The sequence below is a fragment of the Kitasatospora cystarginea genome (assembly GCF_039533515.1).
Classification (GTDB): domain Bacteria; phylum Actinomycetota; class Actinomycetes; order Streptomycetales; family Streptomycetaceae; genus Kitasatospora; species Kitasatospora cystarginea.
Map to the genome: position 1 here is coordinate 1 of NZ_BAAATR010000029.1, position 115,343 is coordinate 115,343.

Sequence of the window (115,343 nt, forward strand, 5' to 3'; positions counted from 1 at the left end):
GCGCGAGCTGGGCGCCTCCAAGATGAGCCGCAACATCGTCGTCGAGGCCCTGCTGCGGGTCACCGCCTGGGGCGTCGAGACCCGCCTCCAGCAGCTCACCGGAAAGAAGAAGTAACCCTCGGCCGAGCCGAGTTGACGCGGCCGTCCCGTCCTGCCGGGACGGCGGACAGTTCGCCCGGCGGCGAAGCGTCCCGCCCCTAGGGTGCGGCCATGACCGAACCCGACGCCCGATGGTGGGACGCTCTGCTGCTGCTCGCCCTGATCTGGGGCAGCAGTTTCCTCTTCGTCGAAATCGCGGTCCAGGTGATGCCGCCCGGATACGTGGCACTGGCGCGGCTGGCGACCGGTGCGGTGACCCTGCTGGCCGTCCTGGCCGCCACCGGACAGCGGCTGCCGCGCGGCAAGGAGGTCTGGGGGCACTCGGCGGTGACCGCGCCGCTGGTGAACGTCGCCCCCTTCACCCTGGTGGTGCTGCTCGGCGTGGCCGTGGCCCAGGGCGTGCTGCCGGTTGTGGCGCGGCGCCGGCCGGCGGGGGAGCCGGTCGAGGCGGCGGGGCCGGAGCCGGTGCGGACACCGTCGGAGCGGTCATCCGCCTGACAGGGCGGTGAACGCCGGGTACCGTGCGCAGCGGGCCTGGGAGGGGGAGTCCGCGGGCCGGGGGAGCGGCGTACTGGCGTGCTGTGGTTGATCACCCGCCTGGGCGCGCCTACCCGGCATTCGTCGGCCGCTGCTCCCAAGCTGGTACCGCACGGGACCCGGACCGGGCCCGCCACACCGACCAGGGAGCAGAAGTGACGCCGTCCCCGTCCGACGAGACCGGAGCCCAGCCGGCCGACCGAGGCACGGGGACCCCAGCCGCCCGTCCGCTCCGGATCGAGGTCTTCACCGGCCCGGAGGCCGGCTTCTTCGCGACCTCCTCCCTGATCATGGGTGAGCGGGCCGCGATCCTGATCGACGCCCAGCTCACCCGCAGCGCCGGACGCGAGCTCGCCGAGTGGGTCGCGGGCAAGCAGCTCCAGTTGCTGGCCGTGGTGGTCACGCACCAGCACCCCGACCACTACTTCGGCGCCGAGGAGGTGCTGAAGCTCTTCCCCAAGGCGCAGCTGCTGGCCGCGCCGTCCGTGGTGGAGGCGATCGCCCGGACCGCCGCCGCCAAGGTCGCCGAGTGGAAGCCGGTGTACGGCGACGACATCCCCGACCACCCGCTGCTGCCCGTGCCGCTGCTGCCGCAGCCGCTGATGGTCGACCGGCAGCTGATCCGGGTCCTGAACCTCGGCCAGAGCGACTGCGAGGCATCCACCCTCGTCTACGTCCCCAGCGCCCGTACCGTCGTGGCGGGCGACTACGCCTACCACGGCACCCACGTCTGGACCGCCGACACCGACGAGGCCCAGCGCCTGGACTGGGCCCACAACCTGGCCCGGATCGCCGATTTGGACGTGGACCGGGTGATCGCCGGACACCGTGCGCCCGGGTACGACGACGACCCCATCAGGGTGCTCGCCTTCACCGGCGAGTACCTCCAGGACTTCGACCGCGCCCTCGCCGAGCACCCCGACGATCCCGAGGGCCTCGCCGCCGCGGTCAACGAACGCCACGGGGGCCTCACGCTGCCGGCGTTCCTGGAGCGCAGCGCGGCCGCCAACATCGCCCGGCTCGCCGCGGTCCCGCCGGAGACCGGCGAGCCGGTCGGGCCCGTCGCCACGGAGCGGCACGACGAGACCGGGATCGTCGAGGCGGAGATCGTCGACGAGCCCTGAGCAACTGCGGTGGCGGCGGCGGATACTGGCGGCATGACGGAGTACGACGCGCTGGTGCTGGCCGGGGGTGCAGCCCGCAGACTCGGCGGGGTGGACAAGCCGGCACTCCAGGTCGGCGGACGGACCCTGCTCGACCGGGTGCTCGCCGCCTGCGCCGGCGCCGGCAGCACGGTGGTGGTCGGCCCGCCCAGGGACACCGTGCGTGACGGCGTGACCTGGACCAGGGAGCAGCCGCCCGGTGGCGGCCCGGTCGCCGCCGTCGCCGCCGGACTCGGGCGGATCACCGCCGAACGCGTCCTGCTGCTCGCCGCCGACCTGCCGTTCCTCGACCCGCCGACCGTCCGCCGGCTGCTCGCCGCGCTGGAGGGGAGCGGCTGCGAGGGTGCGCTGCTGGTCGACGCCGAGGGCCGCGACCAGCCGCTGGCCGCCGCGTACCGCACCGCCGCGCTGCGACGCACGCTCGCCGGCCTGGGCGATCCGGACGGGCTGCCGCTGCGCCGCCTGCTCGCCCCGCTGGACCTGGTACGGCTGGCCGACCGGCGGGGCGCGTCCCACGACTGCGACACCTGGGAGGAGCTGGCCCGGGCGCGGGAGCGCGCGGAGCGGGCGCCGGACGGGTGAGTACTGAAGGGGCTCCTCCGTGCGCCCGGGCGGAGCGCCGGCCGCCGGTGCGCCAGTGGCTCACCGGCGGTCAGGGGCGGTGGTGAGCGAAACGACTCGCGATCCTCACCTGCCGACGGGCCCGGTGGGCGCCGGATCGGGCAGCATGGGCCCTATGGAGCGCACGCTGGATGACTGGATCGCGGAAGTCAGCACCGAGCTGGGGATCGACCTGGAGGTGGACGTACGCGGCCTGCTGGACCTCGCCCGGGTGGTCGCGCACGGCGTGGACCGTCCGGCGGCCCCGCTGACCACCTTCCTGATCGGCTACGCCGCCGCCCAGCAGGGTGGTGGGCCGCAGGCCGTTGCCGAGGCCGGTGCCCGGACCGCCGCGCTGGCCGAGCGCTGGGCCGCGGCCGCGCAGGAGGCCTCCGCCGAGGCGGGCGGCGGACCGGGGACGGGGTCGGCGTGAACGCGCTGACCGATGCGCCCGGGGCGGCCGGTACGGAGCGGACGGGAAGCGGCGCCAGGGCGGGAACCGCGCCGCTGAGCCGCAGCGGGTGGCCGCAGGCACGCCGGGTGGCCCGGCTGGCGGTGCACGGGCCCCTGCCCGAGGTGGAGGTCCCACTCGCCGAGGCCCTCGGCAGCACCCTGGCGTCGCCGCTGGCCGCGCTCACCGACCTGCCCGCCTTCGACACCTCGGCGATGGACGGCTGGGCGGTCGCCGGCCCCGGCCCCTGGCGTACCTCGGGCCGGATCCTGGCAGGCGATCCGGCGGGCCGTCGCGAGGCTCCGGACACCTCGGACGCCGCGGACAGGTCCGGGGAACGGCACCCTGGCACGCTCGCCGACGGCGAGGCCGTGGAGATCGCGACCGGGGCGCGGGTCCCGGCCGGTGCCACCGGGGTGCTGCGCCGGGAGCACGGCCGGGTCGACCGCGGCCTGCTGCACCCGCTGTACGACCTGGCGCCCGGGCAGGACGTCCGGCCGCGCGGCCAGGAGTGCCGAAGGGACGAGCCGCTGCTGCCCGCGGGTACGCCCGTCACCCCCGCGGTACTCGGGTTGGCCGCCGCCTGCGGCCACGACCGGCTCGCCGTGCACCGTCGTCCCACCGTCGAACTGCTGCTGCTCGGGGACGAGTTGCTCGACTCGGGGATTCCGGCGGACGGACGGGTCCGGGACGCGCTCGGCCCGCTGCTGCCGCCGTGGCTGACCGCGGCGGGGGCGGAGGTGACCGGGGTGCGCCGGGTCGGGGACGACTTCGGACTGCTCCGGGACGCCGTGCGGTTCTCGGCCGCCGACGTCGTGGTCACCACGGGCGGTACCGCGGCCGGGCCGGTGGATTTCCTGCACGAGGCGCTGGCGGCGGTCGGGGCGCGGCTGCTGGTCGACGGTGTCGCGGTCCGCCCCGGGCATCCGATGCTGCTGGCCGAACTCCCCGGCGGACGGCACCTGGTGGGCCTGCCCGGCAATCCGCTGGCAGCCGTCGCGGGGACGGTCACACTCGCCCTGCCGCTGCTGCACGCCCTCTTGGGCCGTGCGCCCGACACCCCCCGGTCGGCCGTCACGGCGAGGGACTTTCCCGGGCATCCGGCGGACACCCGGCTGCTGCCGGTGGTCCGTACCGACCGGGGTGTGGTGCCGCTGGCCTTCGACGGTCCCGCGATGCTCCGGGGCCTGGCGCTCGCCGAGGCACTCGTGGTGGTCCCGCCGGGCGGTGTCCCGGCTGGTGCCCGGGTGGAGCTGCTCGCAGCGCCGTAGGTGCCGAGCGGCGGTGTCCCGGCAGCGCGCAACGGGCTGAATCCGCGTCAGCCACCTGCCGTGACCCGCCCGGATGGGCGGCGGGGTGCCCGGGCCGGGAGGTAGCGTCGGGGACATGTATGCGATCACGATTCCTGAGCCCGGCGGTCCGGAAGTGCTGGCCTGGGCGGAGGTGCCGGACCCGGTGCCCGCGGCGGGAGAGGTGCTGGTCGAGGTGGTGGCCAGTGCCGTCAACCGAGCGGATCTGCTGCAGCGGCAGGGGTTCTACGACCCGCCGCCGGGCTCGTCTCCGTACCCCGGTCTCGAGTGCGCCGGACGGATCGTCGCGCTCGGCCCGGGTGTGGCGGGCTGGGCGGTCGGGGACGAGGTGTGCGCCCTGCTCAGCGGCGGCGGGCACGCCCAGCGGGTGGCGGTGCCGGCCGGTCAACTGCTGCCGGTGCCCAAGGGGTTGAGCCCCATCGAGGCGGCCGCACTGCCCGAGGCGGTCTGCACGGTCTGGTCCAACGTGTTCCAGGTGGCCCATCTGCGCCCCGGCGAGACGCTGTTGGTGCAGGGCGGTGCGAGCGGGATCGGCACGATGGCGATCCAGCTGGGCAAGGCGGTCGGTGCCAGGGTGGCGGTGACGGCGGGCAGCGCGGCGAAGCTGGCGCGCTGCGCGGAGCTGGGCGCGGACATCACGATCGACTACCGCGAACAGGACTTCGTGGCGGCGCTGCGCGAGGCCACCGACGGTGCCGGGGCGGACGTGATCCTGGACATCATCGGCGCCAAGTACCTGCAGCGGAACGTGGACGCGCTGGCGGTCAACGGCCGTCTGGTGATCATCGGCCTGCAGGGCGGTGTGAAGGGCGAGATCAACCTCAACACCCTGCTGCGCAAGCGCGCCGCCGTGGCCGCCACCAACCTGCGCGGCCGCCCGCTGGGGGAGAAGGCTGCGATCGTCGCGGCCGTGCGCGAGCACGTCTGGCCGCTGGTCGAGAGCGGTGTGGTCAAGCCCGTGATCGACCGGGTGCTGCCGATGGCCGACGCCGGCGCCGCCCACCAGGTGGTCGAGGCGGGCGAGCAGGTCGGCAAGGTCGTCCTCCAGGCATGAACGGCGGTCGGCGCCGGTGGCGCGGTGCTCCTCGGCGGACCGCCGCGCAGGCGGCCGGGCCGCCTGCGGCCGCGGGGTCGTCCGTGCTCGCCGGCACCGGCCGGTCTACGCGGTCGGCCGCAGGAAGCGGTGGTCGCGGGCGAGGACCTGGTCCCGCGGCCCGGCGGAGCGGAGCACGACGGGGAGGACCAGGTTCGGCCGGGCCGCGTAACCGTGCGCGAACCAGGGCATGTTGGCCTCGACCACGGCCCACCGCTCCGCTCCGGTGTCCGGGTCCTGGATGCGGCCGACGTCGATGACCACGGCGCTGGGCACGGTGCCGGGCCGGGAGCTCAGCAACTCCTCGGCGAACGCGCGCACCGCCGGCTCCTCGGGGTCCTGCTCCAGTGCGGCGACGTCGAGCCGGCCGTAGCGGGCGTAGCGGCTGCCGGTGGCGATCCGTCCGTCGAGTACGAAGAGGCGGTACTCGACCGCGAAGGTCACCACCTCCGACACGAGCACCGGGGTGTCCGGTCCGATCCGCTCCCCGCCGCGCGGCAGCCGGGTGCCGTCGGCGTAGACGGCGGCGGGGAACTGCTTGTCGCCGGGCGGCTTCACGAACATCGGGCGGCGGCCCGCCCAGGCCTCCGAGAGCGTGGTCAGTTCGATCCGGCGACCGGTGAACCCCTCGGGCAGCTCCGCCAGCCACGCGTCCGCCGGTTCCAGCAGCCCCAGGCCGAGGCGGGCGGCGACCCGGTCCGCCGCGAGCGGCCCGCCGTACCAGTGCACGGCACGTCCGGCCATCGCCGCCACGGTCCCGGGCCCCTCCAGTACGACGTGCTCCAGGCCGGACTCCAGGGCCGCCCGCACCAGCAGCTCGCGGGTGCCGCTCTGCTGGGCCGAGGTCACCAGCACCGGCGGGAGCGCTCCGGCTCGGGCCCGGTCGTTCCGGGATCTCGTCGTGACGTCTGCTTCGCTCATCGCTGCCCCCTGGTGCGGTCGGTCGGACACCCTAGCCGTCCGGTGTCCGGCGGACAGCCAGGGGGCCGGATCCGATGGCCGGTGCCTTCGCACGTCACGGCGGTTCGTCAGCTGACGGGTCATCAGGGCATCCGGGTGGGCTCCGGACGCCCTTGGCGGAAGCGGCAGTTGACGCAGCCGCGGACGTGCCGGTCGCGGTCTTCGAGGTCGTGGACCGGGCCGCGGTAGGCCGGGCGGCCGGGCGGGGTGGTGCGGTGGGCCCTGGTGGCGCCAAGTAGTGGGTGACGCCAAGTGATCGGGGTGTCCGAAATGCCTGAGATGTCGGAATATGTGACGCTGGTCCGGAGCTGTCCCGCCGCCGACCGCGTCCCGAGCGCGCTCGGCCGTCGGAAGGACCTCCGTCCGTGGCCGCACTAACGAACGCGTTCTCCACGCTCTGCGCCGCGCTGCCGCCCTGCTGCGCCGGGCCGCGCCGGTGGGCGGCGGTCGCCGCCGCCGGGGTGGCCGTTCCGCTGCTGCTGGCCGGTCCGGCCCTGGCGGTCGGCGGTGGTGCGGCCCCCCTGGCGGCTTCGATGGGTGCGGCTCCGGTACGGCCGACGGGTGCGCTGGCCGCCGCCGGGGCCGGTGTGCCCGAGGTCCGGCACCGTACCGCTCCGCCGCCGGAGCCGTCCCCCGCCGGGAGCGCCGTCCGGCCGACCGCGGAGCCGGCCGGAGCCGTGCCGGGCCGCTCCGCCTCGCCTTCGGGCGGGGCCTCGCCGGCGCCCTCGGTGCCGTCCGCGGCCGGCTCCGCTCCAGCGACCGCCCCGAGCGGAACGGCCGGTGCCGCGGGTGCTGCCGGTGCGCAAGCCGGTGGGGAGACCGGGAAGACCGCCGAGCCGAGCGCCGCACCCTCCGCGGACGGTTCCGGAGGCGGCGCGTCCGACGGCGCGGGCGGCTCCGGCGACCGGCCGTGGGGCACGTACTGGGACGGTGCCCCCGGCGCACCGCCATGGGTGGTGCACCGCTGGGCCAGGGGCGGCCTGCGCCATCCCGCCCCCGCCCACCGGCCCGGCCCGGATGACGGCGACGGTCCGTACGGGTGGGACACCCCGGAGGACGGGCCGCAGGACCCGGAGCCGGGCGATGAGCCCTCGCCGACCGCCGGCACGAGCCTCCCGGCCACGGCGCACGCCCAGGCGCAGGGCGCCGGCGGGCTGTCCGGGCCGATCCGGTGGACGGACCCGTCCAACCTCCAGTTCCCGCTCGGAGCCGGGCTGACCATGATCGGATGCGGACTGGCGCTGATCGGACTGCGGCTGCGCGGGCGCTGAGGGTACGGCCACCGCGGCCGATGGGGCGGGATCGTTCTGGCGCCGGGGTGGTGACGGGTGGTCAGCGGGGTGGGGGCGGGGTGGCGGGTGGCCGGTCCTGGCGGGGCATCATGGTCGGTCAGTTGACCCCCTCGCCGCCCGAAGCATATGAAGGAGCTATGACGAAGCCGATGAACGAACGGTCGCAGTCGGAGTCGTACCAGGCGGCGGCCCAGGGAGCGGACGAGGGCGCGAAGGTGTTGATCGTCGGCCCGGACGGGCTGCCCATCGGCGCGGTCCCCGGCCCTCTCGCGGGCCGGTTCGGCGACGGCGAGGGTGCGAGCGCGGAGTCCCGGGAGCTTCCGGTGACCGAGATGGTCGAGCAGCCGGCCAAGGTCATGCGCATCGGCAGCATGATCAAGCAGCTGCTCGAGGAGGTCAGGGCGGCGCCTCTGGACGAGGCCAGCCGTGCCCGGCTGAAGGACATCCACGCCAGCTCGATCAAGGAACTGGAACTGGGGCTGGCCCCCGAGCTGGTCGAGGAGCTGGAGCGGCTCTCGCTGCCCTTCACCGAGGACTCCATCCCCACCGAGGCCGAGCTGCGGATCGCCCAGGCCCAGCTGGTGGGCTGGCTGGAGGGCCTGTTCCACGGGATCCAGACCGCGCTGTTCGCGCAGCAGATGGCCGCGCGGGCACAGCTGGAGCAGATGCGACGGGCACTGCCGCCGGGCAGCCACGGCATGGAGCCGGAGGACGAGGAGTCCGTGCCCGGACGCGGCATCCGCTCGGGCCCGTACCTCTAGGCCTTCTCGCCCAGGCCTTCTCGTCGGCGGGCTCCGCCCGGGAGTACGCCCGGCAGCGGCGCGGGGAACCGCGCGACCGGCCTGGCGTGACCGAGGCGGTGCCGCCCGACCGGCCCGCCCGCGGGGTCACGCCGTCTCGCAGGTGCGGGATCGCGGAGCGGTACTGGGCGCCCTCCGCCCGGGCCGGGCTCGGTGCGCACCCCATGGCAACCGGCCGCCGCCCGATGTGCCCCCGGCCCGAAGCCGTGGTGTTTTGCCGCTACTCTGACCCCTGTTGTCGGCCCTGGCCGCCGACCGGCGGGCCCCGGGCCCGGACGAGACGACACGGCTGCGGACCGACGCGCCGAGGGGGAGTGGATGACCATGAGCGAGGACGGCACCGCGACGGGCGGGCCTGCGGTGGGATCCTCTCTGGGACGCGGCCGGTACGTGCTGCAGCGCCCGCTCGGCCAGGGCGGCATGGCCGCCGTGCACCTGGCGCACGACACGGTGCTGGACCGCCAGGTCGCGGTGAAGACGCTGCACACCGAGCTCGGCCGCGAGGACTCCTTCAAGCTGCGGTTCCGTCGCGAGGCGCAGGCGGTCGCCAAGCTCCAGCACATCAACATCGTCTCGGTCTTCGACAGCGGTGAGGACATCGGCCCGGACGGCTCGGTGACCCCGTACATCGTCATGGAGTACGTCGAGGGCAAGTCGCTGCGCGACGTGCTCAACGACGCGATCGCGCAGTACGGCGCGATGCCCGTCGAGCAGGCGCTGAAGATGACCGCCGCCGTGCTGTCGGCGCTGGACGCCTCGCACGACCAGGGCCTGGTGCACCGCGACATCAAGCCGGGCAACGTCATGGTCAGCACCAAGGGCGTCGTCAAGGTGATGGACTTCGGCATCGCGCGTGCGCTGCAGTCCGACGTGACCTCGATGACCCAGACCGGCATGGTGGTCGGCACCCCGCAGTACCTCTCGCCCGAGCAGGCGCTCGGCAAGAGCGTGGACGCGCGCTCCGACCTGTACTCGGTGGGCTGCATGCTCTTCGAGCTGCTCACCGGAAGTCTGCCGTTCGACGGGGACACCGCCTTCTCGATCGCGTACAAGCACGTGCAGGAGGAGCCCCCGGCGCCGTCCACGGTGAACCGGGCGGTGACGCCCGCAGTGGACGAGCTGGTGGCCCGGGCGCTGCGCAAGGATCCGGCGCACCGGTTCCCGAGCGCGGAGGCGATGCGCGCCGAGGTCGAGCGGATCGCCTCCGGGACGCAGGGCGGCACGCCGCTCCAGGCGAGCACCCCGCTGGTGATCAGCGAGGGGCCGCGCTCGGTGAGCGCCACGCCCTCGATGGCCAACTTCCCGCAGGTGCAGCCGCAGTACCAGCAGCAGCCCTCCTTCCCGCCGGGCCCGCGGACCCCGCCGGGACCGCAGCCTCCGTATCAGCAGACGCCGCAGACGCCGCAGCCGTTCCCCCAGGCGCCGCCGCACCAGCAGCCGGCCCAGGGGTTCCAGCAGACGCCGGCGCCCTTCCCGCCGCAGTACGGCACGCCGACGCCGTTCCCGCAGCAGGCGCAGACCCCGCCGCCGTTCCCGCAGCAGGCGCAGACCCCGCCGCCGTTCCCGCAGCAGGCGCAGACCCCGCCGTCGTTCCCGCAGCAGGTGGCGCCCACGCCGCAGCCCTTCCCGGCCCCGCAGCCGCAGCCGTTCGCGCCGCGTCCGGCGAACAACAGCAGCGGCAACGGCTGCGGGACGGCGCTGGTGGTGATCGGCGTGATCGTCGGCCTGATCGTGCTGGCCGTGATCATCGTCGGTATCGTGGCGGCCAAGAAGGAGAAGCAGAAGATTTCGAACTTCGACACGACCGGTGCTCGGTCACTGTCCGTGGTCCAACTCGATCAGGGTCGGAACGGTACGTTCTGAACCGCATTGCCAGGCCTGCGGTTCCACGCTCGGCGCGGCGAAGCGGTAGCGTTCGGAGGACGTAACCGAAGGGCGACCGCGCACCGAGCGACAGCCCGGGGCGAGGAGTGATGGCACAGACACAGCAGCCGGGAGACGGCGAGGCGGAGCGCGCTCAGGGTGCCGGTGGCCACGGTTCCGGCGGCCGGAGGTACGCGGACGAGAGCACCCAGCAGACACCCCAGCTGCCGGATGCCGGCCCGGAGGCGGACGAGACACCGCTGCTGCCGGCCGACCAGACGTTCACCCCGAGCCGTGGCACCGCGGCCCCGCTGGGCACCCTCGGCGACGGCCGCTACCGCGTCACCCACCGGCTCGGCCGGGGCGGCATGGCGGAGGTCTACGCCGCACAGGACGTACGGCTCGGCCGGACCGTCGCGGTGAAGCTGCTCCGCTCCGAGCTGGCCCAGGACGATGTGGCCCGGCTGCGCTTCACCCGCGAGGCGCACGCGGTCGCGGCACTCAACCACCACTCGATCGTCTCGGTGTACGACACCGGCGAGGAGGAGCTCGCGGGGGACTCGACCCCGTACATCGTGATGGAGCTGGTCGAGGGCCGCACCGTCCGCGAGCTCCTGATCGACGAGGAGGCGCCGCCGGTCGACCAGGCGTTGATCATCACCGCCGGGGTGCTGGAGGCGCTCGCCTACAGCCACCGCAACGGCATCGTGCACCGCGACATCAAGCCCGCCAACGTCATCATCACCAGCACCGGCGCGGTCAAGGTGATGGACTTCGGCATCGCCCGCGCGCTGACCGGCGGCGCCACCACCATGACCCAGACCGGCATGGTGATGGGCACTCCGCAGTACCTGTCGCCGGAACAGGCCCTGGGCAAGCCGGTCGACCACCGGTCGGACCTGTACGCGGCCGGCTGCATGCTCTACGAGCTGCTGACGCTCCGTCCGCCGTTCACCGGCGACACCCCGCTCTCAGTGGTCTACCAGCACGTCCAGGACATGCCGGTGCCGCCCTCGCAGGCCAACGGCCGGGTGTCCGCCCAACTCGACGATCTGGTGCTGCGCTCGCTGGCCAAGGACCCGGACGACCGCTACCAGAGCGCGGACGAGTTCCGGGCCCACCTCCAGCACGCCCTGCGGGAGATGCACAGCGCGGCCGGTGCGGGGTTCGCGACCGGGCCGACCGCCATCGTTCCCGGCGCTCCGGGCCACGGCGGTTCGGGCGGCTACCAGGGCTACGGCGACGGGTCGGCCGGTGCCACCGCCGTCACCAAGCCGCTGGGTTCGGTCGACGGGCCGGGTGTTGCCGCCGGTACCCCGAACGACCAGACGGCGATGCTGCCGTACCCGGCCGCCGCGCAGTACAACACCCCGGCCGGCCAGTACCAGGGCGGTTCGTACGACGGCGGGCACGGCGGTTACGACGACGGCTACGGCGACGAGGACGGCGGGCGCAAGCGCAAGCCGTGGGCGCTGCTGGGCGGGCTCGTGGTGCTGCTGACGGTGGTGGCGATCGGTGCCGCGATGGCGCTGAGCCCGACCACCAAGACGCACGACTACGACAAGAAGTCGCCCAAGCCCGACACGTCGCAGAGCCAGTCCGCGGAGCCGGCCCCGACGGCCGACACGTCGTCGCCGGTGACCCTGCCGAGCCGCAACCCGGGCGGCAACACCAACCCGGGCCGCAGCTCGCAGCCGCCGGAGACGCAGGACAACTGGCCGCCGTCGCCGACGCCCGGGCACTCCGCCGGGGCCTCCATGTCGCCGGCCCCGTCGGCATCGGCCTCGGCACCGGTCACCCCGCCGGTGGACTCGCCGACCGACTCGCCGGCCCCCACGCACAGCAAGCCGAACCCCGGCCCCAGCTCCTCCGGCGGCCAGAGCACCCCGCCGGACCCCGGCAAGGGTCCCGGTGGCTCGGGCGGGGGCACGGGCACGACCCCCTGAGTCTTCCGGGGCAGGGGGAGGGTTTCCCGGTCTCCGGCCAAGCCCGCCTGGCACGTTGCACCGCTCGGCCTCGTGGTCGGGCGGTGCAACGTGCTTCTGGGGGCGAGTGCGGGCGGGTGCCTTCGGTGCGCGCACGCAGTTGATCGAGCGGGGCTCCGAGGCTTCTGCGGACGGTCAGTTGGTGAAGGTGTCCAGGATCTGTTCGTACTCCTGGCACCACCAGGCGAGTTGGCCGGCCGAGGCGGGGAAGAGCGGGTCGGCGCGGTGGTCACCGCGCTGGTAGTGCCACTGGAGCATCCAGAGGTCGTTGAGGCGTTCCCACCACACCCGGTGCACGGCGGCGGCCAGTTGGGCCGGGGAAGCGGCGCCGTAGGCCCGGTACGCCTGGGAGTAGCGGCGGACCCGGACGAGGTCGAGGACACCGGTCTTCCGGTCGTTGAAGATCAGGGTGGCGGCCCGTACGGCCTCCTCGGCCTGCGGCCGGACGCCGAGCTTGTCCCAGTCCAGGACGGCCGCCGGCCGCTCGCCGCGGTAGAGCAGGTTGAGGCCGTGGAAGTCGCCGTGGGTCCACCCGGTCGGCGGGGCCGTCTCCGCTGCGGGCCGTCGGTGCCGGTAGAGGGCGACCAGTTCCAGCCGTTCGGCCAGGTGCTGTTCGGCGAGCTCGTCGAAGGGGTCGTAGGACTCGGCACGGGCGATCCGGCGGCGCAGCTCGCCGACCAGCCGTACGGTCTCGGCCGGGTCGGCGGTGGCGTGCCCGGCGGGCTGCCGTACGGGGGCGCAGACTTCCTTGAGTGCGCCGTGGATCCGCGCGAGCAGCGCGCCGAGCTCGGCGGACTGCTCACAGCTCAGGTCGGTGCCGTGCCGGTGCCTGCCGACGACCCAGGGGTAGAGGGCGAACAGCCGCCCACCGTAGGAGGTCACGGTCCGGCCGCCGAGGGCCGGCAGCGGCGGCGGGGTGGGCAGTCCGAGGGCGTGCAGGTCACGGGTGGCGCGGTGCTGGGCGGTGATCGCGGTGCGGGTGGCGGTGACGTGGTCGACGTAGCACTTGAGGAAGTAGCGGCCGGATCCGGTGGTGATCCGGTAGCCCCGGTTGAGCAGCCCTTCGGCCACCGGCCGTATCTCGCTGGGCCTGCCGAGCCGGTAGGAACGCAGCACCCCGGTCGCGTCCTCGTGTGCGACCGGGGGGCTGAGGGTGCCGAAGGGGGGTGCGGTGCGGTCCGGGCGAGGCGGCGCGCACACGATGATCTGGCCTTGCGTTGTCACGGAACAGGAGCGTAATGAAGTCCTACACAGGTACTTGACATTGTGTTGGGAGTGTGGTTAATGCAGATGATCGGCCTGCCGTCGGGCCACATAGGCGGCCGCCTGGGTGCGGCGCTCCATTCCCATCTTGGCCAGCAGACTTGAGACGTAGTTCTTGACGGTCTTCTCGGCCAGGTGCAGTTCGTTGCCGATCTGACGATTCGTCATTCCCTCGCCGATCAGGTCGAGAATGCGCCGTTCCTGCTTGGTCAGCTGGGCGAGCCGCTCGTCCTCCTTCTCGCCGCCGTCGCGCAGCCGCTCCAGCACCCGGCTGGTGGCGACCGGATCGAGCAGTGACTTTCCCGCCGCCACGTCGCGGACCGCCGAAACCAGATCGGTGCCGCGGATCGCCTTCAGTACGTACCCGGATGCTCCGGCCATGATCGCGTCGAAAAGTGCCTCGTCATCCGAGAAGGAGGTCAGCATCAGGCACCTGGTCTCGGGCTGGTGCGAGCGGACTTCGCGGCAGACCTCGACGCCGTTGCCGTCCGGCAGGCGGACGTCGAGGATCGCCACGTCGGGGCTCGTGGCCGGGATCCGGGTCAGTGCCTCGGCGACGGTGCCGGCCTCGCCGACGACCACGATGTCGTCCTCCATGGACAGGAGGTCGTGTACACCGCGCCGGACGACCTCATGATCATCTAGTAGGAAAACCCTGATTTGTCCGTTTCCAGTCACGGTCAAATGCTCCCATATCGGGTGATGGAAGACATATCGCCTGTGTCGGTCCCGGCACAGAATCGGTGCCGATTACCCCCTTACGCGAAAGGCTCCGCCCGGATAGCGTGCGCAGGTGTCCTGACGGCCACCGCGTGAGAGCTGCACCACACCTGCCGCTCTCGGGCGTGAACAAGTAGGACGTCCTAGCGCAAGCGCGCCAAGGGGCTCCGCTGGGTAACGTTCTCGTGAGGGACGCCGTCGGAAAGGGAACACCACCTGCCTAGCAGTCGGTGCGCACACCCACGCGTGCCTGCGAGGCGGTGACCGGACCGGTCACCGGCGACCCCGGGCGGCCGGACAGACCGAGGAGTGAACGTGACCGTCAAAAGCACGGCGAGGGCGCGCAAGAAGGCCGCCCCCGGCGTCCCTGACAACCTCCGCACAAAGGGTTCGGACGCCCCGCCGGAGCTCGTGCAGCTACTCACGCCCGAAGGGGAGCGGGTCGAGAACCCGGAATTCCCGCTGGCGATCACCGATGACGAGCTCCGCTCGCTCTACCGGGACCTGGTGCTGGTCCGGCGCTTCGACGCCGAGGCCACCTCGCTGCAGCGCCAGGGCGAATTGGGCCTGTGGGCCTCGCTGCTGGGCCAGGAGGCCGCCCAGGTCGGCTCGGGCCGCGCGATGCGCCCCGGTGACTACGCCTTCCCGACCTACCGCGAGCACGGCGTCGCCTGGTGCCGCGACGTGGACCCGCTGAACCTGCTCGGCATGTTCCGCGGTGTGAACCACGGCGGTTGGGACCCGAACGAGAAGAACTTCCACCTCTACACCATCGTGATCGGCTCGCAGACGCTGCACGCCACCGGCTACGCGATGGGCATCACCAAGGACGGTGCCGACGACGCGGTGATCGCGTACTTCGGCGACGGCGCCTCCAGCCAGGGTGATGTCAACGAGGCCTTCACCTTCGCCTCGGTCTACAACTCCCCGGTCGTCTTCTTCTGCCAGAACAACCAGTGGGCGATCTCCGAGCCCACCACCGTGCAGACCCGGATCCCGCTCTACCGCCGCGCCTCCGGCTTCGGCTTCCCGGGCGTGCGGGTGGACGGCAACGACGTGCTGGCCTGCCTCGCGGTCACCCGCTGGGCGCTCGACCACGCCCGCAGCGGCAACGGCCCGGTGCTGATCGAGGCGTTCACCTACCGGATGGGCGCGCACACCACCTCCGACGACCCGACCCGCTACCGGATGAGCGAGGAGACCGAGGCCTGGAAGGCCAAGGACCCGATCACCCGGCTCAGGGCCCACCTGGAGAAGCAGGGCCTGGCGGACGAGGCGTTCTTCGCCGGAATCGACGCGGAGAGCGAGGAGTTGGGGCTGCGGGTGCGCGAGGGCGTGCGCGGCATGCCGGACCCGGACCCAACCCTGATCTTCGACCACGTGTACGCCGAGCCGCACACGCTGGTCGAGGAAGAGCGGGCTGAGTACGAGGCGTACGCGGCGTCCTTCGAGGGCGGGGAGAACCACTGATGGCAGGTCAGCTCAGCATTGCCAAGGCGCTCAACGAGGCCCTGCGCAAGTCACTGGAGAGTGACCCGAAGACCGTCCTGATGGGCGAGGACATCGGGAAGCTCGGCGGCGTCTTCCGGATCACCGACGGCCTGCAGAAGGACTTCGGCGAGAGCCGGGTCATCGACACCCCGCTCGCCGAGTCCGGGATCATGGGCACCGCGATCGGCCTCGCACTCAGAGGCTACCGGCCGGTCGTGGAGATCCAGTTCGACGGCTTCGTCTACCCGGCCTTCGACCAGATCGTCTCCCAGCTGGCGAAGATGCACGCCCGTGCGCTGGGTCACGTGAAGATGCCGGTCACCGTCCGCATCCCGTACGCGGGCGGCATCGGCGCGGTCGAGCACCACAGCGAGTCCCACGAGGCGTACTTCGCGCACACCGCGGGCCTGCGGGTGGTCTCCCCGTCCAGCGCCCAGGACGCGCACTGGATGCTCCGCCAGTCCATCGAGTCCGACGACCCGGTGATCTTCCTGGAGCCCAAGCGCCGGTACTGGGACAAGGGCGAGGTCCTGGACGCGCCCGACCTGCCGCTGCACGCCGCCCGGGTGGTGCGGCCCGGCACGGACGCCACCCTGATCGCCTACGGCCCGATGGTGAAGGTCTGCCTGGAGGCCGCCGCGGCCGCCGAGGAGGAGGGCCGGCAGCTGGAGGTCATCGACCTTCGCTCGCTCTCCCCGGTCGACTTCGGCACCCTGGAGGCCTCGCTCAAGCGCACCGGGCGCGGCATCGTGGTGCACGAGGCGCCGGTCTTCATGGGCATGGGCGCCGAGCTCGCCGCCCGGCTCACCGAGCGGTGCTTCTACCACCTGGAGGCTCCGGTGCTGCGGGTCGGCGGCTACTTCGCGCCGTACCCGCCGTCCCGGGTCGAGGAGGCCTTCCTGCCCGACCTGGACCGCGTACTCGACGCCGTCGACCGCGCGCTGGCGTTCTGATCACCGGGAGCGATGATGACCACTGAAGTTCGCTCGCTCCGCGAGTTCAAGATGCCGGACGTCGGCGAGGGCCTCACCGAGGCCGAGATCCTGACCTGGTACGTCAAGCCCGGCGACGAGGTGACGGACGGTCAGGTCGTCTGCGAGGTGGAGACCGCCAAGGCCGCGGTCGAGCTGCCGATCCCGTTCAACGGGGTGGTGGAGCAGCTCTTCTTCCCCGCCGGGACCACGGTGGACGTCGGTACGGCGATCATCTCGGTCGCGGTCGGCGCTGGCGCCGGTGAGGCCGCTCCGGCCCCGGTGGCGGCCGCCGCGGCAGAGGAGGAGGCCGTGCCCGAGCGCCGCGAGGTGCTCGTCGGCTACGGGCCGCGGACCGGGGGCACCCAGCGCCGGGCCCGGCGCAGCGCCGCGGCCGCCCCGGCCAGACCGGCCGAGGCGCCGGCTCCCGCGGCTTACGCACCGCCGCAGGAGCCGGCGCCGGTAGCCCCGGTCGCTCCGGTGGCCGCCCCGGCGGTGGCCGAGCGGCCGCTGGCCAAGCCGCCGGTGCGCAAGCTGGCCAAGGACCTCGGGATCGACCTGCGGGCCGTCGTTCCGACCGGCCCCGAGGGTGTGATCACCCGCGAGGACGTCCACGCGGCGGCCCAGGCGGCGGCCGCCCCGGCCCAGGCCCCGGTGGCTCCGGCCGTCGCGCCGGCTCCGGCCGAGGAGGCCGTGGTGGCGGTGGCGCAGCCGGTGCCCGCTGGGCTGGGTGACGTCCGGGTGCCGGTCAAGGGTGTCCGGAAGGCCACCGCGCAGGCGATGGTGGCCTCGGCCTTCACCGCGCCGCACGTCACCGAGTTCGTCCAGGTCGACGTGACCCGGACGATGAAGCTGGTCCGCAAGCTCAAGGAGAGCGGCGAGCTGGGCGCGGGCGTTCGGGTCAGCCCGTTGCTGCTTGTCGCCAAGGCGCTGCTGACCGCGGTCCGGCGCCACCCGGAGATCAATGCCGCCTGGGACGAGGCCACCCAGGAGATCGTGATCAAGGGTCAGGTCAACCTCGGTATCGCGGCGGCCACCCCACGCGGTCTGATCGTGCCCAACATCAAGGACGCCGGGTCCCAGACCCTGCCGCAACTGGCGGTCTCGCTCGGCGAGTTGATCGATACCGCGCGTCAGGGCAAGACCTCGCCGGCCGACATGCAGGGCGGCAGCATCACCATCACCAACGTCGGCGTCTTCGGCGTCGACACCGGCACCCCGATCCTCAACCCCGGCGAGGCCGCCATCCTGGCCTTCGGCGCGGTGCGGGAACTCCCGTGGGTGCACAAGGGCAAGGTGGTGCCGCGTCAGGTCACCACCCTCGCGCTCTCCTTCGACCACCGCCTGGTCGACGGCGAGCTCGGCTCCAAGGTCCTGGCGGACGTCGCCGCGATCCTGGAGCGCCCGAAGCGCCTGATCACCTGGGGCTGACCCGGTCAAGTGACGCTCCCCGTGAGCCCGTTGGGCCCTGCCTCGGCCGAGGCAGGGCCCAACGCGCTCAGCAGGGGCTCAGCGGAGCACCTCGAGGACGGTCGAGTTGCTCCTGCCGTCCAGGCCGAAGCCGCTGAAGACCTGGATCTCCCTCTGCTGCCTGGGGGCGTCGGCCGACAGCGAGAGGCGGAACAGGTAGCGGTGGGCGTGCTGGTCCGTCAGCGAGCCGGCCAGGGCGGAGGTGTCGGCGACCAGCGTCGGGTCGCAGCTGTGGTGCAGCGGCAGGACCTGCCACCGGCCGCCCTTCAGCACCTCCACCTTCAGGTCCTGGAGCCGCAGATTGGTCCCGGGAGTGGCGTAGTCGGAGTCGGAGCTCGGGTTGTAGAGCGCGAACGACGGCGCGATCCTCGGGTAGTCCGCGCCGGTGAAGTTGGCCATCTCGACGCCGAGTTCGACCGGCGGGCCGCCGGCGGTCAGTGAGGTCGGCACCACCGGGACGAAGGCCGACGCCGGGTCGCCGTGGTGGGTCGCGCCGGGGGCGGAGGCGGCCGTGACGCCGGCGGCCGAGCCGGTGTCGTCACCGCACGCCCAGGCGGCGGGGGCACTCGGCAGCAGCGGGGCGGCGGCGCTGACGGTGACGGCGAGGGCGCCCAGGGCGAGAGCCCTGCGGGTGGCGAAGGCGGACAGGACGTTCTTCGCAAAGCCGGGCACAGCGGATGCTCGCATTATGGGTTCCCCCAGGGGGCCTGTCGCGGACTTCGTGGTGGAAGAGATCGGCCGGTAGCTGCACCCCCGGCGGCCCGCCGGACCGGTTCTCCGTGCCTTCGCACCTGCGCACACGCCTGCCGTCAGCTGGTGGCAGCCGTTCTGAAGATATTTCCGGAGTGCCGCAGAGGGTAATCCAGAATACTGCTCGGATGGCCGAACATCGCGTTGAACTGCCGCAGCAGACAGGGCCGGACACCGAGGCCGCGCCGGGGTCCTCCACCCGGCGCTCGCTGCGCCGGGACGTCTCGCTGCCCGCCCTGCTGGCCGGACTGGTCTGTATAGCCGTCTCCTTCTCCGGGCCACTGGTGATCGTCCTCGCGGCGGCGTCCGCGGGACACCTGGACGCCGCGCACACCGCCTCCTGGATCTGGGCGGTGTCCATCGGCAGCGGACTCACCTGCCTCCTGCTGAGCTGGTGGACCAGGACGCCGGTGATCACCGCCTGGTCCACTCCCGGTGCGGCGCTGCTGGTGACCAGCCTGGGCGCGTACCCGTACCGGGAGGCGGTGGGGGCGTTCCTGGTGAGCAACGTGGCGGTCGCGGTGTTCGGTGCGACCGGTCTGTTCGGGCGGCTGATCAGCGCGGTGCCGACCGGGATCGTCAACGCGATGCTGGCCGGAATCCTGTTCTCCTTCGGCACCGGGGTCTTCGGCTCGCTGCACAAGGCGCCCGTGCTGGTGCTCGGCAGCTTCGCCGCCTTCCTGCTCGCCAAGCGCTACCTGCCCCGGTACGCGGTACCCGTGGCCCTGCTGGCCGGCGGGGTGCTGGCGGCCGGCACCGTCGGACTGCCGCTGCACCTCGGGGACGGCGGGCTGGTCCGTCCGGTGCTGACCGCACCCGCCTTCGGCTGGCACGCGATGGTCGGACTTGCGCTGCCGCTCACCATCGTGGTGCTGGCCTCGCAGAACGCGCCCGGCCTCGCCATCATGCACGCCTCCGGCTACCGGACGGACGACCGGCTGCTGATCGGAGCCACCGGCGCGCTCTCCGTCCTGCTGGCGCCGTTCGGCTCGCCCGGGATCAACCTGGCCGCCATCACCGCCGCGATCTGCACCAGCCCGGAGAGCCACCCCGACCCCGACCGCCGCTACGTCGCCGGGATGTCGGCCGGATTCCTCTACCTGCTGGTCGGCAGCTTCGGCGGAGTACTGGTGAGCCTGTTCACCGGCCTGCCGGCGGCGCTCATCGCGGTGATCGCGGGGGTCGCGCTGCTGGCGTCCTTCCAGGGCAGCCTGGCCGGCGCGCTCGCCGATGAAGGCGGCCGTGACGGCGCCGTGGTGACCTTCCTCGCCACCGCCTCCGGGATGAGCCTGTTCGGCATCGGCTCGGCCTTCTGGGGCCTGCTCTTGGGAATCGGTACGCACCTGCTGCTGCGTCGCCGCTGAGCCGCCCCGGTCGGGCGAGCGGCCCGGCCCCTGTACGGCCGTTGCGGGTGACGCGCCTGCGGATTGCGCCGGATGCCCCGCCGCGGTGGCCCGGTCCGGCGAAGTCGCTCCCCACGAGGTCGGGTCTGTCCGGCGGGCCGGGTACGTCTTGGCGACCCCCCACCCGAGCTCCAGGCCGGGTGACCGGAGTCCGGAGGACGCACCGTATGCCGAACGGTAGGTCTGGCCGAATCGTCCGGAGCGCGGCGGCGCTCAGCCTGCTCTCGGTCGCGGCTCTGCCGACCGTTCTCGAGGTGGCATCCCCGCCACCCTTCGGAACGATCGGCGCTCCGGCGCCCTCCCCGGACCGTGCCCTACCTCTGCACGGCACCGGCGGTGCCGCGCCGCGGTCGCCCCAGCCCGCGCCCACGGTGGACATACGCCGCACCGGAGACCCCGCCGACCGGATCACGTTGGTGCTGATAGGCGACGGCTACACCGCCGACCAGCAGGAGCTGTTCCAGGAACAGGCGGACCGGGCCTGGCACGCGCTTATGGAGATAGAGCCGTTCCGCAGCTACCAGGGCTACTTCAACATAAGGCGGGTCGACGTGGTCTCCCCGGTCGCCGGGATAGCCGAGTCGGAGGGCCAGAGCCACCGGACGGGCACCCCGCTGGGGATGCACTTCTGGTGCGACGGCACCGCCCGGCTGCTCTGTGCGGACGAGCCCACCACCGCTCGGTACGCGGGCAACGGCGACGGACCGCAGTACGTGATCGCCCTCGCCAACTCCAGCGAGTACGGCGGCGCCGGCGGTACCGCGGTGACCACCCTCGCGGGCGGCAGCCCGGACGCCGGACGGATCATCCAGCACGAGATCGGCCACACCGTCGGCGACCTCGGCGACGAGTACGACAGCGCCCCCGACGACGCCGACTACCCCAACCTCTCCACGGTGAACGCCGACGAGATGGCCCGCACCCGTGTGAAGTGGTGGCGCTGGCTCGGCGCCGAGTCCCCGGACGGCGGTGGCACCGTCGGGGCGTACCGCAGCGCCAACGGCATCTACCGGCCGACCGTCGACTCGGTCATGCGGACCCTCGGCGGCAGCTACAACCTCCCCTCCCGGGAGGCGATCCTCGAACAGATCTACCGCCGGGTCGGCCCGATGGACCCGCCGGAGCCCGCCGCGGGCACGGTGGCCGGGCGACCCCGGCTGCACGTCCGCCCGCTGCCGCTGGCCGGCGACCGGCAGCTGGACGTGGTGTGGAAGGTCGACGGCGTGCTGACCACTCCGCAGGGAGCGGATCCGACCTGGCTGGACACCTCCTTGCTGCAGATCCCCTCCGGCAAGGACGTGAAGGTCACCGCGACCGTGCGGGACACCACCGACTGGGTGCGCGACGAGGCGTTCCGCGAGCAGCGCATGACCAGGACGGTGACCTGGACGCTCAAGGGCTGAGCCCCTTGGGGCACGGGGTTCCTTCGAGTCCCTGCCCCCGCTCCCGGCAGGCAACCCGGGCAGATTGGTCATTTGATGGGATGACTAGTCTGGTCGTCGTGCCCGTGGACCCAGACAGCCCAGTCGCATCCCGTCCAGTTCCCGGTCCTCGACTCCCGCCACAACCCGGATCCGAACCCTCCGAGCGCTCCGAGCACGCCCCCGCACCACCCGGCGGCCGGGCCGCCTGGGCCGCGTGGTCGATCGGTGTCGGCGTCTACGTCCTCGCGGTGATCCACCGCACCAGCCTCGGTGTGGCCGGCCTGGACGCGGTGGCCAGGTTCGGCATCGGCGCCTCGGCGCTCTCCACCTTCGCCGTCCTGCAGGTGCTGGTCTACGCGGCCATGCAGGTGCCGGTCGGCCTGCTGATCGACCGGTTCGGGCCGCGCCGGGTACTGCTGCTCGGCATCCTGCTGCTGAGTACGGGACAGCTCGCCTTCGCCTTCAGCTCCTCGTTCGGACCCGCGCTGGCCGCCCGTGCGGTGCTCGGCTGCGGCGACGCGATGACCTTCATCAGCGTGCTGCGGGTCGCCGCCCGCTGGTTCCCGGCGGCCAGGAACCCGCTGGTCGCCCAGCTCACCGGACTGGTCGGTACCGGCGGCAACCTGGTGACCACCGCCGTTCTCGCCCAGGCGCTGCACCGCGAGGGCTGGACCTTCACCTTCGCCCTGATCGCCCTGCTCGGCGTGGGCGCCTTCGGGATGGTCGCACTGCTGCTCAAGGAGGCCCCGGCGGGCGTCACCGTCGTGCCGGCGACCGGAGGGCGGCCGCCCGCACGCGAGCAGATCCGGCAGGCCTGGCGGCAGCCCGGCACCCGGCTCGGCCTGTGGGTGCACTTCACCACCGCCCTCCCGGGCGCGGCCTTCGGCCTGCTCTGGGGCATGCCCTTCCTGGTCGAGGGCCAGGGCATGAGCCGGGACGAGGCGGGCGGGCTGCTGACCCTGCTCGTCCTCAGCAACATGGCCTTCGGCCTGGTCTTCGGGCGGCTGGTCTCCCGGTACCCCGCCGCCCGGATCCCGGTGACCTTCACGGTCATCGGCGCCACGGCCGCCTGCTGGGCCGCGGTGCTCGCCTGGCCCGGCGGGCGGCCGCCGCTCTGGCTGCTGGTGGTGCTGCTCGTCGTCATGGGCAGCAACGGCCCCGCATCCCTGGTCGGCCTCGACTACGCCCGCGCCCACAACCCGCCCGAGCGCCTCGGCACGGCCTCCGGCATCGCCAACATGGGCGGCTTCATCGGCACGGTGATCACCCTCTTCGGCATCGGCCTGCTGCTCGACTCCCTCTCCGGGCCCGCCGGGCACACGGCCGAGACGTACCGGTGGGCCTTCTGCTGGCAGTACGTGCCGCTGGCGGTGGGGACGGGGATGATCGTCCGGCTGAGGCGGGAGCTGGGGCGGGCGTAGGGTTTTTGTAGGGGTTCTGACCTGTGAAAACGCGCGCAACCCTCACTCGAAGTGAGGGTTACCGAGGTCATAAGTGTCGTAACCCTATGCCAGGCATAGGGTTACGACGGTCTCGTGCTCATCTGTCGCCGAGTGCGCGCAGCAGGTCGGCGATCTGCTGGACCGTTCCGTGGATCCGGGCGGAGCCGACCTCGCACACCAGGCCGTCGGAGGAGGCCGAGGGCGGCTGCGGCTGCGGATTCTCCGGGTCGGTCGGGTGGTTGGCGAGGCTGCGGATCAGGTCGACCAGCTTGAGCCTCGGGCAGCGCGGGATCGCCTTGCCACCACGGATCCCCACGTGCTCGACGCTCGGGCACTGGAAGTACGCGCCGAACGGCGGTCCGCTGTCGTCCTGCCTGCTCGGGACGCGGAACTCCATCTCGCCGTGCCGGCAGTGCACCGTCCCGTCCGAGCGGATGTGGACGCCCGGCCCGTCCTCCTGGTCGATTTGGGCCAGGATCTGCACCTGCTGTCCGATCGCCTCGGCGAGGGTCTCCGCCATCCGCTGCTGCTGCTTGGGGACGTCGGTGTCACCGCGTCGGATCGACGGGAGCAGCTCTCCGGTGCCCCACTCCTGGAACGGGCGCGCGGCTGGCTTGTTCGAGCGCATGACGAGCGTGTAGAGGCCGGCCTCGTTGATCAGGTTGATCATTGGGTTGCCGGGGTTGTAGGGCTTACCACCTGCGGAAACGTCATTACACGTACCGAAAGTACGTGAAATCTGCTGGCTGTTGACGACTCGTGCGTTCCCCGAGCCGACAGTCTTGTTCGCACGGCTCGGGTTCTCCCGCCCCAGGATCCTGCACACGTCCGCCGTGACGAACCACGGTTCGCCGTTGATCATGACCACCCTGATCGGCTGGCCGGTGACCGGGAAGCTGGACCGCACCAGCACCATGCCGGCTTCGTCGTCCATGACCGCCGCTCCTTCACTCTCGGTGATGGGCCGCCCTGGACTACGAGGCCGAACGGGTGATGTGCCGGTGCCAGTCGGACACACGAAAGCGCGACGCGCGCCACCCGCGTACGCCACGGAGACGTGCTTCCGCTCAGCTGTAACGCTTCTCCGTGTACATCAAGTGGTCAAGAAGGCCATCGGGAAGCTCACGGACCGTCACGGCGTCAGTGCGAAGTTGGCCAGTACCCGGGCGGCCAGCTCCTGGTCGCCCTCGGCCTTGACCGGGCCCGGGCGGCCGCGGCCGCAGGCGAGCCTGGCGTACGTTTCCCAGTCCATCGTGAACTGGACGCCGGGGGCGAGGCTGACCCGCTCGTCCAGGGTGCCGCGGCCGTCGGCGTCCACCCGGACGGTGCGCAGGAACTCCACCTCACCGGTCACGTCGAAGGAGACCACCGTCCCGGCGGGGGCGCCGGCCAGCCGGGCGACGGCCTTGGGGAGTCCCTCCAGCAGGAGGTCGCGGGTGATCAAGGCGGCCGGGGAGGCGAGGTTGCCGGGGACGCCGATGGCGCGCCGCAGATCCTGCTCGTGCACCCAGACGTCGAGCACCCGCTCGCGCAGCAGCGCCCAGTACGGCAGGTCGCGGGCGAGCGGCCCGGCGGGCGTGCGGACGAGGTCGCCCGGCTCGTACCTGGAGTCGCGCAGCGCGCGCGAGCGGCGGATGACGATGTAGTCCAGCTCGCTGGTCAGCTCGATGGGGGTGTGGCAGCGCCGCTTGTCGACCGGCAGCTCGACGTAGCGGGCGAACTCGGTGGTGACGTGCCGCAGATCGCGCGGCAGCGAGTGGATCGGCCGGGGATCGCCGAGCAGCTCGGACTCGACCGCGATGACGTGTGAGACGACGTCGCGGACGGACCAGCCGGGACACTCGGTGGCCCGGTTCCAGGAGTCCGTCGGCAGTGCGGCCAGCAGTTCGGATATCGACTCGATGGACTGCGTCCAGGCGTCGATGCAGGCCTGCACGGTCTGATTGTCCGTCACGGGTATCTCCGGCTCTCCGTCAGGTTCTCGCCACGCTCGTCCGCCTCCGGGTGGACCGGAGTCCGGTGGACGAGGTGTCCAGGCTTCCGGGCGGACGCGCTACCCGCACGTTACGCTGCCGGATGACAGCTGGGCAGCGCTTTCGGGTGACGATCGTAGGACGGGTGCCATGGACGGTGGTAGTGTGCGCGCTTCATTGATCCAACTCGCGGTCTCCGACGCCGAGCCGCCTCAGGAGCGGCGGGCCAGGGTCGCCGCGCTGGTACGGGCGCAGGAGGGGGCCGACCTGGTCGTCCTCCCCGAACTGTGGCCGCTCGGGGGATTCTCGTACGACGCCTGGTCCGGCGGTGCCGAGCCGCTGGACGGCCCGACCGCCGAGGTGATGTCGGCCGCCGCCAAGGCGGCCGGGGTGTGGCTGCACGCGGGTTCGATCGTCGAGCGCGACCCGGACGGGCCCATCTACAACACCTCGCTCCTCTTCGCCCCCGACGGCGAGCTGCAGCACACCTACCGCAAGATCCACCGCTTCGGCTTCGACAGCGGTGAGGCGGTCGCGATGGGCGCCGGCCAGGAGATCGTCACCGCCGCCACCGACTTCGGCACCCTGGGCCTGGCCACCTGCTACGACCTGCGCTTCCCCGAGCTGTTCCGGGCGTTGCTGGACGCCGGGGCCGAGCTGCTGGTCGTCCCGGCCGCCTGGCCGGCCCGCCGCCGTGAGCACTGGACGCTGTTCGCCCGCGCCCGCGCGGTCGAGGAGCAGGCCTACGTACTGGCCTGCAACAACGCCGGGACGCACGGCGGGGTGGAGCAGGCGGGCCACAGCATCGTGGTCGACCCGTGGGGCAAGGTGCTGGCCGAGGCGGGCGCGGACGAGGAGGTGATCACGGTGGAGTTCGATCCCGGCGAGGTCGCCAGGGCCCGTGCCGAGTTCCCGGTGCACCGCGACCGCCTGCTCGGCATCCCGGCGCCGGTGCAGCGCTGACCGGACGGCGGGGCCGCTGACCGTATCCCGTCGGGGACCGCTCACCGGACGGCGGGGACCGTTCACCGGCCACCCGGCGGCGGGCGGACCCCGCCGCTGCCCCGGTATGGCCGGGAACAAGGTTCTTGCGCACCCGACGGCCGTTTTTTGAGAAGATGGGCCGCCGTCGCGACAGCCTAGTCCGAAAGGGGGAGTCATGGCCGGAATGTCCAGCTCCCTCGGGACCGGGGGCGGCCACCCTGCCATCCAGCGCAACAGCCTGCGGGAGCAGATCGCGGGCGCACTGCGCGAGGAGATGATGGCCGGACGCCTCGCGGCGGGCCAGAACTTCACCGTCAAGGAGATCGCCGAGCAGTACGGAGTCTCGGCGACCCCGGCCAGGGAGGCGCTGGTCGACCTGGCCGCCCAGGGGCTGCTCCGCGCGGAGCACCACCGGGGGTTCACGGTGCCGGAGTTCACCTGGGCCGACTTCCTGGAGATCTTCGAGGCCAGGACACTGCTCACCGACAGCTCGCTGCGCCGGCTCGCCACCCGGCGGGGCGGCGCGGCCGCGCCCGGGTACGACTGGGCCCGGCTGCCCTCGCTGCGCCGCCGGGCCGAGGCCGCCGTCCGCGCCTCGCGGGCCGGTCAGCTGGACGTCCTGGTCGGCTGCGACCGGCGGTTCTGGCAGGAGGTCGGCCTGCTGGCGGGCAACCGCCGGATCGGCGACTACCTGGACTGGCTGCGGGTGCAGTCCTGGATGTTCGCGGCGCCCTACCTGCGCTCGGCGGACAACCTCGCCGGGGTCTGCTGGTCCGGGCACAACGAACTGGTGGACCGGATCGAGGCCCGCGACCTGGGCGGGACGCACCGGCTGGTCAACGAGTACAACCTGTTCACCGTCGAACTGCTGGCCTCGCTCGCCGGGCAGCCGCTGGAGTCGGTCGCGGTGCTGTCGCTGCTCCACGAACACCTGGCCGAGGACTCCTCGTCCGCACCGCCGCCGGCCCCGGCGGGTCAAGATCCCCAGACCCAGGCGCGCGAGGTGGCGGAGGTCGGCCTCGGGTTGGTGCCGCTGCCGCGCTTCGTCCCGCCGAAGGGGACACCCGGAAGGTTCGGCGGGCCGGTGCGGGTGTTCCGGCCGGGGAGCGAGGAGCCCGCACCGGGCCGATAGGGTGGGCCGTCGTTGCCCGCCCTCCGGAGAGGAAGAGCCGGCCGATGGCCTGCGACCTTTGGCTGGTCCCGCTCGTGGACAAGCTGACCCACAGCCCCGAGAACCCGTTCCGGGACGACCTCCAGCGCTACAACCTCGCGCTCACCGCCCAGGGCCTGCCCGAGGTGCCCGTGTACGCGTACGCGCCGGGCATAACCGGCGAGGTCGAACCGGTGGCGGCGTTCGACTACAACTCGCTCCACTTCCTGCGCCGCGCCTACCTGTTGGGGCTGACCGGGTTCGAGGTCACGCCGGTGGACGAACTCGGCGGGGACTACGAGCAGCTGCTGGAGATGTTCGAGAGCACGGCCGAGCAGTCGCACCTGGTCTGGCACTTCGACCATGCCGGGGCGTACGTGCCGATCGACTTCCTGCTTCCGGTGGTGGCCGAGAACCTGCTGGAGGCGGGCGGGCCGCTCGGGTCCTCGCAGGGGCTGCTGCGCGAACTCCAGGCCGTCGCCCCGGTGTTGGGCATCGACGTCTACAACCCGCCGGCCCCCACCCGCCCGCTCGGCCCGACCGGCCTGGAGCAGCCCTTCGGCCCGCCGCTGGACGACGTCCACCCCTATGCCCGCGAACGCCACGCCTGGGCCGGTCTCTACGCGGCGGCGACCCGCAGCGTCACCCAGGGTGCCATGATCGTCTTCGCCTGACGGCAGTCGCGGGGAGCGGCGGCACCGCTCGGGAGCGGACGGGTGCGCCCCGGGCACTTTGTCGGGCCGTTTCCCGGCCCGCCGGGCGCGGGGGTCACCGCAGGGGTCCCTCCGGGGGCCGCTGGCGCGGCATGGTGGGCCGGGCGCCCGGGGAGGGCAGCACGCGGACCTGGGCGCCCGCGCCGCCCTCGCTGCGCCCGCCCCAGGGGCCGGGGGCCTGGGTGGGCAGTTGGGTCATGCCGGCCCGGAACTCCAGCATCCACTCGGAGGTCTCGCTGCGGACCATGTCCGAGACGTCCTCGCAGAACCGCCGCAGTACTCCGAGGCAGCGCTCGGCGGCCTCCCCCGCCGTGCCCTCGGTGGGCCCGAGCACCTCGCGCACGCACTCCGAGGCCCAGTCGAACTGGAACGCCTCCAGCCGTCGCTGCAGCGCCTGCGCGGTGCTGATGTCGCGCATCCAGCCGGACGTCAGCCCGAACGCCCGGTCCGCGCCCAGGCAGGCGGTGGAGAACACCAGCCCGATGTACCCCCAGTCCGCGGCCTGCCCGGCGAGGCCCGTGAGCGAGACCAGGGGAGCGGTCACCCCGGCGACCGCGAAACCGGCCGCGCCGAACCGCAGCAGCCGGGCCCAGCGGCGCTTCCACACCCGGTCTTGGCGGTACCACTCGATCGCCTCGACGGCCCGCTCCTCGGACCACCGGTAGAGCTCCTCCAGCCGCTCGGCGGGCTCGCCCCAGTCCCCGAGCGGGAACTGGCGGGCGCTCAGGTCGGTACGGCGCCGCGAGGGCGTGCGCTCCGGGGAGGGCGTGACGGGCTGGTCCTCCTCGCCGACTTCCTTGCCCCAGGGGCTCTCCTCGGGCTGCATTTCCGGCTGGCTCACCTGTGGGGCTCCCTGTGGCGGGCGGACTGCTGACGCCCCGGCGGGGTGCCGGGACTGACCGGGCGTCGGTCTGACGCCAGGTCCTGTGACGTTTCATCGGACCGGCCCGGCGCCGTGTGCGGGTCTGGGCCGCCCAATGGTGCCGTGCACCGGGCTTTGCCGGTGGTTCTCCAAGACAAACTCTTACCGCCAAATGGCTGAGCGTGGGGCCGGTTCCGGGGTGATCGTTATCGGATTTCGCCTCGGTATGCCGAGGTGGGAGGGTTTCGGCGGGTGGTGAGATTTCACCCTTCCGAGGGAGCGGTCCGCGACGCTCCGACCTGACCCGGCAGTGGAAGGCCCCCGAGGTGGGCCAATTCTTGGATGTTCCTACAACGGGATGGCGCCGATCTCCGTCCCGATCTGGAGCTTTCGACGGGGTCGGGCGCCGGGCGCCGGGAGGTCACCGACTACCCTGTGCGGCGTGAAGGTCCTCGTCATCGGCGGCGGCGCCCGCGAACACGCCCTGTGCCGCTCCCTGTCCCAAGATCCTGCCGTCACCGAGCTGCACTGCGCCCCGGGCAACGCCGGGATCGCCCGGGTGGCGACGGTCCACCCGGTCGACCAGCTGAACGGCGACCAGGTCACCGAACTGGCCCGGCAACTGGCCGCCGATCTCGTGGTGATCGGCCCGGAGGCCCCGCTGGTGGCCGGCGTCGCCGACTCGCTGCGCGCGGCCGGCTTCGCGGTCTTCGGCCCCTCGGGCGAGGCGGCCCGACTGGAGGGCTCCAAGGCCTTCGCCAAGGACGTGATGGCCGAAGCCGGCGTCCCCACCGCCCGCTCCTACGTCTGCACCACCGCCGAGGAGGCCGCCGAGGCGCTGGACGCCTTCGGCGCCCCGTACGTGGTCAAGGACGACGGCCTCGCGGCGGGCAAGGGCGTCGTGGTCACCGCCGACCGCGAGGCCGCGCTGGCCCACGCGGCCGCCTGCGAGCGCGTGGTCGTCGAGGAGTACCTGGACGGCCCCGAGGTCTCGCTGTTCGCGATCACCGACGGCACCACCGTCCTCCCGCTGGTGCCCGCTCAGGACTTCAAGCGCGCCCTGGACGGCGACGAGGGCCCGAACACCGGCGGCATGGGCGCCTACTCGCCGCTGCCCTGGGCCCCCGAGGGCCTGGTCGAGGAGGTGCTGCGGACCGTCCTGCAGCCCACCGTGGACGAGCTGCGCCGCCGGGACACCCCGTTCTCCGGCCTGCTCTACGCCGGCCTCGCGCTGACCTCGCGCGGCACCCGGGTGATCGAGTTCAACGCCCGCTTCGGCGATCCGGAGACCCAGGTGGTGCTCGCCAGGCTGCGCACCCCGCTGGCCGGTGTCCTGCTGGCCGCCGCCGAGGGGACCCTGGACGAGCTGGAGCCGCTGCGCTGGGACGAGGGCGCGGCCGTCACCGTGGTGATCGCCTCCGAGGGCTACCCGGCCGCGCCGCGCACCGGCGACCCGATCGACGGCCTGGCCGAGGCCGAGTCCGCCGACGGTTCGGTCCACGTGCTGCACGCCGGCACCCGGGCCGACGAGGACGGGCAGGTGTTCAGCGCCGGCGGCCGGGTGCTGTCGGTCACCGCGACCGGCACCGACCTCGCCGAGGCCCGCGAGCGCGCCTACCGGGCCGTCGGGCGGATCACCCTCAAGGGCTCCCACCACCGCAGCGACATCGCTCTCAAGGCCGCCGGGCGGTAGCCGGACGGAGACGGTCGACAGGGGCGCGGGGCAGAGCACCGCGCCCCTGTCGTCTTCTGCCCGGCGCCCGTTCGCTGCCCGGCCTCTGTTGTTCTGCCCGGTCTCTGTTCACTGCACGGCCCCGGGGCGCGCGGCGCGTTTTGCGCTCGGCCGGAGGTATCCCCCTCGGGCAGTGCGTCCGCGATGAGGGCAGGCCGCACGCCACACCGGAAGAAGCCGGGATTCCAGCCCTTCGGGTGACCAAGTCGCCATCCGGCTGACGCGGCCGGCGGCCGGGCCTTATGGTGCGCTGGATCGTGCCGGATCGTGGCGGCCCGGTCCGGGCCGCCGTGCGCCGTGCCGGGTGGCGTCCGGCGCGGTCAGGGGGATGCTGAAGGCGTGCACCGTCACCAGGACGGGTGGAAAGCGGACCGACCCGGAACACTCGCCCGCACGCTGGCGTCAAGACTGTCAGAAGTGCCAGGCAGGATGCACAACCGGCGTTGGCGCAGGCCGATGCCCGGTCTGAACTGATCATTTCGAGTCGGCTCGGGTGTCCGGACCGCTGCGGACCTCCTTCGTGGGGCGTCGCGATCACCGACCTCGGGCTCCGAAGGGGGTGCCGCGTCGCATGGCCGCTGTGGAAGCCGCCCGCGCACATGCCCAGGCGCTGCTGCGGGTGCGGGGGCTCGGGGTGGCCCTCGCCGCGCTGCCCGCCGCCCTCGCCGTGGTGCTGCTGGCCGGTCGGTTCACCGGGCGGATCGGCGCACCGGGTGCCGCCGACACGGCGGCGTGGGACACCGCCCGCTGGGTCACCGGGGTGGTCGCCGTGGTGGTCCTGACACTGGCCGCGCTGGTCGGCAGGTCCCACGCCAGGGCCGTCCCACCGCGTACTCCGGCCGTGCCGGTGGCGCCGGCCTCCGCTCCGGAGCTGTACCGACTGATCGGCGAGCTGGCCGAGCGCCTGGAGGTGCCGGCTCCCTCCGGCATCGCGCTCACCCCCGACTGCGACAGCTGGCTGGAGGAGGCCCATCCGGACGGTCGGCTGTTCGCCCGCCGTCGCGCCGAGCCGTCCGCGCCGGTGCTGGTGATCGGCTCGCCCTTCCTGTGGTGGATGCGGGCGGGCGAGCTGCGCGCCCTGCTCGCACCCGTGGTGGCGGGTACGGCCGCCGCCGCCGATCCCGAGATCGCCGCCGCCCGCCGCTTCGTCCGCGGCCTGGACGCCGCACTGGACACCTCCGGCACCGGCCGGCGCACCGGCCCGGCCGCGCTGTTGGACGGGATCACCCGATGGCTGCTCGCCGCCTGCCGCGACCACTCGTCGGAGCTGGAGCGCTCGGTGGCCGCCTGGGCCTCCGACCACGCCAAGGCGGTCGACTACGGGCTGCGGATCGCCGCCCAGGAGCAGGTCGGCCTCGCCTACGCGGGCTGGGACCGGCTGCTCAACCGGGTTGCGCTGCCCGCCTGGCGGCTCGGCCGGATGCCCACCCACCTGAACGCCGGCGTGGTGTCCGCGCTGACCGAGCTCTCCCGCCGCGACCGCCTCGCGGGCGGGTACGAGTCCCGGCTCGGCGACCGCCCCGCCTGCGACCTGCTGGAGGAGCCCGGCCAGGTGGACGCGGCCGTCTCGCTGCTCGCCGCCGAGCTGTTCTTCGGCACCCCGACCACCGACTGGCAGGACCTCGATTGGGCGGACTACCCCGCGCAGGTGGTGGACCTCGGCTGGCGTACCCAGGCCGCCGCCCTGCAGGCCGCGCTGGACGGTACGGCGGCACCGGGCGCGGGCGGCGCCGGGCGCGGCGCGGCGCGCCACGGCGGTACTCGGCGGAGCCGCACCAACGGGCCGCCGCTGACCGGCCTGCTGGCCCGGCTCGCGGAGGGCGGGGGCGAGGTGCTGTCCGCCGCGCTGGCCACCCAGTTGGCGCGCGGCGGCCGGGGAGTGCCCCCGCTGCAGCCCGTGCGCACCGGTCGCGATCTGCTGGTCGAGCACGCGACCGCGCTGGTCTGCTGCGAGGCGATGGACTCGGGTACCGGCACCCCGGGCCTGGACTGGCTGGACGGCCCGGTGTTGCTGCTGGACGGCAAGCGCGGGCCCGACCCTGCCGGCCCGGTGGCGCAGGCGGTGGAGCAGGGCAAGGACGCCCCGTTGCGCGGCTGGCTGGAGGGCGCGGGGGTCCGGCTCGAGCGCCCTGTACGTCTGTGAGTCAGGCGGGGTTTCCGGAGGTCACGGCGGAGCACCGGGCTCCAACAGCACTTGTTGCTACCGTGGGGTGACGCAGCGCCAGCAATTTGTGGTGTGCTAGTCCGCAGCACGCACATACTTGTGGCACATGCCACCAGGCGGGGGCGCCGGGCCGGTCCCGGCAACTGTGGGAGGGGCGCGTGGGGACGGAACTCAACCGCCGCTGGGAGTCGGGCACGCTGGCACACGGTGTCTCCGACCCCTTCGGGCAAGGGCCGCTGCCCTGGCTGCGGAGTCCGGACCAGTACGTGGCCGGGGCCGGGGGCACCATCCCCTGGTACGTCAGCGTGGACGCACCCGGCCAGCAGCCGCTGGCCACCCCGCCGCCCAAACCGCCGGTCGGCACCCCGACCACCTCGGAGGACGTGAACCAGCAGATCAAGGGCTTCGCCTCGGCCGGTGTGGTCCGCCCCGGCGGGTCGGTGGACTTCCGGGTCACGGTGAACCCGCCGCGCGAGTTCACCGTGGACGTCTACCGGATCGGCCACTACAACGGCGACGGCGCCCACCACATGACGTCGAGCCCGCTGATCGCGGGCGTGGCCCAGGCAGCGCCGCTGGTGGTCAGCCGCACCGTCTCATGCCACCACTGGTGGCAGTCCTGGCGGCTGCAGATCCCGCAGGCCTGGAGACCGGGCGCGTACGTCGCGGTGCTCACCACCGCCGACAACCTGCACCGCAGCCACATCCCTTTCACCGTGCGGGACTTCGCCGGGTCCGGGCACCCGTGCGAGCTGCTGCTGGTGCTGCCCGACGTGACCTGGCAGGCGTACAACCTCTTCCCGGAGGACGGCCACCGCGGTGCCAGCCTCTACCACGCCTGGGACGACGGGGGCCGGCTGCTGGGCGAGCGGGAGGCCGCCGTCACGGTCTCCTTCGACCGGCCGCACGCGGGTGCCGGGCTGCCGCTGCACGTCGGCCACGCCTACGACTTCATCCGCTGGGCGGAGCGCTACGGCTACGACCTCTCCTACGCCACCGCCTCGGACCTGCACGCCGGCCTGGTCGAACCGGCCCGGCACAAGGCGCTGATCTTCCCCGGGCACGACGAGTACTGGTCCGAGCCGATGCGCCGTACGGTCGAGCGGGCCAGGGACAACGGGACTTCGCTGGTCTTCCTCTCCGCCAACACCATGTACTGGCGGGTCGAGCTGACGGCCGGTCCGTCCGGTGAGCCGAACCGGCTGCTCAACTGCCGCAAGCGCCAACGGGTTCCGGCCGGGCAGCCGGCAGCCGGGGTGCCCGGCAGCCAGAGCGCGCTGTGGCGGGACGCGGGCGAGCCGGAGCAGCACCTCCTCGGCGTCCAGTACGCGGGGAGCGTGCCCACGCCCGTTCCGCTGGTGGCCCGGAACACCTCGCACTGGCTCTGGGAGGGAACCGGTCTGCGGGAGGGGGAGCAGCTGCCCGGGCTGGTCGCGGGCGAGGCGGACTGCTACTTCCCGAGGGTCGCCCTGCCGGAGAACACCGAGCGGATCCTGCTCGCCCACTCCCCGTACCGCGACGTCCTCGGCAAACCCCGCCACCAGGAGACTTCGCTCTACCGGGCCCCCAGCGGCGCGTACGTCTTCGCGGCCGGCACCTTCGCCTGGTCCCCGGCCCTCGACCGCCCCGGCCACACCGACGAGCGCATCCAGCGGGCGACGGCCAACCTGCTCGACCACGTCTGCAAGGAGGGCTAGGGCCTGTCCGGTGGGGCGGGCGGGAGGGCGTCCGCGGTGCGCCGTCACGGGGGTTTTCCACGCCGGCGGGGCCCGTGCTGGTAAGGGGTGGGAGCTACGCGCGTGGAACAGGCTGGGAGGGGGCTTCGTGACAGACTCGGGGCCAGTGACCTCCCCTTTCTCGCCGAACCGGGGCGAGAACCACCCTGAGGACTGAGACACCTTGAGCGGATTTGTCACCAAGCCCGAGCCGGTCCAGGTACCCGGCCTGGTCCACCTGCACACCGGCAAGGTGCGCGATCTCTACCGTGCGGAGAACGGCGACCTGGTGATGGTGGCCAGTGACCGGACCTCCGCCTTCGACTGGGTGCTGCCGACCGACATCCCCGACAAGGGCCGGATCCTCACCCAGCTCTCGCTGTGGTGGTTCGAGCGGATCGCCGACATCGTGCCCAACCACGTGATCTCTACCGAGGTCCCGGCCGGCGCGCCCGCCGACTGGAAGGGCCGCACCCTGGTCTGCCGTGCCCTGGACATGGTCCCGGTGGAGTGCGTGGCCCGCGGCTACCTGGCCGGTTCCGGTCTGGTGGAGTACCAGGCGGACCGTACGGTCTGCGGCATCGCGCTGCCCGAGGGGCTCGAGAACGGCTCCGAACTGCCCGCGCCGATCTACACCCCGGCGCTGAAGGCCGAGGTCGGCGAGCACGACGAGAACGTCTCCTACGAGGAGACCGCCCGCCGGATCGGCTCCGAGCTGGCCGCCACCCTGCGGCAGACCACGCTGGCCGTGTACTCCCGGGCCCGGGACATCGCCCGCGAGCGGGGGATCATCCTCGCCGACACCAAGTTCGAGTTCGGCCTGAGCAACGGCGAACTGGTGATCGGCGACGAGGTGCTCACCCCGGACTCCTCCCGCTTCTGGCCCGTCGACCAGTGGGAGCCGGGCCGCGCCCAGCCGTCCTTCGACAAGCAGTTCATCCGCGACTGGCTGACCTCGCCCGAGTCCGGTTGGGACCGCGGGAGCGAGCTCCCGCCGCCCGCGCTGCCCGCCGACGTCGTAGAGCGCAGCCGCGCCAAGTACGTCGAGGCCTACGAGCGCCTGACCGGTCTCAACTGGGCCTGAGGGCCGAAGGCCGCCGGAGTCCCGCGCACTCCGGGCCGTTCGCGCTCCTGGAGTCCCCCCTGCCCCAGGGGCGCGAACGGCCCGACGGCGTGCGCCGGGGCGGCCGGACGGCACACCCCCGTCGCGCCGCCGCCCTGACCGGCGGTCAGATCCAGCCGTGCTCGCGCGCCACCCGGACCGCCGCGTGGCGGTTCTCCGCACCCAGCTTGGTGGCGGCGGAGGAGAGGTAGTTGCGTACCGTGCCGGGGGAGAGCGAGGCCCGTTCGGCGATCTCGGCGATCGAGGTGCCGTCGGCGGCCAGCTCCAGCACGTCGGTCTCCCGGGGCGTCAGCGGGCTCTCCCCGGCGCTGATCGCGTCGGCGGCCAGCTCGGGATCCACGTACCGGCCGCCGGCCCGGACGGTGCGGATGATCCCGGCCAGCTCCTCGGCCGAGACGGTCTTGGGCAGGAAGGCGCGCGCCCCGACCTCCAGCGCGCGCTTCAGGTAGCCGGGGCGGCCGTGACCGGTGACGATCATGGCGCGGCAGCCCGGCAGCCGCCGGCGCAGCTCGGCCGCCACCTCGATACCGTCCAGACCGGGCATCTGGAGGTCGAGCACGGCGACGTCAGGCCGGTGCGCCTCGGCCATCGCCAGCGCCTCGGGCCCGGAGGCGGCCTGGGCGACCACGGTGATGTCCTCCTCCAGCGCCAGCAGGGCGGCCATCGCGCCCCGGATCAGGTGCTCGTCGTCGGCGAGCAGGACGCAGATGCCCGGCGGCGGCGTTGCGTAGGCTGGGGCTCCGGTGGTGGGCCTGGTCATCCGGTGGTCTCCTCCAGGGCGGTGTCGGTACGGCCGTCGGCAAGGGGCAGGATCGCGGTGAGCCGGTGCCGCCCGGTGCCGGGCTTGCGGCAGGTGAGTTCGCCGCCGAGTGCGGTCAGCCGTTCGCGGAGTCCGGCCAGCCCGGTGCCGCTGCCCGTACTGGGCTTGGGGACCGTGGGCACACCGTCGTTCTCGATCTCCAGCACGGCCTGTCCACCGGTCAGTTCCAGCCGGATCGAGCAGTACCTGGCGTCGCTGTGCCGCAGCACGTTGGTGGTCGCCTCGCGGATCACCCAGCCGAGCACCGACTGGACGGTGGGCGGCAGGGCGCCGGTGTCCGGGGCCAGCTCGGCGGTGCACTCGACCTGGGCGGAGCGCAACACCGAGCGCGCGCCAGCCAGTTCGACCCGGAGGTCCGCGGCCCGGTAGCCGCGCACCACCTCGCGGACCTCGCGCTGCGACTCCTGGGCGATCCGCTGCACCTCGGCCATCTGGTCGGCGGCCTCCGGGCGGCCCCGGCGGGCCAGTTGGACGGCGAGCTCGCTCTTCAGCGCGATGGTGGTCAGGTTGCGGCCCATCACATCGTGCAGGTCGCGCGAGAACCGCAGCCGCTCCTCGGCCACCGCCAGCTGCGCCTGGCTCTCCCGCGCGGCGTCCAGCTCCCAGACCACCTTGATGACCCAGGCCGAGATGCGCCAGGCGGCGGCCATGAAGGCGGTCCACAGGGCGGTGATGATCAACACCCCGATGGTGGCGGGGAGGGAGCACCCGGTGAAGTACCCCACCGGGCCGATCAGCGCCACGGCCGCCGCGCAGGTCAGGATGCCGGAGCGGAGCGGCAGTGCGACGAACACCGGAGCGAGGCTGTAGGTCACCAGGTAGGCGATCGCGGTGGCGGTGGCCGGGAGCCGGTCGTACGCGTGGGCCGGGGCGGCCAGCAGGAGCACCGGGACGGCGGCGGTCAGCAGCAGTCCGTTGGCGACCAGCCACCCGGTGGGCCTGCCGCGGCGGCCGACGTAGTGCTCCAGGGTGGCGCGCAGGGTGCAGATGGCCAGCACGGCGCCGGCTATGGAGGCCGTCATCGCGGCCGGAAGCAGGACCGGGGAGCGGGGGTGCAGGCTGGTGACGGAGTTCAGTGCGATCAGCGGCTGGATCAGCTCGGTCAGATACATCGACCAGCGGAAGTAGATCTCCGTGCGCTGCGGTTTCCCGGTGGCCCGCCAGCGTCGCACCGGTCTGCTCAGATCCACGTTCTTCTCGCCCCGTTCCCCCGAATCAATGATTGTGCTGTCTTCCTATCAGTCAAGGGCGTGGGCGAACTGAACTGGGGGGCGGGCGAAATGAACCGGCCTCAGCCGCGCGGCTCCCAGCGGAACCAGCGGCGGGCGGCCCAGACGGCGACGGCGATCCAGAGCACGGCCAGCCCGAGGTGCGGGAGGGCCTTGGCCCAGGTACCGAGGAAGTCGGTGGCAGCGGAGCTGCCGTCGGTGCCGAACCAGCCGATCCGCACCAGCTGGAAGGCCGGGGTGGTGGGCAGCGCGCGGCAGAAGGTGGCGAGCTGGTGCGGCAGGATCTCCAGGGGGATCATCATTCCGGAGCCGAGCTGTGCGAGCAGCATGATCGGCAGGGTGCTGATCCCGGCGCTCTCGACGGTCTTGGTGAAGGCGCTGGTGGCGGCTGCCAGAACGACCATCAGGGCTATGCCGAGCACCAGCCCGAGCACCAGCAGGACCGGGTTCACCGGCGCCGGCAGCTTCAGCACCACGGCCCCGCCGACGCCCAGGACGACGCACTCCACGAGCGCGAGGATCACCGAGGGTACGGCCGTCCCGCCGAGGATCTCCAGATCGGTCGCCTCGCCGGTGCGCATCCGCTTGAGCACCAGGGCGATGCGGCGGCCGACGTACGCGGCGGTCAGGTTGTAGTAGACGACGAACATCAGGATCATCCCCGCCACCGCGCTGATCAAGGTGGCGTGCTGGTCGAGATCCGGCTTGTGGGTGGCCATCTGCTTGAGCATGGAGTGCACCACGAGGACCATCGCCGCCGGCATCGCCAGGGCCATGTACAGCGCGGTGCGGTTGCGCAGCAGCAGGGTGGTCTCGGCGCGGCCGAGCGCGATCAGCCGGCCGAAGGACGAGGTCCGGGCCGGAGCGGCGGTGGCGGTCAGGGTGGTCATCGGGCAGATCCGATCAGAGCGGGGGTGTCGGTGTCGTTGTCGTTGTCGGCCTCCGCGGCGATCGCCAGGAAGGCCTCCTCGAGCGAGGCGCTGCGGGCGTCCAGCCCACCGAGCTCGATCTGGTGGTGTGCCGCCCAGCCGAGCAACTCGGTGAGGGTGGCCTGGAGTCGCGGGGTGCGCAGGGTGATCCGGCGGCCCTCGGCGCTGACCTCGGCGTCCAGCGGCGGCAGGCTGAGGTCCTGGTGGCGGCCGTGCCGCTCGGGCAGTTCGAAGGTGATCCTGGACGGGCGGTCGGCGATCACCTGGGCGACGGTGCCGCCGGTGACCACCCGGCCCCGGTGCATGATGGCGAGGCGGTCGGCGAGCTCCTGCGCCTCCTCCAGGTAGTGCGTGGTCAGCAGCACCGTGGTGCCCTGGGCCCGCAGCTCGCGGACCAGCCGCCAGACGGCGGCCCGGGCCTCCGGGTCCAGGCCGGTGGAGGGTTCGTCCAGGAAGAGCACCTCGGGACGGCCGAGCAGCGCCATGGCCAGGTCGAGCCGGCGCCGCTCGCCGCCGGAGAGCTGCTTGACCCGTACCCGGCGCCGGTCCAGCAGGCCGACCAGGTCGAGCGCCTCGTCCACCGGGCGGGCACCGCTGGTGAGCCCGGACCAGGTGCGGCCGGTCTCGGCGACGGTGAGCTCGGAGGGGAAGCCGCCTTCCTGCAGCATGATCCCGATCCGGGGCCGGACCAGCGCCCGCGCCCGGTACGGGTCGTGGCCGAGCACCTGGACCGTTCCCCCGGTCGGGGCGGCCAGGCCCTCGATCAGCTCCATGGTGGAGGTCTTTCCCGCGCCGTTGGTGCCGAGCAGGGCGAAGAGCTCACCCCGGCGGACGGTGAGGTCGATGCCGCGGACGGCGTCGAAACCGGCCGGTCCGGCGGGACCGTAGCGGCGCTGCAGGCCGCGGACCTCGATGGCGGGCTGCTGCTCGGAGGAGCTGCTGTTCTTCATGCCCTCAGCCTCCCGTCGGCCGGGCTGCGGGGGCAGTGCGTGCCGTCATCGAAGGCCGGTGCGGATCCACGGACCGGCGATGACAAATGTCATGAGTGGAGGAACGGTGGAGATGCGCGCGGCCGGCGGAGAACGCCTGGGAAAAGCCGGCCGGGGTGGAGACGACGGCCACGGACGGGGCGGCGGGAGACGGAGACGGCGAAGGCCCCCTCGCTTGAGGGGGCCTTCGCAACCGGAGCGGACGACGAGATTCGAACTCGCGACCCTCACCTTGGCAAGGTGATGCTCTACCAACTGAGCCACGTCCGCACGATCTTCAATTATGAGTACTGCGAGAGTACTACGAGCGGACGACGAGATTCGAACTCGCGACCCTCACCTTGGCAAGGTGATGCTCTACCAACTGAGCCACGTCCGCACGGTGCGTTTCGACGTTTCCGTCTGGTGCACCAGCCGCCTCTCCGGTTCCCCGTTGCGGCGACGAGGAATACTCTACCCCATCTTTCGGGGTGGTCGCCCCACCCTTCCCGCCGACGCGGTCGGGGCGGGGGCGACGGGTCTGCCGGGGCGGGTCAGTTCGCCTCGGCGAAAGCCTCGTAGACGTGCTTGGGGATGCGGCCGCGGGCGGGCAGCTCCATGCCGCGCGACTGGGCCCAGGCGCGGACCGCGGCCGGGTCGGGGGTGAGCGCGGTGCGACGGAAGGACTTGCCGGTACGGCTCTGGCGCCGCCCGGCGGCGACGAACGGAGCGAGGGCCTCCCGCAGCTTCTCCGCGTTGTCCACGGACAGGTCGATCTCGTACGACTTCCCGTCTACGCCGAAGTGGACGGTTTCCGCCGCGGCGCCGCCGTCCAGGTCGTCGGAGAGCGTGACAACTACACGCTGAGCCATGGGTGTCAATCCTCTCGGGCAATTCGGCCGTCGGGCGCGGGCTGCGCTCGCCGACCCCGTGCACCGGCTGGGAATGATGAGCAGGCGGACGGCATCGGCCCATGCCGATACGCCCGACTCTCCGTTGCCGGTCGCCCTATTCTGCACCCGAAGCGGGTGGAAATCGAAGGCCTCCATGCTTTCTTTTTCCGAATTTTCATCGGTCTTCACGCTTGGCGGATAGTCCCGATACGGGTGGTCGATCTGTCCGGAGTGCCGGTATTCGGACGTTCCCGTGGATGCTCCACAAGGGGGATTTAAGCCGCTGAAAGCGGGCACTCCAAGAGGTGGCTGAGCGCCCTGGAACCCTTGGTACGTAAGGGGCGTTGGTCTACGCGCGTTGCCCTGACCGGCAGGCAAACTCGGCCGAAAGCCCCGGTAGTCTGAAGGTCCCCCGCCTTCACGCACCACACCACCGGGAGTGCAAGTGGCACGCGTCGTAGTCGACGTCATGCTCAAGCCGGAGATCCTCGACCCCCAGGGACAGGCGGTGCAGCGTGCACTGCCCCGTCTGGGATTCGACGGGATCGCCGATGTCCGTCAGGGCAAGCGTTTCGAACTGGAGCTGGAAGGGCCGGTGGACGACGCCGCGCTCGCCCGCATCCGCGAAGCCGCCGAGACCTTCCTCGCCAACACCGTGATCGAGGACTTCACCGTCCGCATCGAGGAGGAGGCGAAGTGACGACCCGCGTAGGCGTAGTCACTTTCCCCGGCTCTCTCGACGACCGCGACGCCCAGCGCGCGGTCCGCCTGGCCGGCGCCGAGCCGGTTGCCCTCTGGCACCGTGACAAGGATCTCCACCAGGTCGACGCGGTCGTCCTGCCGGGCGGATTCAGTTACGGCGACTATCTCCGGGCCGGTGCCATCTCCCGCTTCTCGCCCGTGATGCAGACCATCATCGAGCAGGCGAAGCTGGGAATGCCGGTCCTCGGCATCTGCAACGGCTTCCAGGTGCTCACCGAGTCGCACTTGCTGCCCGGTGCGATGCTCCGCAACAACCACCTGCACTTCATCTGCCGTGAGCAGAAGCTGCGCGTGGAGAATGCGGGTACCGCGTGGACGTCTGATTACCAGGCGGGACAGGAGATTTACATCCCGCTGAAGAACATGGACGGCCGCTACACCGCCGACGCCCGCACCATCGACGAGCTCGAGGCCGAGGGCCGGGTCGTTTTCCGCTACCTGGCCAGTGGCCCGGGCGAGGTGGGTAACCCGAACGGTTCGCTCAATGACATTGCCGGCATCTGCAACGCCGCCGGCAACGTCGTCGGTCTGATGCCGCACCCGGAGCACGCCGTCGAACCGCTGGTCGGCACCGGCGGAACCGATGGTCTGGGCTTCTTCACTTCCGTTCTGAAGCAGCTGGTGAACACCTGATGTCCCTCGACACCGTCAAGAACGCCGAGCAGACCCCGGACGCCGCCCAGCCCTGGGCCGAGCTCGGTCTGAAGGAAGACGAGTACGCCCGGATCCGGGAGATCCTAGGCCGCCGCCCCACCGGCGCCGAGCTGGCGATGTACTCCGTCATGTGGTCGGAGCACTGCTCGTACAAGAGCTCCAAGGTGCACCTGAAGCAGTTCGGCGAGAAGAAGCCGGACAGCGACGCGATGCTGGTCGGTATCGGCGAGAACGCCGGCGTTGTGGACGTCGGCCAGGGTTACGCGGTCACCTTCAAGGTCGAGTCGCACAACCACCCGTCGTACATCGAGCCCTACCAGGGCGCGGCCACGGGTATCGGCGGCATCGTCCGCGACATCCTGGCGATGGGCGCCCGGCCGGTCGCCGTGATGGACCCGCTGCGCTTCGGCGCGGCCGACCACCCGGACACCCGGCGCGTGCTGCCCGGGATCGTCTCGGGCATCGGCGGATACGGCAACTGCCTGGGCCTGCCAAACATCGGCGGCGAGGTCGTCTTCGACTCCTGCTACCAGGGAAACCCGCTGGTCAACGCGCTCTGCGTGGGCGTGATGAAGCACGAGGACATCCACCTCGCGCAGGCCTCCGGCGCCGGCAACAAGGTCATCCTGTACGGCGCCCGGACGGGCGGCGACGGCATCGGCGGTGTCTCGGTGCTGGCCTCGGAGACCTTCGACGCGACCGGCCCGGCCAAGCGCCCCGCCGTCCAGGTCGGCGACCCGTTCCAGGAGAAGCTGCTCATCGAGTGCACCCTGGAGATCTTCGCCGAGAAGCTGGTCAAGGGCATCCAGGACCTCGGCGGCGCCGGGCTGTCCTGCGCCACCAGCGAGCTGGCCTCGGCCGGCTCGGGCGGTATGCGGATCGAGCTGGACACCGTGCCGCTGCGCGACCACACGCTCTCGCCGGAGGAGATCCTCATGAGCGAGTCGCAGGAGCGCATGTGCGCGATCGTCGAGCCCGACAAGGTCGACCGCTTCCTGGAGATCTGCGAGAAGTGGGACGTCATCGCCACCGTGATCGGTGAGGTGACCGACGGCGAGCGCCTGGAGATCTTCTGGCACGGTGAGCTGGTGGTGGACGTACCGCCGCGCACCGTTGCCCACGAGGGTCCGACCTACCACCGCCCGTACGCCCGCCCGAGCTGGCAGGACGCGCTTCAGGCCGACGCGCCGACGGGGTCCCGGCTCGCCCGGCCCGCCGATGGCGAGGCGCTGAAGGCGGACCTGCTGAAGGTCGTCGGTTCGCCGAACCAGGCCTCCAAGGCGTGGATCACCGACCAGTACGACCGCTTCGTGCTCGGCAACACGGTGCTCGCCTCGCCCGAGGACTCCGGCATGATCCGGATCGACGAGGAGACCGACCTCGGTGTCTCCCTCGCCACCGACGGCAACGGCCGCTACACCAAGCTGGACCCGTACACCGGTGCCCAGCTGGCCCTGGCCGAGGCGTACCGCAACGTCGCGGCCGGCGGCGCCAAGCCGCTCGCCGTCTCCGACTGCCTCAACTTCGGCTCCCCCGAGGACCCGGACGTGATGTGGCAGTTCGCCGAGGCCACCCGCGGCCTGGCCGACGCCTGCCAGGTGCTCGGCACCCCGGTCACGGGCGGCAACGTCTCGCTCTACAACCAGACCGGCGAGGTCGCCATCCACCCGACCCCCGTGGTCGCGGTGCTCGGCGTCATCGACGACGTCAACCGGCGCACCCCGATCGGTTTCGGCGAGTCCGGCCAGCTGCTCTACCTGCTCGGTGACACCGCCGACGAACTGGGCGGCTCCGCCTGGTCGCAGGTTATCCACGACCACCTCGGCGGCCTGCCGCCCAAGGTGGACCTGGAGCGCGAGCGGCTGCTCGGCGAGATCCTGATCGCCGCCTCGCGCGACGGCATGATCGACGCCGCGCACGACCTCTCGGACGGCGGTCTGGGCATGGCGCTGGTGGAGAGCTGCCTCAAGGGCGGCAACGGTGCCCGGGTCGTGGTGCCGGAGGGCATGGACCCGTTCGTGTTCCTGTTCTCCGAGTCGGCTGGGCGCGCGGTGGTCGCGGTGCCGCGCAGCGAGGAGGTCCGGTTCAACGACATGTGCGGTGCGCGCGGTCTCCCGGCCACCCGCATCGGTGTCGTGGACGGCGAAACCCTCGACGTCCAGGGCCAGTTCAGCGTCTCGCTGACCGAGCTCAAGGACGCGCACACCGGCGTCATCGAGGCGCTGCTCGCCTAGTCCGTTCGCACGCGGCCCCGTCCGGGGCGGCGCGACAGTGGTCAGGGGCGCGGGGAACCGGAACCGCGCCCCTGACCACTGTCGCGGCCGGTACTCAACCCCGCCGTGCGCCCGCTCGGCCGGGCCGCTGTTCCGTACACCGGCGCTTCGTTAGCCTGCCGGGTATGACCAAGCCCCGTGTGTACGACCCCGTCAAGGTCCGCGCCGCCCTCGCCGGGCAGGCCGAGGTGCTGCGCGGCGCGGTCCGCGAGCTCTGCGCCCGTCCCGATGCCGAGGAGATGCTCAACCGGCCGACCAGGCTGGGGGACTGGAAGGTCCGGCAGTTGGTCGCGCACCTCGGCCAGGCGCTGGAGATGCTGCCCGGGCGGCTCGACGGCCCGGTGCCGGGGGGCGATCCGCTGCCCCTGGTCGAGTGGGTGGGCCTGACGCGGACCGCGGCCGCGGCGGTCGAGGAGATGGTCGAGGAGCACGCGCGGAAGGCCTTCGGGGGCACTCCCGAGGAGGTGGCCCGGGAGTTCGACCGGGCCGCCGACGCACTGCTGAGCGCCCTGGACCGCCCCGAAGTCGCCGAGCCCGGACGGAAGTTCGCGAGCCGCTTCGGCCCGATACTGATGACCGACGTACTGGTCACCCGCCTGGTCGAGGCCGTGGTGCACGCGGACGACCTCGCGGACGCGCTCGGCCTGGCCGGCTTCCCGCACGTCAAGCAAGCGGTGGCCGCCGTCACCCGGCTGCTGGCCGACGCGTTCGCCGCGCAGGTCCCCGGAGGATCAGTGGAGTTGAGGATCCCCCCGTACGCCGTGGTGCAGGCCGTACCCGGGCCGAGGCACACCCGGGGCACCCCGCCGAACGTCGTCGAGACCGACCCGCTCAGCTGGATCCGCCTCGCCACCGGACGCACCGACTGGGCCGCCGCGGTCGAGTCCACCGCGGTCTCGGCCAGCGGGGAGCGCAGCGACCTCTCCGGGTACCTGCCCGTCATGGGCTGAGGGACGCCTGCGCCGAGCCGTCGCGGAGGGCCAAGTAAGCTCACCAACCGGCCGGAGAGGCAAGGACGATGGGGGAGTGGGCATGACCGGGCAGGGCCACGCGATACCGCCGCTGCGGGCCGGACGACGCCCGGCCGGGGCCGCGCTGCTGGGCTGGCTGGACGACGACCGCGCCCCCCGGCTCTGCCGGATCGCCGGAGCACCCGGCTCGGGCAAGACCCACCTGCTGGAGTGGCTGGTCCAGGCCTGCGGCGGTGAAGGGGCCCCGGAGCGGCGGCGGCTGCACGCCGTGGTCCCGGCCGACGGCACGAGCGTACGGGGCGTGGTCTGGGCGCTCGGCCGCCGACTCGGCGTGGTCGCCCGCACTCCCGGCGACCTGCTCAGCGCGCTGGCCGAGAGCGACGGTCGGACGGTCGTCTGCCTGCCCGGCCTCAACCGGGCCGCCGACCCCGCCCGGCTGGTCGCCGAACTCCTCGACCCGCTGCTGCGCCTGCCCCGGATCCGGCTGATCGTGGAGGCCCCGGAGGGCAGCCCCGGGGCGCTCGGCCTCACCGCCGTCGAGCAGCCCGCCGTCCTCGACCTCGATCTGCCGCAGTGGACCGACCAGGCCCGCTACCAGCACTGGTGCGCGGGCCTGAACGCCGACTCCGCCGGCTACCCGAGCCCGGGTGCCGCGCTCGGCCACACCCGGCCCGAAGCCCCCGTCACCGTGGCCCAACTGGCCGCCCGGGTGCCGCGCCGCGGTGACGGCGGCCTCGACCCGACCACCGCCGACGAGCGGGTGCTCTCCGAACTCTGGACGGCGACCACCCGCGAGGGCGGCACCGTCGGGCTGCTGGCCGATCCGGCCATGCTCACCTGTGCGGGGCCGGTCGCGGTGACCGCCGCCCTGGAGGACATCGGCGGCCCGATCCCGGCCGCCTGGGACGCGGCCGGGCCGGCGCTGATCGCCGAACCCGACCCCGGCGTACGGGCCACCCTGCTGCGCACCCGGCTGATCGGCTTGGACGACCGGGCCGCCGAGCGGCTCGCCACCGTGCCCGCGCCCTGGCGCGGGGCCTGGGCGCTCTGGCCCAACTCCTCGATCGGCTGGCCCGGTCCGGTGGCCTCGCTGGCTCTCGGCGCGGGCGCCTACGCGGGCCAGCTGCTGCTCGCCGACCCGGGGGGCACCATCCGCACCGTCCAGGCGGAGACCGGTGTCCCGCTGGCCCGGGTGGCCACGCCGGGTCCCGAGCCGTTGCGGGCGCTCGCCGTCACCGCCGACGGCGAGGTGCTGCTGCTGGACGCCTCGGGCGGCCTGGAGGCGGTACCGGCTCCCGGGGGTACTGCCGAACAGCCCTCGGCGACGGCGGGCCCGCTGGACGCGCTGCGCGGTGCGGCCGAGGGCGGCCTGAGCGCGCTGGCCACCGTCCCCGGCCTGCCCGGCTCGGCGCCGGCGGTGGCCGACGAGTCCGGTTCGGTGCACTGGTACCAGGACGGCACGGTACTCACCGAGCGGCTGCACACCGGCCCGGTGACGGCCCTCGCGGGTGCCGTCGTGGACGGGCGCCCGGTGCTGGTCTGCGGTGGCTTCGACGGGACCGTCCGGGCCTGGTGGCCCGGAACGGCGCCGCAGGCCGAGCCGTCGGCCCGTCGTCAGGGGCCGGTCAACGCGGTCGCCGCGGCCGGGACCCCGGCCGGCCTGGTGCTCGCCGCCGCCTGGGCCGACGGCCTGGTCCGGATCAGCGCGCCGCACCGTTCCGAGCCGCTGGACCTGCGCCTTGGCTCCCAGGTCTGGGCCCTCACCCTGGCCGACGGCCGACTGGTCCTCGGCACCTCGGACGGCATCGCCGCGATCGAGTACTGACCCGAAGCGCGGGGGACCGCGTGGGCTGCCGGGGCCGCTCGCGCGGCCCGGTGGGACGGGGCCCCGCGGTTACGGCACGCTCGGACCGCTGATGTAGGTGCCGTCGGCGGTGTACGGCCAGGCGTTGGGCAGGCAGCCGTTGAGGCCGTAGATCTGCTGCATCATCGCCGGGGCGAGCTTGCCCTTGCCGGGGCAGCCTTCGTGGCCGTGGCCGATCCGGTGGCCGACCTCGTGATTGATGATCAGGGCGCGGTAGTCGTCGATCGATCCGGTGAACTGCGGCGAACCGGTGTTCCAGCGCTTGAGGTTGACCACGACCTGCGGGCCGACGTCGCAGTTCACCTCGCCGCCGGTGTTCAGTCCACCGGTCGCGCAGATCGCGTCGACGGTGGCCGGTGAGGCGATCTTGATGGTGAAGTCGTACTTGCCGTCGGACACCAGCTGGAAGCCGTCCTTGCCGTTGGTGGTCCAACTCCGCTTGTCGGAAAGGATGTTGTGGATCTGCTTGGCGGCGGCCTGGGCGTCGATCCCGATGCCGTCCTCGACCTCGACCTTGTAGCGGCGGATGTTGCCCTGCCCGGCGGCGGCGCCGTCGGCGACGGCCGTGGTGAAGGTGCCCTTGCCCTTGGCCGGTCCGGGGTCGGCCGAACTGCTCGCCGGGGGCGGGGCCGAGGGCGAGGACGGCGACGAGGAGGACGAGGACGTGGCGCCGGGTGAACTCGGCGTCTCCACGCGGCCGCTGGGGCTGTCCGAACCGCCGGCGGCGGGCGACTCGCTCATCGACGGGACCGCCCGGGCCTGGGCGGTCGGACCGGCGGTCGGCCTGTCGCTGCCGCCGCCGGGTACCACCAGTGCGGCGGCCGCGGCGAGGCCTCCGCCCAGCAGTGCGAGCTGAATGGCCAGTCTGCGTCGCTTGGCCTGTCGGCGGCGTCTGGCCTGCCGGCGGTTCGGGGCGGCCTGGGAACGGCCCTTCGTGGTTGCTCGCACGCGTACGCTCTCTGGTCGCCCGACAGGGTGATGCACCGTCAACTAGTTGACGGTGTCGACCACCCTTGCACGCCGCGCGGCGGGCTGTCCACATACTCTCAATTCGACCGGAGCGCAAGACCCCCGATGCCACGGATGGTGCCCGAACGCCTCCGGACCGTGTGCGGGGGCGCGGATGGCAGACTTCACTGCATGACCAACTACAAGAACCTGCTCGGCGGACCGGAACCGACCCTGCTGCCCGAGGACGAGCAGCCGTACCGGATGCTCGGCGAGGAGTCGGCGTCCCCGACCCAGGTCGCGGCGGCGTTCCCGACCTTCTCGCTGGCCTGGGCGATGCTCGCCGACGACGCCTTCGACGCCGGTCGCGTGGTGGAGTCGTACGCCTACGCGCGCACCGGTTACCACCGGGGCCTGGACGCGCTGCGCCGCAACGGCTGGAAGGGCCACGGCCCGGTGCCGTGGGAGCACCGGGGCAACCGGGGATTCCTGCGCTGCCTCGCCGGCCTGGCCCGCGCGGCGGACGCGATCAAGGAGACCGAGGAGGCCGAGCGCTGCTGGCAGTTCCTGCGCGACAGCAGCGCGGAGGCTTACGCCGAGCTCAAGCAGTAGCCGCCCGCCGCTCATGCCGAAGGGGTGCCCTCCGCCGTCGCGGAGGGCACCCCCTGGTGCTCTCGGGGCCCGGTAGCCCGGTAGCCCGGTAGCCCGGTGGGCCGGTGGGCCGGGGCCTTGCCCGGTGGGCAGGGACCTTGCCTGGTGGGCCGGGACCCACCCGATGCGGCCGGGCCTTTACTTGATGCGGTTGCCGGCCGAGCGCAGCTGCTGGGCGGCCTCGAGCACGCGGGCGGCCATGCCCGCCTCGGCCAGCTTGCCCCAGGTGCGCGGGTCGTAGGTGCTCTTCTTGCCGACCTCGCCGTCGACCTTCAGCACACCGTCGTAGTTCTTGAACATGTGGTCCGCGACCGGGCGGGTGAACGCGTACTGGGTGTCGGTGTCGAGGTTCATCTTCACGACGCCGTTCTCCAGTGCGGTGGCGATCTCCTGCGGGGTGGAGCCGGAGCCGCCGTGGAAGACGAAGTCGAACGGGTCGGTCTTGCCGTACTGCTTGCCGATCGCGTCCTGCAGCTCGCGCAGCAGCTCCGGCTTCAGCACCACGTTGCCCGGCTTGTAGACACCGTGGACGTTGCCGAAGGAAGCGGCCAGCAGGTAGCGGCCCTTCTCGCCCAGGCCCAGGGCCTCGGCGGTGCGGACGGCGTCGTTGACGGTGGTGTACAGCTCGTCGTTGATCTCGTGCGAGACGCCGTCCTCCTCGCCACCGGTCGGGGTGATCTCGACCTCAAGGATGATCTTGGCGGCGGCGGCCTGGGCGAGCAGCTCCTGGGCGATGCTCAGGTTGTCGCTCAGGGTCTCGGCGGAGCCGTCCCACATGTGCGACTGGAAGAGCGGGTTCTGGCCCTTGGCCACGCGCTCGGCGGAGATCGCCAGCAGCGGGCGGACGTAGCCGTCCAGCTTGTCCTTCGGGCAGTGGTCGGTGTGCAGCGCGACGGTGATGTCGTACTTGGCGGCCACGATGTGGGCGAACTCGGCGAGCGCGACGGCGCCGGTCACCATGTCCTTCTTGTGCTGGCCGCCGAGGAACTCCGCGCCACCGGTGGAGATCTGGATGATGCCGTCGCTCTCGGCCTCGGCGAAACCGCGCAGGGCGGCGTGCAGCGTCTGCGACGAGGTGACGTTGATGGCCGGGTAGGCGAACTTGCCCGCCTTGGCCCGGTCGAGCATCTCGTTGTAGACCTCGGGAGTTGCGATGGGCATGCGAATCCGCTCCTGTCGGTGTGGGGCGCTCGGACGACTCTGTCCGAGACGCGGTACGCCTGGGTCGAAATGAGGCAGTTGCTGGCCGGCGCGACGCTGCGCTGCGGCTCCGGCACCCGGTTCGACGGTGCCGACCGCGGTACGAGGGACGAGGGTGGTTCCATGACCGCGAGGCGGACACCCGTGCCATCTTCCCAGACTCGTCCCCCGGGGTCACCCAGCGGCCCACCACCTGGGACGGAGCCCTTCGAAGCGGGCCGCGAAGGCGCTGCCGGGGCCCCGCCGTACCGGTGTCTTCAGCTCTTCGCCAGCCCGGAACGCTATCCTGCGCGCGTGGACACCATGAACCAGCTAGCCGTCAACGTGCTCGACGCAAAGTCGCTGATCTCGTCGCTGGGTGCCATCGGGCTGCTCGCGATCATCTTCGCCGAGACGGGCCTGCTGGTCGGGTTTTTCTTCCCCGGCGACTCCCTGCTGATCCTGGCCGGAGTGGCCGCCTCCAGCGCCGCCTCCACGGTGCTGGGCGAGGGCGCCAGGCTCCCGGCCGCGGTGCTCTTCCTCGGCGCGCCGATCTGCGCCGTCGCCGGAGCGCAGCTCGGCCATCTGATCGGCGCCAAGGTCGGACCACGGCTGTTCGACAAGCCCGAGTCGAAGATCTTCCGCCGGGAGTACGTGGTCAAGGCGGAGGAGTACTTCGACAAGTTCGGCCCGGCGAAGGCCGTGGTGATGGCCCGCTTCATCCCGATCGTGCGGACCTTCCTCAACCCGGTCGCGGGCACGCTGGAGATGCCGGCCAAGACCTTCTTCGCCTGGAACGTGGTCGGCGGTGTGCTGTGGACCGAGTCCATGCTGGCGATCGGCTACTTCTTCGGTGACGCGATGGCGCCGGTGATCGACAAGTACCTGATCCCGGCGATGGCGCTGATCGTCCTGATCTCGGTCTCGCCGATCATCGTCGAGGTGCTGCGGGAGCGCAAGAAGAAGAAGGCCGGCCTGGCCACCGAGGGCAGCGAGCCGGTCACCGGGGGCGGCCGCCACCGCAAGGTCTGAACGGGGCGGCCCGGACGACGGCGACGGCCGGTGTTTCACGTGGTTTCACGTGAAACACCGGCCGTCGCCGTAATCTGCTCGACCTCCGGGTTTACAGGCCCAGGTCGTCCAGGGTGTAGGCGGTGTAGTAGGGCAGACCCGCCTTCTCGATCGCCGGGGCTGCGCCGCGCTCCACGATCACCGCGACGCCGACCACCTCGGCGCCGGCCTCACGCAGCGCCTCGACGGCGGTGAGCACCGAACCGCCGGTGGTGGAGGTGTCCTCGACCGCCAGCACCCGGCGGCCCTTGACGTCCGGGCCCTCGATCCGGCGCTGCAGACCGTGCGCCTTGCCCGTCTTGCGGACCACGAAGGCGTCGAGCTTGCGGCCGCGGGCGGCGGCGGCGTGCATCATCGCGGTGGCCACCGGGTCGGCGCCCAGGGTCAGCCCGCCCACGGCGTCGTACTCCAGGTCCGCGGTGGCGTCCAGCATGACCTTGCCCACCAGCGGCGCCGCCTCGGCGTCCAGCGTGACGCGGCGCAGGTCCACGTAGTAGTCGGCCTCCAGGCCGGAGGAGAGGGTGACCTTGCCGTGTACGACGGCCTTGTCCTTGATCTGCGCCAGCAGGGCGTCGCGGTCATTGTTCATGAGCAGCCAGTCTAGGCCCCGGAGCCCCTGCGCGACCGCGAAGGGCCCGCACCGGCACGGCGGAACCCGTGGAGCCGGAACCGGCCGCGCATGCGGCCGGTCGCACCCGGGCCAGCGTGCGTGCGCAACCGCGGGTCGCCGGTGGACCCGGTCCCGTCTCCCCTGGGGGCGTCAGCGTCGGCGGAGGGCGCGCACCAGGATCACCGCGCCACCGATCAGCGCCACTCCACCGCCGATCACCCACGGCATCGCGCCGCGGTCACCGATCGGGCCGCCGCTGACCGGGGTCACGTCCGTTCCGGCCCAGCGGGTGGCGGCCCGGTCACGGGCGCTGCGGGCGGGCGGCGCGGGCGCGTACCGGCCGCGCGGCGGGGCGTGGTCCACCTCCTCGGCCGAGCGGCCGACGATGCTCCGGCGCACCGGGCCGGTGAGCGGTTCGTCCGCCGAGCCGAGACCTTGCTCGTACTCCTGCTCGAACTCGTGGGGCAGGCCCGCCGGGGAGTCGGGGATCTCGACCGCCTCCTCGACCGTTTCCTCCTCGGCCTCGCCCGTACCCTGTGCGGCTTCCGCCGCCTCGGTCGCACCGGCCCCTTCCGTCACGCCCGTCTCGGCTGCCTCTTCGGCTGCCTCGGCAGTCTCCTCGGCCTCCGCAGCCTCAGCCGCCCCGGCGGTCGCTTCCTCCGGCTCGGCGGCCCCGGCCTCCGGAGAGGCGGTCTCGGCCTCGGCGGCCTCGGCGGCCTCGGCGGCTTCGGTGGCTTCAGCGGTCTCGGTGGCTTCAGCGGTCTCGGTGGTCTCGGTGGTCTCGGCGGGCTCCTCCTGGCTCTTCGCGAAGACGGCCTCGTCCGAGAAGGGGATCAAGTCGGAGAGGTCCTCGTCCAGGTCGCTGCCGAAGCCCGGGGCGTGGGCCTCCAGGTAGACGACGGTGGCGCCGGGCGGCTCCTCGCCGGCGGCCTCGGCGGCCAGCGCGGCGGCGAACCGCTCCAGCAGTCGACGACCGGCCGCGGCCAGGGTGGCGGAGTCCAGCTCGGCCAGCCGGCCGCTCGCGCTCAGGTCGCCGGTGAACCGCAGGGCGGTGCTCGGCGTCTCCTCGTCGTCGGCCGGGGCGACGGCGATCCTGACGGTCGCGCTCGCCTCGCCGCTGCCCCGCGACTCCTGGCCCTCGCCGAAGGCGGTGAGGACACCCTCCCGTCCCCCGATCAGCGAGAGCACGCCACGGTAGGTGATGGTGGAGCCGCCGATCCGCAGCCGGAGCCGGCCGCCGATCTCGTCGCCGAACGCGTACCGCGAGGCCTTCTTGGCGGCGTTCTTCCGGCTCCGGCCGCCCTTGCCGGACTTCTTGGCGGCGTTCTTCGCGGCGTCCTCGGCGGCGCCGGCCTCGGCGTCCTCATCGGCGTCGGTGCTCAGCCCGGGCACACAGCGGACCAGCAGTTCCGGATCCTGCATGGCCAGCTGGACGACGGCGGCCGGCAGCGGGACGACAACCTCATGCTCCATGCCCGCGAGCCTACCGACCCGTCCACCCGGGGCGAGAGCTAGCGGGCAGGTTCTTGGCACCGGTGCCGTCCCCGTCGCCCGACCGGCTCACTCAGTGCAGTCATCCGACTTCGCCGGGTGCGTGCGCGGCGAGCACCCCGCGGCGGACACCCCGCGGTGGACGCGATGGAACGGGACATCCCGGTAGGCCGTGCGCCCCTGACGCCCTCTCGGATGCCGTCTCGTGCCGCGTCGGACAGAGCGGGCCGGGCGAGCCCGGGCCCGGGCGGAGCAGGTCCGGGACGGCCGCGCTCACCCGAGCAGCGTGATCGGCGCCGCCGCCCCGGTCGGACGGCGCTCGGCCAGCCGCCGGGCGGCCTCGCGCAGCCCGGCGGCGGTCAGCGAGCGCGGCGCCGGGGCGTCCGCACCGAGTGCCAGCACGGGCTGCTCCCGCCCGGCCAGTACGAAGGCCGAACCAGGCAGTGGCCTGCCCGAGCACTGGTGCCCGCCGTCCTCCCCCTGGTACGGGACGGTGCGCAGTCCGACCGCCCGCAGCCCGGCCTCGGCCGACCAGAGCGCGGGACCGACCGGTCCGGTCCGGACCGCCAGGCGCCCGTACGGCGCCAGCCGGCGTGCGGCCAGGCCGTAGAACTCCAGCGACGCGTACTTCTCGCCGCGCCGCCCGTCGGTCCCGGGCAGGTCGGAGACGATGACGTCGAACGGCTCACGCGTCGACCTGCGGTCCGAACGCAGCCAGCGGAGCGGATCGGCGACGACCAGCCGGACCCGTGGGTCGTCGAAGGCGTGCTCGCTGAGCGCGCCGAGCGCCGGGTCCGCGCGTACCAGGGCGGGCAGCGCCGGGTCCTGTTCGACCACCACCACCGACCGCACCCGGGAGTGCCGCAGCACCTCGCGCAGCGCCAGCCCGTCGCCGCCGAGCACCAGGACCCGGGCGCCGGGGCCGGCGGCCAGCGCGGGATGGACCAGCGCCTCGTGGTCCCGGTACTCGTCGGGGCCGCAGACGGCCAACCGGCCGTCCAGGAACAGCTCCAGCGGCGGATCGGAGGGACCGTTCACCCGCGACGGGCCCCCGGTGCGCTGCGGCGGGACCCGGTCGGCGGCTTCGACGACGGCCGGGGCCCAGGGAGCCGCCCAGGGCACGGCGGGCCGGGCGGGTCCGCTCAGCACGATCTCCTGGAACCGGCTCTGGGCGGCGAAGCGGACCTGGGCCCCGTACAGGGCGTGCCGGGCGGCCCGCTCGATCGCACCGGTGAAGGCGGCGGCTGCGGCCAGCGCGGCCAGCACCAGGCCGCAGCCGGTCCACAGCAGCGTCCGGGCCCGGGGCGGCGGCTCCTCCCGGAACAGCCAGAGCACCACGGCCGCGCCCGCGACGGCGTTCACCGCCCCGGTCAGCAGCGCCCCGGTGGCCTGGCCGAAGGTGGGCAGCAGCAGGAACGGGAAGGCCAGCCCGCCGATCAGCGCGCCGACGTAGTCGGCGGCGAACAGGTCGGCGGCGGCGCGGCCGGCGTCCTCGCAGCGGATCCGCTGGATCAGCGTCATCAGCAGCGGGATCTCGGCGCCGATCAGCGCCCCGATCACAAAGGTCATCCCGACCAGTCCGGCCATGGTCGCCCGGTACTGGTCGAGCCAGGCCCAGCAGGAGTACAGCATCAGCACCGAGAGTCCGCCGACCAACGCCAGCGCGCACTCGATCGCGGCGAAGGCGGTGGCCGGGCGGCGGGCCAGCCGCTTGGCGAGCAGCGAGCCGACGCCCATCGCGAAGACCATGACGGACAGCACCACGGAGGTCTGGGTCATCGAGTCGCCGAGCAGGTAGCCGCCGAGGGCGACCAGTTCCAGCTCGTAGACCAGACCGCAGGCCGCGCAGACGAACGCGGCGAGCAGCACCAGCGGCCGGGCCGGCCGGCGCAGCCGCCCGCCCGGTATGGCGTCCCGGGCGCGGACCGCCCCTGCACCGATCCGGCCGATCAGGGCAGGGTCTGCGGAGTCGAGGCCCGGCTGCGCCGGCGGGCCCGCGGATTGGTTGATCATGAACAAACGCTAGGCGACGTACGGCGCTCGGGGCTGCGCCCATTCGGGGGACAGGGTGGCGCGTGGAGTTGACGCCTCATCAGCACGGGTTACCTGCTTGACCCGTCGGGGTGAACCGCCGGGCCGACGGTATCCGGCGGAGCGCTGCGCACCACCAGGGAGGAGCGGGTGCAGACCAGCCGGCCCTCCTGCGGGTACGCGTGCCAGGTCCGCCACAGCACGCGGTGCTGGTCGCCATGGGCCATCAGGGCGGTGAAGGCGCTCGGATCGCCGGGGAAGACCCCGGCCAGCGCCCGGGGGTGGCCCTCGACCAGCGACAGCAGTTCCTGGGCCCTGGCGGCGAAGATGTGCCGTGGCAGTTCCTCGATCCGGGCGGCGAACTCGTACTCCCAGCCCGCCACCTGCTTGGCCACCCGGGCCGGGAGCGGTGTCCGCTGCCCCGGCATGCAGGCGACGGTCTCGAGGCACTCGCCCGGTCTCGCGGCCAGGATCACCTGGTGGGAGGCGCCGAGCAGGCGCAGCTGCAGCGTCCCACCGGCCCGCGCGGCCGGCGCGTCGTCCTCCCTCCGGCCGCCTGGACCGCTCCGGGTGTCCATGCCGTCCGGGCTGTCCAGGATCAGGTTGTGTACGGCGAGCGCGGGCAGCGGGTCGCCGCCCAGGCGCCAAGCCAGGTCACCGGCGCAGGTGTCGGTGTAGGAGGTCTGCAGTGTGGTGAGCATGCTCGACTCCGCTTTTCAACTCCGTGCGCGCCGGCCGAGCAGCAGCAGACCCCGCTGATGGCGGGCTGTAGAAGGCTGTGCTGCGGTCACTGGCGCGGCCGACCATGGAAGGAAGGATTCCGGCTGGAGATTCAGCAGCAGAGAAGCACGAATTCTCCGGGTCCGTCAGGGATTTACCCATCTTTGCCAGCCATTCACCGTTCTGGATGCAGCCGCGTTCGCGGTCTGATCAGAGGCATGAACAAGTCTGTCCGATGCGAGCCTATTCATGCCGGGTGCACGTCCCAGGCGCCCGGCGTGCGCCTCGCGCGCCCGGCGTGACTGGTGTGAACTGGCGGGCAGTTGTGAGTTATGCGCCCTCTCGGTCGAGCTGACGCACCGGGAACCGATCCTGATCATTCCGCTTGCGCCCGATGGTCCACCGGGGAACGGCGGGCACCCCGCCGAGCGGTCCGGCGCTCGACCGGGCAGCGGTGGCCGGGACGGGGGAAGCGGCGGCCGCCGACGGCCGGGCCCGGGGCATCCCGGGACGGCGCGGCGGCCGCGGCCAGCGCTCGGTGCCCGCCGCTGGCGGTCGGTGGTGAGGCCCCAGCCGACCTGTTCGCCCCGGTAGGCGATCTCTGCCGCATCGGTGTGAACTCGCCGCCCGTTGCCGGGGATTGAGCGACGCGGCGCCATTCGCCGACCGGGCTCAGAGCCGCCCGAGCCGTTCGACGGCCTCCCGCAGGACCTCGTCCCGCTTGCAGAAGGTGAACCGCACCAGGCTGCGCCCGGCCTCGGTGTTGTCGTAGAAGACGACGTTGGGGATGGCGACCACACCACAGCGTTCGGGCAGCGAGCGGCAGAACTCCAGGCCGTCCTTCTCGCCGAGCGGGGTGATGTCGGTGGTGATGAAGTACGTGCCCTCGGGGCTGAAGACCTGGAAGCCGGCGGCCGACAGGCCGTCGGCGAGCAGGTCGCGCTTGCGCAGCAGGTCGGCGCGGAGGGCGTCGAAGTAGCCGTCGGGCAGGTGCAGGGCCTCGGCCACGGCGTACTGGAAGGGGCCGGCGCTGACGTAGGTGAGGTACTGCTTGGCCGTGCGGACCGCCGAGACCAGGGGAGCGCTCGCGGTCACCCAGCCGACCTTCCAGCCGGTGAAGGAGAAGGTCTTGCCGGCCGATGAGATGGCGACGGTGCGCTCGCGCATACCGGGGAGGCCCGCGATCGGGTGGTGTCCCGTGGCGAACACCAGGTGCTCGTAGACCTCGTCGGTGATGACCAGCAGGTCGTGCTCGACGGCGAGTTCGGCGATGGCGGCGAGCTCCGCGGGGGTGAGGACGGTGCCGGTGGGGTTGTGCGGGGTGTTGATCAGCAGCAGACGGGTGCGCGGGGTGATCAGCGAGCGCAGCTCGTCCAGGTCGGGGCGGAAGGACGGCTGGCGGAGCGTCAGCGGCACGCGTACGGCGCCGGCCATCGCGATGCAGGCGGCGTAGGAGTCGTAGAAGGGCTCGAACGCGATCACCTCGTCGCCGGGTTCGAGCAGTGCCAGCAACGCGGCGGCGATGGCCTCGGTGGCACCGGCGGTGACCAGTACCTCGCTGTCCGGGTCGTACGCCAGCCCGTAGAACCGTTGCTGGTGTTCGGCGATGGCGGTGCGCAGCCCGGGGATGCCCGGGCCGGGCGGGTACTGGTTGCCGCGTCCGGTCAGTACCGCCTCGGCGGCGGCCTCGGCGATCTCCCGGGGCCCGTCGGTGTCCGGGAAGCCCTGGCCGAGGTTGATCGAGCCGGTGGCCGCGGCCAGCGCGGACATCTCCGCGAAGATCGTCGTCCCCAGCCCCGCCAGCCTGCGGTTCAACAGCGGTCGCGCACCCATCTCGGCTCCTCGCGGTTCGTGGTGCGACCATCCTCCGGGTGCGGGCGGAGGACGACAAGTCCACTGCGGGAGAAGCACATCGCGTCCGTCGCCGCCACGCGCCGGTCGGCGGGAACGCCTGGAGAGCGGTCGGCGCGGGGCCAAGGAACGTCCGATGATCCGGAGAGCGGAGAAACGACGGACAGTCTCCCGCGCGGCGTGTCCCGCGCGTGGCACCCCAACGGGGTACCGGCCGGGGGGCGGACAGTTGACGAGGGGTCCGGGCGGATCCGGGGCCGCACGCCGACCACGGAGGCCGGCGCCCGATCCCCTCCCGCGGCGGGGCCGCCACGGTGTCGGACAGCGGCTTGGGGACGGGCCCAGACGCGTCCGGGCCCGCCGCCCCCGGGCGGGGGTGGCGGGCCCGGACGCGTGCGCGCGGGGTCAGCCCTCGTCGGAGGAGTCGTCCTCGCCCTGCTCGCCCTCGATGTCCTTCTGCAGCCCGAGGCGCTCGATGATCCACTGCTCGAAGCCGACGGCGGCCTGGGTCCAGTTGGCGGTGGTGGTGACGAAGTAGTCCAGGTTGACGCCGGTGCCGACGATCATCTGGGCCTCGCCGATCAGGCGGACCACGCCGTCCTCGTGGGTGTGGGTGTAGACCTTGGGCCAGAGGGTCTCGCGGTTCCACTCGTCGATCAGGTCGAGGATCTCGTGCTTGTCCTCGAGCGGGTACGCGCGGTCGTAGAAGGCGCGCACCGCGAAGAGTTCCTTCTGCTCACCGCGGAACATGTAGTAGACGCGGAAGCCGTCCCACGGCGCGGTGAGGTCGCCTTCGTCGTCCACCAGGTGCTTGAGCTGCATCTGGTCGAGCAACTGCGCCACCAGGGCCTGGTCGGGGACGACCACGGGCGGCGGACCGGCGGGGCGGCCACCCTGCGGGGGCTGCGGCGCGCCGAAGGAGGGGATGGACGACGGGTCGATGCTCATGATGGGAGGTCCTTCGTATTCTCAGTGCACAAGGGTGGCTGGAACTGAGGGGCCGCCCTTCCATGTCCCCATCCTGCCTCATTCCGCGCTCACGACACAGGGGACGCCTGCGCGTCCGCCCGGAAGATCCAGAACGGGCCGGTTTGCCGGTCCTGGACCGTCCTCGCGACCACCCCGGGAACCGCCTCGGCGACGTCCCGGAGGAGGTCGTTGCACAGGTCATCCCGCAGGTCAACGCACAGGTCATCGCGCAGTTCGTGGAGCCGGGGCCGGGACGGTGCGTCCCGGCCCCGGGGTCACTTCTCCAGCGAGGTCACCGGGTGCTGGGCCCGTACGGTGAGCTGGTCGCCGGCCTCGTCGCGCTCGACCACCACGGTGTCCCCGTCGCGGACCTGGCCGGCCAGGATCGCCCGGGCCAGCTGGTCGCCGATCGCGGACTGCACCAGCCGCCGCAGCGGCCGCGCCCCGTAGGCCGGGTCGTAACCGGTCAGTGCCAGCCAGTCGCGGGCCGCCTCGGTGACGTCCAGGGTGAGTCGGCGCTCGTGCAGCCGTGCGCCGAGCCTGGCGACCTGGAGGTCGACGATCCGGCTCAGCTCGGCGGTGCCGAGGGCGTCGAAGACCACGATGTCGTCCAGCCGGTTCAGGAACTCCGGCTTGAAGGCACTGCGCACGGTGTCCAGCACCAGCTCCTTCTTCCGCTCCTCCGGGGTGCCCGGGTCGACCAGGTACTGGCTGCCGAGGTTGGAGGTGAGGATCAGGATGGCGTTGCGGAAGTCGACCGTCCGGCCCTGGCCGTCGGTGAGGCGGCCGTCGTCCAGCACCTGGAGCAGCACGTCGAAGACCTCCGGGTGGGCCTTCTCCACCTCGTCCAGCAGCACCACGCTGTACGGGCGGCGCCGGACCGCCTCGGTGAGCTGGCCGCCCTCCTCGTAGCCGACGTACCCGGGCGGGGCGCCGACCAGGCGGGAGACCGAGTGCTTCTCGCCGTACTCGCTCATGTCGATCCGGACCATCGCCCGGTCGTCGTCGAAGAGGAAGCCGGCGAGGGCCTTGGCGAGTTCGGTCTTGCCGACACCGGTCGGGCCGAGGAAGAGGAACGAGCCGGTCGGGCGGTCCGGGTCGGAGAGGCCGGCCCGGGTGCGGCGCACGGCGTCCGAGACGGCCTGGACGGCTTCCTTCTGGCCGATCAGGCGGCGGCCCAGCTCCTCCTCCATGCGCAGGAGTTTGGCGCTCTCGCCCTCCAGCAGCCGGCCCGCCGGGATGCCCGTCCAGGAGGCGACCACATCGGCCACGTCGTCCGGACCGACCTCCTCCTTGACCATCGCGGCACTCGCGTCCTCGTCCGCCGCCCTGGCCTGGGCGTCGGCCAACTCCCGTTCGGCGGCCGGGATCTCGGCGTACATCAGCTTGGAGGCGCGCTCGAAGTCGCCGTCGCGCTGGGCCCGTTCGAGCAGGCCGTGCAGGTCGTCCAGGCGCTCCTTGAGCTCACCGACCCGGTTGAGGCTCTTCTTCTCCTGCTCCCAGCGGGCGTTGAGGGTGCTCAACTCCTCCTGCTTGTCGGCCAGATCGCGGCGCAGCTTGCCCAGCCGCTCGACCGAGGCCGGGTCGGACTCCTTCTCCAGCGCCAGCTCCTCCATCCGCAGGCGGTCCACGGCGCGCTGGAGCTGGTCGATCTCGACCGGGGAGGAGTCGATCTCCATCCGCAGCCGGGAGGCGGACTCGTCCACCAGGTCGATGGCCTTGTCGGGCAGGAAGCGGGCGGTGATGTAGCGGTTGGACAGGGTGGCGGCGGCGACCAGGGCGGCGTCCGAGATCTGCACCTTGTGGTGCGCCTCGTAGCGGCCCTTGAGCCCGCGCAGGATCGCGATGGTGTCCTCGACGCTGGGCTCGCCGACCAGCACCTGCTGGAAGCGGCGCTCCAGCGCCGGGTCCTTCTCGATCCGCTCGCGGTACTCGTCCAGCGTGGTGGCGCCGACCATGCGCAGCTCGCCGCGGGCCAGCATCGGCTTGAGCATGTTGCCCGCGTCCATCGCGGAGTCGCCGCCCGCACCCGCGCCGACCATGGTGTGCAGCTCGTCGATGAAGGTGATGACCTGGCCGTCGCTGTCCTTGATGTCGTTCAGGACGGCCTTCAGGCGCTCCTCGAACTCGCCGCGGTACTTGGCTCCGGCGACCATCGCGCCGAGGTCCAGGGCGACCAGCCGCTTGCCGCGCAGCGACTCGGGCACGTCACCGGCGACGATCCGCTGGGCCAGCCCCTCGACCACGGCGGTCTTGCCGACACCCGGGTCGCCGATCAGCACCGGGTTGTTCTTGGTGCGGCGGGAGAGCACCTGGACCACCCGGCGGATCTCCTGGTCCCGGCCGATCACCGGGTCCAGCTTGCCGTCGCGGGCGGCCTGGGTGAGGTCGGTGCCGTACTTCTCCAGCGCCTTGTACGTGCCCTCCGGGTCGGGGGAGGTGACCCGGGCGCTGCCCCGGACGTCCTTGAACGCGGCCAGCAGTGCCTTGGGGGTCGCGCCGTGCTGCTTCAGCAGGTCGGCGACCGGGCCGCCCTCGGCGGCCAGGCCGACCAGCAGGTGCTCGGTGGACACGTACTGGTCGTCCAGGTCCTCGGCGCGCTTGCCGGCCTCGGTGAGCACGGCCATGGTGTCCCGGGCGAGCTGCGGTGCGGACACGGTCGAGCCCATGGCACTGGGCAGCGCGGTCAGCTGCCGGCGGGCGGCGGCGGTGACGGCTGCGACGTCCGCGCCGACCGCCTCGAGCAGGGGGCGGGCGATGCCCTCCGGCTGCTCCAGCAGGGCCAGCAGGATGTGCACCGGCTTGACGTCCGGGTTACCTGCGGCGCTGGCCTGGCGGATCGCGGCGGACAGGGCGTCCTGGGTCTTGCTGGTGAACTTGCTGGCATCCACTGCTGGCGTGCTCCTCTCAAAATGGTGACTCGTACAGCATGCACTAAGTTGAGTCTATTCCACTCAGGTCTGCTCCGGGAGGCCGGGTGCGGCCCGGGCGGCGCGGGGAGCCGCGCGTGGCGGACGGCCGCTGCGCCCGGAGCGTCCCGGCGGGCCGTGCGCAGCCGGGGCTACCTTCTCGAGGCTCCCGCGTCCCCCGTCCGTCCGGTCTTGCGGGTGAGGCCCAGCAGGGTGCGGGCGGGCCCGCTGGGGCGCTGGCCGGCGGGCCAGACCGCGCGCAGCGGGCGGTGCAGGTCGACCCCCTCCAGCGGTACGGACACCAGCCGCCCGGTGGCCAGTTCCTCGACCACCACCAGTTCGCTCAGGCAGACCGGCCCGGCACCGGTCATCGCGGCCGCCTTGAGTGCGGTGGAGGAGGCCAGCTCCAGTCGGGGCGGGGCCGTGCCGCCGAAGGGCGTCAGCGCCTGGTCGAGCACCTCGCGGGTGCCGGACCCCGGCTCGCGCAGCACCAGCGGGGTCGCCGCCAGTTCGGGCCCGGTGATCACCGAGCGGCGCGCCCAGGGGTGGTCCGGTGCGACCACGACCACCAGCCGGTCGGCGGCCACCACCGCACCGGACAGCCCGGCGGGCGACCGCGGGCCCTCCACGAAGCCGAGGTCCGCCTGCCCGGCCAGCACCTGGGCGGCGACATCGGCGGAGTTGGCCGTCCGCAGCGTCACCGCCGTGCCGGGGTTGGCCTCGTGCAGAGCCAGCAGCCACCCCGGCATCAGGTACTCGGCCACCGTCAGGCTGGCCACCACCCGCAGCCGGGCGTCCCGGCTCCCGCGCAGTGCGTCGATGCCCGCGTCCAGCGCCTGGGCCGCCTCCACCACGCCGCGCGCCCACTCCACCACCAGCTGCCCGGCCTCGGTCGGCCGTGAACCGCGGGGCGACCGCTCCAGCAGCGCCACCCCGATCTGCCGCTCCATCCCCTTGATCCGGGCGCTCGCGGCCGGCTGGCTCACGCCCAGCTCCGCCGCCGCCCGGCCCACACTGCCCAGCCGGGCCACCGCCAGCAGCAGTTCCAGCGCGCCGAGCTCGGGAACGTGGGTTGAGAGAGCCATAGGGCCAGCCTATGTCTTCATCGGCCGGGCCGGGCCGTGCCGTCGCCGACCCCGGCCAGGTGGCCCCACCTAGCAGTTGTCAAGTGCGCGTCAGCAAGTACAAATGCTGGTAAAGACGGGGAAACCCCATGGCCGCCCGGCCCGGCTCCCTGCATGTTCCTGCACTTGCGGGAACCTGCAACCGGACGCCACTTGTTCCGTCAGCCTCCCGCTGTGAGGGTGGAGCCACGCCAGGTCGTCCAGGCAACCGCAGCCTGAGGACGGCGACTTGCTCTTCAACGTGGGTGCGCAGGGTCTTCGGACCATGCCGACGCGCATCGGGGGGAAGAGCGCCGGACGGGACGCCATGTGTGGTGATGGCCCCCGGAACCGGAGTCGGAGAGGCGTTGCTGCTCCGCCTCTCCGAAAGCGCCTCGGCAATGGCGTGCCGCAGCGGGCTTCCCGCGGGTTTCAGAGCGCAGCCGCGCCTGGCCCCGGGGGGCCCGCAGCTACAGGGCTCCAGCGACTCCGACGGCCGAGCCTGCTGAGATCATGATCCAGAACGGCAGAGGACGGCAGAGGGAAGTCGGCAGGGGTGCTCGAATTGGGTGCGGATCCGGTGGCCGACCAGGGATCCGGAGTACCGGGTGAGGCCGCCCGCCGGCTCTATCTGGCGGTGCTCGCCGAAGGCGGCCGGATACCGGCCACGGGCATCTCCGCCGCGGACTCGGCGGCCCGGGACGAACTGGTCCGGATCGGCCTGTTGATGGAGAACCCGCTCGACGACGCGTACTTCGCGGTCAGCCCGCGCGCGGTGGCCGAACGGATCGGCGCCCGGCTGCGCTCGTCGGCCACCCGCCTGCTGCTGGAGGCGGAGGAACTCCCGACCGTCCTGGACGGACTGGCCCGCGCGTACGACTCGGTCCGAAAGCCCCCCGTGGACCCGCTGGCACCGGTGGTCCTGGAAGGCGGCGAACGGATCCGCCACCGGGTCGCCGAACTGGTCTCGGAGTGCCGGCACGAACTGCTCACCGCCCAACCGGGACCGAGGCAGCCCGAGACCATGACCCTGGCCCGGCGCCAGGATCTGGAGCTGGTGCGCCGGGGTGCGTCGCTGCGCGCGCTCTACCAGCCGGTGGTGCTGGGCGAACCGGCCACCGTGGACTACGCGGTCGCGATCGCCGAACACGGCGGCGAGGTCCGGGTGTTGGACGAGCCGTTCCAGCGGATGATCATCATCGACCGTGCCGTGGCCGTCGTCCCGGCGGCCGACGACCACAGCCGGGCCGCCTTCCTCACCGACCCGGCCGTCCTGTCCTTCCTGCTCGCCGTCCACGAGCGGGACTGGGCCCGCGCCGATGCCGTCCGCTGGTCCGCCCCCAAGGCGCGGACCACTACCCACTCCGCCCCCGACCGGGTCGGCCGCCTGCTCGCTGCCGGCCTCACCCAGCGGGCCGTCGCCACCCGGCTGGGACTCGGCGAGCGCACGGTCGCCGGACACATCGCCCGGCTGCGGGCCCGCTACGGCGCCCAAACGCTTTTCCAGCTCGGATGGTTGATGCGGGGTGAGGGGCGTGACGGTGAGTGAGGCCGGGCTGGTCGCGTTGCCGGACGAGGCCGAGCGGGCGTTGTACTTCGCGGTGCTGGAGCAGGGCGGACGGGTGCTGTTCCGGGACGTCGCCGAGTCGGACGCGCCGGCGGTGCTGCGGCTGCTCGAGCTCGGGCTGCTGGTGCACCACACCGAGGACGCCTCGCTGACGGCGGTGAACCCGCGCTCGGTCGGCGAGCGGATCAGCGCCGGGCTGCGGGCGGCGGGCACCCAGATGCTGGTTCAGGCGGAGCAGATGCCTTCGCTACTGGGCGAGTTGACCGAGGCCTACGACGCCTCTCCGCGCAAGGTGGACCGCTCCAGCGAGGTGCAGCACGTCGACGACATGGAGGAGATCCGGCATCGGATCCTCCAGATCGAGGCCGACAGCCGAGAGGAGATATCGGCGGCGCAGCCCGGACCACGGCCGGCGGGACATCTGGCCCAGTCGATGGAACGTCTGCGTCGGTTCCTCGACAGGGGTGGCAGCAGCCGGACGATCTACCAGCCCGAGGTCAGGGATGATCCGTCAACTCTCCAGTACGCGGCGGTCACCAGTGAATGGGGCGAGCAGATCAGGATCCTGGCCGAACCGTTCACCCGCATGCTCATCTTCGACCGGCGGATCGCGGTGATCCCGGCCGCCGCGGACAACAGCAGTGCGGCGTTCATCGAGGACCCGGCGGTGGTGGCCTTCCTGGTGGGCGTGTTCGAGCGGGACTGGGAGCGGGCCGAGCGGGTCCAGTGGCGCAGCGCCAAGCCGGAAGGCGGCGCGGTCCCGGCCCATGAGCAGGTCGGCCGGCTCCTGGCTCAAGGGCTGACCCAGCGGGTGGTAGCCGGTCGGCTGGGGCTGAGCGAGCGCACGGTCGCGGGTCATATCTCCCGGCTGCGCGAGCTGTACGACGCCCAGACGCTGTTCCAACTCGGCTGGCAGATGCGGGGAAGCGAGGTGCCGTCGGGTGAGTGACGCGCGGTGGTCAGCCGGTCGCTACCTCGGAGCCCCAGTAGTCGAACGGGCCGGAGGCCGGGCGCTCCTGGCGGGGCGTCGGGAACGCGTCACCGGGGGCGGTCCAGAAGCCCTCGCGGAGGGAGAGGGCCATGCCCGCCCAGTCGAGCGCGGTCTCCACGGTGTGGCGCAGCGCCTCCTGGGACCAGGTGTCGTCGAAGACCAGCGGCAGCACCGGTGCGACCTGCTCGATGGTGGCGATCAGCGGGTTGTGCGTGATCGCCTCGTCCACCAGCAGCACCACCGGCTTGCGCAGCGCGGAGGCCCAGCCGAGCTCCAGGCTCACACCGGCCGAGAGCGGGGCGCCGACGTAGGCGAAGACCAGGTCGGCGGTCTGCAGCGCGCGGAAGTCGGACGGCACCCGGGGCTCGGGGGCCCGTCCCTCCACGGTCCAGGCGTCGCTGTGGTGAGCGCTGTACACGGCCGCGCCGCTGCGGAGCAGCGTCGAGCGGAGGGTGGTCAGCCTGGTCCGGCTGGCCAGGGTCACCACGCTGTCGGCCGGACCGGTCAACCGCATCAGCGGCGCGGCCAGGAACACCCGTGCGCGCCGACCCTCGGGGGTCTGGACGGCGCGCTGGCGCAGGTAGGGCTCACTCATGTCGACTCCGGGGGACGGCCGACCGGGTATCGGGGGATACCGGCAGGCTCTGTTGATGGGGGCAACTCAAGCAAAAACTTGATGGTGCGCTGCTATCTCGAGATATTTGAAGGTACATCGGCAAGAATGGCGATCTTGGCGAGACTATCGGGAGCGAACTGATCGTCCATCGAGGGCGGCGGCCGCGTCCAGGTTTGCGTCCTGTCATCTGGATGCCTGGCAGGGAGATGACGCACTGTCGACGGGCTGACGGATGACACCGCCTCGCAAGTGCGGCATCATGTGGGCGCCAGTTCTATAAAGTTCGACTCGCGAAACTTGCAGAAAGGGGTGGGTCGTGTCTGGTATGCGTCGGTTTGTCCGCAAGATCGTGATGCCGGTTGCCACCACTGCGACCGTGTTGGCTGCCGGCTTCCTCTCAGTGAGCATCGCGCAGGCGCCGAGCGGCACAACGCAGGCTGCGGGCGTCCAGGTGCAGAACGCACCGCAGGTCACTGCCAGCGATCTCAACTGGGGCTGAGGGGCCGGTCGCGGTCGTTGAGGTGGTTCCCGGGCGTGGGGACTGAGTCTCCAGGTGGGCGGCTGTCCCCCTGCAGATGCCGGGAACACCCCTTCCGTCGGGAGTCGGGAGTCCTCCCAGCGTTCCGCTGCTAGTCGGGCTCCTCGCGGTGCGTGCGTCCGAGCACGTAGCCGAGCTGGAACAGGGAGTCGACGTTGTACTCCTCCCGCATTTCCGCGATATGCCGCGCGAGCGTCCGTTCGCTGATGCCGAGTCTGCGCGCGATGACGCGGTGATTCGTGCCGGACAGCAGCAGCTCGATTATGGTCCGCCGGAGGCGGGACACCACCTGCTGTGGGACGGTGCGATTGCCGTCGAACTCCAGCGCCCGACTCCAGTTGCGCTCGAAAACCTCCTCGGCGAGGAAGTTCACGACCGCCTGGTCGTAGATGAAGGCGGCCAGATCATCGCCGGCCACGGGGATTACGGCGAATCTCCGGTTGACGACTATGAGGCGGGCGTAGGGCTCATCGAGTGTCCTGAACTGCCAGCCCTCCCCGGACAGCTTCGCCACGTAGTCACGGGTCGGCTGATGGTATCGAGTGCTGGCGTTGTAAATCGTTCGCATCGTGGCGCCGTGCTGAACGCTTTCCAGATCCCGCTGGAGGCTTGAGGCCAGGAGTTCGGGAGGTCGCGGTCCGCCGGGCTGCATGGCAAGGCCCTCGGTGATTCCACCCGCCATACCCTGCTGAAGCCGCTGATTGATCAGTGCTTTCCCGCGGACGTATTCGATTGCTCCGCCGGTCTTGTCGGGGGTGTGAAAAGCCTCGGCGAGTTCACTGAGATCGAGTGGCAGGGAGACGGCGCGCGAAAGCAGATCGAGTGCCTGGCGCTGCCATATCGAGCTCAGGCTGGCTGACAGCTGGGCCGGGTCGACAGCCAGTAGCGCATCTGGTTCCTCGCTATCGGGGATAAGGAGCCCGAGTTCCAGCAGCTCGGCGAGAGCGGTGCTCTCGCCGAATTCGCCGTGGCCACTGAGCAGGCGGCCATTCTCGCGGATTGCCTTCAGGTAGAGGGCGCGCGCATCCGTGGACAGGGTCCGTGGTCCCGGGACATGTCCTGGCTGCTCTCGCCCACCCATCTGCGGCTCCCTGTCGTCGGCCGGACAAGCAGTCCGTGTGACTCAAAGTCTGGTGCACCAGGGATCTTAAGCTGTGATCACTGTGTGTCAGCTGGGATTTGATGATGGTCTGAGCAACCAGCCCACCGGTGAGTACTCTCCCATTACAGGCCGGCCGCCGATACCCCCCGATGGGAGGGATGGTCGGCGGTCGGCTGTGACGGTCCGTTACGTTCTACCGCTTCGGCCGCCACACCACCAGAGCGCTCGACTGCTGGACCTGCTGGTACGGAACGAGGTCCCGGCGGTACGAGGCGTGGACGGCGGCCTCGCGCTGCTGGAGGGTGATGGCGGCGTCCTCCAGGGAGCCGACCAACTCGGCGATGCGGGACTGGAGGGCGGTGACCTGGTTCTCCAGCTCGATGATGCGCTTGATGCCGGCCAGGTTGATGCCCTCGTCCTGGGACAGGCGCTGAACGTCGCGCAACTGCTGGATGTCACGGGCGGAGTAGCGCCGGCCGCGGCCCGCCGTCCGGTCGGGGCAGACCAGGCCGAGGCGGTCGTACTGACGCAGGGTCTGCGGGTGCAGGCCGGACAGCTCGGCGGCCACCGAGATGACGTAGACCGGGGTGTCCTCGGTCAGCACGTAGTTGGTCCTACCCGCGGGGTTGGCACGGGACGAGGAGGCCCGGCCCGGGCGGGGACCGCCCGGGAGCCCCTCCCCGAAGCCCGGGCCGATCGGGTTGCCGGAGCCGGTCTGGTCCTGGTTCATCTGCTCACGCTCCCTCCGCCGCCTTGAAGAGGGCGGCACGCGGGTCGTCCGAGGCGGTGGCCTCGCGATAGTGCTCCAGTGCGCTCAGTGCGTCGCCGGTGACGTTCTTGGGGACCACGACCTCCACGGTGACCAGCAGGTCGCCGCGGGTGCCGTCCTTGCGGGTGGCACCCTTGCCACGAGCCCGCATGGTGAGGCCGTTGGCGCTGCCGGGCGGCAGCTTCAGCTTCACGGCGGGGCCGTTCAGCGTCGGCACCTCGATGGTGCCGCCGAGCACGGCCTCGGGGAAGCTGACCGGGACCGTCACGGTGAGGTTGTCGCCCTTGCGGCCGAAGACCGGGTGCGAGTCCACGTGGACCGTGACATAGAGGTCGCCGGGCTGGCCACCGCGCTCGCCCTGGGCACCCTTGCCCTTGAGCCGGATGCGCTGGGCGTCCTGCACTCCGGCGGGGATCCGGACCTGCATGGTGCGGGCGGAGCTGGCGCGGCCGCTGCCGTGGCAGACGGTGCACGGGTCGTCGACCAGCATGCCGCGGCCCTTGCAGTCCCGGCAGGGGTCGGAGAGCGCGAAGGCGCCCTGACCCCGGCTGACGGTGCCCGCGCCTACACAGGTCGGGCAGACCCTGGGCGTGGTGCCGGCCTTGGCGCCGGTGCCGGAACAGCTACGGCACGGGGCCTGACTGGTCATCCGGAGCGGGACGGTGGCACCGTCCACGGCCTCCTCGAAGCTCAGCGTCACCTCGGTCTCGACGTCGGCGCCCCGGCGCGGCTGGGCCTGCCGGCCGCCGCGGCCCCCGAACAGCCCGCCGAAGACGTCGCCGATGCCCCCGCCGCCGCCCTGCGAGCCGCTGAACAGGTCGCCGAAGTCGAAGTTGTAGCTGCCGCCGCCGGCCCCACCGCCGCGGAAGCCGCCAGCGCCGAACAGCGACCTGGCCTCGTCGTACTCCTTGCGGCGCTTCTCGTCCGAGAGGACGTCGTACGCCTCGGAGATGTCCTTGAAACGCTCCTCGGCCTTGGCGTCACCCTTGTTGGCGTCGGGGTGGAACTCCCGGGCCAGCTTGCGGTACGTCTTCTTGATCTCGGCGGCGGTGGCGTCCTTGGGCACACCGAGGACCTTGTAGTAGTCCTTCTCCACGTAGTCCTTGGTGCTCATGGCTGCCGCCACCTCCCAGGCCAGAAATAACGGTCAATGCTCGCGGATACGGCGCTGCGGAGCCGTCCGTCGCAACGATGGACGACGTACGACTCCGCAGCGCACAGAGTGTCAGCTTTCGGCCGCACCGTCACCCTTGTCGGACTCCGACTTCTCGGAGGCCTCCTGGGCGGACGTGCTCTGGCTCCCCGGCTGGGGCTCGGCCACCGCGACCATCGCCGGGCGGATGATCCGCTCGCCGATGCGGTAGCCGGGCTGGAGGATCTGCACGCAGGTGTCCTCGGTGACGTCCGAGGAGTAGCTGTGCATCAGCGCCTCGTGCATGGTCGGGTCGAAGGGCTCGCCCTCCTTGCCGAACTGCTGCAGGCCCAGCTTGGCGACGACCGTCTCCAGCGAATCGGCGACGGACTTGAAGCCACCCGTCACCTCGCCGTGCTCGCGGGCCCGGCCGATGTCGTCCAGTACCGGGATCAGGGTCTCCAGGATGTTGGAGACCGCGATCTCGCGGACCGTCAGCCGGTCGCGCTCGACCCGCTTGCGGTAGTTCTGGTACTCGGCCTGGAGGCGCTGCAGGTCGGCCGTCCGCTCGGCGGCCTCGCGCTTGGCAGCGGCGACCTCGTCGGCGGAGGCGTCCGCGACGGCCTCCTCGGCGGCCTTGAGAACGGCCTCCTCGGCGGCGGAGTCGTCGCCGGGCTTGCCGCCCTGGCGCTTCTCCGTCATGCCGCACCACCCTTGGGCTTGTCCTCGTCGACGATCTCGGCGTCGACGACGTCGTCGTGGGCGGCACCGGCGGCGGCGTCACCGGCCGGGGCGCCGGCGGCCTCGTTCTGTGCGTAGAGGGCCTGGCCCAGCTTCTGCGCGGTGGTGGAGACCTTCTCGGTGGCCTCGCGGATCGCCGCGATGTCCTCGCCCTTGAGCTTCTCCTTCAGCTCGGCGATCGCGGTCTCGACCTCGGTCTTGACCTCGGCCGGGAGCTTGTCGGCGTTGTCGGCGATGAACTTCTCGGTCGAGTAGACGAGCTGCTCGCCCTGGTTGCGGGTCTCGACGGCCTCGCGGCGCTTGGTGTCCTCCTCCGCGTACTGCTCGGCCTCGCGGCGCATCCGGTCGACCTCGTCCTTCGGCAGCGAGGAGCCGCCGGTGACGGTCATCTTCTGCTCCTTGCCGGTGCCGAGGTCCTTCGCGGCCACGTGCATGATGCCGTTGGCGTCGATGTCGAAGGTGACCTCGATCTGCGGCAGGCCGCGCGGGGCCGGCGGCAGGCCGGTCAGCTCGAACATGCCGAGCTTCTTGTTGTAGGCCGCGATCTCGCGCTCGCCCTGGTAGACCTGGATCTGCACGGACGGCTGGTTGTCCTCGGCCGTGGTGAAGATCTCCGAGCGCTTGGTCGGGATCGTGGTGTTGCGCTCGATCAGCTTGGTCATGATGCCGCCCTTGGTCTCGATGCCGAGGGACAGCGGGGTGACGTCCAGCAGCAGGACGTCCTTGACCTCGCCCTTGAGGACACCGGCCTGCAGCGAGGCGCCGATGGCGACGACCTCGTCCGGGTTGACGCCCTTGTTGGCCTCCTTGCCGCCGGTCAGCTCCTTGACCAGCTCGGAGACGGCGGGCATGCGGGTCGAGCCACCGACCAGGACCACGTGGTCGATCTCGGACAGCTGGATGCCGGCGTCCTTGATGACGTTGTGGAACGGAACCTTGCAGCGCTCCAGCAGGTCCGCGGTCAGCTGCTGGAACTGGGCCCGGGTGAGCTTCTCGTCCAGGTGCAGCGGGCCCTCGGCGGAGGCGGTGATGTAGGGCAGGTTGATCGAGGTCTCGGAGGACGAGGACAGCTCGATCTTGGCCTTCTCGGCGGCCTCGCGCAGACGCTGCAGGGCCATCTTGTCCTTCGACAGGTCGACACCGTGGCCGGCCTGGAAGACCTTCACCAGGTGGTCGACGATCCGCTGGTCCCAGTCGTCACCACCGAGGTGGTTGTCACCGTTGGTGGCCTTCACCTCGACGACGCCGTCGCCGATCTCCAGCAGGGAGACGTCGAAGGTGCCACCACCGAGGTCGAAGACCAGGATGGTCTGGTCGTCCTTGTCCAGGCCGTAGGCCAGGGCGGCGGCGGTCGGCTCGTTGACGATGCGCAGGACGTTCAGACCCGCGATCTCGCCGGCCTCCTTGGTGGCCTGGCGCTCGGAGTCGTTGAAGTAGGCCGGGACGGTGATGACCGCGTCCGCGACGGTCTCGCCCAGGTAGGCCTCGGCGTCGCGCTTCAGCTTCTGCAGGATGAAGGCGGAGATCTGCTGGGGGTTGAAGTCCTTGCCGTCCAGGTTGATCTTCCAGTCGGTGCCCATGTGGCGCTTGACCGACCGGATGGTGCGGTCGACGTTGGTGACCGCCTGACGCTTGGCGACCTCGCCGACCAGGACCTCGCCGTTCTTAGCGAAGGCGACGACGGACGGCGTGGTCCGGGCGCCCTCGGCGTTCGTGATGACGGTGGGCTCGCCGCCCTCCAGAACGCTGACGACCGAGTTAGTCGTACCGAGGTCGATGCCGACCGCACGTGCCATCGTGGATACCTCCGACGAGAAGTTGAGCTTTACGGGCTCAAGCATGCACGAGGGGCACGAACGAGTCAACAGCTATGAGTCAGGTCGACTCAACTTTGCTGCGGGAGTGGTCCGCCCCTTCCGTTTTCGCCCGAATGAGTGAGTATGGCCTTACGTGACTGCCGCCATATCTTGAGCACCTTCTGGATCAGTGCTAATGGACGGTAAGGTCCGGCCGGTGGGTGGTTAAGTTACCCACGAGTACACTTGACCGACCTATACCTTCACCGCCACTGGAGTACGGAGAAGCCGGATGCAGCTAGCAGCGATCCTCATCTCACTGGGCACGACCGTGGTCGGCGTGGCGCTGTTCGCTCGTGCCATCGCGCAGATCTACCGGTTCGTCCGGCTCGGCCAGCCCGTCCCGGCCGGATCGAGGATCAACGACCCGGTGGCCCGCACGGTAACCCTGATCCGGGAGTTCCTCGGGCACAGCCGGATGAACAAGTGGGGCGTCGTCGGTGTCGCCCACTGGTGCGTCGCCGTCGGCTTCTACGCGCTGATCCTCACCCTGGTCGGCGCGTTCGGTCAGCTCTTCGATCCGGACTTCGAGGTCCCGGTCGTCGGTGACTGGACGCCGTACCTGGTGTTCCAGGAGCTGCTCGGCCTGGTGACCTTCCTCGGCATCGCGGTGCTGACCGTGATCCGCCAGCTGAGCCTGCCGAACAAGGCGGGCCGCAAGTCCCGCTTCGCGGGCTCCAACATGGGCTTCGCGTACTTCATCGAAGCGGTCATCCTGATCATCGGTGCGGCGATCCTGACCCTGCGCGGCCTGGAGGGCGCGCAGGCCGGGGTCGACCACTACTCGGCCGCGTACGTGGTCTCGTACCCGCTGGTCAAGGCGTTCTCCGGGCTGAGTGTCGGCACCCTGCACAACCTGCTCTGGCTGACCGCGACGATCAAGATCTCGGTCTCCTTCATCTGGATGATCACCGTCTCGCTGAACACCGACATGGGTGTCGCCTGGCACCGCTTCCTGGGCTTCCCGAACATCTGGTTCAAGCGGAACGCCGACGGCGCGGTGGCGCTCGGCGCGCTGCAGCCGATGACCAGCGGCGGCCAGCCGATCGACTTCGAGGACCCGGCCGAGGACGCCGTCTTCGGCGTCTCCCAGGTCGAGCACTTCTCGTGGAAGGGCATCCTCGACTTCTCGACCTGCACCGAGTGCGGGCGTTGCCAGTCGCAGTGCCCGGCCTGGAACACGGGCAAGCCGCTCTCGCCCAAGCTCCTGATCATGTCGCTGCGCGACCACGCCTTCGCCAAGGCGCCGTACCTGCTGGCCGGCGGCGGCAAGGACATGGAGGGCGAGGAGAAGGCGACCGCTGAGCAGCTGGCCGATGTGCCGGCCGCCGCGCTGGCCGAGGCCGAGCGCCCGCTGATCGGCACCGCCGAGGAGAACGGCGTCATCGACCCGGACGTGCTGTGGTCCTGCACCACCTGCGGTGCCTGCGTCGAGCAGTGCCCGGTCGACATCGAGCACATCGACCACATCGTCGACATGCGCCGCTACCAGGTGATGATCGAGTCCTCGTTCCCGACCGAGGCCGGGACGATGCTCAAGAACCTGGAGAACAAGGGCAACCCGTGGGGCATGGCCACCAAGGCCCGCCTGGACTGGGTCAAGGAGCTCAAGAAGGAGACCGGCATCGAGGTGCCGATCATCGGCGAGGACATCGAGCCCGCCGAGGTCGAGTACCTGTACTGGGTCGGCTGCGCCGGCGCCCTGGAGGACCGGGCCAAGAGGACCACCAAGGCCTTCGCGGAGTTGCTGCACACCGCGGGCGTCAAGTTCGCGATCCTCGGCAAGGAGGAGTCCTGCACCGGTGACTCCGCCCGCCGCCTGGGCAACGAGTTCCTGTTCCAGATGCTCGGCGCGCAGAACGTCGAGACGCTGAACGCGGCGCTCGAGGACGCCCCGGTCAAGCGGATCGTCGCCACCTGCCCGCACTGCTTCAACACCATCGCCAACGAGTACCCGCAGCTGGGTGGCCACTTCGAGGTCATCCACCACACCCAGCTGCTGCAGCACCTGATCGATGAGGGCAAGCTCATCCCGGTCAACCCGGTCGAGGGCCTGATCACCTACCACGACCCCTGCTACCTGGGCCGCCACAACAAGGTCTACAGCCCGCCGCGCGAGATCATGGACAAGGTCCCGGGTCTGCGCCAGCAGGAGATGCACCGCCACAAGGAGCGCGGTTTCTGCTGCGGCGCCGGTGGTGCCCGGATGTGGATGGAGGAGCGGATCGGCAAGCGCATCAACACCGAGCGCGTGGACGAGGCGTTGTCGCTCAACCCGGACATCGTCTCCACCGCCTGCCCGTTCTGCCTGGTGATGCTCTCCGACTCGGTCAACGGCAAGAAGAACGAGGGTGCCGCAAAGGAACACCTGAAGGTGGTCGATGTGGCCCAGCTGCTGCTCGACTCGGTGAAGGCCCAGCCGGTGCCGGATCCGGCGCCGGTCGAGGTCTGACCTGCGGCGTAGCCGTCGATGTTCGGCCCCTGTCCCCTGCCCGGGGATGGGGGCCGTACTCATTCCAACCGTCTTGATCTTTGTCGACCGTTAATGTTCGTTTAAGCAGCTGGTCGATCGTCCGTGGGGTTCTTCAATGATTCAGTGATAAAGATCAAGCAGCCGTTGGAACGTGCCTGCTTTGGAAGGAAATACAGTAGGCGCCTACGGGCCCGCATCGGGCTTCCGAGCGACGGCACCAGCCAGCAGACCGGCCGGGCCGCCGTGCCGGAACGGCCATCACACCGGAACAAGGGGAGAAGCGCGGACCATGACCGAAGCGATCATGCTGGTCGGTGGAAAGGGCACACGACTGCGCCCGCTGACCACCCACACTCCCAAGCCGATGCTCCCCGTCGCCGGAGTGCCCTTCATCGCGCACCAGCTGGCCCGCGCCGCCGCGGCCGGGGTGACCCGCGTCGTGCTGGCCACCTCGTACCTCGCCGAGGTCTTCGTCGACCACTTCAAGGACGGCAGCCCCTACGGGATCGAGCTGGTCTACCTCACCGAGAAGGAGCCGCTCGGCACCGGCGGTGCGATCCGCAACGCCGCCTCAGGCCTCACCTGCGGCCCCGACGAGCCGGTGCTCGTCTTCAACGGCGACATCCTCTCCGGCGTGGACATCGCCGCGCTGCGCGACGGCCATGTCGCCACCGGCGCCGACGTCACCCTGCACCTCACCCGGGTCGAGGACCCGCGTGCCTTCGGCCTGGTGCCCACCGACGAGAACGGGCGGGTGCTGGAGTTCCTGGAGAAGCCCGAGACCCCCGAGCAGATCGTCACCGACCAGATCAACGCCGGGTGCTACGTCTTCACCCGATCGGTGATCGACCGGATCCCCACCGGCCGCGAGGTCTCCGTCGAGCGTGAGACCTTCCCCGAGCTGCTGAACAGCGGCGCCCTGCTGCGCGGCGTGGTCGACACCTCGTACTGGCTCGACCTGGGCACTCCCGCCGCCTTCGTCCGCGGTTCGGCCGACCTGGTGCTCGGCAAGGTCGACTCCCCGGCGGTGCCGGGACCGACCGGTGAGGCCCTGCTGCTGCCGGACGCCGACGTCCAGCCGGGCGCGGTACTCAGCTGCGGCACGGTGGTCTCCGACGGCGCGGTGGTCGAGCCCGGCGCGATCGTCGAGGGCAGCGTGATCCTGCCCGGCGCGGTGATCAGCGCGGACGCCTTCGTCAAGGACTCCATCGTCGGCGCCTACGCCACGATCGGGGCCCGCACCTCGCTCGACGGGGCCGTGATCGGCGACGGCGCGATCGTCGAGGCCGACAACGAGCTGCCGAACGGTATCCGGATCGCCTGCGGCACCCTGCTGCCGGTGGGCGCGGTCCGTACCACCGCGGGCCCCGGCGGCTGCCCGGCCGGCGAGACCTCGGCGGCCGTGGTGCACGCACCGGCGGTCGGCGCGCAGCGCTAGCGACTCCGGGTGCGCGGGGCGCGTGAGCGTGCGGGCGCGCGGGCGTGCGCAACCGGGTGCGCGGGGCGCGTGAGCGTGTGGGCGCGCGGAAGCGGGTGTGCGGATCCGGATGTGCCGGGCGTGCGGCACCGGGCGTGCGCGGAGCCGGGTGCATCGGGTACGCCAGGCGTACAGAAGCGGACGGATCGGGCGTAAGGATCCGCCGTATGCACCGGCGTGTCACAGCGATGCTGCAATCTCTCCCCGACCTGTTGATCAACGGACACCCGGTCAGCGCCACCGGGTACCGTCGATGCGTGGCTGGCAATGGATACGACAACGGACAGGGCGCCGCAGACCCCCGGCTGGGCTGGCCGGCGGCGCCCGGTGGGCCATCGGGCGCGCCTACGCAGGCCGGGCAGTACGGGCGCGGGCAGCAGGACGAGCCGCCGTACGCGTCCGGTCAGCCCGAGTTCTTCACCGCGCCGCACGAGGCGTATCCGGGCGGCGCGGGGGCACGCGGGGGCGGGCCGGCGGCACAGCCGGTAGGACCATCGGCGGACGAACCCGGTCACACCCGGGCCTTCGCCATCGGCGAGCAGCCTTACCCGTACGGCGAGCCGCCGCACCAGCAGCCGTACGAGCCGTACGGGCAGGGCTACCCGGACCAGGGGCAGTACCAGGGGCAGCCGCAGGGCTACGGCCCGGGTTACGACGAGCCGCAGGGCTACCCCGGGCAGGACAACGTCGCGGTCTACCGGGCCGGCGGCCAGTCCTCGCCGCACGTCGGCGGGCCGCGGCTGCCCTGGAAGCAGCTGTTGGTGGGCATGTACCGGGAGCCGGTCAAGACCTTCGACCGGATGCGGGACCACCAGGTGTGGCTGCCCGCGCTGTCCGTCTCGCTGATCTACGGCGTGCTCGCCGTGCTCGGCATCGGCGCCACCCACAACGACGTGGTCAACTCCACCTTCTCGGTGGCGCTCTGGGCGATCGTCGTGGCGGCGGTCGGCTTCACCCTGGCCGGCGGCATGCTCGGTGCGGTGACGTACGCGCTGGCCAGGCAGCTCGGCGGGGACGGGCCCTGGCAGTCGACGGTCGGCCTGGCCGTACTGATCGGCTGGACCACGGACGCACCGCGGCTGCTGTTCGCCCTCTTCCTGCCCGCGAGCAACGTCGTGGTGCAGGTGCTCGGCTGGGGGACCTGGCTGTTCTGCGCGTTCCTGCTGACCAGCATGGTGCGCCGACTGCACGACCTGCCCTGGGGCAAGGCGGCGGGCGCGGCGGCGCTGCAGCTGGTGGCGCTGCTGGTGCTGATCAAACTGCCGACGCTGGGCTGAGCCGGGAGCGCCGGGACCGGCGGGCGATGGTCGCAGCTCCGAGGCCGGTGTCCTGAGCTGAGCCGAGCCGAGCTGAGCCGAGCCGAGCCGAGCCGAGCCGAGCCGAGCCGAGCTGAGCCGAGCCGAGCCGAGCCGAGCCGAGCCGAGCTGAGCCGAGCCGGGTCGGTGCGGGTACGGGCGGAGCTAGGGTGGGGGCTGCCCCGCTTCCTTCGACGGTGCCTCTCCACCCTCTCTTCCCGTGCACGGAGCCCACGAATGACCCTCCTCCCCACCACCCACGTCAGCTTCCCGGCCGGGGAGGTTAGCGGCGAGTCGACCGTGCTCGCCGTGCACGCGCTGGCCGACGGCCGGTACGCCGTGGTCACCGAGGCGACCCCGTTCCACCCGCTCGACCACACCTGGCCCGACCAGCCCGCCGACCTCGGCGAACTCACCGTCGGCGGCGTCAGCTACCCGGTGGTGGACTGCCTGACCGGCGCCGTCGGCCCCGAGGGCGGCGAGCTGCTGGTGGGCGCCGGGATCCCGGTGCGGCGGGGCGACGAGGAGTGGTCCTGGCTGGTGCTGCACGTGGTCGAGACGGAGCCGGCCGACGCGGTCGGGCAGCTCGCCGAGCTGCGCGTGGACGCGGACCGCCGGGCCCTGCTCTCCGCCGCGCACAGCGGCTGCCACCTGCTCGCCCTGGCCCTGAACGCCGCCCTCGCCCCGCGCTGGCGCAAGGACCCGGGCCGCGCCGACGCCTTCGGCAACCCCGACTTCGACAGCCTCGCCATGGCCTCCTCGGTGATGGACACCGAGGCCAGCACCGACACCTACCGGCTCGGCAAGTCCCTGCGCAAGAAGGGCTTCACCACGGAGGCCACCGAGGAGTACCCCGCGCTGGCGGACGCCCTCCCCGAGCTCACCGAGGCCGTCAACGCCCAGCTCGCCGCCTGGGTCGCGGCCGACGCAGTGGTCCGCATCGAGGTGCCGGGCCCCGAGCTGACCGCCCGCCGCCGCTGGCACTGCGAACTCCCGGCCGGCCCCGCCGAGATCTTCTGCGGCGGCACCCACCTGCACCACCTCGGCGAACTGGCCGAGCTGCGCACCGAACTGCTGCTCTCCGAGGACGGCAGCGAGCTGGTCGCGGTCACCCGCCCGAAGCGGGCCTGAGCATGGCAGAGGGGGCGTACGGATCTGTCCGTACGCCCCCTCTGCCGTCTGACGTCACACCTGGGTGCGGTGGAAGTTCACGTGCGAGCGCGACGGCGTCGGGCCGCGCTGGCCCTGGTAGCGCGAGCCGTACCGCTCGGAGCCGTACGGGTGCTCGGACGGCGAGGACAGCCGGAACAGGCAGAGCTGGCCGATCTTCATGCCCGGGTAGAGCTTGATCGGCAGGGTGGCCACGTTCGACAGCTCCAGGGTGACGTGCCCGCTGAAGCCCGGGTCGATGAAGCCCGCGGTGGAGTGCGTCAGCAGCCCGAGCCGGCCGAGGCTGGACTTGCCCTCCAGCCGGGAGGCCACGTCGTCCGGCAGCGTGATCACTTCGTACGTCGAGGCCAGCACGAACTCGCCCGGGTGCAGGATGAACGCGTCATCACCCTCCGGCTCGACCAGCCGCGTCAGGTCCGGCTGCTCCTCGGAGGGGTCGATGTGCGGGTAGCGGTGGTTCTCGAACACCCGGAAGAAACGGTCCAGCCGGACGTCGATGCTGGAGGGCTGGACCATCGCAGGGTCGAACGGGTCGATCACGACCCGACCCTTGTCGATCTCGGTACGGATGTCCTTGTCAGAGAGCAGCACGCTTCGAGAGTACGTGCACACGTGGGCCCCGGCCGAATCCGGCCGGGGCCCACGTCGTCCGTCCTGCCCTGTGGCAGCCCGGTTCCCCGCCACTCAGGCCAGGAACTGAGCCGCCTCCAGCCGCATCGCACGCGCCAGTTGCGGCGCCGACAGCTCGCTCACATCGGCCGGAACCGAACTGCGCAGCCGTCCGCACCGCGGACAGCGGATCAGTCGGCCGGGACCGAGCCGGCCGGGGCCGAGCTGCTGCATCGGGAACGTGCTGGTGCTGAACAGGTGCCCCTCGGCACAACGAACGACGGTGCGCTGCTCCATCGATCCCCTTCCCATTCTTCCCCGTACTCGCGCCACTGCGGCGGTAGCGCCGCACGGCCGCGACCCCCTGTGGAACCGCGGTCCTGCGAAGCTGCCATCCCCCAGGAGACAGCCGTCCCGGCGGATCGGTCGTCCTCATGGAACGCCCGGTCCTGCGGAACTGCCGTACCCGTGGCCGGTGTCCACACGGGCCCCTCGCCCGGGACAGCGACACATTAGGGGATGTTCCGGACATTCCACGCAGCGGCTCGCCGCCCCGCCCATCCCAGCGGAGCGGCCCACACAGTACGCCTCACCCCACTCGCGCGCATCGACCCGACGCCGCGTTCACGCCAGACCCGAGCGCCCCCTCGGATGGGGTAGAGTGTGAAGCGGTCGAGCAGTCACTGACGGCTCGTCAGGCGGGCGTAGTTTAATGGTAGAACATGAGCTTCCCAAGCTTAGAGCGCGAGTTCGATTCTCGTCGCCCGCTCCAAAGGAAAACCCCAGGTCAATGACCTGGGGTTTACTTGTTGTCTGGACCAATATTGGGTCGTCGTGCCAGATTCGTGCCAGATAGGCGCTGGCGTGGCGTTAGATTCGGCGAAATTCGGTCACCGTCGGTGCCTCCTTGGGTGGGCGGGCAGTGGTCGTCTCAAATCATGAGATCAACTTTTGGTGATCTGCATCACATTGCCGCGAGCTTGGTTGGCCGATCTGGATCACGAGAGGGCGGCCCTCGGAGCTTGGTGGTCAGCCCAGCCGACTTGTAGATGGTCGACAGCTGGAGCGTCTGATGGGGGGTTGTCGGAGAGCCCGAAGCTGGCGGTGTGGGGCCGTAGTGGGTGCTGGACCAGTTCCAAGAGCTGTGGTGTCGGTGGTGGGTAGGTTCCCGGGCGGGGAGGGCTACGGACCGGGAGGGGGTCACTGATGGCGGGCGACGTCGTGGAGGAGTGCGGCTTTCAGGGGTGTGGGAGGGCGGGGCACGCCCGGAGAGATGGTGTGCTGTTCTGCAAGTCGCACTATGAGCAGGCACGTACGGGGCGCCTGCTGAAGCCGATCAAGGCGAAGGTGAAGGCGGGCCAGTACACGGGGTGCCTGTTCGACGATCCGCAGTGTGACCGGCCTCATTCCTCCGGTGGGTACTGCTCCACCCACTACCAGCAGAAGAACGATGGCAAGCCGCTCACCCGGATTCGGGGTTGGAGGCCTCAGTCGGAATGGGGGCCGCTCTGCCGGTATGGGGATTGCAGGAGCGACGTCCATTCGCGGGGGTTGTGCATCGTGCACTACGGGCGGGGGATATCGCAGTTCGCCCGGGATGCGATCCTCGCGCTGCAGGGCGGACGCTGCCTATGTGGGACGGTCGACCCGGGGCCGGAAGGCTGGGAGCTCGACCACTCTCACGACTGCACCGCCGGCCACCAGCCGATGTCCTACTGCACGGCCTGTGTGCGCGGCCTGCTGTGTGTGCCGTGTAACCGGCGTGCGGTCTCCTGGTACGAGGGCGCATGGATGCGGCAGGAAGGGAACGAGCCGATCCCTGTCCTTGAGGAGTGGGTCGGGCGCCGTATCCGCTTCCACGGCGAGCCGGACTCGGCAGATGTGAGGGTGAGCTACAGCTGCCAGCAGCAGTCCAGTAGCGAATCCCCCGAGCGGGAAGATCTCGCCGAGGGCCGAACGGAGATCAAGGGTCACAGCGAGTAGGTGCTCCATAGAAGTTGAGCCCAGAACCCAAATTGAGCCGTCGCCGACATGAGGATCCCGAGGGCCGATACCGGGATCCAGCTGCGGGTGCAGGTCCACTGTGTCGCGATTGCCGCCTTGGCGATAGAGCGGGCGACTTGCTTACGATTGCCGACCGTGGCGGCGGCGACCAGGAAAGGCCAAACTCACGTACCGCCCTCACGGCCGAGTGTCCGGACGGCACGCCTTACGAGATCTGGCCGTGCCACGACTGTTGCCCTGGCACGCTGAGATGATCCGTGACGGTGACGGGGTTCTCGCGAGGGAGTGGCACGCAGTGGACTGCCCCACGTTCCAGCACATGCTGGGCGACGACAGTCCTGACAGCTCCACCGCCCGTCAGACCTGATCACTGCAACGGCTTCTGCCTGTTCGACCACCCTGCAGTTCGATGGAGCCCTTATGAGCGACGATCGACCCACTCCAGACCTTCAGGCAATCTGCGACGTGTGCCTGCAGCTGATCGGGGACGAGGAGGGCGCCGTCTGGGTCGACCAGGACGCCGCTCACAATGAGGCACAAATGCCCGTGTCCAAAGTCGATGAGGGCGGGTTCGAAGTCCTGGACTTGACGAACCTGCCCGCCGAAGTCAAGTGGCGCACCACGCACACCACTTGCCAGGACGCGCCCGCCTGGGCCTACGCCATTCCCGTGGAACGCATCCGGACGTGGCCGGCTCTCCTGCACTGGTCTGTGCACCTGATGGACAAGAGATGGCTCGAGGCGACCGACTGGCAGCTATTCGTCCTGCGCTCCCTCGAGCCAAAACTCGGTGGCATCAGCGGCTTGCGACCGTTGCGCCCGCAGGGCCTCGACTGGTTGGGGATCGGCGGCGACTAGCGCACGAGTCGCAGCACTGGGCGCTGGTCGGTCACTCCCAACAGCTCGCTCACGCGCGCTGGCTTCCATGCCAGCTCCCGTGCCAGCTTCTCCACTGTCAGCCCATCCTCCTCCGCAGCCAGTTCGAACGCCTGACGTAGCAGAGCTGGCTGTTCACCGGAGTAACTGCTGACAGGCTCGGCAGTAAAGCCCGGCTGGCCGTCCAGCGCGCGCAGTCGCTGGTACGCGCGGCTGGTCGTGGCATCGGAGATAAGTCCGAGTTCACGGCAGCGGTAGATCAGCGAGTGGATGGAGACGCCCCAGGTGCGTCGGAGTTCAGCCAGTCGGGCGAGGTCCATGCGGCGCGGTAGCAGTGGCAGGATGCTGGCCTGTGGGGTGAGGAATTCCGCTGCGAAGGCATCGGCTTCCTTCTCCTGGCGGCTGTCGCCTGTGGCATCACCGTGCAGAACGAGGTGTCCGAGTTCATGCGCTGCGGTGAAGCGGTGCCGGAAGACGTCGTCGGCGCGGTTGGGCGTCAGGACTGCGAGCGGCCTTGCTGCCCGGGAGGAGAAGGCATCGACCGTCGCGGCGGAAATGTCTGCAGCGGGCGGCAGGACAACGACGATGCCGTGGGACTCCATTCGCCGGACCAGGTGTGTGACGGGCCCGTCGCCCAGGTTCCAGCGTCGCCGGAGCTCACGTGCCGCAGCGGCGGGCTCCGTTGGCAGTTCCTCGCCAGGGTGTACTTCCCCACCGGCGAATCCCGGAAGGTCTACAACAGGCAGTTGGACGCGCAGTTCCAGCGCGTACGTCAGCTCCCAGACCTGCTCGGCAAATGCGAGAGCCCTCTCGCGCTGTGCTTTCGGCGTACTGCGCAAGCTCCGGAAGTGCGCCATCGAAGCATCCAGCCGGTTGCTGGGCCTGCCGGTAAGGAAGAACGAGAGCGGCACGTCAAGGGTCTCGGCGAGGCCGGGAATCAGGTCGGGCCTTGGCCTGGACACGCCGGTCTCGTACTGGCCGACGGCGGCCGGTGTAACGCCGAGCCGCTCGGCTACGTCCTTCTTGGTCATCTCCGCCAGCCGGCGGGCCTGGGTCAACCGGGCCGGGTCGAAGCCGTCACAGACGGCACGAGGGGTTACCCCACGTTCTTCCAGTCCCGGAATAAGGTCTTGCCTAGTGCGTCGCATCGTCTTCGTTGGCCTGCAGCTTCATCGGTTCTGCTTCGGTCAGGGGTGTCACGTCGCGCTTGCGATCAACGTTCGGACGCGACGACAGCGTAAGCGTAGGCTTCGCGCCCTGGTCAAAGCTGGTGTGCTCCAGAACGGCGGGGTCGGACTGCGCCGGCACTGAGGTGAGGCGCTGGCCGTGGAAGGTGACAGCGTCCGGCAACGGCAGGGCCTCAGGGCCGGTCACCCAGTCGAGGCGCCGCTCCGCCCCGAGCGCCGCAACTCCCCAGTGCGCCTCAAGCAGTTCGGACGTATTGCAGGCGAAAGGAACCAGCACCAGGCGCGTCTCCGGCGGGACGCTAGTGAGGCCACCGCGCAACGTAATGGGCTCGACAGTGACGTCGAGGATGTCGAAGTCGAAGACTCCCTGCACGTTCGTCGTCCTGGCGGGGGCGAACGCGAAGAGTTCCCTGATGAGCATCGACTCGCTGGGGATGCGGGCATCTCGGACGTCGGCCTTGGTCTTCGAGTACAGGAATGGGTACAGCAGCCCTCGTCCGACCAGCATCAGCTCGAACGCAAAGCCGTGCGGCTTCACGGGCTGGGCACCTGGAAGGCCTTTCAGCTCGTCCCAGACTCGCTCGAACTGCCCCGACCAGCGTGAGGAGCCGAAGGCGTGGTTCGTCCGGGCATTCGTCTGTTCCTGGGCCGCCTGCGCGTTGGCCTGCATATTGCGGAAAGCCTGGCCGAGGCCGGCGCGCACTGCGTGCGCCTGGTCGCCGAACAGGTCGATGGTCCACGGCGAGAGAGGAACGTCCACGCGCTGGGCTCCTTTGGATCAGCACTTTGCATTGAAGCGCATCACAACCATGAGCACTTTAGTTGACGACCACTATCTTGCACAAGCGCTTAGCTTTTCGAGCGCGTCCTCCTATCTCCGGCGAGAGGCTCAGCTCGACTACGCGACCCTCGCCGCCGCCGGTCTCACCTCGGCCGCCCGGTTGCGTGAACCGTCAGCCGGTGACCGAGATGCCTCGGCGGCAGGTGGCAGCATGCGCGAAGGAGCTCGGCCAATAGGAACCGGTCGAGCTCCTTCGCCATCGGGGTCTCTACGCCTCGCGGGCTTCCCCTGTGGACCCGGATGGAGTGCGACGGCGGGTGCGGATGTCGACGACGGCGGCGCTGATGCCGTTGGAGATCTTGGTCTGTTGCTCGGCGGTGGCGTGCTGGTAGATCAGCGCGGCGCGGACGGAGGCGTGGCCCATGTGGGCCATGAGGTCCTTGAGGCTGGCGCCGGTACTGGCGGCGAGGACGTTGCCGGTGTGGCGCAGGTCGTAGAAGTGGAGGTCGTCCATGCCGATCTTCGCGCGGGCCTTGCGCCACTTGCGGCCGAAGGTCGATCGGCGGAACGGGGCTCCGCGCTCGCCGACGAACAGCAGGCCGTCGTCCCCGTCCTGCGCGTAGCAGGCGAGGTGGTGCTCGAACTCCGGGACGATCTCCGACGGGATTCCGACGGCGCGCTTGCCGGCCTTGGACTTCGGATCGCCCAGGGCCCGCTCGCCGGTGGTCAGTTCGGGTGCCGCGCGGCGCACCCACACGACCTTCTTGCCCAAGTCGACATCACCGCGCCGGAGCTCGGCCTGCTCCTCGGGGCGTAGGGCCATGAACGCGGCGATGAACACCATGAGCTGCCAGCGGGGGCCCATCAGATCGGCGAGCTGGAGCACCTGCTCGATCGTCGCGTGCGGACGCTCGGCGGCGTCCTCCTTGCCGCCGCCCTTGACACGGCAGGGGTTGCGGCGGATGAGGTCGTCGTCGACGGCGGTCTCCATGATGGACTTGAGCTGGCGGTAGCACTTGGCGGCGGTGGTCTTCTTGCCGGTCTTGCGCAGTGCCGCGCGCCAGGCCCGCACCTGGGGTGCGGTGATCTCCTTCAGGTCCAGCTCGCCGAAGGCCGGTGCCAGGTGCAGGCGCAGGTTGCGGCGGTAGAGCTGCTCGGTGAGGGGCGCGAGGTCGCGCTCGTCGATCCAGGCGGTGGCGTAGAGGAGGAAGTTGACGGCTCCCGCGTTGGGGTCGCGCCACTCCTCGCGGCGTATGTCGGCCTCGGTCTCGACGAGCCACGCCTCGGCGTCGCCCTTGGTGGCGAAGGTCTCCTCGGCGTTGCGCAGGAGGCCGTCGGGGCCGGGGTAGCGGGCCTGGAAGCGGCCGGAGGGGAGCTTGCGGACGGAGCCCCAGCGGCGCCGTCGGCCGGAGTTGTTCGCCATCAGGCGGTCCTCCCGAAGCGCGAGCGGCCGAGGCGGGCCGAGCGGATGGCGGGGACAGTGCTGGCCTCGATATAGGCGGCGAGCGCGCTCTCGGAGATGCGGACGTGGGTGCCGATCTTCACGAAGGCGATCCGACGCTCGGCGATGAGCCGGCGGGGGAAGCGGTCGCTGGTACCCAGACGCTCGGCGACCTGGGCGACGGTGAGGTACTGCTCGGGCATGCGGCTCCTCGCGCGGTGGCTGACGGGCTGCGGTCGGCCACCGCGCTGCGGTGTCAGTGATGTGCGGTTGGGGAGGTGGCTCCAGAGCGGGAGCGGTGAAGGGGCGACCCGCTGGCAGGGCGGGGCGCCTGGAACCTGACCAGCCGAGACAGTCGGTGGTCGGTGCGGAAGCTGTGTCAGCCGACGTGCGGCAGAGGAGCGTTGGGGCTCGGCGGAGACAGCTGGAGAAGAACCGCCAAATCGGTCCGGGAGACGGGCTCGTGGCGGTTGGGACACACGTGGTGTCGGCACATGGGAAGTCCTCTCGGCGGCGCTTTCGGCTATGCGCCGTCTTGGTCGACGGGTCCAGGGATGGGGCTTGCTATGCGGTTGTGGTCGGGCCGTGGGGCTCGGCGTTCGTAGCGCCGAGGCCGGTGGCGTGGGGTTGGTAGGGGGACTGGTGGCGGTGCCGGTTGGCTTGACCGGTCCGCCGGGGTGTGGAGATTAGCGTCCAGGTCCGGCCGGACCAAGCCGTTCGCGGAGGTGTTCGCTGTCCGCGTGAGGCTTCCGGTCTGGCTGGTGGGCTACCAGTGACGGCGCTCGCTCTTTTGGGGCGGAAGGCGGCCTTCCTGGCGGGCGATGCTGAGGCTGACGGTGTACTCGTCGATGGCCTCGTACGCCTCCTGGTGCTGGTCGGCGTAGGCGTAGAGGGCGCTCTCGGCGGTGTCCATCGCGTCGAGGGCGTCCTGGGCGCGGTTGGCGGCCTCCTGGAAGATCTCGAACAGGTGGAGCATCTTCGCGCTCACGGCGCCGCCGGACGGGCCGACGAGCTCGGCGAGGGTGATGTCGAAGATCTTGGCGAAGCCGATGGCCTCGTCCAGGTTGATGCGCCGGGGCGGCTCGCCGCTCTCGATGCGCCAGACGGAGGACTGGTTGATGGGGCAGCCGGCCTCGGTCATGCGGCGGGCGACCTCGGCTGTGCTCCAGCCTCGGCTCTCGCGCTCCATCCGCAGGCGCTGGGCGGCGTTCTCCTCGCCGGCCAGTCGGGCGCCCTTGGACTCGGGCCCTCCGGCGGCAGCCATCTATCCTCCTTGCATTGGCTCGATGTGACTTGCAATGTCTTCGCGGGGAGCATATCGTCATGCATAACGAGATGCAAGCAACTCGCTGTGCATCGCGCCTGGGTGGGTTGCCGCCTGTCCCGGGCGCGGAGTGCGCGCATCGCGAAAGGGGTGATCAATGCCGGTGGCCAGCCACCCCGGCCGAGAGAACCCCGGCAAAGGCAAGGGCCCCAGGTGCTACGAACACCGGGGGCCCGACGCAGATCCTCGTAACAGCCCATCCCTGGACGTGTCGACCACGGTGGAGCCGGGTAGCCGCCCGGCGCCGCCGAGTGAGGAGTCGCTGTGCTCAACAGTACGGGCTTTCACCCGCCCGTTGCACCCCCGCCGGGCATCCCGGCGTTCCGTCGCGCCGCTCGTGCGGACGACCGTGGCCTGGTTGTGTCCGGACTGACGTTCGGGCGGCAGCTGCACGGTCTGTGCGGAACTTCGGCGCTGATCGGCGAGGGGAGCGTCCACTCCTGATGCGGGTCCATCGCAGCCGCCACGAGCGCGGCTTCATTACCCTGCCCAACGCCCTGCTGCAGGACCGCAGTCTGTCCTACACCGCCCGCGGTCTGCTGGTCGACCTGCTGTCGCGCCCGGACGGCTGGCGCGAGGACGGCCGGCGGATGGCCGACACCAGCCCCCAGGGCCGCACCGCTGTGTCCAAGGCGCTGCGGGAGCTGGCCCAGGCCGGCTACTACCGGGTGGAGCGGGTCCGCCAGCCGGACGGCACGTTCGTCAGCGTCGCCCACGTCTACGACACCCCGCAGCCGGTTTCTCCGGGTCACCTCGTTCCGGGCTCCGGTGGTGCAGCAGCCGATGCGGCTGGCGCCAACCCCGTAAAGGACCGGGAGAAAGAACCCTCCCTCCCCGAGCCACCGTCGAGTGTGCAGCCGCGCAGCGGCGACGCACCCGAGGGGGAGGGCGGGAGGGACGCCTGCGGCGACTCCACCACCTCCACCGACGCTGTCGGCCAGCACGTTGGCGACGAGGTCACGCCCGTCGCGGACGCGCCGGTGCCGCTCGACCCGTCGGTGCGGGAGAGCGTTGCCACGTTGTTCCGCGTCCTGCGGCCCGAACCACGCCTGCGGGTTGGCGCGGTGGAGGCGCTGGAACTCGCGCCGCTGGTCGCCCGGTGGCTGGAGCAGGGGCACAGCGAGCACGACCTCGCGCGTGCCGTCCTGCCGGGCCTTCCCGCCCATGTGCACTCCCCGATAGCACTTCTGCGCGACCGGCTGGTCCGCAAGCTCCCGCCACCCCCGCAGCCCGTCGCCGCCGTATCCGCGCCGGTGCCGCGCTGGAGCGAGTGCCCGACCTGCGCCGACCCCGTGCCGCGCGAGGGGATCTGCCGCGCCTGCGCAGGCCTGGCGCCGCGCCCGGTCGCCGTCGGCGGCGGCGAAGCCGCCACCGCACGCGGCATCGCCCTGGTCCGCGCCGCCCTGCGCACCGGCACCGCGCATCTGGCCGCCAGCCCGGCCTGACCACCCCTCATCCCGCCGCACCTCACCAACACGCCCAGCTGACGCGCCGGGTGGCCCGTCGACGTACCCGCCGCCCCGCCCTGCTCGCTAGCGGCCTGCCCCAGGAGCACACCTCTTGACCTCCGCCTCGATAACCCCTGCCCGCCTCCCGGAGCGCACGCGGGCCACCGTGTGGGACCGGCTCGCGGTCGGCGTATTCGGCACGCTCGGCTTCACGCTGTCCTACGACGCCCTGCAGCAGATGGCCGCCGCGATCCACGTACGCGGCCCGCTCACCTACCTCTTCCCCATGGTCGTCGACGGCTTCATCGCCTACGGCGTGCGCGCCCTGCTCGTCCTGCGCGAGGCAGTGTGGACCGCACGGGCTTATGCCTGGCTGCTTTTCATCGGAGCAACCGGCGCCAGCCTCTGGGCGAACCGACTGCACGCTGTCCGCCTCAACGAGATGCCCCAGCCGGGCAGTCACCTCCGCCTGGACGACCGGGTGGTGGGCCTGCTGTCGATGCTCGCCCCGCTCGCCCTGGCCGGCGCCGTCCACCTCTACATCCTCATCGCCCGCCACAGCCTCACCACGGTGCCTGCCACGAGTGGCGAGCTGCACCGGTCCGTTGAGGAGTCGGACACCCTCGACGGTCCGGAGAGCATGGCAGGCCTGGTCGCCGGCCTGGACCGCGTCCCGCACGCCACCGCCTCGGAGGAAGCATGCGAGGGCACTGCAGACCATTCCGTGCACCGGCCCGCGGGCACAGCGGTCAGTGGTCCGGCCGACGGGACGGCAGCCGACCACACCCGCGTCAGGGACCAAGCCGAGCCCCGGTGGCTGACGGACCAACTGCCGATCGGCACCTTCGACGTGCCGCCGGTCCACGCCGCGTCCGAGGAGTTGACCGGTGGTCCCGAGGCCGATCCGGGCAGCGGGGACCACGCCCGCGCCGATGACACCGTGGACGGTACTGCGGGTGAAGTCGCAGGTCAGTGGGCTTCCGGTCAATTCGGTCAGTCCGAGGGTGCCAGGTCGGCGGGCCGTCCGCCGGGCGCTCCGACCGAGGAATTGGTCGCCATCGGCCGCGAAGCGTGGACCGCTTCGGGCCGTCTGACCCGAGATGTGGTCAGGTCGGCGATCCGTGCACGGAATCTGACCGTGTCCGAGGACCGGGTCACCGAGGTAGCCAACATCCTGCGCGCCGAACGCGACGCCCCCCACGACCCGCACGCCTGATCCGTGCACTGCGGGAGCCTCACCGGGACCGGGACCGGTGAGGCACCCGCACCAGTCCCGGGTTCTCGCCCGGAGCCGCCGGAGCCGATCACCTCGTACCCCGCCCGTCGTCGGGGCAGACCCACGCCTGTACTCCCCAACACTCACTTCCCCGCATCAGCCGAACCAGGAGCACGCCCTGACTGACACCCGCCACGCCTCGACCGGCCAACCTCAGAAGGCTGTAAGCTCCATGGACTGCAACGGAGTTGACCACCCCTCTGCCTCAGGCGGAGCAAGCGAGTGGCTGCGCCCGTCCTACGGACGGTCGCAGCCGGTGGCCCACGCCCAGGGGGGCGTGGGCCGGCCGGTACTGCCGCGCGCGGCAGCACCGGCCCAGCACCGCGAGGGCGCGGCACTGGGGGAGGAGAAGCCCACCACCGCACCGCTGCCCGCTGCCGCTGCCAGCGCGCAGTCCGCTACTGCTGCTCCTCGTCTGCTGCGCGCTGCCGAGATCGCCGCGAAGCGTCGACACCCCAAGCGCCGTGAGCGTGATGCCGAGAACCTGAAGAACGCGAAGGTCACGGTCCGGTTCAACGAGGACGAGGCCGTGCTGCTGCGTGAGCGTGCCAGTGAGCGGGGCGTCTCGGTCTCCGCGTACATCGCCCGCAAGGCCCTGGCCGACGACGGCGCCGTCGCCGAGTCCCGTGACGAGCAGCTGGACGCTGCGATCGAGGAGCTCGTGGCGGTGCGCCCGCAGCTGGCGGGCATCGGCCGCAACGTCAACCAGATCGCACGCCTGGGCAACATGGGCGTTCCTCAGGAGCCCGGTCCGGTCAGCGGCGTGTTGACCGCCGCCACGGAGCTGGCCAGGCAGGTCCGGGCGGCGGTGGCGGACATCGACCGCGCCGGGATGCGCCTGGCAAAGGGCGCCGGGCGGTGATCAGCAAGCCGAAGCGCGGCGCCAACACGCTGGGAGCGCTGGTGTACCTGTACGGGCCGGGCAGGGCAAACGAGCACACCGATCCGCACATCGTCGCCTCCTGGGACGGCTTCGCGCCGGATCCGGGCCGCGATCCCGAGGCGACGCTACGTCAGCTGCGCGACGCCCTGGACCTGCACGTCGTGCGGTACCGGGCCAAGCGGGAGTTCGACAAGCACGTCTACCACCGCATCGTGCGCGCCGCTGACACCGACCGGACCCTGAGCGACGAGGAGTGGGAGGCGATCGCCCACCGGGTCGTGGCCGCCGCCGGCATCGCGCCGGAGGGTGATCCGGACGGGTGCCGGTGGATCGCGGTGCACCACGGCGACAACCACATCCACATCCTGGCCACGCTGGTGCGCGCCGACCTGATCCAGGCCGACCTCTGGGAGGACCAGTACAAGGTCGAGGACGAACTCACCAAGATCGAGCGGGAGTACGGGCTCAAGGACCTGTCCGACACCCGCACCCGCGAGTACCGCAACGCCATCCCCAAGCGCGCCAAGGGCGCCGAACTGCGCAAGGCCCAGCGCCTGGGCCGGGAGGAGACCGACCGCGACCGGCTGCGCGTCGGGGTCCGCCGCGCACTCGCCGGTGCGGCCGGCGAGGAGGAGTTCCACGCCCGCCTCGCCGAGCAGGGCATCCGGTTCGAGATCCGCCGCAAGCCCTCCGGTGACCCGTCCGGCTGCACATTCACTCTGGACGATGGCCAGGTGGGCAAGGAGGTGTGGTTCTCCGGCAGCAAGCTGGCCGCCGACCTGACCCTGCCCAAGATCCACGAGCGGTTCGCCGTCGGCGCCGACGAACCCGCACCCGGCCGCCCGGGTGACCAGGGGCGCTCGGCCACGGTCCGGTACCGGGCCAGCACCACCACCGACCGCGCCGCCGCCACCATCGACGACGACCCCCGCACAGGGCAGGTCGCCGCAGTGGTCAGCGGCACGATCGAGGTGCTCGACACCCTCGCGCTCACCAGCCCGGTCCTTTCCAGGAAGGAGATCAACCATGCTGCCCGGGCCCTGGAGTACACCGCCGTCGCCCGCACCCGCGCCGCCCGAGGAGAGATGCGCGCGATGCGCTCAGCCGCCCGGGAACTCCTCTACGGCGGCCCCGCCGACGGCAGCGGTGAGGAGGGCACGGCTGCCGCCACGGTCCTGGCCAGCCTGGTGCTGCTGGCGATCGTCATTGCCAAGTGGCATGCCGTGCAAGGCCACCAGCGGCAGGCCGAGGCCGCGCACGCCGCGGCCACGCACCTGCGCACCGTCTACGGCCGGCACGCCGGACGCCCGCTCGCCCTGCTCGACACCCGAGGCCGCCAGCTCCCGGAGCCGGTCCGCGACCGGCAGGAGGCGGCGCTCCTGCAGGCGCTGCCCGCAGACCAGGCCGCCCGGGTGCTCGCCGAGGACGGCTGGGCGGCACTGGCCGCCACCCTGGCCGAAGCCGAACAGGCAGGCCACGACCCGCAGGCCCTGCTCACCCAGGCCGCCGGGCAACGCGAGTTGGCCAGCGCCGACTCGCCAGCAGCCGTGCTCACCTGGCGCGTCCGCCGCAACAGTCGCCTCCCGGCCCCGGTGCCGAAGGCCACTGCGGAAGACCGCCGCACCAGCGCGGCCCGCTCCAGGAGCGCCACCGGCCGCACGACCACACCGGCCGGAACAGCCGCCCAGCCGCCCCGGCCGCCCGCGCCGCCCGCACCCGACACGGTGCGCCGCACGCGGTGACCAGCCCCGGTGGGCGGGTGTCGGCACAATCCCACACCCGCCCGCCAAACCGACCCTGCCCGGCAGCTACGAGGCCCGCAGGCTCTTCCTCCCCTCGCCGCCCGCCGCCCAAGCGGCGGGGGTAACCCGCACATCCTCACCAGCATCTGGAGACAGCTTCTTGAGTTCGACCCCGGTCGTGCAGCGCACCGTGTTCTCGACGTCCCGCAGCGCGGAGTTCTTGGATGGGCAGGCCCTGCAGTCCCAGACCGGACAGCCCCGGGGGAGGTTCGGCGACGTCGTGATCAAGGAGCTGCTCGACAACGCCCTCGACGCGGCGGAGACCGCGAGCCCTGGCCCGGAGATCGGCCTCGCGGTGACGTGGGCCGATCGTGTGGCGCGGGTGTGCGTGACGGACAACGGCCCCGGCATTCCGGGCAAGGTGGTCGAGCGGATCCTGGACTTCACCCGCAACGTCTCCGACAAGGCGACCCTGCGCTCGCCGACCCGCGGAATGCAGGGCAACGCGTTCAAGACCCTGCTCGGCATCCCCTACGCGCTCGGTGTCACCGAGCCGGTGGTGGTGGAGGCGCTGGGGGTGCGGCACGAGATCGGCGTGTCCGCCGACCCTTTGGGCGAGGTCGCCATCCGCCACACCCAGACTCCCTCCAGCCGCACCATCGGTACGTCGGTGACCGTGCCGCTGCCGGCCGCCCTGGTCACGGCGGAGAAGGCGGCGGGCTGGCTGCAAAAGTTCGCCCTCGTCAACCCGCACGCGCGCTTCGTTGACCACGGTCAGACCGGCCGCGCGGCGGGGGCCGGAATTTACGAGCCCACCGCACAGCCGGGGTGGCGCAAGCCGCTGCCCACCGACCCGACCAGCGCGCACCACTACGACGAGGTGGCGATGGCGAAGCTGGTGTTCGCCCACATCCGCGAGCACCAGCAGGGTGGTGCGGATCTGACGGTGCGGGCGTTCACCAACATGTTCGCGGGTCTGACCGGCTCGGCCAAAGCGAAGAAGGTTGCCGAGCGGGTGCCCGGGATCACGCACCTGTCCGGGTTCGAGGAGAGGCGGGAGCAGGTCGCGGTGCTGCTGGCTGCCATGAAGGAGCACAGCAAGCCGCCCACGCCCGCCTACCTTGGTCAGGTGCACCGCGACCACTACACCCGCGTCCTGGACCAGGCGTTCGGCGTGGAGGAGACCTGGTTCGTGCGCAAGCAACTGACGGATGCAGCGGGGATCCCGTGGAGCATCGAGGTGACGGTCGCCCGGACAAAGGATCCTGGTGACGTGTGCTTCGCGGTGAACTACTCGGCGACCTTTGGGGACCCGCTGGCCGCCACCCGCCTGGCCGGCGACGGCTTCACCACCACCGGGGCGCTGACGCTCCTGTCGCTGACCGATGCCGCCCCCTGGGCAGGCAACCAGTCGCGGCGGGCTGCGGTCGTGCATCTGGTCTGCCCGGTGCCGCAGTTCACCGACAAGGGCAAGACCGCGCTCGTCGTCCCGCCCGAGGTCGCCGACGCCTGCGCGAAGGCCCTCTCTACGGCGACCCGTGCGTTGGCCAAGGACAAGCGCTCCAAGAACAGCGCGCAGCGGCGCGAGGAGCGGGCGGCGATGCGCGAGGCCAACGCCGCTGCCAAGGCCGCGCCGAAGGTGTCGAAGAAGGCCGCCGTGTTCGAGGTCATGCGCGAGGCCATCGGGCAGGCCCGCGGTGCCGAGGGCCTGCCGTTCTCCTCCCACACCCTGTTCTACAAGATTCGTCCGCTCGCGCTGAAGCTCTTGCCCGTTGGGGCCAAGCTCAGCGCCCAGTACGTCGAGCAGAATCTGATCCCCGACTGGGAGCGGCAAAACGGGCCCGTCGAGGGCCTCTACCGCGAGCCCCGCGGGACCCTGCACCACCCCCACGACCCCGACGGGATCCGGGACGTGCGCCTGGGCACGCGTGAGGTCCGGGAGTACATCCCCCCGAAGTGGAGCTACAACAAGATCCTCGTCATCGAGAAGACGGGCCTGTGGCCCCCGGTGCGCGAGTCGGGCATCGCCGAGACGTACGACATGGCCGTCATCACCAACGAGGGCTACGGCACCGAGGCGTGCCGCGACCTGCTCGCCAGCATGCCCCCCGGCGACGTGCAGATCTTCGTCCTGCACGACGCCGACCCCTACGGCTACAACATCGCCCGCACCCTCGGGGAGGAGACCGCCCGCATGCCCGACCACCGCGTGGAGGTCATCGACCTCGGCCTGACCGTGGACGACGCCATCGCCAAGGGCCTGGAGGCCGAGCCCGACACCCGCGACGCCGCCCTGCCCGCCGGCATCGTGCCCGGCTTGTCCGACGCCGCCCGCGACTGGTTCACCGGCACCCCCTTCGGCTGGGACTCGAAGGGCGAGCCCATCAAGTGGCACTACCAGCGCGTGGAACTCAACGCCTTCTCCTCCCCCGAGCTCATCGCCTATATCGAGGAAGGACTCGCCCGCCACCATGCCACCGGCAAGGTGATACCGCCCGACGGCGAGCTGTGGTCCACCGCCCACCAGCGCCTGCAGCACCGTGTCGTCGCGGCCCTCGGCGAGGCGATCGACGCCATGTTCCCCATCGACCGGCTCGTCCAGACGGTGTGCGCTGGCCTCGACACCGGCCGGATCACCGGCATCGGCCCGGCCGACCTGGCCCAGCTCCGCGCCGACCGCCCGTCCCTCTCTTGGGAAGACGCCGTCACCACCCTGGTCGACGACCGGTTGCGCGACCACCCCCGCCTGGCCGACCTCGCCCGCCAGGCTGTAGCCGAAGTGCAGGCCACGGACCGCCGGTAGCCGACACACCCACACAGCTGCCGCCCCCACCACCCGGGGCGGCAGCCACCAATATGGGTGTCGTTTCGATGTCTATTCCGGCGGTGGTGATCCATTCAACGGCAGTGCGCCATATGGTCATTGTGATCCCGCAGCCGACGCGAAAGGACTGTATGACCGACTACGACCACGACTTCTACAACCCCGCCCCCGAACCCGCCCGCACCGCCGTGCTCGCCGTTCCCCACCCCGCACCCCTGAACCCACGCGGCATCATCATCACCTGTGCGGCCTGCCACGCCGCCCGCGACTGGCTGCTGATCCACGTCCAACCCGACCTCGTCTTCGTCCGATGCCGTTGCGCCCACGAATGGCGCGAACACGACCTGGAAACCGCCGACGTCACCGCCGCCCGAAGCGATACCGGAGACGAGCGGGAATGGGCATCCTTCGAGGACATGTACCGAGGACTCAGGTTCGACGGGCTCCTCCGGTACACCTACCTCGGCTAACGGGCTCGTGCCTGCTCCGCGCCGCTCTCCACGCCTCCGGCACGCGATGCGCCGCGAAGACCGTGCTGCAGATGGGCGTGTCCAGCCAAGACCGTACAGGCCCCTGCAGATCGCTGGGTGAGCCTCGGAGGTACAGAGTCGGCGGGGACACCGGGCCGGTGTTGCGGCTACGCGCGGGGGTGGACCTGGATGACGGCGTGGCGGCCGTCGGTGCGCCACGGCGTCCCGGTGCTGTCGAGCCTGGCGACGGTGGCGGCGTCGACACCGACGATCACGTCCGACTTCAGCGTCCGCAGTGCCGCGACGGGCGAGGGGAAGTGGCCCGCCGTCTCGGTGAACGAGGTGGTCGGCGCCCAGAGCTGGTCGCCGACCAGTCGGCGGTAGTTGAGGTCGCCCTTGAGGATCGTCATCGCCGCGCCGGTGAACTCGGCCCGAAGGTCGGTGGGCATGTCGTGGAACGGCAGCGGCGCGCAGAAGAACGGGTGCGTCCGGACCACGAGAACGCCGATGTTCAACGCGTGCCACAGCCGCTCGCCGACCGCCTTGGCGGCCTCCGTGGGCGCGGTGCGGAGGCGTTCGACGGCGGCGAGGACGTCGGCCATCGTTGCGTCGGACACGTAGTACGGCTGCGGCTTCACGTACAGGACGACCTGTGCCGCCAGGCCGCTGGCCAGGAGGTGATCGATCAGCACGAGGTCCGGCAGGAGTTCCCGGCCGGCGTTGTCGGCGACGATACAGACGCGCCCGCCCTCTGCCCGCACCAGCTCGGCCCAGAGCAGCTCGCTATCGTCGGTGACCAGGTCGGACGCGTCCGTCCCCCCGGTCTCCGCAGTGATTTGGAAGCCGAGGTCCGCGCGGTTGCCCCACAGCGCGGACGACAGAAGCGCCTCCGCCCGTCGTGTCTCGGGCAGGCCGTCGAGCTTGCTCAGCGCGGCCAGCTCGTCGTCCACCGCCGCGCCAGCCAGCTCCGCGCTCTTGAAGGGCGCGAACGGGTCGACGCCCTGCCACGCGCCGGACCGGAAGTAACCGATCGCGTCGAGCAGTCGGCGATAGAAATAGCTCTCCGCCCACAAGAACGGTGCCTCGCCCCACGGCTTGCCCCACAGGCCCTCGCCCCACTCCAGCCACTGGGCGGCATCCAGCGCTTCCGCTCCCAGAGGCTCCAGCACCCCCGTGGTGCTCTCGGTGAGCAGCCGCTCGACGGCCGCCCGCTCGGCTGGACCGTACGGCAGCGCGTCGAGGACCTGCTGGATGAGCTTGGGGTGACGTTCGTGGAAGACGCCCCAGGCGAAGGAGCCGGGGACGTTGCTGCGGATTACTGGCGTGGTCGGCACATTCGTCGGCATGTCAGGCAGCGGCGGTAAGTTCCCGCGCCCGCTCCGCGAAGTCCACCACGAGACGGTGACGGCCGAAGGGCTCCATGCGTCGCTGGAGATCCTGGACGGCTTCGACACAGCGGGAGGACTGTACCTGCTTGGCGAGCGAGAGCGTGCGCACGCCTGCCGCATGGGCGGCTTCGAGGTCGTTGCCCTGGAGGTGGGAGACCGCGAGTGCGGCCTGGGACATCGCGCCGCGCCGCGCTCGCTTCTGCTGGCGGGCGTGGTCGATGGAGAGACGTGCGTGCTCGGCCGCGTGGTCAGGCTTGCCGAGGTCGCGGAAGGTGTTGGCGTGCTCGCCGTGCAGGTAGGCGGCGTCGATGAACTTGGCCCACTCGGACTCCTGGTCCGGCCGAACCTGCTCGAAGGCGTTCTCGGAGCGGCTGACGGCCTGGGCCGCTCCAACCTTGTCGCCGAGCTTGGCGAGGGCGCGGGCTTCCAGCGCCCACAGATCGGCGAGGCAGGCCGGCGACGATACCCCGGAGAGTCCAGCGCGGCCCGCCTGGGCGAGGCGGCGGCCTTCCTCCGGGTGACCGAGGAGCGTGGCCTGGTCAGCCATGCCCGCCAGCACGTGGGCGCCGAGCGCGGGATTGCGCGACTCTTCGGCGAGGCGGAGGGACTGGATCAGGTAGCGCTGCGCGGTGCCGTGCTCACCGTTGTCGTAGGCCATCCAGCCGAGCAGATAGGTCTGTTCGGCGGCGGCCTCGCACAGCGCGCGCCGAACCGTCTCCGTGTAGGTGCGCCGGAGGAGCGGGTAGACGTGGGCGTTCATGTACTCGGCCAGTGCGAGCCGGCCAGAGCCGCCGCCCTGGAAGATGTCCATCTGCTGGAAGGCGCCGAACATGTTTCGGACCGCCGTCACGTCTTCCAGCCGCACCTGTGGGCCGGGGGTCGGGCTCTGCTCCAGGGTGTTCAAGAGCCAGTCACGAGAGGGCCCGACGCCGGCGACGGCGGCGAACGGTGCTAGGGACAGGAACTTGCGACGGTCCACGTCAGCTCTCCCCAAGTTGGTGACGGCCTCCACGGTAGCCGCGTAGGAGGAGTTGTACACCAGTGAGCGGTCGGCGGACGGGGCGTCGGCGAGGCCGAGATCGTACGTGGTGACCCGGTAGCCGAACTCGGCGGAGAAGATGTCGGCCAGGATGTCTGGCACAGGTTGGCGCGGGATCTCGCCTCCCAGCCAGCGTCGGACGCTCGTCGTGTCCGGCGCGATGTGTGGCTGGCCCCACTCCTTCGCCTTCGCACGAACTCGCCTGCTCAGTTCGCCCCGGCTCATGCCGGACTGCTCCAGAAGTCGCTCGAGTTTGGTGTTCGCCGGTTTCATCGCCATGGCCCCCAGCACGATCGGTAGCGGAAGTGACACCCTTCGACACCCCTGTTGACAGTACTCCTGACTACGCATCGGCGGTTACCTGGTTGCCCGAAGTGATCTGCGCCGCTTGAGGAGTGCTCACCCATGAGAGCCGAAAGCACTGCAACTGATGTGCCGTCACTCGGCTCTCCGATCCGATGGACCCGAGAAGGTGAGCCGAGCTGTCCGCTCCGACCCCACAGGTCGGACGGCGGTGGGTGGTGCCAGCTGGCGCTGCCCGTTGTGCTGCCGGAGCATATGGAGCCGGTGCGTGAGATCGTCCGCGCCCATCTGCGGCTCTGGAACAAGGACGAGTTGAGCTTCGTCGCCGAGCTCGGTGTCACCGAGCTACTCACCAACGTCTACAACCACGCAGGTGGCGGCTGCGAGCTGATGATGTCCGAGACAGCGAGCGGAATTTTCGTCGGTGTCACGGACCGCAACGCCGCCCTGCCCGTGGTCCGCGAGCCCACCGACGACGGGATCGGCGGCCGGGGGCTGTTCCTCTTGGCCGCGATGGCGGACGAGCTCGTATCCGAGTCGCGTGACGGCGGGAAGCAGGTCGGCTTCCGGCTCGGCCTGGCGGCGCCCGCGTTGGGAGCGGAGGAGTCCACGTGACGGCGACCCGAGACCCGGGCAACGTACCGCCGGGACCGCTCGGTCTGCTCCGCCGAGCAGTGCTCTACCGCTGCACGTCGCACGTGCACGTGAACGGCATCAAGCAGACCAAGGTCCTCGACTGGGGAGTGTTACCGACGGTCAAGGCCACCCACCAGCTCCTGCGGCGAGTCGCGGCTGGCGTCAGCCAGACGCTCCCCGACAACGCGGGCGACGAGCTTCGCGCGTGGCTCCGCGACCCCGAAGCACTCACCGTCCTCGCACGGACCTTGGACGAGGGCGGCGTCTACGAACTCGAACTTTGCGGCGCCGGTGTCCGCACGGTGCTGGCAGCGCACCACATCATCCAGTTGCCCCTACTGAGCCGAGGCCGTGGGTACTGCCCGGCGGTCATGCTGCACGGCCGACGACTGTGGGCCAGGAAAAAGGTCGCCACTGCGGACTGAGCAACAAGCACCACCGATCGGAACATCCATCCACTCACGGACAGGAGCCCTGGCTGATGCATGCCCTGAACCGATCCACCGACCCACGCTCGTTGTTCCCCGCCCGCTACCGGGACAGCCCGTTCCTCGACCTCTGCGGTCGCGCGTTCGGAACTCTCGACCAGCTGATGCCGGAGGTGGACCTGCCCCGGGTCCCGAGCCCACGCGGTCTCCACCAGAGCCAGGACGACCTCCTCAAGCGCTACGGACAGCTTCCCGTTACCGGGGCCGCCGACCCGCTCCAGCTCGTCGAGGAGATGACCGGTGACTTCCTCGCCGGAGCCGTCAACTGGCGCTGTCCGGAGCTCCAGTACAACCTCGGCGCGGCTGTCAACGTGGTGGCCGCCGCGATGTACGCGGTCTCCCTCGACGTGAACGTTTACCTGATCAACGACGGCCTCGCCGGCAACGCAGTCGCGGCCGAAGCCGCCGTCAGCAGCATCCTCGCGGACCTCACGGGCATCGACCCTCAGCGGGCGTACGGACTGTTCACCTTCGGCGGCACCGGCACGATGGCGTACGGCATCAAGTCCGGGTTACGGAAGGCATTCCCGGACTCGGCTCGCACCGGCGTGCCGAGTAGCGCTCGCGTGGTCATCACCGAGGACGCCCACTTCTCGCACGCCACTGCGGCGGACTGGCTCGGACTCGGCACCGAACAGCTCGTCGTCCTGCCCGCCGGCGAGGACCGCCGCACCGACATGGACCAGGTCGAGGCCCTGCTGCGGGCCGAACTCGACGCCGGACACCAGATAGCGACCATCATCGTCAACGGCGGCACCACCTACGACCACGCCATCGACGACATCGCCGCGATGGCCGGCCTGCGGGACCGCCTCGTCGCGGAGTACGGCCTGCCCTACCGTCCCCACCTCCACGTGGACTCCGTGGTCGGCTGGGCCTGGCTGATGCTCACCGACGAAGCCCTGGGAGAGCCGGAGCCGGACTCGGCCACTGTTGCGGCCCTGCGCGAGCAGCGACGGCGCATCCACGGTCTTCGGTTCGCCGACTCCTGGGGCGTCGACTTCCACAAGGGCGTCGGTGTGTGCCCCATCGACTGCAGCTTCGTTCAGTTCAACGACCGCATCGACTGCGCAGTCCTGCGAAAGGGCGGCCCATCCGGTGCCGAACTCCACCAGCTCGCACAGGACTTCAGTGCCGTCTCCCCGGTCGACTACACCCTGGAGACATCCCGGGCCGGCGGCAAGGCCATCGCGGCGCTCGCGAGCCTGCACAGCCTCGGCCACCAGGGCTACGGCACCATACTGACCCGCCTGATCGACGCGGCCTTCCTCTTCCGCGCCGCCGTCGACAGGCAGGACGGAATGACGGTGCTCAACCCGCACGCACTCGGCTACCAGACGATGGTCCGCCTCCACCGGCCCGACCGAGCCGCAGCCGACTGGCGGCACGAAATCCTCGACCCGTCGGCGGAGATGGCCGATGCCGTGCGGGACGGCAACTCCTACCTGCGGGCCTTCTTCGAGTGGGACCAGAAGACCCGGATGGACCGCAACGCGGGCGGCGTCGTCTACTCGTTCAGCAGCCGCTACGTCACCACCGCCAGCGGCGTACCGATCTCGGGCCTGAAGTTCTACCCCACCAGCCCGCTGATCGGCCGCGAGCACATGGAGGCCGCCGTCGCCCTGCTCGCCGAGCGCAAGGCCGTCTTCGACCGGGCCGTGTGGCGCGGGTGATCCACACGGCCGCAGCCGTCCCGCTGAGCGGGCACTCAGGCGAGTGCCCGCTCAGCGGCGCATTCCAGGATCGGGTCGAGGTACCGGTCGGTCAGCGCGTCGGCGAAGGCGAAGATCTCGCGCGTCACCGCCTGCGGGTGGTCCGCTCGCCAGGCTGCGATCTGCTCGGAGAGCTCGGTCGCGACGTCTCCGAAGTAGGCGGCGTTGCGGTTCACTCGCTCGGGCCGGGTAATGCACTGCTGGAGCAGGTAGTTCTTCACCACGTACCGGCGCAAGGGCGCCATGTCGAGCCGGTCGGCGAAGTGGTCGAGTACCGCGTGCTGATCGTCTTTCTCGGAACGGTAGTTCTCGATCTCGCCGGTGTAGCAGCTTCCGCTGAACAGGGCCTCCGGCTCGTGGAGCATACGCCGTGCACTGGTCTCGTACTCGGGGTTCTGGACATAAGCGATATCGATCCCGGCGAAATCGGCGCGGAACATGAACGGCCAGCCCACAGCCGGAATTTCGTGAGTCCCTGCCTCGTCGTAGTACTCGGGCCGGAACCCGCCGAGCTGTCGGTAGATCTGGGCCTCCATCACGAAGGCGCAGTCGGAGACGGGACGGCCGAAGTCGCGGAAGACCTGCTCGGTGAACAGCGGCCGGTCGTCGTCGCGGACGTGGCTGTCGACGATGCTCTGCGGGAAGAAGACGGTTCCGACGTGCTCGATGTAGCGCCGGGTGAGGGCCGGGCAGCGGCGCCAGAACTCCGCCTCGAAGAAGCCGGCCGTGGAGACCACGGCTGCCCCTTGCTTGGTCTCCTTCTCAACAGTGGCCAGCCAGGTGGGCGGGAAGATCGTGTCGGCGTCGCCACTGACGATGTACTGCGCGGGCGTCGGTTGGCCCAGGAGGTAGTCGATCCCGGTGTTGCGCTGGATGACCATGGAGCGGGACTGATCGGTGACCACCGTGCAGCGCAGTCCGGGGAACTTCTCGGCGGTGGCGGCCACGACTTCAGCAGTGCCGTCATCGCTGGGTGCGTCGGCGATGACGATCTCGTACTGATCCCGCGAGACGGGCCGGCCTTGCTCGTCCTGCTGGTTGGCGATGCTCTCGATCGTGCGGCCGATGTACTCGGCCTCGTTGTAGGTGGGGATGACGAAGCCGTACCGGGTCACGAGGTACCTCCAGAGTGGGTGACGTGGTGCACTGCTCGGTGCTGGCCGAGGTCCTCGGCCTCGGCCCAGAAGTCGTCGTATGAGCGGGTTTCGGCCAGTCGGCGGATGGCTCCTTCGTGCCGGTGGAGCGCTTCGGCCAGGGCAGGGTGCCGGCAGTCGATGACTCCGGCTCGCAGGCACTGCTCGAGGAAGCGTGCGGGGTCGCCGGCGCGCTGCGTGGCCGCGGCCAGCGCCCGGGTGTGGGCGTGCACGGCTTGTCGGCCGTGGAAGTCATCCGCGCTCGCCCACTGCCGTGCGGACCGGGTGAGCTCGGGGATGGCCGAGGCCAGGTTGCCCGAGCCCTCCAGGCTGATGCCGTACTTGGCGGCGAGCTTGATGGCCCGGTTGAGCAGGAGAAGTGGGTTCTCGCCCTCGATTCCGCTGACCAGCGCCGCGTCCCGTACCGGAAGACAGGCGAGGACACCGTGCGGGTCGGTGTAGGTGGCGGAGGGATGGTGCCAGCGGACGCACTCGATATCGAAGTGACCGATGCCGTCGATGGTGTCGACGAAGTTGAGGTCCAGCACCCGTCCGCGCCACTCGACGTCGAACATCACGACCGGCTGGCTGAGCCTGATCCAGTAGTCGCGCGGAGCGGAGACTGCCCCGACCTCCGCGTGCGCGAGGAGCCGGCGTCGGCACCGCTCGGCCTGGGCGAGTCCGACGACCGCCACGTCAACGTCGTGGCTGGGCAGCTGTGCATCGGCGAGCAGGTCCAGAGCGGCACCGCCATAGACGAACAGCTCGTCGACCTGCAGCAGGTCGGCCAGCTCGACCATGAGCTCGCGCTGTGCGGGCGGGAGTTGCCGAGGTGGTGCGGGATCGCGCATGAGGATGCTCCGTCTCGACGTGCTGCCGGACTTCCCAGAGCAGCCACGGTCCCACATCTGGACCAGCACGGGAGGCGTTTCATCATATTTTGGCCTGATATGTCCCTGGGTAGGGCGCAAAGATCCCATCACGACGGCACAGTGGAAACACGAGTCACCCCAGACGCCGTGCGGCCATCAGAACGAGTGAGTTACTTGGGCAGTACGTGAATTGACGCCAGATCGACGGTTTCGGAACCGGCCGCCGCCTTGATCACGGCCTCGTGGCTCACGACCACGAGCGGCCCCGGCGACTGGTGGCGCTCCACCGCAGCCTTCAGCCGCTCGGCCATCTCGGCATCCGTCTCCCACTGTCGGTCCGCCGGCAGGGCGCCCGACGAACGCCACAGCTCGTACTCGTCGATCGCACGGCGCACAGCGTCGGCGGTCACCGGCGTCCTGCCGTCACGGACCGGCAGCCAGTCGTGCAGGGCAGGATCAACTCGCAGGTCACACCCAAAGGTCGCAGCCAACAGGGCGCCGGTCTGCAGTGTGCGGGTGTACGGCGAGGCGACGACCAGCGTCGGCTGGGCCTCCTGCAACTCCCGTGCGGCGGACTGTACCTGGGCCACGCCGAGGGCCGTCAGTGGGGCAAAGTCTCGCCTTGCCCCTTCATAGACGGGGGCGTGCGGCGCAAGCCTTGCATAGTCGGCCTCTCCATGACGCACCAGGAAGATCACCGCGCCGCCGCCCCCACCCATGTTGGAGTCCCCTTCGTGCTTACTCGCCGCCGAACCGGGTCGACCAGGTCTCCAGATCCTCGTCAGTGATCTTGGCGAACAGGACAGGCGGCACGGTGAAGCCAGTGCCAGCCGGCACGAAGTCCAGCACCTGGGCCTCCTCGCCGCTCACCCAGGTCCGGGTGCGGGCCGGGGCGTCGTCGGCGAGCGCGAACGACTGGCGCATGGCCTTCGCCGCAGTCGGGATGAACGGCTCGGAGACCACCGAGTAGAGGTAGATCAGGTTCATCGCCGTACGCAGGGTGAGCGCTGCGGCCTCGGGGTCGGTCTTCACCTGGAGCCAGGGGGCCTTCTCGTCCAGGTAGGAGTTGCCGGCGCTCCACAGCGCGCGCAGGCTCTGCGCGGCCTTGCGGAAGTTCATCGCGTCGAGGTGGCCCTCGTACTCCGCCAGCAGCTCGGCCACCTGCGCGCCAAGACGCTGCTCGGCCTCGCCCGGAGCGTCGCCGGCGGGCACGTCGTCGCCGAAGCGCTTGCGGCTGAAGGACAGCACACGGTTGACGAAGTTGCCGAGGGTGTCGGCCAGGTCCTTGTTGACGACCGAGGCGAACAGCTCCCAGGTGAAGCTGGAGTCGTCGGACTCAGGAGCGTTGGCCATCAGGAAGTAGCGCCAGTAGTCGGCCGGCAACAGCTCCAGGGCGACGTCGGTGAAGATGCCACGCTTCTGGCTCGTGGAGAACTTGCCCCCGTAGTAGGTGAGCCAGTTGAACGCCTTGACGTAGTCGACCTTCTTCCACGGCTGGCGCGAGCCGAGGATGGTGGCGGGGAACATCACCGTGTGGAAGGGGACGTTGTCCTTGGCCATGAACTCCGTGTACCGGACGGTGTCGTCGGCCTCATACCACCAGGACTTCCAGTCGCGGACCGCAGCAGCCGGGGCGGCGTCCGCCCACTCCTTGGTGGCGCCGATGTACTCGATCGGGGCGTCGAACCAGACGTAGAAGACCTTGCCCTCGGCAGCCAGCTCCGGCCAGACATCGGCCGGGACGGGCACGCCCCACTCCAGGTCGCGGGTGATCGAGCGGTCCTGCAGGCCCTCGGTCAGCCACTTGCGGGCGATAGAGGAGGCCAGGACTGGCCAGTGGTCGGCGTTGACGGCGATCCAGTCCTCCACCTGCTCGGTCAGCTTCGACTGGAGCAGGAAGAGGTGCTTGGTCTCGCGGACCTCCAGGTCGGAGCTGCCGCTGATCGCGGACCGGGGCTCCAGCAGGTCGGTCGGGTCGAGGACGCGGGTGCAGTTCTCGCACTGGTCACCGCGGGCCTTGTCGTAGCCGCAGTGTGGGCAGGTGCCGACGATGTACCGGTCGGGCAGGAAGCGGCCGTCCGTGATCGAGTAGACCTGGCGGATCGCCCGCTCCTCGATGAAGCCGTTGGCGTGAAGCTCGCGGGCGATCTCCTGGGTGATCTCCCGGTTCTGCGGCGACGAGCTGCGGCCGAAGTGGTCGAAGGACAGCTGGAAGCCGTCGTAGATCGCCTTCTGCTGGTCATGCGCCTGTGCGCAGAACTCCGCAACCGGCAGGCCGGCCTCCTGGGCGGCCAGCTCGGCGGGAGTGCCGTGCTCGTCGGTGGCGCAGATGTACAGCACGTCGTGCCCGCGCTGGCGCAGGTAGCGGGAGTAGACGTCCGCCGGGAGCATCGACCCGACCATGTTGCCCAGGTGCTTGATCCCGTTGATGTACGGAAGGGCGCTGGTGATCAGGTGCCGAGCCATCCTCGGATGCTCCAATTCCTCCTGCGCGCAACCCAGCGGGCCGCCACAGGGCGCAAGTCTGAGGGCTGCGACGAGACGCTGACCGGTGTCAGCTCCCGAGCTGCCACACAGATCGAAGGTCTACTGCGGGCAATAACATCCTACCGAGGGCCACTCCCCAGCCCGCCGAGCTTTTCGTCGGCTCGCCCGCCGGGCATCCCCCTTGCGGATACAAGTCAGCCGCCCGGAACAGGCGGCCAAGCGAGTTCCGAGCGGCGACAGGCCATGGGCGATGTGCCGACGGCTGCCGGAAGTGTAGCGCCATGCGCATTACCCGTGGGTGCTCGGCCGCGCTGTAGGCCGCCTCCGGCGTGGAGCTCACGCTGACGACGGCCTCGGTAAGGCCCGTCTGGCTGGCACCCAATCACTCCCATCCGGCTTGCGGATCATGACGAACTATCAGCCACATGGTCGAGCTCCAGCTCCACCCTCCCCGCTGGCCAGAATCCCTCGACCGACCCTGGCAGCACGCATTCACCAACCTGTTCGACGCCGCCCAGGCACCGCCCGCCCGATCGTTGACCCTCACCCCGCCCGCCAGGCCCGACCGGAGCAGGCGTGCAAGGTTGGGCAGACCAGCGGACACCCCACGCCCTCCCCAGCCGGCCACCCCGACAGGACCGCGGAAGCGTCACTCCGAATCAGCTTGGTGGACCTGGGCTGAGTGGCTGGCAGTCAGCTACCGCCGTGTGGTCGACCAATGACGGCTTAGCCCACGAATGTCTCCCACCCGCCATCGCGGCACTGTAACTTTGTGGGCGCGCACGATCACGATCCGCTGGAGGGGCCCCGCGTGAACGCCAAGATCACCACATACGAGTACCCGGCGTACCGGACGCAGCAGACGCCGGCGGGGAAACCTTTGGTGCTCTTTGCTGCGCGGGCGACCGAGATCTCCGACTGGGTGGGCGTGCCCCAGCGCAGTCGGCTCCAGGACGAGCAGACCATCGGGTTCCAGCGGCAGGAGAGCAAGAGCCGGATCCGCGAGCTCTCCAGCTTCTACCATGACGAGCGTAACGTCGTGCAGAATCCGCTTCTCGCGGCACCCCAGGGCCTGGATTTGGTTGAATTCGTCCCGCAAGACGGACATCCCCAGTTCGGCACACTGCGAATCACGAGCCGCGACTTCAGCGGCGATTCACTGCTGGACCTTATGAAGCAAGTTGTGCAGCGGTTGGAGCTGCGCGTTCCAAGCCTCGCAGAGATGCCCCTCGATCAGACTCGCATAGCGTCGATAATGGAGCGGGGACGCGTCGAGCATGGCCTCGATGATTCCACCGAGGTGGACGAAGATGAAGATGTTGATGAGATCAACGCCGCAGGCGTCGACGACTCCGATGCCGCCAGCGTTCTACTGACGGACGAGACCCACATCACCGACTTCTACACCGAGCTCAGAGGTCGAATTAAAGTACTCGAAGCCCTCGATGACAGCGCCAAGCCCGAGCGCATCCTCGGCTTCGATCGAACCGCCATGATCAGCTACCTCAAGCCGGCCATGCTCGTGGATGGACAGCACCGACTCAAGGGCGCGGTACTTGCGGCCGAAATGCTGACGGAGACCGATACGGGGAAGGAATATCTTCTTAAGTCGGCGGAATTGGGCATGAACCCGGACGAGGCGAGTTCATCCTTCATCGCCGATCATGTCCGACAGCTTCCGGTATCGATGCTCATGGATGACAGCCCGAGCGAGCACGTCTTCCAGTTTGTGGTAGTGAATCAAAAGGCCACTCCACTGAATAAGGCACTCCTCGGCACCATCGTCTCGACCAGCCTCAGCAAGGAGGAGCTGGAACCGGTCGCGCAACGGCTCAAGAATGCAGACATCAAGCTTGACGACTCTCAAGCTATTGCCTATCTGACACGCTCAGACGATAGCCCCTTCAAGAATCTCGTGCAGACGGGCATCGCCGGCGACCAGAACACCTCTCTTCAGTGGTCCGTCCTCACGGGCCTCGTCAGCATCTTCCGGAAGCTCGCCGGCGGAAAGCTCTATGGCGAAAAGAATGACTGGGCGCGAGTCTGGGCGAAGCACCACCTCGAAGACAGTGCCTTCGTGGCGCAGTGTGAGACGCAGGAAGAGCGGCTTGCTGAATGGGGTCGCCCGGACGGTCCGTGGCGTGAGGTGTTTGTTCGCTTCTACTCGAACGTCCGAGACACGTTTGGTTCACCCGACATGGAGGCCTCCAACGCCTGGGGAAATTCCCAGCGGAACCTTTTCAATAAGGTGAGCCTGACGATCCTGGCGGCCGACTATTTCGAGTACCTGCGATCCCAGAAAAAGACGCTGAGCAGCGTTGGCGACGTGGATGCCACGATGGAATCATGGCTCGAGGATGTAAGCCCCGCCTACTTCAACAGGAACTGGAACGTCGCAAAGAAAGACATTCCCGCAGTCCGCAATCGCTGGGCCAAGCTCTGGGTTGACTATCGTAAGAATCCGGAGTCGCTTCCGAAGGAGAGCCTGTACAACCCAGTCAGCGGGGCGTGATGCAGCCTCAGCATGTCGCTGGTTTCATCGCCGAGATTCAGAAAGCGCTTGCAAGTAACTGGTCGGATGAGCACCTCAAGGCTCTCTCGGACCGTACCGTTCCGGAAGAGGTTTCGGGACAGCACGGATGGTTGCTGCGCGGAGACCTGTCCACGGTATGGGGGCGCTGGTTTATCGAGAGTCTTGTGGACCTGGCACCGTTCCAGCTGGACAGCAATCTCAACATCGCTCACGTGCACGCGCAGGTATTGGCGCACTTCAACCAGGCCAGCCCCCATTCCCCGAAGGACGAACGCGACAAGTACGCCAGAATTCTGACGGATTTCGCGTGGCAGCTCGTGCAGGCCCGGCGCGACCGTAAACGCCTGACGATAACCGCTGCCATGCGCGACGAGCTGTGGGCGCAGGCGCAGCCGGATCCGCGCTGCTATCTGTGCGGGCATGAATTCGGACCGGCGGCTCGAGGCAAGTTCCTGGGCGAGTCCGGGGACCTGCCGGTCGTGCCGAGCTTGGTCGATTTCACTCGGCCCCGCACACGGCCGGCCCACGCCTGCATCGAGGTCGATCACGTTACTCCGGTCGCTCAGGGTGGGAAAACGGAAACCTTCAACCTGCGGCTCGCCTGCGGCTGGTGCAATTCAGTGAAGAATAGATATACGAATATCTATGATGCGATTCCGTGGGCTTCAGGGATAGTGACGCTTCCCGAGCTGGGAGCTGTTACGCAGCCTCAGGCGCTGTGGGTGCTGCGTACGGTGGCTACGCGCCGGCGCTGTGAGTTTCCTGGCGGCTGCCCAGCCCGCATCGAGGATTCTGAGCTCTTTGCTGCCCCCAGGAACTCAAAGGGTGCAATGACGCCGGTTAACGTGGGCGTCTACTGTCAGCAGCACGATCCCTGGGCTGTGGCTCGCTGGATCGGGCCTCAGCGACTGGCAGATGCTCTCGTCAAGTAGCGTCGCCTGCCGTCCGCCCCGGGCCGCGGGCTTCACCTTCGTGGAGGGGTCGCGGCCCGGGGTGGAGCCGAGCAGTTCGGGGCACGGCCGCTCCCCAAAGCACGCGGTGCCCAGGTTCGGGAATTCTGCAGGCCATAGCGCGGCCTGGGGAGGGGTTGTGGAAGAGCCAGGATGGGCGAGCGAGCGGCATCGAACGGCTATCGCACGATCACGCCTTTCGGTGCCAGCTCGCCAGGCCCTTGCTGACGGCCAGCTGCATCCAGATCGCACGATCCTGGATTTCGGGTGCGGCCGTGGCGACGACGTACGCGTTCTGAAGCGGCTGGACCGTCAAATCACCGGGTGGGACCCGCACTTCCAGCCACACGTCCAGAAGCGTCCGGCTGACGTCGTCCTCGCGACCTATGTCCTCAATGTGATCGAAAACCCGGCAGAGAGGCGGGAAACGCTCCGAGCAGCGTGGGAGCTGACAAAGGCCGTGTTGGTCGTGTCGGCACGCCTGACGTGGGAACGCTCCAAGGTGCATGGCGATCAGGCGGCTGATGGAGTTCTCACAAGTCGTGGCACCTTCCAGCACCTGTTCGCCACTCACGAGCTCCGCCGCCTTGTTGAGGATGTCACCGGTTCGCGCTGTGTGGCCGCTGCGCCCGGGATCATCTACGCGTTCAGGGACGAAACTGCCCGGCTCGGTTACCTCGCAAGGCGTATCGCGCCGCAGTTGAGCTGGGCAGTCTCCGACGAGGCTGGCGGCGCCGTCAAGGCTTTGGTGGAGTACGTCGAACGCCGGGGCCGGGCACCACGGCTGGAAGAAGCACCAAGACCGGTCGCGGAAGTTGTCGCCCAGCTCAAGCCAGCCGCTGTGCGGAAACTGCTCCGTGAAACCGCTCGCCAGGAGCTGGTCGACGCTGCGGTGCGCCGGTCCACCCTCGATACCCTGCTGTTCCTGGCACTTGAACTGTTCAATGGCAGAGGGCCATTCACGAGCCTTCCGCTATCTGTCCAGCTGGACATCCGGGCCTTCTTTTCCTCCTACGGGGAGGCATGCCAAAGAGCCGACCGCCTGCTGCTCAAGCTGCGCGATGACTCGTACGTGAGAGGCGCCATGTCGGCCTCCAGGGTGGGCAAGCTAACGCCCACGGCGCTGTACGTTCATCAGCGCGCTCTGGACGCGATGCCGACGGTCCTTCGGCTCTACGAGCACTGCGCTGCGATCGCGGCGGGGCGCCCCAGGGAGTGGACGATCGTCAAGCTCAAGCACGATGGGCGAGCGGCGAGCTGGCTGCACTACCCAGACTTCGACTCCGATCCGCATCCGCGGATCCACAGTGACTACCAGGTCGACCTGCGCTCGCTCGAGACTTCTCATCGATCCTATGAGGGGTCGACGAACCGCCCTCTACTGCATCGCAAGCACGAATTTCTTGCCTCGGATGATCCGGATGCGGCACGTTACCGGCGTCTGACGGACGCCGAGGTTAGGGCTGGCCTCTACGCCAAACCGCACCTGATCGGGACGGAGGCCGGCTGGGAGGCGGAGCTCGCCCGCTGTGGCTGGAACCTGAAAGGACATCGCCTGGTCAAGCGGCGACCGGATCAGGCTTCTGGTTGAAGCTTGAGCACCTCAGCCACAACGGCTTCAACGTCGAGGTCCTTCAGCTGGTTGGGGAGCCAGGACAGCCGCAGCCCGTTCCTGGCCGTGTGCTCGCGAAGGCCCATTGCCGTCAAGACGTGGCTCGGAGTGTATGAGGCGCTTGTACAGGCCGAGCCTGTCGCCACTGCCACCTGGTCCTGCAGTGCAACGATGAGTGCCTCAGCATCCAGATCGGCGAAGGAGACGTTCAGGATGTGCGGAACGGTGTGGGCGGGGTCGCCGTTGATGGTGAAGCGAGTCTGAGCGAGAGCGGCGAGGAGGACCTCACGGATCCGCTCTGACTCCTTCTTCCACTGCGCGTGCTCACTGTGGAAGATCCGGGAGGCTTCGGCGAGCCCCACGATCAATGGCACAGGAAGGGTGCCTGGGCGTAGCTTCCGCTCCTGGCCGCCGCCGAACATGATGGGCTCGAGAGGGACCTTGTTCCACCCGCGGCGGCGCAGCACGAGCGCCCCGACACCCTTCGGTGCGCCGATCTTGTGGCCGCTGATGCTGATCATGTCGATGGGGGCCTTGAGGTCCTCGATCACCTTTGCGTAGCCCTGGGCGGCATCGACGTGAAGATAGGTAGGTGTCTTCTGGAGCTCGCGGGCCAGGTCAGCGACGGGCTGGATGACGCCGGTCTCGTTGTTCACGTGCATGAGTGAGACGAGCAGTGTGTCCGGCCGCAGACGGTCAAGGACGGATTCGAGGGAGATCCTGCCGCTGGGGCCCGGCTTGACGTACTCGACCTCGAAGCCACGAGACGCCAGGTGCTCGAGAGGCTCGAGAACGGCCTTGTGCTCGATCGCCGACGCGATGATGTGACGTCGGCCACTTTTCTCCCCGAAGGGGGCAAGGCCGAGGATCGCGATGTTGTTGGACTCGGTGGCTCCGCTGGTGAAGACGAGCTCTTCGGGCTTGGCGGCTACCGTCCTTGCGAGGTACTCCCGAGCTTGCGCCACGGCGCGCTTGGCGCGCGTGCCGTACTCGTGGGTCCGGCTGCCGGCGTTGCCGAATTCCTCTGTCATCCAGTGGAGCACCACCTGTGCGACACGCGGGTCGACCGGGGCGGTTGCTGCCGCGTCCAGGTACGTCGCCATCAGCAGACCCCCAGGCAGTTTTCGGTAAGCAGGACACGTCTCAAACGTTAAATCGGTGACGTGGCTACGATACCCTTGCGCAGGTGGGTACGCGTACATCTACCAAGACAGGCAGTAGGACGTCATCGGGCTTCGAGTACGTCTTCCCTGCCATCCGAGGGGTGCAGGCGGGGCGGGAGTTCTACGTCTCCATGTGCCCGCTGCGGCTGATCCCCAAGATCTTCCTGTTTGACGACGAGGAGCTCGCCGCCGAGGTTAGAGCGCAGCGCGTGCTCAACAAGGGCAGGCTCCCCGCTCTCGCGAAGTACATTCTGGATAATCCGGACAACTATGTCTTCAGTGCCCTCACTGCGTCCGTCGACGGCGAGATGATCTTCGAGAGCATCCACGACGAAGGTCCAGGCATGCGCGCCGGCCAGATCCGCATCCCCATGGACGCTCGCTTCCTGATCAACGATGGTCAGCACCGCCGGGGCGCGATCGAGCTGGCACTCAAGGAGAACCCCGACCTCGGCGACGAGACCATCGCGGTGGTGTTCTTCCACGACACAGGACTTTCACGCTGTCAGCAGATGTTCGCGGACCTCAACCGGCACGCGGTCAGGCCACCACGGTCCATCGGCGTGCTCTACGACCACCGGGATGAGGACTCCGCGCTCGTTCGCCTCTTGGTACTGCGGTCGTCGGTGTTCACCGGCCATGTGGAGATGGAGAAGAGCACCCTCTCCTCAAGCTCGCGCCGGCTCTTCACCCTGAGTGCACTGTACTTCGCCACCCAGGCGTTGCTGCAGGGAATTGAGCTGGAGAACCAGGAGCAGGCGGTGTCCCTGGCGCAGACCTTCTGGGAGACGGTCGACGCGGCCATCCCCGAGTGGCGCCTGGTGCGCGAACGCAAGCTGTCTGCACCGGAGATCCGGCGGGACTTTATTCACAGCCACGGCATCGCCCTGCATGCTCTCGGCCGTCTCGGCAACACCCTCCTGCGCGAGTCGACGGACCCGGCGGAGTGGGCACCAAGGCTGGCGCCGCTCAAGCACGTGGACTGGTCCCGCGCCAACCAGGACTGGGCCGGTAGAGCCATCGTGGCGGGCCGGGTGTCCAAGAACCATCAGAACGTGACGCTGACCGTGAACTATCTGCGCCATCACCTGCGGCTTCCCCTCAGCGCTGAGGAGCAGCGAGTCGAGGCGGCGTACATGCGAGGAGACGAATGACCACCCTCCCACTCATCCAAGTGCGACGCCCGCTCTTCGGAGGCCGCAAACTTGCCGAGGTCGTGGGGGAACTCGCCGAGGAGATCCGCGAGCTCTACACCGCTGACCAGGTGCCATGGGTCGTCGGCTACAGCGGGGGCAAGGACTCCACCGCGGTCCTCCAGCTCGTCTGGCTCGCGCTGCAGGGGCTGCCGGCCGATCAGCGAACCAAGCCGGTTCATGTGATCAGCACCGACACACTCGTGGAGAACCCGGTTGTCGCCATGTGGGTCAAGCACTCACTGGAGAAGATGCATCAGGCGGCTGTCGATCAGGATCTTCCGATCCAGCCACATCGCCTGACGCCGGAGATCAAGGATAGCTTCTGGGTGTCCCTGATCGGCCGGGGATACCCCGCGCCGCGCCCGAAGTTCCGCTGGTGCACCGAGCGTTTGAAGATCAGGCCGTCCAACGAGTTCATCCGCAGCGTCGTTCAGGAGCACGGCGAGGCCATCCTCGTGCTGGGCATCCGCAAGGCAGAAAGCCAGGCGCGAGCCCGGGCTATGGCGAAGCACGAGGAACGACGTGTTCGCGACCGCCTCTCGCCGAACGGCAACCTGCCGAACTCCCTCGTCTACAGCCCCGTGGAGGAGTGGACCAACGAGGACGTGTGGGCCTTCCTCATGCAGCAGGAGAACCCCTGGGGGTACGACAACAAGGACCTCCTGACTATGTATCAGGGGGCCTCGGCGGATGGCGAGTGCCCGCTCGTCGTCGATAACACCACACCTTCCTGTGGTTCGAGTCGATTCGGTTGCTGGACCTGCACCCTCGTCGAAGAGGACAAGTCCATGTCTGCCATGATCCAGAACGATGACGAGAAGGAGTGGATGCTCCCGCTCCTGACCCTGCGCAACAAGCTGGACGCGCCCCTCGGGTGCGACGAGGAGACAGGCAAGCCGCTGCCCGACAAGCCCATTCGCGACTTCCGGCGCATGAACGGCAGCGTGATGCTTTTCGGCGACGGGGAAGACGTTGTGCACGGGCCGTACAAGCAGTCGGCTCGGGAGGAGTGGCTGCGGGACCTCCTGGAGGCGCAGACGTGGGTGCGCGAGCACGCTCCTGAGAATGTGCGGGACATCGAGCTGATCACGATGGACGAACTGCACGAGATCCGTCGGCTCTGGGTGTTTGAGAAGCATGAGGTGGAGGACTCTCTTCCGCGTATCTACCGTGAGACCACGGGGGCGGACTTCCCCGGTCGCACGCTGGATTCCCAGCTGGTCCTGGGCGCCGACGAGATGAAGATCCTTGAAGAGATCTGCCGGGGTGACACCCTGCATTTCGAGACAACGAGGGCGCTCCTCGGAGTGGAGCGGAAGTACCGCACCATGACCCGCCGTTCGGGCCTGTTCAAGGCGTTGGAAGACACCATCAAGAAGGGCTACTACGCCGACCGGGAGGACGCCCTCGCCTTCGCGCAGCGCAAGAGGGCCCTTCGCGCGCGCAAGTTCACCACGCCCAGCATTTTCGACGAAGAGACCAGCACCGATGCTTCTGCATAAGATCACCTTGGAGAACTTTGGGGCCTACCGAGGTCGTCACTCACTCGAACTCACCCCGAAGAAGAATCGTCCGATCGTGCTGATCGGCGGTCTGAATGGCTGCGGCAAGACCACGCTGCTCGACGCGATCCAGTTGTCCCTGTACGGCCGGCGTGCCAACTGCAGCGCTCGCGGCGGCCGCAACTACGAGACGTTTCTGCGTGAGAGCATCAACAGGCAGGCTGAGGCCGGCGAGGGCGCGTCGGTCGCTATCGAATTCTCAATCGCAGTAGAGGACAAGGAGCAGTTCTACACTGTTGTCCGCGGTTGGGGCGCCGACGGCAAGGACACCCTGACGGTTGAGATCGACGGAGTATCCGAGCCGGTTATCGCCGGTGGGTGGCTCGAGCACGTAGAGGAAATACTTCCCTTCGACCTCTCTTCCCTGTTCTTCTTCGACGGGGAGAAGATCGAGTCGCTCGCCGACCCGGAGCAGGCCGGCGCCGTGATTCGGACTGCGGTCCGATCTCTCATGGGGGTTCATGCGGTCGAGCAGCTGCGTACTGACCTGGCTGCACTGCAGCGCCGTCAGGAGATGACTCCCAAGGACCAGGAACTCATGGCCGTACTCGAAGCCCGCGAGGCTGAGTACGAGGCGGCTGAGAGGGCCGTGGATGCGGAAGTCCAGAAGCGCAGCAAGCTCAAGACAGCTCTGGACCGTCTCCAGGGAGAGTTGGACCAGTCGGAGAGTGACTTCGAGCGCGAGGGGGGTCGACTCTTCGAGCGCGTGAAGGACCTCGAGACGGACCGTGGGCGCGTGAAGTCACAGGTCGAGGCCTCTGCATCGGCTCTGGTGAACATTGCGGCATCCTCGCTCCCCCTGCTGCTGCTTCAGGACCAACTGGAAGTGCTGAGCAAGCAGGCCGAGCAGGAGAGTGAGGCATCCAAGGCGACTCAAGTCGTGGAGGTGCTGGCGGACAGAGACAAGTGGCTCCTTGGCCTGCTTGACAGCCTCCCGGACTCCACACGGCTATCGGTGTCACGGAAGCTCGCGGCGGACCGAAAGAAGCGTGCCGCCGTCGCCAGCTGGGAGCACGGGTTCCGCCTTCCGCACGATGCTGTGGCCCAGTTGGCAGTTCTGCACCAAACACTCGTGCACGACCGGAAACGGGCACGAGAGCTCCTGGACGAGTCTGCGGACTTGCAGGACAAATTGGACACTCTCGACCGGCAGCTCTCGAGCGTCCCCGACCAGACTCGTGTTGAGTCCATCATGGCCGAGCGACGAGAACTCCATGACGAAGTCGCTGTAGCAAGAGCCGACCACGAGCGCTCGAGCGCAGTCGTCGAGGACTTGAA

The 115,343-nt window shown here is 70.6% G+C and carries 94 protein-coding genes, 3 tRNA genes and 3 pseudogenes (1 of these 100 running past the window's edge); 56 read left to right on the forward strand and 44 right to left on the reverse strand.

The window, feature by feature from the left end:
- The 7 genes and pseudogenes from ABD369_RS27030 to ABD369_RS27060 all read left to right on the forward strand — a co-directional run.
- Positions 1-115: pseudogene (locus ABD369_RS27030) on the forward strand (dolichol-phosphate mannosyltransferase); the annotation flags it as partial.
- Between the two features lie 95 nt (positions 116-210).
- A complete protein-coding gene (locus ABD369_RS27035) occupies positions 211-597 on the forward strand; it encodes an EamA family transporter (protein WP_344639162.1) in 387 nt (128 codons plus the stop codon).
- Between the two features lie 194 nt (positions 598-791).
- The gene (locus ABD369_RS27040) at positions 792-1,760 is read left to right on the forward strand and encodes an MBL fold metallo-hydrolase (protein ID WP_344639163.1); all 969 of its coding nucleotides are present in this window, start codon (positions 792-794) and stop codon (positions 1,758-1,760) included.
- Between the two features lie 33 nt (positions 1,761-1,793).
- Positions 1,794-2,357: pseudogene (gene mobA, locus ABD369_RS27045) on the forward strand (molybdenum cofactor guanylyltransferase); the annotation flags it as partial.
- A 178-nt stretch (positions 2,358-2,535) separates the two neighbouring features.
- Positions 2,536-2,832 (forward strand): DUF6457 domain-containing protein, encoded by a 297-nt coding sequence (locus ABD369_RS27050; protein WP_425557791.1) that lies wholly within the window; start codon positions 2,536-2,538, stop codon positions 2,830-2,832.
- 5 nt (positions 2,833-2,837) lie between these two features.
- Positions 2,838-4,121: a molybdopterin molybdotransferase MoeA gene (locus tag ABD369_RS27055; protein WP_425557796.1), complete on the forward strand. Its 1,284-nt coding sequence runs from the start codon at positions 2,838-2,840 to the stop codon at positions 4,119-4,121.
- Between the two features lie 115 nt (positions 4,122-4,236).
- Positions 4,237-5,214, forward strand: a complete 978-nt coding sequence (locus tag ABD369_RS27060) for an NAD(P)H-quinone oxidoreductase (protein WP_344639164.1) — start codon at positions 4,237-4,239, stop codon at positions 5,212-5,214.
- Positions 5,215-5,319: 105 nt separating this feature from the next.
- Here ABD369_RS27060 and ABD369_RS27065 read toward each other — a convergent pair whose 3' ends face one another.
- Positions 5,320-6,174: an ATP-grasp domain-containing protein gene (locus ABD369_RS27065; RefSeq protein WP_344639165.1), complete on the reverse strand. Its 855-nt coding sequence runs from the start codon at positions 6,172-6,174 to the stop codon at positions 5,320-5,322.
- A gap of 404 nt (positions 6,175-6,578) precedes the next feature.
- Here ABD369_RS27065 and ABD369_RS27070 point away from each other — a divergent pair, with 404 nt between their 5' ends.
- The 4 genes from ABD369_RS27070 (at position 6,579) to ABD369_RS27085 (ending at position 12,114) form a co-directional block, all read left to right on the forward strand.
- A complete protein-coding gene (locus ABD369_RS27070; protein ID WP_344639166.1) occupies positions 6,579-7,484 on the forward strand; it encodes a hypothetical protein in 906 nt (301 codons plus the stop codon).
- Positions 7,485-7,642: 158 nt separating this feature from the next.
- Entirely contained in the window at positions 7,643-8,266 is a 624-nt protein-coding gene (locus tag ABD369_RS27075) for a bacterial proteasome activator family protein (protein WP_344639167.1), read from the forward strand.
- A gap of 363 nt (positions 8,267-8,629) precedes the next feature.
- Positions 8,630-10,168 carry a protein kinase domain-containing protein gene (locus tag ABD369_RS27080; RefSeq protein ID WP_344639245.1) on the forward strand — a complete coding sequence of 513 codons (1,539 nt, stop codon included), beginning with the start codon at positions 8,630-8,632 and terminating at the stop codon, positions 10,166-10,168.
- Between the two features lie 110 nt (positions 10,169-10,278).
- On the forward strand, positions 10,279-12,114 hold the full coding sequence (locus ABD369_RS27085) for a protein kinase domain-containing protein (RefSeq protein ID WP_344639168.1): 1,836 nt from the start codon (positions 10,279-10,281) through the stop codon (positions 12,112-12,114).
- A gap of 174 nt (positions 12,115-12,288) precedes the next feature.
- On the opposite strand, the gene ABD369_RS27090 is transcribed toward ABD369_RS27085, so the two are convergent.
- Both ABD369_RS27090 and ABD369_RS27095 read right to left on the reverse strand, forming a co-directional pair.
- On the reverse strand, positions 12,289-13,377 hold the full coding sequence (locus tag ABD369_RS27090) for a phosphotransferase (protein ID WP_344639169.1): 1,089 nt from the start codon (positions 13,375-13,377) through the stop codon (positions 12,289-12,291).
- A 57-nt stretch (positions 13,378-13,434) separates the two neighbouring features.
- Entirely contained in the window at positions 13,435-14,094 is a 660-nt protein-coding gene (locus tag ABD369_RS27095) for a response regulator (protein ID WP_344639170.1), read from the reverse strand.
- Between the two features lie 357 nt (positions 14,095-14,451).
- Between ABD369_RS27095 and pdhA the strand changes: the two genes are divergently transcribed.
- From pdhA to ABD369_RS27110, 3 genes are read left to right on the forward strand one after another with little or no spacing between them, the layout of a single operon-like run.
- Positions 14,452-15,606 carry a pyruvate dehydrogenase (acetyl-transferring) E1 component subunit alpha gene (gene pdhA, locus ABD369_RS27100; protein ID WP_425557792.1) on the forward strand — a complete coding sequence of 385 codons (1,155 nt, stop codon included), beginning with the start codon at positions 14,452-14,454 and terminating at the stop codon, positions 15,604-15,606.
- Positions 15,606-16,580 (forward strand): alpha-ketoacid dehydrogenase subunit beta, encoded by a 975-nt coding sequence (locus ABD369_RS27105; RefSeq protein ID WP_425557793.1) that lies wholly within the window; start codon positions 15,606-15,608, stop codon positions 16,578-16,580. Before pdhA ends, ABD369_RS27105 begins: the two co-directional genes overlap by 1 nt.
- A gap of 15 nt (positions 16,581-16,595) precedes the next feature.
- The gene (locus tag ABD369_RS27110) at positions 16,596-18,029 is read left to right on the forward strand and encodes a dihydrolipoamide acetyltransferase family protein (protein WP_344639172.1); all 1,434 of its coding nucleotides are present in this window, start codon (positions 16,596-16,598) and stop codon (positions 18,027-18,029) included.
- A 78-nt stretch (positions 18,030-18,107) separates the two neighbouring features.
- Here ABD369_RS27110 and ABD369_RS27115 read toward each other — a convergent pair whose 3' ends face one another.
- The gene (locus ABD369_RS27115) at positions 18,108-18,740 is read right to left on the reverse strand and encodes a hypothetical protein (RefSeq protein WP_344639173.1); all 633 of its coding nucleotides are present in this window, start codon (positions 18,738-18,740) and stop codon (positions 18,108-18,110) included.
- 206 nt (positions 18,741-18,946) lie between these two features.
- On the opposite strand from ABD369_RS27115, the gene ABD369_RS27120 reads away from it, so the two are divergent.
- From ABD369_RS27120 to ABD369_RS27130, 3 genes are all read left to right on the forward strand, one after another.
- Positions 18,947-20,182 (forward strand): benzoate/H(+) symporter BenE family transporter, encoded by a 1,236-nt coding sequence (locus ABD369_RS27120; protein WP_344639174.1) that lies wholly within the window; start codon positions 18,947-18,949, stop codon positions 20,180-20,182.
- A gap of 293 nt (positions 20,183-20,475) precedes the next feature.
- Positions 20,476-21,624, forward strand: coding sequence for a M64 family metallopeptidase (locus tag ABD369_RS27125; protein WP_344639175.1), 1,149 nt, complete (start codon positions 20,476-20,478; stop codon positions 21,622-21,624).
- Between the two features lie 98 nt (positions 21,625-21,722).
- A complete protein-coding gene (locus ABD369_RS27130; RefSeq protein WP_425557794.1) occupies positions 21,723-23,066 on the forward strand; it encodes an MFS transporter in 1,344 nt (447 codons plus the stop codon).
- A 118-nt stretch (positions 23,067-23,184) separates the two neighbouring features.
- Here the strand turns inward: ABD369_RS27130 and ABD369_RS27135 are convergent, their stop codons facing one another.
- Together ABD369_RS27135 and ABD369_RS27140 are read right to left on the reverse strand one after the other, a co-directional pair.
- Entirely contained in the window at positions 23,185-24,021 is an 837-nt protein-coding gene (locus ABD369_RS27135; protein WP_344639176.1) for a BRO-N domain-containing protein, read from the reverse strand.
- Positions 24,022-24,219: 198 nt separating this feature from the next.
- Complete coding sequence (locus ABD369_RS27140) at positions 24,220-25,041, reverse strand: maleylpyruvate isomerase family mycothiol-dependent enzyme (protein ID WP_344639177.1); 822 nt, start codon at positions 25,039-25,041, stop codon at positions 24,220-24,222.
- A 184-nt stretch (positions 25,042-25,225) separates the two neighbouring features.
- On the opposite strand from ABD369_RS27140, the gene ABD369_RS27145 reads away from it, so the two are divergent.
- From ABD369_RS27145 to ABD369_RS27155, 3 genes are all read left to right on the forward strand, one after another.
- Positions 25,226-26,023, forward strand: a complete 798-nt coding sequence (locus ABD369_RS27145) for a carbon-nitrogen family hydrolase (RefSeq protein ID WP_344639248.1) — start codon at positions 25,226-25,228, stop codon at positions 26,021-26,023.
- A 205-nt stretch (positions 26,024-26,228) separates the two neighbouring features.
- Positions 26,229-27,176, forward strand: a complete 948-nt coding sequence (locus ABD369_RS27150) for a GntR family transcriptional regulator (protein WP_344639178.1) — start codon at positions 26,229-26,231, stop codon at positions 27,174-27,176.
- A gap of 44 nt (positions 27,177-27,220) precedes the next feature.
- A complete protein-coding gene (locus tag ABD369_RS27155; protein ID WP_344639179.1) occupies positions 27,221-27,868 on the forward strand; it encodes a hypothetical protein in 648 nt (215 codons plus the stop codon).
- 94 nt (positions 27,869-27,962) lie between these two features.
- Here the strand turns inward: ABD369_RS27155 and ABD369_RS27160 are convergent, their stop codons facing one another.
- On the reverse strand, positions 27,963-28,748 hold the full coding sequence (locus ABD369_RS27160) for an SLATT domain-containing protein (protein WP_425557795.1): 786 nt from the start codon (positions 28,746-28,748) through the stop codon (positions 27,963-27,965).
- Positions 28,749-29,211: 463 nt separating this feature from the next.
- Between ABD369_RS27160 and purD the strand changes: the two genes are divergently transcribed.
- From purD to ABD369_RS27180, 4 genes are all read left to right on the forward strand, one after another.
- Positions 29,212-30,462 (forward strand): phosphoribosylamine--glycine ligase, encoded by a 1,251-nt coding sequence (gene purD / locus ABD369_RS27165; RefSeq protein ID WP_344639180.1) that lies wholly within the window; start codon positions 29,212-29,214, stop codon positions 30,460-30,462.
- 610 nt (positions 30,463-31,072) lie between these two features.
- A complete protein-coding gene (locus tag ABD369_RS27170) occupies positions 31,073-32,644 on the forward strand; it encodes a hypothetical protein (protein WP_344639181.1) in 1,572 nt (523 codons plus the stop codon).
- A gap of 179 nt (positions 32,645-32,823) precedes the next feature.
- Positions 32,824-34,362 (forward strand): N,N-dimethylformamidase beta subunit family domain-containing protein, encoded by a 1,539-nt coding sequence (locus tag ABD369_RS27175; protein WP_344639182.1) that lies wholly within the window; start codon positions 32,824-32,826, stop codon positions 34,360-34,362.
- A 202-nt stretch (positions 34,363-34,564) separates the two neighbouring features.
- Entirely contained in the window at positions 34,565-35,464 is a 900-nt protein-coding gene (locus ABD369_RS27180; RefSeq protein WP_344639183.1) for a phosphoribosylaminoimidazolesuccinocarboxamide synthase, read from the forward strand.
- A 145-nt stretch (positions 35,465-35,609) separates the two neighbouring features.
- Here ABD369_RS27180 and ABD369_RS27185 read toward each other — a convergent pair whose 3' ends face one another.
- The 7 genes from ABD369_RS27185 to ABD369_RS27215 form a co-directional block, all read right to left on the reverse strand.
- A complete protein-coding gene (locus ABD369_RS27185; protein ID WP_344639184.1) occupies positions 35,610-36,263 on the reverse strand; it encodes a response regulator in 654 nt (217 codons plus the stop codon).
- Positions 36,260-37,513, reverse strand: coding sequence for a sensor histidine kinase (locus ABD369_RS27190; RefSeq protein ID WP_344639185.1), 1,254 nt, complete (start codon positions 37,511-37,513; stop codon positions 36,260-36,262). Before ABD369_RS27190 ends, ABD369_RS27185 begins: the two co-directional genes overlap by 4 nt.
- Before the next feature lie 101 nt (positions 37,514-37,614).
- Positions 37,615-38,442, reverse strand: coding sequence for an ABC transporter permease (locus ABD369_RS27195; protein WP_344639186.1), 828 nt, complete (start codon positions 38,440-38,442; stop codon positions 37,615-37,617).
- Complete coding sequence (locus tag ABD369_RS27200) at positions 38,439-39,431, reverse strand: ABC transporter ATP-binding protein (RefSeq protein WP_344639187.1); 993 nt, start codon at positions 39,429-39,431, stop codon at positions 38,439-38,441. The genes ABD369_RS27195 and ABD369_RS27200 overlap by 4 nt, the downstream gene beginning before the upstream one ends.
- Positions 39,432-39,667: 236 nt before the next feature.
- Positions 39,668-39,740: transfer RNA gene (locus tag ABD369_RS27205), tRNA-Gly, on the reverse strand.
- A 36-nt stretch (positions 39,741-39,776) separates the two neighbouring features.
- A tRNA-Gly gene (locus ABD369_RS27210) sits at positions 39,777-39,849 on the reverse strand.
- Between the two features lie 154 nt (positions 39,850-40,003).
- Complete coding sequence (locus ABD369_RS27215) at positions 40,004-40,321, reverse strand: histone-like nucleoid-structuring protein Lsr2 (RefSeq protein ID WP_030304494.1); 318 nt, start codon at positions 40,319-40,321, stop codon at positions 40,004-40,006.
- A 466-nt stretch (positions 40,322-40,787) separates the two neighbouring features.
- Here ABD369_RS27215 and purS point away from each other — a divergent pair, with 466 nt between their 5' ends.
- The 5 genes from purS to ABD369_RS27240 all read left to right on the forward strand — a co-directional run bounded on the left by purS (position 40,788) and on the right by ABD369_RS27240 (position 46,827).
- On the forward strand, positions 40,788-41,042 hold the full coding sequence (gene purS / locus ABD369_RS27220; RefSeq protein ID WP_344639188.1) for a phosphoribosylformylglycinamidine synthase subunit PurS: 255 nt from the start codon (positions 40,788-40,790) through the stop codon (positions 41,040-41,042).
- Positions 41,039-41,737 (forward strand): phosphoribosylformylglycinamidine synthase subunit PurQ, encoded by a 699-nt coding sequence (purQ, locus tag ABD369_RS27225; RefSeq protein ID WP_344639189.1) that lies wholly within the window; start codon positions 41,039-41,041, stop codon positions 41,735-41,737. The genes purS and purQ overlap by 4 nt, the downstream gene beginning before the upstream one ends.
- Positions 41,737-43,992 (forward strand): phosphoribosylformylglycinamidine synthase subunit PurL, encoded by a 2,256-nt coding sequence (purL, locus tag ABD369_RS27230; RefSeq protein ID WP_344639190.1) that lies wholly within the window; start codon positions 41,737-41,739, stop codon positions 43,990-43,992. Before purQ ends, purL begins: the two co-directional genes overlap by 1 nt.
- A gap of 164 nt (positions 43,993-44,156) precedes the next feature.
- Complete coding sequence (locus ABD369_RS27235; RefSeq protein WP_344639191.1) at positions 44,157-44,981, forward strand: maleylpyruvate isomerase family mycothiol-dependent enzyme; 825 nt, start codon at positions 44,157-44,159, stop codon at positions 44,979-44,981.
- A gap of 82 nt (positions 44,982-45,063) precedes the next feature.
- Positions 45,064-46,827 carry a hypothetical protein gene (locus tag ABD369_RS27240; RefSeq protein ID WP_344639192.1) on the forward strand — a complete coding sequence of 588 codons (1,764 nt, stop codon included), beginning with the start codon at positions 45,064-45,066 and terminating at the stop codon, positions 46,825-46,827.
- 69 nt (positions 46,828-46,896) lie between these two features.
- On the opposite strand, the gene ABD369_RS27245 is transcribed toward ABD369_RS27240, so the two are convergent.
- The gene (locus ABD369_RS27245) at positions 46,897-47,814 is read right to left on the reverse strand and encodes a DUF3152 domain-containing protein (RefSeq protein WP_344639193.1); all 918 of its coding nucleotides are present in this window, start codon (positions 47,812-47,814) and stop codon (positions 46,897-46,899) included.
- Between the two features lie 192 nt (positions 47,815-48,006).
- Between ABD369_RS27245 and ABD369_RS27250 the strand changes: the two genes are divergently transcribed.
- Positions 48,007-48,426, forward strand: coding sequence for a DUF3151 domain-containing protein (locus tag ABD369_RS27250; RefSeq protein WP_344639194.1), 420 nt, complete (start codon positions 48,007-48,009; stop codon positions 48,424-48,426).
- Positions 48,427-48,603: 177 nt separating this feature from the next.
- Here ABD369_RS27250 and fbaA read toward each other — a convergent pair whose 3' ends face one another.
- Complete coding sequence (gene fbaA, locus ABD369_RS27255) at positions 48,604-49,626, reverse strand: class II fructose-bisphosphate aldolase (protein WP_344639195.1); 1,023 nt, start codon at positions 49,624-49,626, stop codon at positions 48,604-48,606.
- A 342-nt stretch (positions 49,627-49,968) separates the two neighbouring features.
- Between fbaA and ABD369_RS27260 the strand changes: the two genes are divergently transcribed.
- A complete protein-coding gene (locus ABD369_RS27260; RefSeq protein WP_344639250.1) occupies positions 49,969-50,676 on the forward strand; it encodes a DedA family protein in 708 nt (235 codons plus the stop codon).
- 91 nt (positions 50,677-50,767) lie between these two features.
- On the opposite strand, the gene pyrE is transcribed toward ABD369_RS27260, so the two are convergent.
- The 8 genes from pyrE to ABD369_RS27300 all read right to left on the reverse strand — a co-directional run bounded on the left by pyrE (position 50,768) and on the right by ABD369_RS27300 (position 62,381).
- Complete coding sequence (gene pyrE / locus ABD369_RS27265) at positions 50,768-51,304, reverse strand: orotate phosphoribosyltransferase (RefSeq protein WP_344639196.1); 537 nt, start codon at positions 51,302-51,304, stop codon at positions 50,768-50,770.
- 171 nt (positions 51,305-51,475) lie between these two features.
- Positions 51,476-52,798 (reverse strand): SRPBCC family protein, encoded by a 1,323-nt coding sequence (locus tag ABD369_RS27270; protein ID WP_344639197.1) that lies wholly within the window; start codon positions 52,796-52,798, stop codon positions 51,476-51,478.
- A gap of 291 nt (positions 52,799-53,089) precedes the next feature.
- Positions 53,090-54,829: a spermine/spermidine synthase domain-containing protein gene (locus ABD369_RS27275; protein WP_344639198.1), complete on the reverse strand. Its 1,740-nt coding sequence runs from the start codon at positions 54,827-54,829 to the stop codon at positions 53,090-53,092.
- An 89-nt stretch (positions 54,830-54,918) separates the two neighbouring features.
- Positions 54,919-55,548 carry a DUF2617 family protein gene (locus ABD369_RS27280; RefSeq protein WP_344639199.1) on the reverse strand — a complete coding sequence of 210 codons (630 nt, stop codon included), beginning with the start codon at positions 55,546-55,548 and terminating at the stop codon, positions 54,919-54,921.
- Between the two features lie 691 nt (positions 55,549-56,239).
- Positions 56,240-57,400, reverse strand: coding sequence for a pyridoxal phosphate-dependent aminotransferase (locus ABD369_RS27285; RefSeq protein WP_344639200.1), 1,161 nt, complete (start codon positions 57,398-57,400; stop codon positions 56,240-56,242).
- A 423-nt stretch (positions 57,401-57,823) separates the two neighbouring features.
- Positions 57,824-58,366, reverse strand: a complete 543-nt coding sequence (locus ABD369_RS27290; protein ID WP_344639201.1) for a type III secretion system chaperone family protein — start codon at positions 58,364-58,366, stop codon at positions 57,824-57,826.
- 296 nt (positions 58,367-58,662) lie between these two features.
- On the reverse strand, positions 58,663-61,278 hold the full coding sequence (gene clpB, locus ABD369_RS27295) for an ATP-dependent chaperone ClpB (protein ID WP_344639202.1): 2,616 nt from the start codon (positions 61,276-61,278) through the stop codon (positions 58,663-58,665).
- Positions 61,279-61,448: 170 nt separating this feature from the next.
- Entirely contained in the window at positions 61,449-62,381 is a 933-nt protein-coding gene (locus ABD369_RS27300) for a LysR family transcriptional regulator (RefSeq protein WP_344639203.1), read from the reverse strand.
- A gap of 598 nt (positions 62,382-62,979) precedes the next feature.
- On the opposite strand from ABD369_RS27300, the gene ABD369_RS27305 reads away from it, so the two are divergent.
- Both ABD369_RS27305 and ABD369_RS27310 read left to right on the forward strand, forming a co-directional pair.
- On the forward strand, positions 62,980-63,948 hold the full coding sequence (locus ABD369_RS27305) for a LuxR family transcriptional regulator (protein ID WP_344639204.1): 969 nt from the start codon (positions 62,980-62,982) through the stop codon (positions 63,946-63,948).
- Positions 63,935-64,915 carry a LuxR family transcriptional regulator gene (locus ABD369_RS27310; protein WP_344639205.1) on the forward strand — a complete coding sequence of 327 codons (981 nt, stop codon included), beginning with the start codon at positions 63,935-63,937 and terminating at the stop codon, positions 64,913-64,915. The genes ABD369_RS27305 and ABD369_RS27310 overlap by 14 nt, the downstream gene beginning before the upstream one ends.
- Positions 64,916-64,925: 10 nt before the next feature.
- On the opposite strand, the gene ABD369_RS27315 is transcribed toward ABD369_RS27310, so the two are convergent.
- Positions 64,926-65,552 carry a hypothetical protein gene (locus ABD369_RS27315; RefSeq protein ID WP_344639206.1) on the reverse strand — a complete coding sequence of 209 codons (627 nt, stop codon included), beginning with the start codon at positions 65,550-65,552 and terminating at the stop codon, positions 64,926-64,928.
- A gap of 337 nt (positions 65,553-65,889) precedes the next feature.
- On the opposite strand from ABD369_RS27315, the gene ABD369_RS27320 reads away from it, so the two are divergent.
- On the forward strand, positions 65,890-66,072 hold the full coding sequence (locus ABD369_RS27320) for a hypothetical protein (protein WP_344639207.1): 183 nt from the start codon (positions 65,890-65,892) through the stop codon (positions 66,070-66,072).
- Between the two features lie 130 nt (positions 66,073-66,202).
- Here ABD369_RS27320 and ABD369_RS27325 read toward each other — a convergent pair whose 3' ends face one another.
- The 5 genes from ABD369_RS27325 to dnaK all read right to left on the reverse strand — a co-directional run bounded on the left by ABD369_RS27325 (position 66,203) and on the right by dnaK (position 71,651).
- Positions 66,203-67,192: a LuxR C-terminal-related transcriptional regulator gene (locus ABD369_RS27325; RefSeq protein WP_344639208.1), complete on the reverse strand. Its 990-nt coding sequence runs from the start codon at positions 67,190-67,192 to the stop codon at positions 66,203-66,205.
- Positions 67,193-67,406: 214 nt separating this feature from the next.
- Positions 67,407-67,943, reverse strand: coding sequence for a heat shock protein transcriptional repressor HspR (locus ABD369_RS27330; protein ID WP_344639209.1), 537 nt, complete (start codon positions 67,941-67,943; stop codon positions 67,407-67,409).
- A 4-nt stretch (positions 67,944-67,947) separates the two neighbouring features.
- Entirely contained in the window at positions 67,948-69,096 is a 1,149-nt protein-coding gene (gene dnaJ, locus ABD369_RS27335; protein WP_344639210.1) for a molecular chaperone DnaJ, read from the reverse strand.
- Between the two features lie 111 nt (positions 69,097-69,207).
- Positions 69,208-69,816: a nucleotide exchange factor GrpE gene (grpE, locus tag ABD369_RS27340; protein WP_344639211.1), complete on the reverse strand. Its 609-nt coding sequence runs from the start codon at positions 69,814-69,816 to the stop codon at positions 69,208-69,210.
- A complete protein-coding gene (dnaK, locus tag ABD369_RS27345; protein WP_344639212.1) occupies positions 69,813-71,651 on the reverse strand; it encodes a molecular chaperone DnaK in 1,839 nt (612 codons plus the stop codon). Before dnaK ends, grpE begins: the two co-directional genes overlap by 4 nt.
- Before the next feature lie 292 nt (positions 71,652-71,943).
- Between dnaK and ABD369_RS27350 the strand changes: the two genes are divergently transcribed.
- The 4 genes and pseudogenes from ABD369_RS27350 (at position 71,944) to ABD369_RS27365 (ending at position 78,087) form a co-directional block, all read left to right on the forward strand.
- Complete coding sequence (locus ABD369_RS27350; protein WP_344639213.1) at positions 71,944-74,163, forward strand: (Fe-S)-binding protein; 2,220 nt, start codon at positions 71,944-71,946, stop codon at positions 74,161-74,163.
- A gap of 310 nt (positions 74,164-74,473) precedes the next feature.
- Positions 74,474-75,538 (forward strand): annotated as a pseudogene (manB, locus tag ABD369_RS27355) (mannose-1-phosphate guanylyltransferase); the annotation flags it as partial.
- A gap of 380 nt (positions 75,539-75,918) precedes the next feature.
- On the forward strand, positions 75,919-76,938 hold the full coding sequence (locus ABD369_RS27360; protein WP_344639214.1) for a Yip1 family protein: 1,020 nt from the start codon (positions 75,919-75,921) through the stop codon (positions 76,936-76,938).
- A 255-nt stretch (positions 76,939-77,193) separates the two neighbouring features.
- The gene (locus ABD369_RS27365; protein ID WP_344639215.1) at positions 77,194-78,087 is read left to right on the forward strand and encodes an alanyl-tRNA editing protein; all 894 of its coding nucleotides are present in this window, start codon (positions 77,194-77,196) and stop codon (positions 78,085-78,087) included.
- 54 nt (positions 78,088-78,141) lie between these two features.
- On the opposite strand, the gene dcd is transcribed toward ABD369_RS27365, so the two are convergent.
- Both dcd and ABD369_RS27375 read right to left on the reverse strand, forming a co-directional pair.
- Positions 78,142-78,717 (reverse strand): dCTP deaminase, encoded by a 576-nt coding sequence (dcd, locus tag ABD369_RS27370; RefSeq protein WP_344639216.1) that lies wholly within the window; start codon positions 78,715-78,717, stop codon positions 78,142-78,144.
- A gap of 93 nt (positions 78,718-78,810) precedes the next feature.
- Complete coding sequence (locus ABD369_RS27375) at positions 78,811-79,047, reverse strand: hypothetical protein (RefSeq protein WP_344639217.1); 237 nt, start codon at positions 79,045-79,047, stop codon at positions 78,811-78,813.
- A gap of 386 nt (positions 79,048-79,433) precedes the next feature.
- Here ABD369_RS27375 and ABD369_RS27380 point away from each other — a divergent pair.
- The 3 genes from ABD369_RS27380 (at position 79,434) to ABD369_RS27390 (ending at position 81,597) form a co-directional block, all read left to right on the forward strand.
- Positions 79,434-79,507 (forward strand) — tRNA-Gly (locus tag ABD369_RS27380).
- Positions 79,508-80,013: 506 nt separating this feature from the next.
- A complete protein-coding gene (locus ABD369_RS27385) occupies positions 80,014-80,718 on the forward strand; it encodes an endonuclease domain-containing protein (RefSeq protein ID WP_344639218.1) in 705 nt (234 codons plus the stop codon).
- Positions 80,719-81,159: 441 nt separating this feature from the next.
- Entirely contained in the window at positions 81,160-81,597 is a 438-nt protein-coding gene (locus ABD369_RS27390) for a hypothetical protein (RefSeq protein WP_344639219.1), read from the forward strand.
- Here ABD369_RS27390 and ABD369_RS27395 read toward each other — a convergent pair.
- From ABD369_RS27395 to ABD369_RS27415, 5 genes are all read right to left on the reverse strand, one after another.
- Positions 81,594-82,763, reverse strand: a complete 1,170-nt coding sequence (locus tag ABD369_RS27395) for a helix-turn-helix domain-containing protein (RefSeq protein ID WP_078656192.1) — start codon at positions 82,761-82,763, stop codon at positions 81,594-81,596. The two genes, ABD369_RS27390 and ABD369_RS27395, sit on opposite strands and share 4 nt — an antisense overlap.
- Positions 82,750-83,562 (reverse strand): hypothetical protein, encoded by an 813-nt coding sequence (locus ABD369_RS27400; protein ID WP_344639220.1) that lies wholly within the window; start codon positions 83,560-83,562, stop codon positions 82,750-82,752. The genes ABD369_RS27395 and ABD369_RS27400 overlap by 14 nt, the downstream gene beginning before the upstream one ends.
- 289 nt (positions 83,563-83,851) lie before the next feature.
- A complete protein-coding gene (locus ABD369_RS27405; RefSeq protein ID WP_344639221.1) occupies positions 83,852-85,006 on the reverse strand; it encodes a site-specific integrase in 1,155 nt (384 codons plus the stop codon).
- Positions 85,006-85,227: a helix-turn-helix domain-containing protein gene (locus ABD369_RS27410; RefSeq protein ID WP_033346887.1), complete on the reverse strand. Its 222-nt coding sequence runs from the start codon at positions 85,225-85,227 to the stop codon at positions 85,006-85,008. Before ABD369_RS27410 ends, ABD369_RS27405 begins: the two co-directional genes overlap by 1 nt.
- 563 nt (positions 85,228-85,790) lie before the next feature.
- Entirely contained in the window at positions 85,791-86,288 is a 498-nt protein-coding gene (locus ABD369_RS27415) for a helix-turn-helix domain-containing protein (protein WP_344639222.1), read from the reverse strand.
- 503 nt (positions 86,289-86,791) lie between these two features.
- Here ABD369_RS27415 and ABD369_RS27420 point away from each other — a divergent pair.
- From ABD369_RS27420 to ABD369_RS27445, 6 genes are all read left to right on the forward strand, one after another.
- Positions 86,792-87,793 (forward strand): hypothetical protein, encoded by a 1,002-nt coding sequence (locus tag ABD369_RS27420; RefSeq protein WP_344639223.1) that lies wholly within the window; start codon positions 86,792-86,794, stop codon positions 87,791-87,793.
- A 115-nt stretch (positions 87,794-87,908) separates the two neighbouring features.
- Positions 87,909-89,012: a DUF2637 domain-containing protein gene (locus tag ABD369_RS27425; protein ID WP_344639224.1), complete on the forward strand. Its 1,104-nt coding sequence runs from the start codon at positions 87,909-87,911 to the stop codon at positions 89,010-89,012.
- 316 nt (positions 89,013-89,328) lie between these two features.
- The gene (locus ABD369_RS27430; protein ID WP_344639225.1) at positions 89,329-89,934 is read left to right on the forward strand and encodes a plasmid mobilization protein; all 606 of its coding nucleotides are present in this window, start codon (positions 89,329-89,331) and stop codon (positions 89,932-89,934) included.
- A complete protein-coding gene (locus tag ABD369_RS27435) occupies positions 89,931-91,697 on the forward strand; it encodes a relaxase/mobilization nuclease domain-containing protein (RefSeq protein WP_344639226.1) in 1,767 nt (588 codons plus the stop codon). The genes ABD369_RS27430 and ABD369_RS27435 overlap by 4 nt, the downstream gene beginning before the upstream one ends.
- 160 nt (positions 91,698-91,857) lie before the next feature.
- Positions 91,858-94,500, forward strand: coding sequence for an ATP-binding protein (locus tag ABD369_RS27440; RefSeq protein ID WP_344639227.1), 2,643 nt, complete (start codon positions 91,858-91,860; stop codon positions 94,498-94,500).
- 152 nt (positions 94,501-94,652) lie between these two features.
- Positions 94,653-94,991 carry a hypothetical protein gene (locus ABD369_RS27445; RefSeq protein WP_344639228.1) on the forward strand — a complete coding sequence of 113 codons (339 nt, stop codon included), beginning with the start codon at positions 94,653-94,655 and terminating at the stop codon, positions 94,989-94,991.
- A 167-nt stretch (positions 94,992-95,158) separates the two neighbouring features.
- Here the strand turns inward: ABD369_RS27445 and ABD369_RS27450 are convergent, their stop codons facing one another.
- A complete protein-coding gene (locus ABD369_RS27450; protein ID WP_344639229.1) occupies positions 95,159-96,337 on the reverse strand; it encodes a damage-control phosphatase ARMT1 family protein in 1,179 nt (392 codons plus the stop codon).
- Between the two features lies 1 nt (position 96,338).
- Positions 96,339-97,697, reverse strand: coding sequence for an NsdA family TPR-like regulatory protein (locus ABD369_RS27455; protein WP_486327299.1), 1,359 nt, complete (start codon positions 97,695-97,697; stop codon positions 96,339-96,341).
- A 279-nt stretch (positions 97,698-97,976) separates the two neighbouring features.
- Here ABD369_RS27455 and ABD369_RS27460 point away from each other — a divergent pair, with 279 nt between their 5' ends.
- The 3 genes from ABD369_RS27460 to ABD369_RS27470 are packed head-to-tail and all read left to right on the forward strand — an operon-like array spanning position 97,977 to position 100,518.
- Entirely contained in the window at positions 97,977-98,336 is a 360-nt protein-coding gene (locus tag ABD369_RS27460; RefSeq protein WP_344639230.1) for an ATP-binding protein, read from the forward strand.
- On the forward strand, positions 98,333-98,782 hold the full coding sequence (locus tag ABD369_RS27465; protein WP_344639231.1) for a hypothetical protein: 450 nt from the start codon (positions 98,333-98,335) through the stop codon (positions 98,780-98,782). Before ABD369_RS27460 ends, ABD369_RS27465 begins: the two co-directional genes overlap by 4 nt.
- Positions 98,783-98,838: 56 nt before the next feature.
- The gene (locus ABD369_RS27470) at positions 98,839-100,518 is read left to right on the forward strand and encodes a hypothetical protein (protein ID WP_344639232.1); all 1,680 of its coding nucleotides are present in this window, start codon (positions 98,839-98,841) and stop codon (positions 100,516-100,518) included.
- A gap of 35 nt (positions 100,519-100,553) precedes the next feature.
- Here ABD369_RS27470 and ABD369_RS27475 read toward each other — a convergent pair whose 3' ends face one another.
- From ABD369_RS27475 to metG, 4 genes are all read right to left on the reverse strand, one after another.
- A complete protein-coding gene (locus ABD369_RS27475) occupies positions 100,554-101,672 on the reverse strand; it encodes a glycosyltransferase family 2 protein (RefSeq protein ID WP_344639233.1) in 1,119 nt (372 codons plus the stop codon).
- Positions 101,669-102,541, reverse strand: a complete 873-nt coding sequence (locus ABD369_RS27480) for a hypothetical protein (RefSeq protein ID WP_344639234.1) — start codon at positions 102,539-102,541, stop codon at positions 101,669-101,671. The genes ABD369_RS27475 and ABD369_RS27480 overlap by 4 nt, the downstream gene beginning before the upstream one ends.
- 191 nt (positions 102,542-102,732) lie before the next feature.
- Positions 102,733-103,260, reverse strand: a complete 528-nt coding sequence (locus ABD369_RS27485) for a histidine phosphatase family protein (RefSeq protein ID WP_344639235.1) — start codon at positions 103,258-103,260, stop codon at positions 102,733-102,735.
- A 40-nt stretch (positions 103,261-103,300) separates the two neighbouring features.
- Positions 103,301-105,028 carry a methionine--tRNA ligase gene (gene metG / locus ABD369_RS27490; protein WP_344639236.1) on the reverse strand — a complete coding sequence of 576 codons (1,728 nt, stop codon included), beginning with the start codon at positions 105,026-105,028 and terminating at the stop codon, positions 103,301-103,303.
- Between the two features lie 832 nt (positions 105,029-105,860).
- Here metG and ABD369_RS27495 point away from each other — a divergent pair.
- From ABD369_RS27495 to ABD369_RS27505, 3 genes are all read left to right on the forward strand, one after another.
- Entirely contained in the window at positions 105,861-107,561 is a 1,701-nt protein-coding gene (locus tag ABD369_RS27495) for a ParB N-terminal domain-containing protein (RefSeq protein WP_344639237.1), read from the forward strand.
- Complete coding sequence (locus tag ABD369_RS27500) at positions 107,561-108,514, forward strand: HNH endonuclease (RefSeq protein ID WP_344639252.1); 954 nt, start codon at positions 107,561-107,563, stop codon at positions 108,512-108,514. Before ABD369_RS27495 ends, ABD369_RS27500 begins: the two co-directional genes overlap by 1 nt.
- 157 nt (positions 108,515-108,671) lie before the next feature.
- Complete coding sequence (locus tag ABD369_RS27505) at positions 108,672-110,123, forward strand: DNA phosphorothioation-associated putative methyltransferase (protein WP_344639238.1); 1,452 nt, start codon at positions 108,672-108,674, stop codon at positions 110,121-110,123.
- On the opposite strand, the gene dndA is transcribed toward ABD369_RS27505, so the two are convergent.
- Positions 110,108-111,247, reverse strand: coding sequence for a cysteine desulfurase DndA (gene dndA, locus ABD369_RS27510; protein ID WP_344639239.1), 1,140 nt, complete (start codon positions 111,245-111,247; stop codon positions 110,108-110,110). The genes ABD369_RS27505 and dndA overlap by 16 nt on opposite strands.
- Positions 111,248-111,330: 83 nt before the next feature.
- On the opposite strand from dndA, the gene dndB reads away from it, so the two are divergent.
- The 3 genes in view from dndB to dndD are tightly spaced (each overlapping or abutting the next) and all read left to right on the forward strand, a layout consistent with a single transcriptional unit that may run on beyond the window.
- Positions 111,331-112,461, forward strand: a complete 1,131-nt coding sequence (dndB, locus tag ABD369_RS27515) for a DNA sulfur modification protein DndB (protein WP_344639240.1) — start codon at positions 111,331-111,333, stop codon at positions 112,459-112,461.
- Positions 112,458-114,005 (forward strand): DNA phosphorothioation system sulfurtransferase DndC, encoded by a 1,548-nt coding sequence (gene dndC / locus ABD369_RS27520; RefSeq protein WP_344639241.1) that lies wholly within the window; start codon positions 112,458-112,460, stop codon positions 114,003-114,005. The genes dndB and dndC overlap by 4 nt, the downstream gene beginning before the upstream one ends.
- On the forward strand, positions 113,992-115,343 hold the 5' portion of the coding sequence (gene dndD / locus ABD369_RS27525; protein ID WP_344639242.1) for a DNA sulfur modification protein DndD. Its footprint extends 628 nt past the window's final position; only the first 1,352 of its 1,980 coding nucleotides appear in the window; its start codon is at positions 113,992-113,994; its stop codon lies beyond the right edge, outside the window. The genes dndC and dndD overlap by 14 nt, the downstream gene beginning before the upstream one ends.

Bases quoted from the DNA above. Each gene is read 5' to 3' on its own strand.
- ABD369_RS27035 (WP_344639162.1), top strand. From the start codon at position 211: ATGACCGAACCCGACGCCCGATGGTGGGACGCTCTGCTGCTGCTCGCC.
- ABD369_RS27050 (WP_425557791.1), top strand. From the start codon at position 2,536: ATGGAGCGCACGCTGGATGACTGGATCGCGGAAGTCAGCACCGAGCTG.
- ABD369_RS27060 (WP_344639164.1), top strand. From the start codon at position 4,237: ATGTATGCGATCACGATTCCTGAGCCCGGCGGTCCGGAAGTGCTGGCC.
- ABD369_RS27065 (WP_344639165.1), bottom strand. From the start codon at position 6,174: ATGAGCGAAGCAGACGTCACGACGAGATCCCGGAACGACCGGGCCCGA.
- ABD369_RS27075 (WP_344639167.1), top strand. From the start codon at position 7,643: ATGACGAAGCCGATGAACGAACGGTCGCAGTCGGAGTCGTACCAGGCG.
- ABD369_RS27080 (WP_344639245.1), top strand. From the start codon at position 8,630: ATGAGCGAGGACGGCACCGCGACGGGCGGGCCTGCGGTGGGATCCTCT.
- ABD369_RS27085 (WP_344639168.1), top strand. From the start codon at position 10,279: ATGGCACAGACACAGCAGCCGGGAGACGGCGAGGCGGAGCGCGCTCAG.
- ABD369_RS27105 (WP_425557793.1), top strand. From the start codon at position 15,606: ATGGCAGGTCAGCTCAGCATTGCCAAGGCGCTCAACGAGGCCCTGCGC.
- ABD369_RS27110 (WP_344639172.1), top strand. From the start codon at position 16,596: ATGACCACTGAAGTTCGCTCGCTCCGCGAGTTCAAGATGCCGGACGTC.
- ABD369_RS27120 (WP_344639174.1), top strand. From the start codon at position 18,947: ATGGCCGAACATCGCGTTGAACTGCCGCAGCAGACAGGGCCGGACACC.
- ABD369_RS27135 (WP_344639176.1), bottom strand. From the start codon at position 24,021: ATGGACGACGAAGCCGGCATGGTGCTGGTGCGGTCCAGCTTCCCGGTC.
- ABD369_RS27150 (WP_344639178.1), top strand. From the start codon at position 26,229: ATGTCCAGCTCCCTCGGGACCGGGGGCGGCCACCCTGCCATCCAGCGC.
- ABD369_RS27155 (WP_344639179.1), top strand. From the start codon at position 27,221: ATGGCCTGCGACCTTTGGCTGGTCCCGCTCGTGGACAAGCTGACCCAC.
- ABD369_RS27170 (WP_344639181.1), top strand. From the start codon at position 31,073: ATGGCCGCTGTGGAAGCCGCCCGCGCACATGCCCAGGCGCTGCTGCGG.
- ABD369_RS27185 (WP_344639184.1), bottom strand. From the start codon at position 36,263: ATGACCAGGCCCACCACCGGAGCCCCAGCCTACGCAACGCCGCCGCCG.
- ABD369_RS27195 (WP_344639186.1), bottom strand. From the start codon at position 38,442: ATGACCACCCTGACCGCCACCGCCGCTCCGGCCCGGACCTCGTCCTTC.
- ABD369_RS27200 (WP_344639187.1), bottom strand. From the start codon at position 39,431: ATGAAGAACAGCAGCTCCTCCGAGCAGCAGCCCGCCATCGAGGTCCGC.
- ABD369_RS27215 (WP_030304494.1), bottom strand. From the start codon at position 40,321: ATGGCTCAGCGTGTAGTTGTCACGCTCTCCGACGACCTGGACGGCGGC.
- purL (WP_344639190.1), top strand. From the start codon at position 41,737: ATGTCCCTCGACACCGTCAAGAACGCCGAGCAGACCCCGGACGCCGCC.
- ABD369_RS27235 (WP_344639191.1), top strand. From the start codon at position 44,157: ATGACCAAGCCCCGTGTGTACGACCCCGTCAAGGTCCGCGCCGCCCTC.
- ABD369_RS27240 (WP_344639192.1), top strand. From the start codon at position 45,064: ATGACCGGGCAGGGCCACGCGATACCGCCGCTGCGGGCCGGACGACGC.
- ABD369_RS27250 (WP_344639194.1), top strand. From the start codon at position 48,007: ATGACCAACTACAAGAACCTGCTCGGCGGACCGGAACCGACCCTGCTG.
- fbaA (WP_344639195.1), bottom strand. From the start codon at position 49,626: ATGCCCATCGCAACTCCCGAGGTCTACAACGAGATGCTCGACCGGGCC.
- ABD369_RS27260 (WP_344639250.1), top strand. From the start codon at position 49,969: ATGAACCAGCTAGCCGTCAACGTGCTCGACGCAAAGTCGCTGATCTCG.
- pyrE (WP_344639196.1), bottom strand. From the start codon at position 51,304: ATGAACAATGACCGCGACGCCCTGCTGGCGCAGATCAAGGACAAGGCC.
- ABD369_RS27270 (WP_344639197.1), bottom strand. From the start codon at position 52,798: ATGGAGCATGAGGTTGTCGTCCCGCTGCCGGCCGCCGTCGTCCAGCTG.
- ABD369_RS27275 (WP_344639198.1), bottom strand. From the start codon at position 54,829: ATGATCAACCAATCCGCGGGCCCGCCGGCGCAGCCGGGCCTCGACTCC.
- ABD369_RS27280 (WP_344639199.1), bottom strand. From the start codon at position 55,548: ATGCTCACCACACTGCAGACCTCCTACACCGACACCTGCGCCGGTGAC.
- ABD369_RS27285 (WP_344639200.1), bottom strand. From the start codon at position 57,400: ATGGGTGCGCGACCGCTGTTGAACCGCAGGCTGGCGGGGCTGGGGACG.
- ABD369_RS27290 (WP_344639201.1), bottom strand. From the start codon at position 58,366: ATGAGCATCGACCCGTCGTCCATCCCCTCCTTCGGCGCGCCGCAGCCC.
- ABD369_RS27300 (WP_344639203.1), bottom strand. From the start codon at position 62,381: ATGGCTCTCTCAACCCACGTTCCCGAGCTCGGCGCGCTGGAACTGCTG.
- ABD369_RS27315 (WP_344639206.1), bottom strand. From the start codon at position 65,552: ATGAGTGAGCCCTACCTGCGCCAGCGCGCCGTCCAGACCCCCGAGGGT.
- ABD369_RS27325 (WP_344639208.1), bottom strand. From the start codon at position 67,192: ATGGGTGGGCGAGAGCAGCCAGGACATGTCCCGGGACCACGGACCCTG.
- ABD369_RS27330 (WP_344639209.1), bottom strand. From the start codon at position 67,943: ATGAACCAGGACCAGACCGGCTCCGGCAACCCGATCGGCCCGGGCTTC.
- dnaJ (WP_344639210.1), bottom strand. From the start codon at position 69,096: ATGAGCACCAAGGACTACGTGGAGAAGGACTACTACAAGGTCCTCGGT.
- grpE (WP_344639211.1), bottom strand. From the start codon at position 69,816: ATGACGGAGAAGCGCCAGGGCGGCAAGCCCGGCGACGACTCCGCCGCC.
- dnaK (WP_344639212.1), bottom strand. From the start codon at position 71,651: ATGGCACGTGCGGTCGGCATCGACCTCGGTACGACTAACTCGGTCGTC.
- ABD369_RS27350 (WP_344639213.1), top strand. From the start codon at position 71,944: ATGCAGCTAGCAGCGATCCTCATCTCACTGGGCACGACCGTGGTCGGC.
- ABD369_RS27365 (WP_344639215.1), top strand. From the start codon at position 77,194: ATGACCCTCCTCCCCACCACCCACGTCAGCTTCCCGGCCGGGGAGGTT.
- ABD369_RS27375 (WP_344639217.1), bottom strand. From the start codon at position 79,047: ATGGGAAGGGGATCGATGGAGCAGCGCACCGTCGTTCGTTGTGCCGAG.
- ABD369_RS27390 (WP_344639219.1), top strand. From the start codon at position 81,160: ATGAGCGACGATCGACCCACTCCAGACCTTCAGGCAATCTGCGACGTG.
- ABD369_RS27395 (WP_078656192.1), bottom strand. From the start codon at position 82,763: ATGCGACGCACTAGGCAAGACCTTATTCCGGGACTGGAAGAACGTGGG.
- ABD369_RS27405 (WP_344639221.1), bottom strand. From the start codon at position 85,006: ATGGCGAACAACTCCGGCCGACGGCGCCGCTGGGGCTCCGTCCGCAAG.
- ABD369_RS27410 (WP_033346887.1), bottom strand. From the start codon at position 85,227: ATGCCCGAGCAGTACCTCACCGTCGCCCAGGTCGCCGAGCGTCTGGGT.
- ABD369_RS27415 (WP_344639222.1), bottom strand. From the start codon at position 86,288: ATGGCTGCCGCCGGAGGGCCCGAGTCCAAGGGCGCCCGACTGGCCGGC.
- ABD369_RS27420 (WP_344639223.1), top strand. From the start codon at position 86,792: ATGCGGGTCCATCGCAGCCGCCACGAGCGCGGCTTCATTACCCTGCCC.
- ABD369_RS27445 (WP_344639228.1), top strand. From the start codon at position 94,653: ATGACCGACTACGACCACGACTTCTACAACCCCGCCCCCGAACCCGCC.
- ABD369_RS27450 (WP_344639229.1), bottom strand. From the start codon at position 96,337: ATGCCGACGAATGTGCCGACCACGCCAGTAATCCGCAGCAACGTCCCC.
- ABD369_RS27455 (WP_486327299.1), bottom strand. From the start codon at position 97,697: ATGGCGATGAAACCGGCGAACACCAAACTCGAGCGACTTCTGGAGCAG.
- ABD369_RS27460 (WP_344639230.1), top strand. From the start codon at position 97,977: ATGGAGCCGGTGCGTGAGATCGTCCGCGCCCATCTGCGGCTCTGGAAC.
- ABD369_RS27470 (WP_344639232.1), top strand. From the start codon at position 98,839: ATGCATGCCCTGAACCGATCCACCGACCCACGCTCGTTGTTCCCCGCC.
- ABD369_RS27480 (WP_344639234.1), bottom strand. From the start codon at position 102,541: ATGCGCGATCCCGCACCACCTCGGCAACTCCCGCCCGCACAGCGCGAG.
- metG (WP_344639236.1), bottom strand. From the start codon at position 105,028: ATGGCTCGGCACCTGATCACCAGCGCCCTTCCGTACATCAACGGGATC.
- ABD369_RS27500 (WP_344639252.1), top strand. From the start codon at position 107,561: ATGCAGCCTCAGCATGTCGCTGGTTTCATCGCCGAGATTCAGAAAGCG.
- dndA (WP_344639239.1), bottom strand. From the start codon at position 111,247: ATGGCGACGTACCTGGACGCGGCAGCAACCGCCCCGGTCGACCCGCGT.
- dndC (WP_344639241.1), top strand. From the start codon at position 112,458: ATGACCACCCTCCCACTCATCCAAGTGCGACGCCCGCTCTTCGGAGGC.